The organism is Streptomyces sp. NPDC018833 (assembly GCF_044390825.1).
GTDB lineage: Bacteria > Actinomycetota > Actinomycetes > Streptomycetales > Streptomycetaceae > Streptomyces.
This window is the reverse complement of the sequence record NZ_JBIRZM010000025.1, coordinates 1-87,121: the sequence shown is the minus strand read 5'-3', so window position 1 is coordinate 87,121 and position 87,121 is coordinate 1. Positions and strand designations below refer to the sequence as shown.

General features: G+C 71.2%; 89 protein-coding genes, 1 pseudogene and 1 riboswitch. Of the genes and pseudogenes, 54 read left to right on the top strand and 36 right to left on the bottom strand.

The features are described 5' to 3' along the window. Nucleotides 1-91: 91 nt before the first annotated feature. Both ACH5AF_RS33675 and ACH5AF_RS33670 read right to left on the bottom strand, forming a co-directional pair. Nucleotides 92-1,702, bottom strand: a complete 1,611-nt coding sequence (locus ACH5AF_RS33675) for a DUF5691 domain-containing protein (RefSeq protein WP_398907127.1) — start codon at nt 1,700-1,702, stop codon at nt 92-94. 12 nt (nt 1,703-1,714) lie between these two features. Continuing rightward, nucleotides 1,715-3,166, bottom strand: coding sequence for an SWIM zinc finger family protein (locus tag ACH5AF_RS33670; RefSeq protein WP_398907126.1), 1,452 nt, complete (start codon nt 3,164-3,166; stop codon nt 1,715-1,717). 136 nt (nt 3,167-3,302) lie between these two features. Here ACH5AF_RS33670 and ACH5AF_RS33665 point away from each other — a divergent pair, with 136 nt between their 5' ends. From ACH5AF_RS33665 to sucD, 8 genes are all read left to right on the top strand, one after another. Next, nucleotides 3,303-3,716 (top strand): MmpS family transport accessory protein, encoded by a 414-nt coding sequence (locus tag ACH5AF_RS33665; protein ID WP_398907124.1) that lies wholly within the window; start codon nt 3,303-3,305, stop codon nt 3,714-3,716. 171 nt (nt 3,717-3,887) lie between these two features. Next, the gene (locus tag ACH5AF_RS33660; protein ID WP_398907122.1) at nt 3,888-5,000 is read left to right on the top strand and encodes an AAA family ATPase; all 1,113 of its coding nucleotides are present in this window, start codon (nt 3,888-3,890) and stop codon (nt 4,998-5,000) included. Next, nucleotides 4,997-7,699 (top strand): DUF5682 family protein, encoded by a 2,703-nt coding sequence (locus tag ACH5AF_RS33655; RefSeq protein ID WP_398907121.1) that lies wholly within the window; start codon nt 4,997-4,999, stop codon nt 7,697-7,699. Before ACH5AF_RS33660 ends, ACH5AF_RS33655 begins: the two co-directional genes overlap by 4 nt. Then, nucleotides 7,696-8,865: a VWA domain-containing protein gene (locus ACH5AF_RS33650; protein ID WP_398907119.1), complete on the top strand. Its 1,170-nt coding sequence runs from the start codon at nt 7,696-7,698 to the stop codon at nt 8,863-8,865. The genes ACH5AF_RS33655 and ACH5AF_RS33650 overlap by 4 nt, the downstream gene beginning before the upstream one ends. Before the next feature lie 300 nt (nt 8,866-9,165). Then, complete coding sequence (locus ACH5AF_RS33645; protein ID WP_398907118.1) at nt 9,166-10,023, top strand: hypothetical protein; 858 nt, start codon at nt 9,166-9,168, stop codon at nt 10,021-10,023. A 115-nt stretch (nt 10,024-10,138) separates the two neighbouring features. Continuing rightward, a complete protein-coding gene (locus ACH5AF_RS33640) occupies nt 10,139-11,263 on the top strand; it encodes a hypothetical protein (protein WP_398907116.1) in 1,125 nt (374 codons plus the stop codon). A gap of 441 nt (nt 11,264-11,704) precedes the next feature. Beyond that, on the top strand, nt 11,705-12,886 hold the full coding sequence (gene sucC, locus ACH5AF_RS33635) for an ADP-forming succinate--CoA ligase subunit beta (RefSeq protein ID WP_215183505.1): 1,182 nt from the start codon (nt 11,705-11,707) through the stop codon (nt 12,884-12,886). 21 nt (nt 12,887-12,907) lie between these two features. After that, nucleotides 12,908-13,792 carry a succinate--CoA ligase subunit alpha gene (sucD, locus tag ACH5AF_RS33630; protein ID WP_215183503.1) on the top strand — a complete coding sequence of 295 codons (885 nt, stop codon included), beginning with the start codon at nt 12,908-12,910 and terminating at the stop codon, nt 13,790-13,792. A 270-nt stretch (nt 13,793-14,062) separates the two neighbouring features. Here sucD and ACH5AF_RS33625 read toward each other — a convergent pair whose 3' ends face one another. After that, nucleotides 14,063-15,526: a sigma factor-like helix-turn-helix DNA-binding protein gene (locus ACH5AF_RS33625; RefSeq protein WP_398907114.1), complete on the bottom strand. Its 1,464-nt coding sequence runs from the start codon at nt 15,524-15,526 to the stop codon at nt 14,063-14,065. Nucleotides 15,527-15,642: 116 nt separating this feature from the next. Between ACH5AF_RS33625 and ACH5AF_RS33620 the strand changes: the two genes are divergently transcribed. Continuing rightward, complete coding sequence (locus ACH5AF_RS33620) at nt 15,643-17,313, top strand: DUF6350 family protein (protein ID WP_398907112.1); 1,671 nt, start codon at nt 15,643-15,645, stop codon at nt 17,311-17,313. Nucleotides 17,314-17,375: 62 nt separating this feature from the next. On the opposite strand, the gene ACH5AF_RS33615 is transcribed toward ACH5AF_RS33620, so the two are convergent. Further along, nucleotides 17,376-18,191: a hypothetical protein gene (locus ACH5AF_RS33615; RefSeq protein WP_398907110.1), complete on the bottom strand. Its 816-nt coding sequence runs from the start codon at nt 18,189-18,191 to the stop codon at nt 17,376-17,378. Nucleotides 18,192-18,414: 223 nt separating this feature from the next. On the opposite strand from ACH5AF_RS33615, the gene purN reads away from it, so the two are divergent. Both purN and purH read left to right on the top strand, forming a co-directional pair. Next, nucleotides 18,415-19,032: a phosphoribosylglycinamide formyltransferase gene (gene purN, locus ACH5AF_RS33610; RefSeq protein WP_398907108.1), complete on the top strand. Its 618-nt coding sequence runs from the start codon at nt 18,415-18,417 to the stop codon at nt 19,030-19,032. Beyond that, entirely contained in the window at nt 19,019-20,584 is a 1,566-nt protein-coding gene (gene purH, locus ACH5AF_RS33605) for a bifunctional phosphoribosylaminoimidazolecarboxamide formyltransferase/IMP cyclohydrolase (protein ID WP_398907106.1), read from the top strand. Before purN ends, purH begins: the two co-directional genes overlap by 14 nt. Nucleotides 20,585-20,921: 337 nt before the next feature. On the opposite strand, the gene ACH5AF_RS33600 is transcribed toward purH, so the two are convergent. Then, on the bottom strand, nt 20,922-21,455 hold the full coding sequence (locus ACH5AF_RS33600) for a hypothetical protein (protein WP_398907104.1): 534 nt from the start codon (nt 21,453-21,455) through the stop codon (nt 20,922-20,924). Nucleotides 21,456-21,701: 246 nt separating this feature from the next. On the opposite strand from ACH5AF_RS33600, the gene ACH5AF_RS33595 reads away from it, so the two are divergent. From ACH5AF_RS33595 to ACH5AF_RS33585, 3 genes are all read left to right on the top strand, one after another. After that, nucleotides 21,702-22,571, top strand: a complete 870-nt coding sequence (locus ACH5AF_RS33595) for a bifunctional methylenetetrahydrofolate dehydrogenase/methenyltetrahydrofolate cyclohydrolase (RefSeq protein ID WP_398907103.1) — start codon at nt 21,702-21,704, stop codon at nt 22,569-22,571. A gap of 9 nt (nt 22,572-22,580) precedes the next feature. Beyond that, nucleotides 22,581-23,186, top strand: a complete 606-nt coding sequence (locus ACH5AF_RS33590; protein ID WP_398907101.1) for a DUF3017 domain-containing protein — start codon at nt 22,581-22,583, stop codon at nt 23,184-23,186. Between the two features lie 1,270 nt (nt 23,187-24,456). After that, complete coding sequence (locus tag ACH5AF_RS33585) at nt 24,457-25,446, top strand: malate dehydrogenase (RefSeq protein ID WP_215183485.1); 990 nt, start codon at nt 24,457-24,459, stop codon at nt 25,444-25,446. Between the two features lie 365 nt (nt 25,447-25,811). Here the strand turns inward: ACH5AF_RS33585 and ACH5AF_RS33580 are convergent, their stop codons facing one another. Both ACH5AF_RS33580 and ACH5AF_RS33575 read right to left on the bottom strand, forming a co-directional pair. Further along, a complete protein-coding gene (locus ACH5AF_RS33580) occupies nt 25,812-25,952 on the bottom strand; it encodes a hypothetical protein (protein ID WP_398907099.1) in 141 nt (46 codons plus the stop codon). Between the two features lie 42 nt (nt 25,953-25,994). Next, nucleotides 25,995-26,762: a helix-turn-helix domain-containing protein gene (locus tag ACH5AF_RS33575; protein WP_398907097.1), complete on the bottom strand. Its 768-nt coding sequence runs from the start codon at nt 26,760-26,762 to the stop codon at nt 25,995-25,997. A gap of 283 nt (nt 26,763-27,045) precedes the next feature. Between ACH5AF_RS33575 and ACH5AF_RS33570 the strand changes: the two genes are divergently transcribed. The 7 genes from ACH5AF_RS33570 to ACH5AF_RS33540 all read left to right on the top strand — a co-directional run bounded on the left by ACH5AF_RS33570 (nt 27,046) and on the right by ACH5AF_RS33540 (nt 30,046). Further along, complete coding sequence (locus tag ACH5AF_RS33570) at nt 27,046-27,330, top strand: DUF6415 family natural product biosynthesis protein (protein ID WP_398907096.1); 285 nt, start codon at nt 27,046-27,048, stop codon at nt 27,328-27,330. Between the two features lie 126 nt (nt 27,331-27,456). Beyond that, nucleotides 27,457-27,684 (top strand): hypothetical protein, encoded by a 228-nt coding sequence (locus tag ACH5AF_RS33565; protein ID WP_398907095.1) that lies wholly within the window; start codon nt 27,457-27,459, stop codon nt 27,682-27,684. After that, nucleotides 27,662-28,192 (top strand): DUF6879 family protein, encoded by a 531-nt coding sequence (locus tag ACH5AF_RS33560; protein ID WP_398907093.1) that lies wholly within the window; start codon nt 27,662-27,664, stop codon nt 28,190-28,192. Before ACH5AF_RS33565 ends, ACH5AF_RS33560 begins: the two co-directional genes overlap by 23 nt. 2 nt (nt 28,193-28,194) lie before the next feature. After that, on the top strand, nt 28,195-29,046 hold the full coding sequence (locus tag ACH5AF_RS33555) for a helix-turn-helix domain-containing protein (protein WP_398907091.1): 852 nt from the start codon (nt 28,195-28,197) through the stop codon (nt 29,044-29,046). A 93-nt stretch (nt 29,047-29,139) separates the two neighbouring features. Then, nucleotides 29,140-29,328, top strand: a complete 189-nt coding sequence (locus ACH5AF_RS33550) for a hypothetical protein (protein ID WP_398907089.1) — start codon at nt 29,140-29,142, stop codon at nt 29,326-29,328. A 117-nt stretch (nt 29,329-29,445) separates the two neighbouring features. After that, complete coding sequence (locus ACH5AF_RS33545) at nt 29,446-29,571, top strand: hypothetical protein (protein WP_398907088.1); 126 nt, start codon at nt 29,446-29,448, stop codon at nt 29,569-29,571. Between the two features lie 61 nt (nt 29,572-29,632). Continuing rightward, complete coding sequence (locus ACH5AF_RS33540; RefSeq protein WP_398907086.1) at nt 29,633-30,046, top strand: hypothetical protein; 414 nt, start codon at nt 29,633-29,635, stop codon at nt 30,044-30,046. Here ACH5AF_RS33540 and ACH5AF_RS33535 read toward each other — a convergent pair. Next, nucleotides 30,039-30,746: a DUF6882 domain-containing protein gene (locus ACH5AF_RS33535; RefSeq protein WP_398907085.1), complete on the bottom strand. Its 708-nt coding sequence runs from the start codon at nt 30,744-30,746 to the stop codon at nt 30,039-30,041. The genes ACH5AF_RS33540 and ACH5AF_RS33535 overlap by 8 nt on opposite strands. Before the next feature lie 391 nt (nt 30,747-31,137). On the opposite strand from ACH5AF_RS33535, the gene ACH5AF_RS33530 reads away from it, so the two are divergent. From ACH5AF_RS33530 to ACH5AF_RS33510, 5 genes are all read left to right on the top strand, one after another. Then, nucleotides 31,138-32,625, top strand: a complete 1,488-nt coding sequence (locus ACH5AF_RS33530; protein ID WP_398907083.1) for an aldehyde dehydrogenase family protein — start codon at nt 31,138-31,140, stop codon at nt 32,623-32,625. A gap of 17 nt (nt 32,626-32,642) precedes the next feature. Next, complete coding sequence (locus tag ACH5AF_RS33525) at nt 32,643-34,190, top strand: GMC family oxidoreductase (protein WP_398907081.1); 1,548 nt, start codon at nt 32,643-32,645, stop codon at nt 34,188-34,190. 26 nt (nt 34,191-34,216) lie between these two features. Then, nucleotides 34,217-35,539: a glycine betaine/L-proline ABC transporter ATP-binding protein gene (locus ACH5AF_RS33520; protein WP_398907080.1), complete on the top strand. Its 1,323-nt coding sequence runs from the start codon at nt 34,217-34,219 to the stop codon at nt 35,537-35,539. A 52-nt stretch (nt 35,540-35,591) separates the two neighbouring features. Further along, complete coding sequence (locus ACH5AF_RS33515; RefSeq protein WP_398907078.1) at nt 35,592-37,577, top strand: ABC transporter permease; 1,986 nt, start codon at nt 35,592-35,594, stop codon at nt 37,575-37,577. A 62-nt stretch (nt 37,578-37,639) separates the two neighbouring features. Continuing rightward, entirely contained in the window at nt 37,640-38,608 is a 969-nt protein-coding gene (locus ACH5AF_RS33510; RefSeq protein WP_398907076.1) for an ABC transporter substrate-binding protein, read from the top strand. Here ACH5AF_RS33510 and ACH5AF_RS33505 read toward each other — a convergent pair. Genes ACH5AF_RS33505 through ACH5AF_RS33495 form a run of 3 tightly spaced genes read right to left on the bottom strand, consistent with a single transcriptional unit; the run spans nt 38,562 to nt 40,411 of the window. After that, on the bottom strand, nt 38,562-39,104 hold the full coding sequence (locus ACH5AF_RS33505) for a hypothetical protein (protein WP_398907074.1): 543 nt from the start codon (nt 39,102-39,104) through the stop codon (nt 38,562-38,564). The genes ACH5AF_RS33510 and ACH5AF_RS33505 overlap by 47 nt on opposite strands. A 51-nt stretch (nt 39,105-39,155) precedes the next feature. Next, a complete protein-coding gene (locus ACH5AF_RS33500; RefSeq protein WP_398907072.1) occupies nt 39,156-39,905 on the bottom strand; it encodes an isocitrate lyase/phosphoenolpyruvate mutase family protein in 750 nt (249 codons plus the stop codon). Between the two features lie 11 nt (nt 39,906-39,916). After that, entirely contained in the window at nt 39,917-40,411 is a 495-nt protein-coding gene (locus ACH5AF_RS33495) for a carboxymuconolactone decarboxylase family protein (protein WP_398907071.1), read from the bottom strand. Nucleotides 40,412-40,458: 47 nt separating this feature from the next. On the opposite strand from ACH5AF_RS33495, the gene ACH5AF_RS33490 reads away from it, so the two are divergent. After that, on the top strand, nt 40,459-41,898 hold the full coding sequence (locus ACH5AF_RS33490) for a PLP-dependent aminotransferase family protein (RefSeq protein ID WP_398907069.1): 1,440 nt from the start codon (nt 40,459-40,461) through the stop codon (nt 41,896-41,898). Between the two features lie 222 nt (nt 41,899-42,120). Here the strand turns inward: ACH5AF_RS33490 and rocD are convergent, their stop codons facing one another. Then, nucleotides 42,121-43,326 carry an ornithine--oxo-acid transaminase gene (gene rocD / locus ACH5AF_RS33485; protein ID WP_398907068.1) on the bottom strand — a complete coding sequence of 402 codons (1,206 nt, stop codon included), beginning with the start codon at nt 43,324-43,326 and terminating at the stop codon, nt 42,121-42,123. A gap of 149 nt (nt 43,327-43,475) precedes the next feature. Beyond that, a riboswitch (ZMP/ZTP riboswitch) is annotated at nt 43,476-43,564 on the top strand. A 38-nt stretch (nt 43,565-43,602) separates the two neighbouring features. Between rocD and glyA the strand changes: the two genes are divergently transcribed. The 4 genes from glyA to ACH5AF_RS33465 all read left to right on the top strand — a co-directional run bounded on the left by glyA (nt 43,603) and on the right by ACH5AF_RS33465 (nt 47,839). Next, nucleotides 43,603-44,871, top strand: a complete 1,269-nt coding sequence (gene glyA / locus ACH5AF_RS33480) for a serine hydroxymethyltransferase (protein WP_398907066.1) — start codon at nt 43,603-43,605, stop codon at nt 44,869-44,871. A gap of 175 nt (nt 44,872-45,046) precedes the next feature. Beyond that, the gene (gene trpS / locus ACH5AF_RS33475) at nt 45,047-46,057 is read left to right on the top strand and encodes a tryptophan--tRNA ligase (protein ID WP_398907132.1); all 1,011 of its coding nucleotides are present in this window, start codon (nt 45,047-45,049) and stop codon (nt 46,055-46,057) included. Nucleotides 46,058-46,230: 173 nt separating this feature from the next. Further along, entirely contained in the window at nt 46,231-46,812 is a 582-nt protein-coding gene (locus ACH5AF_RS33470) for a 2'-5' RNA ligase family protein (RefSeq protein ID WP_398907064.1), read from the top strand. A gap of 112 nt (nt 46,813-46,924) precedes the next feature. Then, nucleotides 46,925-47,839, top strand: a complete 915-nt coding sequence (locus ACH5AF_RS33465) for a YihY/virulence factor BrkB family protein (protein WP_398907063.1) — start codon at nt 46,925-46,927, stop codon at nt 47,837-47,839. Here ACH5AF_RS33465 and ACH5AF_RS33460 read toward each other — a convergent pair. Further along, entirely contained in the window at nt 47,787-48,953 is a 1,167-nt protein-coding gene (locus ACH5AF_RS33460) for a D-alanyl-D-alanine carboxypeptidase family protein (protein WP_398907131.1), read from the bottom strand. The genes ACH5AF_RS33465 and ACH5AF_RS33460 overlap by 53 nt on opposite strands. A 190-nt stretch (nt 48,954-49,143) precedes the next feature. Here ACH5AF_RS33460 and ACH5AF_RS33455 point away from each other — a divergent pair, with 190 nt between their 5' ends. Both ACH5AF_RS33455 and ACH5AF_RS33450 read left to right on the top strand, forming a co-directional pair. Further along, the gene (locus tag ACH5AF_RS33455) at nt 49,144-49,398 is read left to right on the top strand and encodes an SCO4848 family membrane protein (RefSeq protein WP_251022982.1); all 255 of its coding nucleotides are present in this window, start codon (nt 49,144-49,146) and stop codon (nt 49,396-49,398) included. Between the two features lie 12 nt (nt 49,399-49,410). Further along, a complete protein-coding gene (locus ACH5AF_RS33450; RefSeq protein ID WP_398907061.1) occupies nt 49,411-51,009 on the top strand; it encodes a metallophosphoesterase in 1,599 nt (532 codons plus the stop codon). A gap of 20 nt (nt 51,010-51,029) precedes the next feature. On the opposite strand, the gene ACH5AF_RS33445 is transcribed toward ACH5AF_RS33450, so the two are convergent. The 3 genes from ACH5AF_RS33445 to ACH5AF_RS33435 are packed head-to-tail and all read right to left on the bottom strand — an operon-like array spanning nt 51,030 to nt 52,687. Then, nucleotides 51,030-51,764, bottom strand: a complete 735-nt coding sequence (locus tag ACH5AF_RS33445; protein ID WP_398907060.1) for a TetR/AcrR family transcriptional regulator — start codon at nt 51,762-51,764, stop codon at nt 51,030-51,032. An 11-nt stretch (nt 51,765-51,775) separates the two neighbouring features. After that, nucleotides 51,776-52,237 carry a thiol-disulfide oxidoreductase DCC family protein gene (locus ACH5AF_RS33440; protein ID WP_398907058.1) on the bottom strand — a complete coding sequence of 154 codons (462 nt, stop codon included), beginning with the start codon at nt 52,235-52,237 and terminating at the stop codon, nt 51,776-51,778. A gap of 6 nt (nt 52,238-52,243) precedes the next feature. Beyond that, nucleotides 52,244-52,687 (bottom strand): hypothetical protein, encoded by a 444-nt coding sequence (locus ACH5AF_RS33435; RefSeq protein ID WP_398907057.1) that lies wholly within the window; start codon nt 52,685-52,687, stop codon nt 52,244-52,246. Nucleotides 52,688-52,833: 146 nt separating this feature from the next. On the opposite strand from ACH5AF_RS33435, the gene ACH5AF_RS33430 reads away from it, so the two are divergent. Together ACH5AF_RS33430 and ACH5AF_RS33425 are read left to right on the top strand one after the other, a co-directional pair. Beyond that, nucleotides 52,834-53,037 carry an alpha/beta fold hydrolase gene (locus tag ACH5AF_RS33430; RefSeq protein ID WP_398907055.1) on the top strand — a complete coding sequence of 68 codons (204 nt, stop codon included), beginning with the start codon at nt 52,834-52,836 and terminating at the stop codon, nt 53,035-53,037. A gap of 103 nt (nt 53,038-53,140) precedes the next feature. Beyond that, on the top strand, nt 53,141-53,575 hold the full coding sequence (locus ACH5AF_RS33425) for a hypothetical protein (RefSeq protein WP_398907053.1): 435 nt from the start codon (nt 53,141-53,143) through the stop codon (nt 53,573-53,575). A gap of 22 nt (nt 53,576-53,597) precedes the next feature. On the opposite strand, the gene ACH5AF_RS33420 is transcribed toward ACH5AF_RS33425, so the two are convergent. From ACH5AF_RS33420 to ACH5AF_RS33395, 6 genes are all read right to left on the bottom strand, one after another. Beyond that, nucleotides 53,598-54,146 carry a hypothetical protein gene (locus ACH5AF_RS33420; protein WP_398907129.1) on the bottom strand — a complete coding sequence of 183 codons (549 nt, stop codon included), beginning with the start codon at nt 54,144-54,146 and terminating at the stop codon, nt 53,598-53,600. 157 nt (nt 54,147-54,303) lie between these two features. Next, nucleotides 54,304-55,062 carry a succinate dehydrogenase iron-sulfur subunit gene (locus ACH5AF_RS33415; RefSeq protein WP_398907051.1) on the bottom strand — a complete coding sequence of 253 codons (759 nt, stop codon included), beginning with the start codon at nt 55,060-55,062 and terminating at the stop codon, nt 54,304-54,306. After that, nucleotides 55,062-56,816, bottom strand: a complete 1,755-nt coding sequence (sdhA, locus tag ACH5AF_RS33410; protein WP_398907049.1) for a succinate dehydrogenase flavoprotein subunit — start codon at nt 56,814-56,816, stop codon at nt 55,062-55,064. The genes ACH5AF_RS33415 and sdhA overlap by 1 nt, the downstream gene beginning before the upstream one ends. Before the next feature lie 24 nt (nt 56,817-56,840). Beyond that, nucleotides 56,841-57,317 carry a succinate dehydrogenase hydrophobic membrane anchor subunit gene (locus ACH5AF_RS33405; RefSeq protein ID WP_398907048.1) on the bottom strand — a complete coding sequence of 159 codons (477 nt, stop codon included), beginning with the start codon at nt 57,315-57,317 and terminating at the stop codon, nt 56,841-56,843. Between the two features lie 8 nt (nt 57,318-57,325). Next, the gene (gene sdhC / locus ACH5AF_RS33400; RefSeq protein WP_398907046.1) at nt 57,326-57,706 is read right to left on the bottom strand and encodes a succinate dehydrogenase, cytochrome b556 subunit; all 381 of its coding nucleotides are present in this window, start codon (nt 57,704-57,706) and stop codon (nt 57,326-57,328) included. 205 nt (nt 57,707-57,911) lie between these two features. Further along, entirely contained in the window at nt 57,912-58,634 is a 723-nt protein-coding gene (locus tag ACH5AF_RS33395; RefSeq protein WP_398907044.1) for a 2-oxo-4-hydroxy-4-carboxy-5-ureidoimidazoline decarboxylase, read from the bottom strand. Nucleotides 58,635-58,756: 122 nt separating this feature from the next. Here ACH5AF_RS33395 and ACH5AF_RS33390 point away from each other — a divergent pair, with 122 nt between their 5' ends. The 3 genes from ACH5AF_RS33390 (at nt 58,757) to ACH5AF_RS33380 (ending at nt 61,459) form a co-directional block, all read left to right on the top strand. Beyond that, nucleotides 58,757-60,355: a glycoside hydrolase family 20 protein gene (locus ACH5AF_RS33390; RefSeq protein ID WP_398907042.1), complete on the top strand. Its 1,599-nt coding sequence runs from the start codon at nt 58,757-58,759 to the stop codon at nt 60,353-60,355. A gap of 311 nt (nt 60,356-60,666) precedes the next feature. Further along, entirely contained in the window at nt 60,667-61,185 is a 519-nt protein-coding gene (locus ACH5AF_RS33385) for a hypothetical protein (protein WP_398907040.1), read from the top strand. 106 nt (nt 61,186-61,291) lie between these two features. Beyond that, complete coding sequence (locus ACH5AF_RS33380) at nt 61,292-61,459, top strand: hypothetical protein (RefSeq protein WP_398907038.1); 168 nt, start codon at nt 61,292-61,294, stop codon at nt 61,457-61,459. A gap of 478 nt (nt 61,460-61,937) precedes the next feature. Here the strand turns inward: ACH5AF_RS33380 and ACH5AF_RS33375 are convergent, their stop codons facing one another. Next, on the bottom strand, nt 61,938-62,852 hold the full coding sequence (locus tag ACH5AF_RS33375) for a hypothetical protein (protein WP_398907036.1): 915 nt from the start codon (nt 62,850-62,852) through the stop codon (nt 61,938-61,940). A gap of 277 nt (nt 62,853-63,129) precedes the next feature. Between ACH5AF_RS33375 and ACH5AF_RS33370 the strand changes: the two genes are divergently transcribed. Continuing rightward, on the top strand, nt 63,130-63,729 hold the full coding sequence (locus tag ACH5AF_RS33370; protein ID WP_398907034.1) for a hypothetical protein: 600 nt from the start codon (nt 63,130-63,132) through the stop codon (nt 63,727-63,729). Next, nucleotides 63,687-65,075 (top strand): SMI1/KNR4 family protein, encoded by a 1,389-nt coding sequence (locus ACH5AF_RS33365; protein WP_398907032.1) that lies wholly within the window; start codon nt 63,687-63,689, stop codon nt 65,073-65,075. Before ACH5AF_RS33370 ends, ACH5AF_RS33365 begins: the two co-directional genes overlap by 43 nt. Here the strand turns inward: ACH5AF_RS33365 and ACH5AF_RS33360 are convergent. After that, nucleotides 65,069-65,671 (bottom strand): SMI1/KNR4 family protein, encoded by a 603-nt coding sequence (locus ACH5AF_RS33360; RefSeq protein WP_398907030.1) that lies wholly within the window; start codon nt 65,669-65,671, stop codon nt 65,069-65,071. The genes ACH5AF_RS33365 and ACH5AF_RS33360 overlap by 7 nt on opposite strands. 120 nt (nt 65,672-65,791) lie before the next feature. Beyond that, nucleotides 65,792-66,445: a MerR family transcriptional regulator gene (locus ACH5AF_RS33355; protein ID WP_398907028.1), complete on the bottom strand. Its 654-nt coding sequence runs from the start codon at nt 66,443-66,445 to the stop codon at nt 65,792-65,794. A 203-nt stretch (nt 66,446-66,648) separates the two neighbouring features. On the opposite strand from ACH5AF_RS33355, the gene ACH5AF_RS33350 reads away from it, so the two are divergent. From ACH5AF_RS33350 to ACH5AF_RS33340, 3 genes are read left to right on the top strand one after another with little or no spacing between them, the layout of a single operon-like run. Then, nucleotides 66,649-67,584, top strand: coding sequence for a hypothetical protein (locus ACH5AF_RS33350; protein ID WP_398907026.1), 936 nt, complete (start codon nt 66,649-66,651; stop codon nt 67,582-67,584). Continuing rightward, nucleotides 67,581-68,045 (top strand): ABA4-like family protein, encoded by a 465-nt coding sequence (locus ACH5AF_RS33345; RefSeq protein ID WP_398907025.1) that lies wholly within the window; start codon nt 67,581-67,583, stop codon nt 68,043-68,045. Before ACH5AF_RS33350 ends, ACH5AF_RS33345 begins: the two co-directional genes overlap by 4 nt. 24 nt (nt 68,046-68,069) lie before the next feature. Beyond that, nucleotides 68,070-68,486: an SMI1/KNR4 family protein gene (locus tag ACH5AF_RS33340; protein ID WP_398907023.1), complete on the top strand. Its 417-nt coding sequence runs from the start codon at nt 68,070-68,072 to the stop codon at nt 68,484-68,486. Between the two features lie 11 nt (nt 68,487-68,497). Here ACH5AF_RS33340 and ACH5AF_RS33335 read toward each other — a convergent pair whose 3' ends face one another. Then, a complete protein-coding gene (locus tag ACH5AF_RS33335; RefSeq protein ID WP_398907021.1) occupies nt 68,498-68,794 on the bottom strand; it encodes a DUF397 domain-containing protein in 297 nt (98 codons plus the stop codon). Continuing rightward, nucleotides 68,775-69,629 carry a helix-turn-helix domain-containing protein gene (locus ACH5AF_RS33330; protein WP_398907019.1) on the bottom strand — a complete coding sequence of 285 codons (855 nt, stop codon included), beginning with the start codon at nt 69,627-69,629 and terminating at the stop codon, nt 68,775-68,777. Before ACH5AF_RS33330 ends, ACH5AF_RS33335 begins: the two co-directional genes overlap by 20 nt. 175 nt (nt 69,630-69,804) lie before the next feature. Between ACH5AF_RS33330 and ACH5AF_RS33325 the strand changes: the two genes are divergently transcribed. Further along, nucleotides 69,805-70,008 carry a hypothetical protein gene (locus tag ACH5AF_RS33325; protein ID WP_398907017.1) on the top strand — a complete coding sequence of 68 codons (204 nt, stop codon included), beginning with the start codon at nt 69,805-69,807 and terminating at the stop codon, nt 70,006-70,008. Next, a pseudogene (locus tag ACH5AF_RS33320) lies at nt 70,008-70,292 on the top strand (ATP-binding protein); the annotation flags it as partial. The gene ACH5AF_RS33325 and the pseudogene ACH5AF_RS33320, both read left to right, overlap by 1 nt. A gap of 84 nt (nt 70,293-70,376) precedes the next feature. Here ACH5AF_RS33320 and ACH5AF_RS33315 read toward each other — a convergent pair. The 4 genes from ACH5AF_RS33315 to ACH5AF_RS33300 form a co-directional block, all read right to left on the bottom strand. Beyond that, nucleotides 70,377-70,955: a hypothetical protein gene (locus tag ACH5AF_RS33315; RefSeq protein ID WP_398907016.1), complete on the bottom strand. Its 579-nt coding sequence runs from the start codon at nt 70,953-70,955 to the stop codon at nt 70,377-70,379. A gap of 343 nt (nt 70,956-71,298) precedes the next feature. Beyond that, nucleotides 71,299-73,419: a hypothetical protein gene (locus ACH5AF_RS33310; RefSeq protein ID WP_398907014.1), complete on the bottom strand. Its 2,121-nt coding sequence runs from the start codon at nt 73,417-73,419 to the stop codon at nt 71,299-71,301. Nucleotides 73,420-73,544: 125 nt separating this feature from the next. Then, nucleotides 73,545-74,249, bottom strand: a complete 705-nt coding sequence (locus ACH5AF_RS33305; protein WP_398907012.1) for an ABC transporter ATP-binding protein — start codon at nt 74,247-74,249, stop codon at nt 73,545-73,547. Between the two features lie 72 nt (nt 74,250-74,321). Then, the gene (locus ACH5AF_RS33300; protein ID WP_398907010.1) at nt 74,322-74,690 is read right to left on the bottom strand and encodes a hypothetical protein; all 369 of its coding nucleotides are present in this window, start codon (nt 74,688-74,690) and stop codon (nt 74,322-74,324) included. A 289-nt stretch (nt 74,691-74,979) separates the two neighbouring features. Between ACH5AF_RS33300 and ACH5AF_RS33295 the strand changes: the two genes are divergently transcribed. The 3 genes from ACH5AF_RS33295 (at nt 74,980) to ACH5AF_RS33285 (ending at nt 77,328) form a co-directional block, all read left to right on the top strand. Next, on the top strand, nt 74,980-75,420 hold the full coding sequence (locus ACH5AF_RS33295; RefSeq protein WP_398907009.1) for a hypothetical protein: 441 nt from the start codon (nt 74,980-74,982) through the stop codon (nt 75,418-75,420). Nucleotides 75,421-75,548: 128 nt separating this feature from the next. Continuing rightward, nucleotides 75,549-76,424: a hypothetical protein gene (locus tag ACH5AF_RS33290; protein ID WP_398907007.1), complete on the top strand. Its 876-nt coding sequence runs from the start codon at nt 75,549-75,551 to the stop codon at nt 76,422-76,424. Between the two features lies 1 nt (nt 76,425). Next, nucleotides 76,426-77,328 (top strand): hypothetical protein, encoded by a 903-nt coding sequence (locus ACH5AF_RS33285; protein WP_398907005.1) that lies wholly within the window; start codon nt 76,426-76,428, stop codon nt 77,326-77,328. Nucleotides 77,329-77,362: 34 nt separating this feature from the next. Here ACH5AF_RS33285 and ACH5AF_RS33280 read toward each other — a convergent pair whose 3' ends face one another. From ACH5AF_RS33280 to ACH5AF_RS33270, 3 genes are all read right to left on the bottom strand, one after another. Next, on the bottom strand, nt 77,363-78,085 hold the full coding sequence (locus ACH5AF_RS33280) for an SMI1/KNR4 family protein (RefSeq protein ID WP_398907003.1): 723 nt from the start codon (nt 78,083-78,085) through the stop codon (nt 77,363-77,365). A 117-nt stretch (nt 78,086-78,202) separates the two neighbouring features. Next, the gene (locus ACH5AF_RS33275; RefSeq protein ID WP_398907001.1) at nt 78,203-78,709 is read right to left on the bottom strand and encodes a DUF1877 family protein; all 507 of its coding nucleotides are present in this window, start codon (nt 78,707-78,709) and stop codon (nt 78,203-78,205) included. Nucleotides 78,710-78,947: 238 nt separating this feature from the next. Next, on the bottom strand, nt 78,948-79,184 hold the full coding sequence (locus ACH5AF_RS33270) for a hypothetical protein (RefSeq protein WP_398906999.1): 237 nt from the start codon (nt 79,182-79,184) through the stop codon (nt 78,948-78,950). A 25-nt stretch (nt 79,185-79,209) separates the two neighbouring features. Between ACH5AF_RS33270 and ACH5AF_RS33265 the strand changes: the two genes are divergently transcribed. Continuing rightward, entirely contained in the window at nt 79,210-79,791 is a 582-nt protein-coding gene (locus tag ACH5AF_RS33265; protein WP_398906998.1) for a L,D-transpeptidase family protein, read from the top strand. 297 nt (nt 79,792-80,088) lie between these two features. Here the strand turns inward: ACH5AF_RS33265 and ACH5AF_RS33260 are convergent, their stop codons facing one another. Next, nucleotides 80,089-80,316, bottom strand: a complete 228-nt coding sequence (locus tag ACH5AF_RS33260; protein WP_398906997.1) for a hypothetical protein — start codon at nt 80,314-80,316, stop codon at nt 80,089-80,091. A 403-nt stretch (nt 80,317-80,719) separates the two neighbouring features. Between ACH5AF_RS33260 and ACH5AF_RS33255 the strand changes: the two genes are divergently transcribed. Next, a complete protein-coding gene (locus tag ACH5AF_RS33255) occupies nt 80,720-81,448 on the top strand; it encodes an RNA polymerase sigma factor (protein WP_398906995.1) in 729 nt (242 codons plus the stop codon). Beyond that, nucleotides 81,448-82,467, top strand: a complete 1,020-nt coding sequence (locus tag ACH5AF_RS33250) for a hypothetical protein (RefSeq protein ID WP_398906993.1) — start codon at nt 81,448-81,450, stop codon at nt 82,465-82,467. The genes ACH5AF_RS33255 and ACH5AF_RS33250 overlap by 1 nt, the downstream gene beginning before the upstream one ends. 273 nt (nt 82,468-82,740) lie before the next feature. Here the strand turns inward: ACH5AF_RS33250 and ACH5AF_RS33245 are convergent, their stop codons facing one another. After that, on the bottom strand, nt 82,741-83,550 hold the full coding sequence (locus ACH5AF_RS33245) for a L,D-transpeptidase family protein (RefSeq protein WP_398906991.1): 810 nt from the start codon (nt 83,548-83,550) through the stop codon (nt 82,741-82,743). A 302-nt stretch (nt 83,551-83,852) separates the two neighbouring features. Here ACH5AF_RS33245 and ACH5AF_RS33240 point away from each other — a divergent pair, with 302 nt between their 5' ends. From ACH5AF_RS33240 to ACH5AF_RS33230, 3 genes are read left to right on the top strand one after another with little or no spacing between them, the layout of a single operon-like run. Next, nucleotides 83,853-85,433, top strand: coding sequence for a methylmalonyl-CoA mutase (locus ACH5AF_RS33240; protein WP_398906989.1), 1,581 nt, complete (start codon nt 83,853-83,855; stop codon nt 85,431-85,433). A 59-nt stretch (nt 85,434-85,492) separates the two neighbouring features. Beyond that, on the top strand, nt 85,493-86,149 hold the full coding sequence (gene leuE, locus ACH5AF_RS33235) for a leucine efflux protein LeuE (RefSeq protein WP_398906988.1): 657 nt from the start codon (nt 85,493-85,495) through the stop codon (nt 86,147-86,149). Then, nucleotides 86,146-86,508 carry a Uma2 family endonuclease gene (locus ACH5AF_RS33230; protein WP_398906986.1) on the top strand — a complete coding sequence of 121 codons (363 nt, stop codon included), beginning with the start codon at nt 86,146-86,148 and terminating at the stop codon, nt 86,506-86,508. Before leuE ends, ACH5AF_RS33230 begins: the two co-directional genes overlap by 4 nt. Nucleotides 86,509-87,121 lie beyond the last annotated feature (613 nt).

Here is an 87,121-nt window from a genome sequence, read left to right as displayed (position 1 = left end):
ACCATCTCCCCGGCCCATTCCCCCTGCATGCCTACAAGACTGGCCCCAACTCCACCGAGCCGGGGCCAAAACCGAGATTTTCAGCAGCCTTCTAGCGCTCCAGTTCCGCGTGCATCGTGGCGCGCAGGCGCAGCGTCGAGACCAGGCGCTGGAACGCCTCCGACCAGTACCCGCCCGCTCCCGGCGACGCGTCCTCCTGTTCTGCCGGGGTCGCGGTCAGGACCTCCAGACGCGGCGCCTCCGACGGAGACAGGCAGCGCTCGGCGAGGCCCATCACGCCGCTGAAGCTCCAGGGGTAGCTTCCGGCGTCGCGCGCGATGTCCAGCGCGTCGACCACGGCACGACCCAGCGGCTCGGCCCACGGCACCGCGCAGACGCCCAGTAGCTGGAACGCCTCCGACAGGCCGTGTGCCGCGATGAATTCCGCCACCCAACGCGCCCGTTCCTCCTCCGGAAGTGCCGCGAGCAGTTTCGACCGCTCCCCGAGGGACGTGGTGCCGGGGCCGCTCGACGGCGGTGTGCCGGGGGCACCGAGCAGGGCACGGGACCACTCCGCGTCGCATTGGCGGACCGCCGCCCGGCACCAGGCCGCGTGCAACTCGTCGGCCCAGTCGTCCGACACAGGGAGAGCGACGATCTCCGGCGGCGTGCGGCCGCCGAGTCTGGTCGGCCAGGTGGACAGCGGGGCCGACTCGACCAGCTGGCCCAGCCACCAGGAGCGTTCGCCGCGACCCGACGGCGCGTTCGGCACGATTCCGTCGCGCTGCATGCCGGCGTCGCACTCGTGCGGTGCCTCGACGGTGATCATCACGCCCGCGTCGCCGCTCCGGTCCAGCGCGACACAGGACGCGGCCCGCGCTGCCATGCGTCCGGCGAGGGCCGAGTGCGGCAGCGCGGAGAGCAGCTCGGCGGCGGTGGCGCGGACGTTGCGGCTGCGGTCGGAGAGCGCCTGCTCCAGGAACGGCTCGTCCGAGGCGGAGAGCCCCGTCCGCAGCGAATCGAGGAACATGAGACGGTCCTCGGCCCGTTCGGTCGGCCAGGTCGCGCCCAGCAGGGCAAGCGCTGCCTCCGGATCGCGGGCCCGCACCGACGACAGCAGGGCGACGCGCTCGGCGAACAGGCCCTCTTCCCACAGGCGTCGCACGGCCTCGGTGTCGTGGGGGGCGGGCAGCGCCGAGCCGCCGGATCCGCCACGCAGGGCGAACTTCCACTCCGCGTTCTGCCGGGCGAGCCACAGTCCGCGCGGCCCGGCGAACGCCAGCGCCTGCTGTCGCAGGTCCGTGCGACCGCGGGCCGCGTCGAGCAGCGCGGGCAGGAGGGACGGCGGGGCCTGGTAGCCGCGCTCGTTGGCGGCGGCCAGCCACTGGGGCAGCAGCTCGGTCAGGTCGGGGGCGGCGCCCCGCCGGCCGCCGGAGCCCGCAGGGCCCCGGTCGGCGAGCAGCTGGGCGAGACGCCGCCGGGCCGCGACCGGCAGCCCGGGCCTGAGGTCGTGCGGCGCGGCCGCCGGCTGCTCGGAGTCCGCCGGTGCCGGCCGAAGCCCGGCTCTGCGCCGCACGGTGTGGAGGGCGGCGGCGTCGAGCAGAGCGACGGGGGCCTCCTTGCCCGGGGGCAGGAGATCGGCCGGAGGCGTGCGCCGGTCCGTGCCGAGAAGGGCCGAGGTGACGAGCTCTTCCCACGGTGACGTAGCGGTGGTGGCGGTCATAGGGGCCTCCTTTCAGATGAGCGGGACCGTCTCGGACAGGTCCTCGCGCCAGGCGGTGAGCGGCACGAAGCCCCGGTGGCCGAACTCGCCGAAGACGGTGACGGGACGGCCGCCCGCAAGAGAGACGAGCTTCCACAGGCCGGGCCCGGACAGTGCGGAGGCCGCCAGAGGCAGCGCGCCCCGGCCGGCCGTGCCGCCGTCTGCGCCTGCGCCCGCGCTCGCCTCGTGGCCCGCGCCTGAGCCTGTCCTCGCCTCCTCGCCGTCGCCTGCGCCGCTCTCATGGCCGCCGCGCGCGTCGGCCAACTGCCAGCCGTCCCCCGTCGCTACGGGGATGACGCCGGAGAGAGTGACCGGCCAGGAATCCAGCCACGGGTCGTCCCGCAGGGCACTCCCGTACGCCTCGACGGCCGAGGCGCAGGAGCCGCCCGGCGGCGGTGCGACGATCGGGACGGGCGCGGTGAGCAGCTCGCCCAGCTCCGCGCGCAGCGGGGCGGAGCCGCCATGGGTGGTGATCTCCGCCTCCACCATCAGGCCGACGGGCAGGGCGAGTTGCGGTGAGCGGCCCGCTGCTCCGAAGGAGAGGAGCAGTGCCGTACGGCCCGCCTCGCGCCCATGGAGCCAGATCCGGCGGGTGGTGAGCTTGCCGTCGGAGGAGTCGTACTGCGCGAGGATCAGCCAATGGTCGCGTATCCGGTCACCCTCGGCGGTGGACGGGAGCCCGACCCGTGTGCGCACCGTGGCGGCCAGCGACTCGGGCAGCCGCTCACGGCCGAGCCATGCCGAGTCCAGCAGGTGGATCAGCGCGCACTCCTCCAGCAGCCGCACCGGCCAGCCGGGGCCTGAGCCCGGTATGGCACCCAACTCGCGGACGCGGGCGGCCAGCCCCGGTGCCTGCGCGTCGACCATGCGCGCGGCCGTCTCCTCCCACAGCCCGTAGCCGGACTGCTCGGCGGACGCGAGTCCGCCGCGGAGCAGGTCGGCCAGCCGCTGCTCCAACTCCGTGGCGCCCGCGGTGATCCGTCCGGCCCGGCGCTCGGCGCGCCGTCGAGCCGCCTCCGGGTCGGCGCTCTTCGCCGGAGCACTCGCGCCCGCCACCCCCGCTTCCTTGTCCGCCGCCCGCTTCCTGCGTCCGGCCAGCCATGTGTCGGCCCAGTCCGGAACGGCATCGTCCTGGACGGCCCGCTCGTCCCCGGACCACAGGAGCAGCAGCCCGATCGCGTGCTTGCACGGAAACTTCCGGCTCGGACAACTGCATGTGTAGGCCGGGCCCGTGGTGTCCACCACTGTCTGGTACGGCCGGCTGCCGCTGCCCTTGCACAGGCCCCACACCGCGCCCGATCCGTCGCAGCCCGCACCCGACCACGGCCCGGCCGCGGACAGTTTGTTCCCCGCCTTGCGTGATGCGTCGTCAGGAGCCAGCGACAGCACCTGTTCCGACGTCCAGCGCACCCCCTGCTGATTCATGGTCATGACGCTACGGGCCACCACTGACAATCGGCCTCACCCGCGGATTGGCCCAGCGGCAAAGGCGTTGACCCGACCCGCTGTTGGGCGCTTTGGTACGGACACCCAGAACCTGCGACATCCAAGGGAAACCGGTATGAATCGTTCCGCTCGCTCGGCTCTCTCGGTACTCGCCGCTGTCGGCCTCGCCTTCGGCGTCACTGCCTGTTCGGAGGCGGTCGACACCGTCGGCAAGGCGGTCGACGAGGAGTACCGGGTCACTTACGAAGTCACCGGCAAGAACGTGGACTCGATCAGCTACCACGCCGGTGGCGGCGAGGCCATGGACCCGAAGCCCGAGACGGTCGACAAGCCCACGCTGCCGTGGAAGAAGACGGTCACGCTGCGCGGCATCATGCCGGCGGCCGTCATGCCGATGGCCGCCGACCTCACCGGCGCCGAGGTCACCTGCAAGATCACGTACAGGGGCAAGGCGCTGGCGGAGGAGAAGGGCGAGGGGCTGGCGACCGCGGGCGGGTGCGTCGCGGAGTCGCCTGTCGGCACCGAGTAGACCGCCGCCCCGGCGCCGAACGGCCGCCGGCCGGCGTCGAGCCGGCGCCGCGTGCGCCCAACTCGCCTCCTGCCCCTGTAAACCGTCCTCCGACCTGCGAGGACGGTCGATTGTCAGTGGCATGGTGCACGGTGGATCCCACAACGGGTCGAACGATCTGGAGGGGGATCTATGACCGTGTCCGAAACCGGGACCACCAGCGGAGCCGAGGCCCTGCGGCCGCATGCGGAGGACGCCTTCGCCGACGAGCTGAAGGCGCTCGCCGCGCACGACGACCGACAGCGGCCGGTGAACTGGCGGCTGTCGCCCTGGGCCGTCGCCACCTACCTCCTGGGCGGCACGCTCGCCGACGGCACGGTCATCACACCCAAGTATGTGGGGCCGCGCAGGATCGTCGAGGTCGCCGTCACCACGCTCGCGACCGACCGCGCCCTGCTCCTTCTCGGTGTGCCGGGCACGGCGAAGACGTGGGTGTCGGAGCACCTGGCCGCGGCCGTCAGCGGCGACTCCACCCTGCTCGTGCAGGGCACGGCCGGTACGCCGGAAGAGGCCATCCGGTACGGGTGGAACTACGCGCAGCTGCTCGCCCACGGGCCCAGCCGCGACGCGCTCGTGCCCAGTCCCGTCATGCGCGCCATGTCCGAGGGCATGACCGCGCGGGTCGAGGAGCTCACCCGTGTCCCGGCCGATGTGCAGGACACCCTCATCACCATCCTGTCGGAGAAGACCCTGCCGGTTCCCGAGCTGGGCCAGGAGGTCCAGGCGGTGCGCGGGTTCAACCTCATCGCCACGGCCAACGACCGCGACCGCGGGGTCAACGACCTCTCCAGCGCCCTGCGCAGGCGGTTCAACACGGTCGTGCTGCCGCTGCCCGCGACACCGGAGGCCGAGGTCGACATCGTCGCCCGCCGGGTGGACCAGCTGGGGCGCTCGCTGGACCTGCCCGCCGTGCCGGAGGGGCTGGACGAGATCCGCCGCGTCGTCACCGTCTTCCGCGAGCTGCGCGACGGTGTCTCGACGGACGGCCGCACCAAGGTCAAGTCCCCGTCGGGCACGCTCTCCACGGCCGAGGCGATCTCCGTGGTCACCGGCGGCCTCGCCCTCGCCGCGCACTTCGGCGACGGCGTGCTGCGCCCCCAGGACGTCGCGGCAGGCATCCTCGGCGCGGTCGTCCGTGACCCGGCGGCGGACCGGGTGATCTGGCAGGAGTACCTCGAGACCGTGGTGCGCGAGCGGGAGGGCTGGAAGGACTTCTACCGCGCCTGCCGCGAGGTGAGCGCATGACCGGCCCTCTCCTGCTCGGCGTCCGTCACCACGGGCCGGGCTCGGCCCGGGCGGTCCGCGCCGCGCTGGACGCGGCGTCGCCGCGGGCCGTCCTGATCGAGGGCCCGCCCGAGGGCGACGCGCTGCTGTCGCTTGCCGCCGACGAGCAGATGCGCCCGCCGGTCGCCCTGCTCGCCCACGCGGTGGACGACCCGGGCCGGGCGGCGTTCTGGCCGCTGGCGGAGTTCAGCCCCGAGTGGGTGGCGATCCGGTGGGCGCTGGCGCACGACGTGCCCGTCCGCTTCATCGACCTCCCGGCCACGCATTCGCTGGCGATGGAGCCGGACGCGGCTGCCGCGCCGCCCACGCTTCCGGTGGGCGTGGACGCGGACCACCCGGCGGGGCAGGACGCGGCTCGTGCGACGCCGACGGGTCCGGACGCTCTTACCGCGCCGCCCACGCCTCCGGCGGGCACCCGTCCGGCCGGTGTGGACGCCGACGACCCGGCGGGCCAGGCCGGGTCCGCCGATCCGAGCCGTCCGACGTCACCGTTCCATCCGGCCGGTGACGGTCCGGCAGGCCCGACCGTCGTGACGGCGCCCACCGGTTCGGCCCGGTCCGCCGATCCGAGCCGTCCGACGGCGCCCGCCGGTTCGGCCGGGACCGCCGCCGAGCGGGCCGGTGCGGAGGGGGCACGCGTGGAGAGCGACGGGGATGGTGCCCGGCCCGACGCCGAAGGCGGCCCGGACCAGCCGGACGCTGAAGGGCAGAGCGACGCGACCGGGCCGGCGTCCGTCCGGATCGACCCCATCGCCGTGCTCGCCGAGACTGCGGGGTACGACGATCCCGAGCGCTGGTGGGAGGACGTCGTCGAGCACCGGGGCCGCGGCGAGGGCACCGGCGGGAGCGATCCCTACGCGCCGTTCGCCGCACTCGGCGAAGCCATGACCGCCCTCCGGGAGACCTATGGGCACGGCGGGCACGACCAGGACCTCGTCCGTGAGGCGTACATGCGCACCCGGCTGCGTGCCGCGCGCAAGGAGTTCGGGGACGAGGTCGCCGTCGTCTGCGGTGCCTGGCACGTCCCGGCGCTCGCCCGGAAGACCACCGTCGCAGCCGACCGCGCACTCCTCAAGGGACTGCCCAAGGTCAGGACCGAGATGACCTGGGTGCCATGGACGCACCGCCGGCTCGCCCGGCACTCCGGCTACGGCGCAGGCATCGACTCGCCCGGCTGGTACGGCCATCTGTTCACCGCGCCGGACCGGCCCATCGAGCGCTGGATGACCAAGGTCGCGGGCCTCCTGCGCGACGAGGACCGCATGGTGTCGTCGGCGCACGTCATCGAGGCCGTTCGGCTCGCCGAGACCCTCGCCGTCGTGCGCGGCCGTCCGCTCGCCGGGCTGAGCGAGACCACGGACGCCGTGCGGGCCGTGATGTGCGACGGCTCCGACGTGCCGCTCGATCTCGTCAGGGACCGCCTTGTCGTGGGGGACGCGCTCGGCGAGGTACCGGACGACGCTCCGGCCGTGCCGCTGCAGCGGGACCTGGCCAGGCAGCAGCGCAGCCTGCGTCTCAAGCCGGAGGCGCTGGAGCGCGAGCTGGAGCTCGACCTGCGCAAGGACGGCGACAGCGGCAAGAGCCGCCTGCTGCACCGGCTGCGTCTGCTCGGCGTCGGCTGGGGGGAACCGGTGGCCGGGCGGGGGAGCACCGGCACGTTCCGTGAGACCTGGCGGCTGCGCTGGGAGCCCGAGCTGTTCGTCAGGGTCGCCGAGGCGGGCGTATGGGGCACCACCGTGCTGTCGGCGGCCACGGCGAAGGCCGAGTCGCAGGCACTCGCGGCCACCGCGCTCGGTGAGGTCACGGCACTCGCCGAGGGGTGTCTCCTCGCCGAACTGCCCGACGCGCTCCCTGTGGTGATGACCGCACTCGCCGATCGCGCGGCGCTCGATGCGGACGTGAGCCATCTCGCCCAGGCTCTGCCCTCCCTTGCCCGCTCCCTGCGGTACGGGGATGTGCGGGCCACGGACACCGCCGCGCTCGGTGAGGTGGCGGCCGGGCTGGCCGAGCGGATCTGCGTCGGCCTGCCGCCGGCCTGCAGCGGTCTCGATGCCGACGGCGCCGCGGAGATGCGCGGTCATCTCGATGGCGTGCACACCGCGATCGGACTGCTGCCCGACGCCGCCGCGATGACCGGGCGCTGGCACGCGGTCCTGCGCAAGCTCGCGGACCGTGAATCCGTCCCGGGCGTCATACGCGGGCGTGCCGCGCGTCTGCTGCTGGACGACGGGCGGCTCGCGGAGGACGAGGCCGCCCGCCTCATGGCCCTCGCGCTCTCGCCGGCCACCCAGCCGGCCGAAGCGGCCGCCTGGATCGAGGGCTTCGTCGGCGGGGCGTCCGGGGGAGGGCTGCTGCTCGTCCACGACGAGCGCCTGCTCGGCCTGGTCGACGCCTGGCTGACCGGCGTCCCCGCGGACGCGTTCACGGACGTGCTGCCGCTGCTGCGCCGCACGTTCTCCGCGTACGAGCCCGGTGTGCGCCGGACCCTCGGCGAGCTGGTGCGCCGCGGCCCGGCGGCGACGGCAGGACCGGCCCAAGAGGAGGCCGCGCTGCCCGGCTTCGGCCACGGCCTCGACGAGGCACGCGCCGACGCGGTCCTGCCCGTGCTGCGCCTGCTTCTCGGCATCGACGACAACGACCTGGCGGGGGTGGCCCGATGACACGGACGACGACGGACACCGGACACGACGAGCGGCTGCGCCGGTGGCGGCTCGTGCTGGGCGGGGAGGAGGCGGACGGCACCGGCTGCGCGCTGGCCGGCACGGACGCCGCGATGGACGGCGCGCTCACCTCGCTCTACGGCGCCCGCCCGGGCAGCGGCGGCCGCTCCGGGGGACGTTCGGCCGGACTCGGGGCGTCCGCGCCGTCCGTGGCCCGCTGGCTCGGTGACATCCGGACGTACTTCCCCAGTTCCGTCGTCCAGGTCATGCAGCGGGACGCGATCGACCGCCTCGGTCTGTCCACCCTCCTGCTGGAGCCGGAGATGCTGGAGGCGGTGGAGGCGGACGTCCATCTCGTGGGCACGCTGCTCTCCCTCAACAAGGCGATGCCGGAGACGACCAAGGAGACCGCCCGGGCGGTGGTGCGCAAGGTCGTCGCGGAGCTGGAGAAGAAGCTCGCCACGCGTACGCGGTCGACGCTGACGGGAGCGCTGGACCGTTCGGCGAGGATCAACCGGCCGCGGCACCGCGACATCGACTGGGACCGCACGATCAGGGCGAATCTGAAGAACTACCTGCCGGAGTTCGACACCGTCGTGCCCGAGCGGCTCGTCGGTTACGGGCGGGCCTCCCAGTCCGTGAAGAAGGAAGTGGTGCTCTGCATCGACCAGTCCGGGTCGATGGCCGCGTCCGTCGTCTACGCCTCGGTGTTCGGAGCGGTGCTGGCTTCGATGGGCTCCATCACCACGCGGCTCGTCGTCTTCGACACGGCCGTGGTCGATCTGACCGACCAGCTCGACGATCCGGTGGATGTGCTGTTCGGCACACAGCTCGGCGGCGGGACGGACATCAACAGGGCGCTCGCGTACTGCCAGTCGCAGATCACCCGGCCCGCGGACACGGTGGTCGTGCTCATCAGCGACCTCTACGAGGGCGGCATAAGGGACGAGATGCTCAAGCGGGTCGCGGCGATGAAGGCGTCGGGCGTGCAGTTCGTCGCGCTGCTTGCGCTCTCCGACGAAGGCGCTCCGGCCTATGACCGCGAGCATGCGGCGGCTCTCGCGGCCCTCGGTGCCCCGGCCTTCGCATGCACGCCGGACCTGTTCCCGGACGTCATGGCCGCGGCGATAGAAAAGCGCCCACTGCCGGTGCCCACGGCGGACTGACCCACGGGCCAGTCCCGGCCCAAGGGCGGGCAGGTGGGGGCGGGTTCGGGCCGGGCGTCTTGGTGCAGGTGGGTGGGGCGGCGGGGGCTGGAGGGGCCGGGGCCGGCAGGTCACTTGCGTGGCTCGGGAGCTCAGAGCGGAGGGTGGAGAGGGCCCTGTTCGTAGGGGCATACCTGTACATGACGGTGTATCGGGCACAACAAGGGGCATGGTGACTCATCGGTAACAGGGGACTTGCGCCGCCCCGGGAGGCTCGTGCGAGCATCATGCCGATCCCCGACCGAAAAGGGTTTTTCCTCCGTGATCCCCGCAGCGCTTTCTCCCGCTGCCGTCGCGTGCGCGCTGCGCCGGACGGTGGCCGGTTCGCGTGCGCTGCGTGTACTCCTGCTGCTGGCGGCGCTCATGACGCTCGGTCTGCTCTGGGGTGGCCAGGCGCATGCCGCGGAGTTGCCGGTCGAGGTGCGTGCCGAGGCGGACGCAGGCACAGGCGTCCGCCCCGGCATCGTGGGTCCCTCGGGCGCCGACGACGCCGTCGCGTCCTTGCCGCCCGAGCAGGACACGGCCGGGCACACCGCGGTTCGCGAATTGCGGCGCGCGGCCGAGGAAGCCGTGAACGGCGTGCGCGTCGCGGTGCAGGCCGTCGTCGGGACCGGCCAGGAGCTCACGGGGGCCCTGGGTCGTGCGCTGCCCCCGGCTCCGGGCGAACTGCCCGAGGTTCCCGGCGGCGATTCCTTCCGCGGCGGCCCCGCGGAGATGCGGTCCGTGCCGGACGCCGAGCCGTCCGCACTCGGGTCCGGCGGCCTCGACGCCGCCGCCGAGGCCCTTGCCGACGTCGCCCACCGGCACCGACCCGCTGCCGACGGACGGTTCGGCACGGTCGACGGGTACGAGGGCGTTGCGTGGGCCGGGCAGTCGCCGGACGTACCGGCCGCGGACGCGGCGGGGACCGATCCGGCCCCGGAGCCGTTCGGCCCGTGCGGGTTCGTGCCCGGTGCCGTGCAGCACAGCGGTGAGAACAACACGCCCCGCCCCGGCGACCAGCACATGGCTGCCTTCGCGGACGGAGCCCGGGACGCGCTCGTGTCCGCTCCGGGCTGCCCGGCGGCCGAGCCGCCGACGCGCGACAGGCCGCGCGACATTCCCGAATTCCCCGGCTAGGGCAGGCCTTCCCCCGCCTCCTGACCTGCCGCGCGGGGGTGGGCAGGTCTGCCCTCCACTCCGGAACCTCTCCAACGCTTCCGGACCGCCGAACGAATTCGAAGGATCAACGAGCATGAACAAGAACATCCGCCGCTCCATCGCGGTAGCCGCCACGGCCACCGGTATGTGGGCTCTCGGCACCGCCGCGGCGAGCGCCGACGAGCTGTCGGTCTCCGTGCCGCTCTCCACCCCGGATCTGGTGGCCGGTGTCACCGACGCCGCCGACGTCTCGGCCGACGCGGGCTCCGATGGTGCCTCGGCCGAGGTCGGCACCCCCCTCGTCGGCATCGAGCTGGAGGTGGGGCTGCCGTCGGTCGGCGTCCCGGACGTGACGTCCGAGGCGCAGGACCAGGCCCGTCAGTACGTCGACAGCGAGCTCCCCTCGTACGAGGCCCCCTCCGCACCGGACGTGCAGCTGCCGTCCGTGGACAGCCCGCAGGTGCCGACCGCCGACGTCCAGGTCCCGCAGGTCCAGGTCCCGCAGGTCCAGGTTCCGCAGGTGCAGGTCCCGCAGGTCGACGCCGACATCGACTACCTCTTCGGGCCGCTCTCCGCGTTCGTGTCCGATCTGGAGCAGGGGCTCGCCGACGCCCGGTACCAGGCCCAGTACCAGGCCCAGGGGCTGGTCACCGCGTCCGGCCCGATCGTGGACGAGACGTCGGCGGCCGTCCTGCCGCCCGTCGTCGCCACCGCCGTGGCCGGAGCCCAGCCGGTCGTGAACCAGGCCGTCGCTGACGCGGGCCTCCTCGCCCAGGGTGTCGTCTCCGACACGACCCCGTTCGCGTACGGGCTCACCGACCAGGTGCAGCCGTTCGCCTACGGCGTCGCCGAGGAGGTGCAGCCCTTCGCGTACGGCGTGGCCGGTGAGGTGAGCCCGTTCGCGGGCGGTGTCGTCTCCGAGGTGCAGCCGCTGGTCGACGCCGTTGCCCAGCACGTGGAGCCGCTCGTCCACGGTGTGGGCGGCAGCGCCACCGGTCTGGCGTACGGCGTGACCGGTGAGGTGAGCCCGTTCGCGGGTGGTGTCGTCTCCGAGGTGAGCCCGTTCGCGGGCGGTGTCGTCTCCGAGGTGCAGCCGTTCGCCCAGGCGGTCACGGGCGAGGTCTCCGCCGACGCCGCGCCCCTCGCGGGCAACGCCGTCACCGGTGTGCAGGGCGTCGTCTCCGATGTGACCCCGAGCTACCTGCCGTACGGCATCTGAGCACGTCCGTACTCCGGTCAGCCGTCGCACGGGGCGCCCACCCGGCGCCTCGTCGGCGGTTGCCTTCAGGGCCCGATCCACGGGCCACTCGGCCCACGGTCCTCGGGGCCACTCCGGCCCCGGGCCACGGCACCCGGCGCGCACTCCGCGGCGCCGTGCCCGGCCGCTGGGAGCGGCTCTCCGAGCCGGAGGGCCGCTCCTGCCACCACCGCCCCGCGCACCCCTGAGCACACGACGGGTCGCGATCTGTGACCGTAATCACCGCCCAGGTGTGATCTGTGATTTAGGGACCCGCGTCCAGCGGGGATAACCTGCCAGGCGGACATGCCGCGCCCACGGACACCGTGTGTGCCTCCCCTGTGACACGAGCAGTCACGTTGCCCTTCGCGGCACGCCCACGCAGACAACGAACCGCGATCTTCAGAAAAGGGACGGACGCGCGTGGACCTGTTCGAGTACCAGGCGAGGGACCTCTTCGCCAAGCACGGTGTACCGGTGCTGGCCGGTGAAGTCATCGACACGCCTGAGGCGGCGCGCGAGGCCACCGAGCGGCTGGGCGGCAAGTCGGTCGTCAAGGCGCAGGTGAAGGTCGGTGGCCGCGGCAAGGCCGGCGGCGTGAAGCTGGCCGCCACCCCGGACGAGGCCGTCGCCCGCGCGACGGACATCCTCGGGATGGACATCAAGGGCCACACGGTCCACAAGGTGATGATCGCGGAGACCGCTCCGGAGATCGCCGAGGAGTACTACGTCTCGTACCTCCTGGACCGCACCAACCGCACCTTCCTGGCTATGGCCTCCGTCGCCGGTGGCATGGACATCGAGGAGGTCGCCGCGACGACCCCCGAGAAGCTGGCGAAGGTTCCGGTCGACGCCAACGAGGGCGTCTCCATCGAGAAGGCCCGCGAGATCGTCGCCCAGGCCCAGTTCCCGGCCGAGGTCGCCGAGAAGGTCGCCGAGGTCCTGGTGACCCTGTGGAAGACCTTCATCGCCGAGGACGCGCTCCTCGTCGAGGTCAACCCGCTGGCCAAGGTCGCGAGCGGTGAGGTCATCGCCCTCGACGGCAAGGTGTCCCTCGACGAGAACGCCGACTTCCGCCAGCCGGAGCACGAGGCCCTCGAGGACAAGGCCGCAGCCAACCCGCTCGAGGCTGCCGCCAAGGCCAAGAACCTCAACTACGTCAAGCTCGACGGCGAGGTCGGCATCATCGGCAACGGCGCGGGTCTGGTCATGTCGACCCTCGACGTCGTCGCCTACGCCGGTGAGAACCACGGCGGCGTGAAGCCCGCCAACTTCCTCGACATCGGCGGCGGCGCCTCCGCCGAGGTCATGGCGAACGGTCTCGAGATCATCCTCGGGGACCCGGACGTCAAGTCCGTCTTCGTCAACGTCTTCGGCGGCATCACCGCCTGCGACGAGGTCGCCAACGGCATCGTGCAGGCCCTGCAGCTCCTCGCCTCCAAGGGCGAAGAGGTCACCAAGCCGCTCGTCGTGCGCCTCGACGGCAACAACGCGGAGCTGGGTCGCAAGATCCTCTCCGACGCCAACCACCCGCTCGTGCAGCGCGTGGACACCATGGACGGTGCGGCCGACAAGGCCGCCGAGCTCGCCGCTGCTGCGAAGTAAGGGAAGAGGGACTGTAGAACCATGGCTATCTTCCTGAACAAGGACAGCAAGGTCATCGTCCAGGGCATGACCGGTGCCACGGGCATGAAGCACACCAAGCTCATGCTGGGCGACGGCACGAACATCGTCGGCGGTGTGAACCCGCGCAAGGCCGGCACGTCCGTCGACTTCGACGGCACCGAGGTCCCGGTCTTCGGCACCGTCGCCGAGGCGATGGAGAAGACGGGCGCGAACGTTTCCGTCCTCTTCGTGCCCCCTGCCTTCGCCAAGGCCGCCGTGGTCGAGGCGATCGACGCCGAGATCCCCCTTGCCGTCGTCATCACCGAAGGCATCGCCGTCCACGACTCCGCCGCCTTCTGGGCGTACGCGAAGTCCAAGGGCAACAAGACCCGCATCATCGGCCCGAACTGCCCCGGTCTCATCACCCCGGGCCAGTCCAACGCCGGCATCATCCCGGGCGACATCACCAAGCCCGGCCGCATCGGTCTCGTGTCCAAGTCCGGCACGCTGACCTACCAGATGATGTACGAGCTCCGTGACATCGGCTTCTCCTCCGCCGTCGGCATCGGTGGCGACCCGGTCATCGGTACGACGCACATCGACGCGCTCGCCGCGTTCGAGGCCGACCCCGACACCGACCTGATCGTCATGATCGGCGAGATCGGCGGCGACGCCGAGGAGCGTGCGGCCGACTTCATCAAGGCCAACGTCAGCAAGCCGGTCGTCGGCTACGTCGCGGGCTTCACCGCGCCCGAGGGCAAGACCATGGGCCACGCCGGCGCCATCGTCTCCGGCTCCTCCGGCACCGCCCAGGCGAAGAAGGAGGCCCTGGAGGCCGCGGGCGTCAAGGTCGGCAAGACGCCGACCGAGACGGCCAAGCTCGCGCGCGCCATCCTCGCGGGCTGACCTTCCCGGACACCGTGTGGGCCCGTTCCCGGATCTCCGGGGGCGGGCCCACACGTCTGTCCGGACCGCGTCTGTCTGTCGGACCACATCTGTCCGGTCGCGTCCGACCGGGCCGGCTGTGTCCGGACTACGTTCTTCCGGTCGCGTCTGACCGCGCCGGATGTGTCCTGATCACGTCCTTTCGGTCGTGTCCGACCGGGCCGGCTCCGTCCGGACGACCGCACCTTCCAGTACGTGCCGGCGCTCGGGCGGCACGTTCGGGCGGGGCGTTCAGCCGAGACCGGGCAGCAGCCTCTGCGGCCCCGCGGCCGGCTCGGCGCGCAGCTTGTCGCGCAGCTTCGTCTGCTCGACGCTGAGCCGCTGCGGCCCGTTGTGCGGCGCCGGTACACCCTCGACCTGCCGGGTCGGAGGCAGCGGCGGCTCGTACCGCCGGGGCGAGGTGAGCAGCGCGAGGGCGGTCGCCACGACGATCAGCGTGGTCGCCATCACGACTGCCCTGGTCCACAGTTCGGCCCGGCGCTCGCAGCTGGTACGCACCGCCGCGGCGGGCATCAGACAGGGTGTGGGGCCGAGGTCGGCGAGCGCCCTGAGCTCGTCCTGGAGCACGGTGGTCTCGGCGAGATGTGGCAGCCGTTCGACGACGGCGGCGCGGGCGTTCAGGACACGGTTCGCGGTGGCAGGGGTGCTCGCCTCGGTCTCCGCGGCGGTCTCGGGCAGGTCGAGCCCCAGACCGTCGTAGAGCAGGAGGGTCCGGCGGTAGGCAGGCGGCAGTTCCTGCAACGCCTCCAGCAAGGCGCGCCCGGCCGGGTCGTCCGGGGGCTCGTCGGGGTGCCGGTGGGCGGGGCGCAGGCGTTGCCAGGGGGACATGGCGTACTCGTACGCGGCCGCCCGCACCCAGCCTGTCGGCTCCCGGTCGACGGCGACCTCGGGCCAGCGCTGCCAGGCGAGATGGAAGGCGCGCTCGACGGACTCGTGCGAGAGGCGGCGGCGGCCGGTGAGCAGGTAGGTCTGGCGGACGAGAGCGGGCGCGGCGTACGCGTAGAGCGTGTCGAACGCCTCGGCCGGCGTCGGCCCGGCGGGTGGAGCGAGCAGCGACGCCTCGGGCCCGACCGGGACCGGGTCCCAGTAAGGCTGCCGCAGTGCGGCGCCCGAGGGCTCGGGCGGCAACGGCGCGGCGACCCCTGCCCGGACGGGCTCGGGCACCGGATCGGGATCGACCGGCATCGGCACCGGCACCGGATCGGGATCGACCGGCATCGGCACCGGCTCGGGCACCGGCGCCGGCTCCGACGTTGCCGGTGCCGATGCAGATGTCGCTCCCTCCTGTTCGGCGGGCTCGTCGGCGACCTGCTCCTCCGGGCCGGGCTCGTCGGCGACCTGCTCCTCCGGGCCGGGCCTGTCGGCGAACCGCCTCTCGGGGCCGGGCTCGTCGGAGACCCGCTTTTCGTCGACGGGCGGGTCAGCGGCCTGCCTCTCGGAGACGGCCGGCTTCGGCGAGGCCGGCGTCCGGGACCGTTCCGCTGCGAAGGCGGCGAGCAGCTTCGCGTATGCCTCGCGCCTGTGGCCCTGGGGATTCGTGCGGCCGGTTTCCCAGGACCTGATCGTGGCGGGCGTGACGCCGAGTGTCTTGGCGAGCTGCGTCTCGGCCAGCGACTTCGCCTCGCGGAGCCTGCGCCGCTCCTTGGGCGGAGGGAGAGGGGGCCCGGACGCGGGCTGTGTGTCGCTCTGTGTCATGCGGGACTCCATGCAGCACTGCACTCGGCAGAAAATGACATAAAAGTATTTTGAGCGACACAACGGTCATTCACCTGTTACCCGGTGAAAGCGCGTGTCGTTGGCAGCATGGCCGCGTGACCCAGTTGACCGATCACAGCCCGCCCCTGCCGCACACTCAGGTCGCCGTGCAGGGTGGCGCGTCGGCGGCCCTCGTCGCCGGAGTCGTGCGCGGTGCGACCGCGGCCGGGCTCGGCCTCGGCACGATCACCGTGCTCGTGATGGTGATGTGGATCAGCTCGCCGTTCCCCGACAGTGGCCCCGGCGGGGCGTTGCACGTCGCCGCGGCGCTGTGGCTCCTCGCGCACGGCGCGGAACTCGTCCGGACGGAGACCCTCTCCCAGCTCCCCACACCGATGGGGGTCGTCCCGCTGCTGTTCGTCGCGCTGCCGGCGTGGCTGGCGCACCGTGCGGCACGCGATGCGCTGGAGCCCGACGACTCGCGTCCCCGGGCGTCCCCGTCGGGCGTGCTGACGGCAGTGACCACCGGATACGTGATGGTCGGGGCGCCTGTCGTGCTCTACGCGGCGGGTGGCCCGCTCGCGGCCGAGCCGCTGAGCGCGCTGGTGCACCTGCCGCTCCTGGCGTTCGTCGCCGCCGCCTGCGGTGTGTGGACGGCGAGCGGACGCCCGCTCGGCCCGCTGCCGGCCGGGCTGCCGCAGGGGCTGCGGATCGCCCTCGCCCGCAGCCGGGTCGCGGTGGCTCTGCAGGCGGCTGCCATGGGCGCGCTGACTCTGGTGGCCGGGGGAGCGGTACTGGTCACGGTCTCCCTCGTCGTGCACGGGTCGGCCGCACAGACGTCCCTGCTCGACCTCGCCGGTGACTGGTCCGGGCGACTGGCCGTGGTCCTGCTGGCCCTGGCACTGCTCCCGAACGCGGCCGTGTGGGGCGCGGCCTACGGCCTCGGCCCCGGATTCGCCCTCGGCACGGGCGCGACGGCGACTCCGCTCGCCCTGACCGGCACACCCGCGTTCCCGGACTTCCCGCTGCTCGCCGCCGTGCCCGGCGCCGGCACCGGAACGCCCCTGCACTGGGCGGCGGCCGCGGTCCCGTTCACCGCGGGCCTGCTCGTCGCCTGGGGCACGGTCCATGCGGCGGCGCCGCGGTACGGGGAGCGCGAGGAGGCGTGGACGTGCGGCGGCACCGCGCTGACGGCCCTGCTGGCCTCCGTCGGCTGCGGAGTGCTCATGGCCGTGCTCGCCGCCGCGTCAGGTGGCCCGCTCGGCAGGGGACGACTGGCGGACTTCGGGCCGGTGTGGTGGCTCACGGGCGCAGCGGCGCTGCTCTGGACGTCGGCGGTCGCGGTCCCGGTCGCCGTGGCGCTGCGCGCCTGGCGCGTACGGGGGGCCACCGCGGGCGAGGGGCCCGGCGCCGGTCCCGGGCGGGGCCTGCCGGATGCGGTGCTGCTCCCGGCGACGGCCCCCGAGTTCTCAGCGGTCCCGGACAAGGATCCGGACTCGGAGGCGGATCCGGACCCGGAATCGGACGTGGAGGCGGACGACGAATTCGAGCCGTACGACTTCCTTCCGGTGGACACCTGGAGCGCACGCAGCGGCGCACCTCAGCCTCCGGCCGGTCCCCCGGTGACGGGCGCCCCGGAGGGCGCCACGCCGAGGGAGGAGACGCCCGCCCGTCCCGGCGGAACCGAGGCCGCCGGGGAGCCGACGGCCGACCCGCCTCCCACCGGGACCGAGGCGAAGACCGAGGCCGCGCCCGGATCCGATGACGTCCCCCCGGCCACGGACTGACGCGGAGAGCACGACGGCCCGGACCGATCGAGGTCCGGGCCGTCGCATGGTCCTCGGCGGCGCTACTCCTTCACGCCCATCACATCCCGCAGCGGCTCGGGGAGATGCTCGTTGCAGGCCAGCTGGCCCGACTTGGTGAGAGCGTCGTCCACGCACGTGTAGAAGTCGCGGTACACCAGCTGCGCCGTGAACGACGCGGCCACGATCAGCAGGGCGATGCCCGCCATCACCAGGCCGCTCATCGCCGCCGTGATCTGCGGCCTGCTCGACTGGGACGGCTGCGTGGGCGCAGGCGTCGGCGCACCGGTCGTCGCCACTTCCGGTGCCGTGCGCCGGGGCTTGGCGCGCAGGGAGCTGATCGCCCAGTACACGGCGAGCGCGCCGAGCAGCAGGGCGATCTCCGGGAAGTCGAACAGCGCGAAGAAGAACGCCCACATGCCGCCGAGCAGTGCGTACCGCGCCCTGCGCTGGACCGGGTCGGTCGGATCCCAGCGCATGCCGCCGGGCCCGGGGCCGCCGCCCTCCGGTCGGTTCTGGTCGCCGCGCCGGTCACCGGGACGGGTGCCGAAGCCGCCCGGGGAGCGCCCCGGCTGGCGGCTGCTCCACTGGCTGCCCCAGCGGGAACCGTTCGAGCCGTTCCCGCCGTCGGCACCGTTCGAGCCGTTCGAGCCGTCCGAGCCGGCGTCCGGCGAAGAGCCCGAAGAGCCCGAAGAGCCCGAAGAGCCGCCGTCGGAGGAGGAGCCGTCGTTCAGGGGCCGACGGGGCTGCCACGGCTGGTCCGGTCGGCCCTCCGGCGGCGGCGCGAAGGGATTGTCGTCGTCCGTGGACTGGCGCTCCCGCAGCAACAGGAGGTCCGTACGGTGGCGTCGGTCCGGCATCTGGTGAACGTCTTCCCCTCGTCATGCCCGTCGTCGAGCGCGCCCGGGCGCGTGCTCTGTCCCCAGACGCTACCTCCCGGCCACGCCCCCGTCCCGTGGGGGCCGTGCTGAGTGCCGGTATCGTTGCTGACGGTCGGCGCCTTCGTAGAGTTCCCCGTATCCAGGGATGCGATTCGTTCGTACGACCACACAAAGCCGCACCGCAACGCGAAAAGAGTCCCCCGTGGCTGCCGCCCGCCTCGTCGTCCTGGTCTCCGGATCGGGCACGAACCTCCAGGCCCTCCTCGACGCCATCGCCGCCGATCCCGAAGGGTTCGGGGCGGAAGTCGTCGCCGTCGGCGCGGACCGGACAGGGATCGCCGGTCTGGAGCGCGCCGAGCGTGCGGGGCTGCCGACCTTCGTGTGCCGGGTGAAGGACTTCGCCACCCGCGAGGAGTGGGACGCGGCGCTGACCGAGGCCACCGCCGCCTTCGAGCCGGACATCATCGTCTCGGCCGGTTTCATGAAGATCGTGGGGAAGGAATTCCTCGCGCGGTTCGGCGGGCGCATCGTCAACACGCACCCCGCGCTGCTGCCCAGTTTCCCCGGTGCCCACGGAGTGCGGGACGCGCTCGCGTACGGCGCGAAGGTCACCGGTTGCACCGTCCACTTCGTCGACGACGGCGTCGACACCGGACCGATCATCGCCCAGGGCGTGGTCGAGGTACGGGACACGGACGACGAAGCCGCTCTGCACGAGCGCATCAAGGAAGTCGAGCGTTCGCTGCTCGTCGAGGTCGTGGGGCGTCTCGCCCGGCACGGCTACCGCATTGAGGGACGAAAGGTTCATGTCGGTGAATAAGTCGGGTAACAAGCCCATCCGTCGCGCACTGGTCAGCGTCTACGACAAGACGGGTCTTGAGGAGCTTGCCCGCGGGCTGCACGAGGCGGGCGTCGAGCTGGTGTCCACCGGCTCCACCGCTGCCAGGATCGCGGCCACCGGTGTCCCCGTGACCAAGGTGGAGGAGCTGACCGGCTTCCCCGAGTGCCTCGACGGCCGGGTCAAGACCCTGCATCCGCGTGTGCACGCGGGCATCCTCGCCGACCTGCGCCTGGACGCGCACCGTGAGCAGCTCGCCGAGCTGGGCGTGGAGCCGTTCGAGCTCGTCGTCGTCAACCTGTACCCGTTCAAGGAGACCGTCGCCTCCGGCGCGAGCCCCGACGAGTGCGTCGAGCAGATCGACATCGGCGGCCCCTCCATGGTCCGCGCCGCCGCCAAGAACCATCCGTCCGTAGCCGTCGTCACCAGCCCCGCGCGGTACACGGACGTGCTCGCGGCAGTCCGCGGCGGCGGCTTCGACCTCGCGGCCCGCAAGCGGCTCGCGGCCGAGGCGTTCCAGCACACCGCCGCGTACGACGTGGCCGTCGCCTCCTGGTTCGCGTCCTCCTACGCGCCCGCTGACGAGAGCGACTTCCCCGACTTCCTGGGTGCCACGTGGGAGCGCGAGAACGTCCTGCGCTACGGCGAGAACCCGCACCAGCCCGCCGCGCTCTACACCTCGGGCGCCGGCGGCCTCGCCCAGGCCGAGCAGCTGCACGGCAAGGAGATGTCGTACAACAACTACACGGACACCGACGCGGCGCGCCGGGCCGCGTACGACCACTCCGAGCCGTGTGTCGCGATCATCAAGCACGCCAACCCGTGCGGCATCGCGATCGGCGCGGACGTCGCCGAGGCGCACCGCAAGGCGCACGCCTGCGACCCGCTGTCCGCATTCGGCGGCGTGATCGCCGTCAACCGTCCGGTGTCGGTCGCGATGGCAGAGCAGGTCTCCGAGATCTTCACCGAGGTCATCGTGGCGCCCGGCTACGAGGACGGCGCGGTCGAGGTCCTGGCCAAGAAGAAGAACATCCGCGTGCTGCGCGCCGAAGGCGCCCCGGCGAACCCGGTCGAGCTCAAGCCGATCGACGGCGGTGCGCTGCTCCAGGTCACCGACCGCCTCCAGGCCGACGGTGACGACCCGGCGAACTGGACGCTGGCGACCGGCGAGGCGCTGTCCGCCGACGAGCTCGCCGAGCTGGCGTTCGCCTGGAAGGCCTGTCGCGCGGTCAAGTCGAACGCGATCCTGCTCGCCAAGGACGGTGCCTCGGTCGGCGTCGGCATGGGCCAGGTCAACCGCGTCGACTCGGCGAAGCTCGCCGTGGAGCGGGCGGGCGAGGAGCGCGCACGCGGTTCCTACGCGGCGTCCGACGCGTTCTTCCCCTTCCCGGACGGCCTGGAGATCCTGACCTCCGCGGGCGTCAAGGCCGTGGTCCAGCCGGGCGGTTCGGTCCGCGACGAGCTGGTCGTGGAGGCGGCGAAGAAGGCGGGCGTGACGATGTACTTCACGGGGACGCGGCACTTCTTCCACTGAGGTTCCGCCGACAGACGGCCAGGGGCCCGCTGGTTGCTCAGTTGCTCACCAGCGGGCCCCCGCCAGCACCAGTACGGTGGCGCCGTCCGGTTCGGGATGGTCCGGATCGTCCATCGTCAGGCCGTCGTGCCTCCGGCTGAGCCGCGGCGAGCGCGGCTTGCGAGGCAGGGCCGGCTCCCGCTCGGCCGGCTCGGTATCGGGACGGGTTCTCGACGACAGCGGACGTCCAGGGTGCACGCCATTCCGCCGGAGTGGCACGGAAGTGGCGGGAAACAGCCGAAGGCCGTCAACCCTTGCCGGAGCGGGGTTCACGGCCTTCGCACGTGAGGTGCGTTCGTCAGTGGCGCGGGCGCTTGAACCACTCGGCCGAGGCGCTCTTGGACGCGAAGATGACGAGCAGGATCGCCACGATGAACGTGATGATGCCGACGGGGATCGTGAAGATGCCGCTGATGATGGCGAAGGCGCCGTACACGATCGAGCAGACCCGGACGCCGTTGGCGCCGCTCGAGTACTTGAGGGCGAGCGCGAGGCCCAGCGCGGCGAAGACCAGCGCCAGCACGATCAGGAAGCCGATCACCCCCTTGCCGAAGTCGGCGAACGCCTCACTCTGGGTGCCATCCAGACCCGCAGCCGACTCGTCGATCTTCGACAGGGTGTAGCCGTAGATGCCGGCGACGACGACCTGGCAGACGACGATCACGTACAGGAAGATGCGAGCGGCCTTGGTGATGCCCGGCATCTCGGTCGGACCGGTCGGGTAGCCACCGGCGTACGGCTGGACCGGCGGGGCCTGGGGGTAGCCGTAGCCGGGCTGGCCCTGGGGCTGGCCCGGCTGGCCGTACGGGTTGTTCGGGTCGCCGAAGCTCATGGCGGGGTTCCTCCGTTGGAAATGCGGGGACTGCGCGGTCCGAGCGGAGGAACTGCATGGTATTTACTGTTTTGGCCCCCCGGCACTGCCCGCGGCACTGCGCGGATCATCGTCGTATTTCCGTCGCCTTTTTGTCCAGCCGGTATCCGCATGTGTTGTGCAAGTGCAACCTGCTGTTCGCCCGAAGGGCGAGACGGCGGCGGACCGGATTGGAACCGGGACGGGTCCATCCGGGAGGATGGGGGCATGACTGCCCAGATTCTCGATGGCAAGGCCACCGCAGCCGCGATCAAGTCCGATCTGACCGCCCGCGTGGCGGCCCTCAAGGAGAGGGGTGCCACCCCCGGCCTCGGCACCCTGCTCGTCGGGGACGACCCGGGCAGCCGCTGGTACGTCAACGGCAAGCACCGCGACTGCGCGCAGGTCGGCATCGCCTCCATCCAGCGCGAGTTGCCCGCGACCGCGACGCAGGAGGAGATCGAGGCGGTGGTACGGGAGCTCAACGAGAATCCCGACTGCACCGGCTACATCGTGCAACTCCCGCTTCCCAAGGGCATCGACGCGAACCGCGTGCTGGAGCTCATGGATCCGGCCAAGGACGCGGACGGCCTGCACCCGATGAGCCTCGGCCGGCTCGTGCTCGGCATCGAGGGCCCGCTGCCCTGCACGCCGTACGGCATCGTCCAGTTGCTGCGTCACCACGGCGTCGAGATCAACGGCGCGAACGTGGTCGTCGTCGGCCGCGGCATCACCATCGGCCGGCCGATGCCGCTGGTGCTGACCCGCAAGTCGGAGAACGCCACGGTGACGCAGTGCCACACCGGTACGCGGAACCTGTCGGCGCACCTGAAGCAGGCGGACATCATCGTCGCCGCGGCCGGCGTACCGCACCTGATCAAGCCCGAGGACGTCAAGCCGGGTGCGGCCGTGCTGGACGTGGGCGTGAGCCGTGACGAGAACGGCAAGATCGTCGGCGACGTGCACCCGGGCGTGGCCGAGGTCGCCGGCTGGGTCGCCCCCAACCCGGGCGGCGTGGGCCCGATGACCCGCGCGCAGCTGCTGGTGAACGTGGTCGAGGCGGCCGAGCGCGCGGCGTCGGCCAAGGCCGAGGGCTGAGCCGACCCCATGGGCGTACGCACCAACGAGGTCCCTGACGGAGACGCCGCCGCGGCGGATGCCGCGGACGCGGCGGACGAGCGGGTCGCGCCTGCGGGCGCCGCCGAGCCGGGGGCCGTGACCAACGGGGCCGTCGCGTTCGACGTGTCCGGGGCCGTCGTGCCCGACGTGTCCGGGGCCGCGGCGCCCGCGGACTCCGACGGCTCCGGCGAGAAGAAGCCCTCACGGCGGCCTCCCGCCGTCACACGGGACACCGCGCGGCCCGAGGGCGGCGGGCGTGCCGCGCCGAAGGACGCGCCCGCGCCCGCGCGGCAGTGGCCTCTGCTCACCGTCCTCGGGATGACCGCGGTCGGTGTGCTGATCGTCGGCACCGACGCCTTCGCCGAGGCGTTCCGGATCGGCGCGATCCTCATCGGAGCCGCGCTCATCACCGGAGCCGTCCTGCGGCGCGTCCTGCCCTCGGTCGGCATGCTCGCGGTGCGCTCGCGTTTCACGGACATGATCACGTACGGGGTGCTGGGCGTGGCGATCGTGCTGCTCGCGCTGGTGACACAGCCCAAGCCGTGGCTGGACATTCCCATCCTGGAGGACGCCGTCCACTTCACGGTGCGATAGCGGCCGCAGGCCCGCACGAACGGTGAACGGCGCCCGTCCTCTCCCCCGAGGGAGGACGGGCGCCGTCGTGTTTCAAGAGTCATGGACGCGCCAAAGCCGATCAAGTGACGGGTGCGGCCTGTGGCACGGAGGTGACCATTCCGCCACGGTGTGATCGTTCCGCTACGGAGGGCGGCCAGGGCGCTCGCTCGCCGACGACGCGGCAGGCGTTCCCATGTGCGGCAGCCGCCGAAGCGCAGGGGCACCACGCCGACGTCGTGGCACCACACGCCAGCGATCACGCGGCACGCATTCCCCGTCGGCATCAGCGACCGCCTGCGGGCGGCCCCCATTTCGCGTCAGCGGCGGATGCGGCGGGCGTGTGCTGGAGGCCCGACCGGCGGTAGGTGGTCCCGCTCGCGCAATCGGCTTGCCCAGGCGTCCCCCGTCGTGCGGCCCGGCGAGCCGGCGACGCCTGACGACGGGGGCTGTCGAGGCGGCAGGGTGGCACGACGCCGGGGGCAAGAGGGCATGCGGCGGGGCGCGGCGTCCTCGCCGCCGATCGCGGCCTGCCGTGGGCGCCCCTGCGAGCGGCCACGTGCCGGCCGTCTGCCGTCGGTGGCAGCGCTCGACGCGCAGTCGCCACGCGCCGGCCGGCGCTCGACGCGCGGGCGTCAGTGATGGCCGCGGCCGTTGCCGCGCATGTGGCGTCCCCCGGGTCAGCCAGTAGGGGGACGCACCCCCGTCGGGGTGAGCGACCGCGCAGCCACGTCCCCGTTGGTGTGAGCGCCTATGTGCGAGGCGCGTTCCCCGTCGGTGGCAGCGCTCGACGCGCGGGCGTCAGTGATGGCCGCGGCCGTTGCCGCGCACGTGGCGTCCCCCGGGTCAGCCAGTAGGGGGGACGCACCCCTGTCGGGGTCAGCGACCGCACAGCCAGGCGTCCCCCGTCAGTGTGAGCGGCCACGCGCCGGCCGTCTGCCGTTGGCGGCAGCGCTCGATGCGCGGGTGTCAGTGATGGCCGCGGCCGTCGCCGCGCCAGCGGCACCACGCTCGCGTCAGCGAGCACGCCGCAGCCGCCCCGCGTGGCCGGAGCCCCCGACGACCCGCCGGACAGCCTGGGAGGCGCGTGAACGGGTGAGCCGCGCCACAAGGGGGTGAGGGTTGGGCCGGGGCCGGGTCGGATAGCCTGACCGCTGGAATTCTCTTCACGTCAAGATTCAGGTAGGCGTGGACGAGACGTCCCGCACGAGGGGCAGTGTTGCCCACCGCCAGCTGTCTTACGGAGATCGCCATGACCCGCACTCCCGTCAACGTCACCGTGACCGGCGCGGCCGGCCAGATCGGCTACGCGCTGCTCTTCCGCATCGCCTCCGGCCACCTGCTCGGCGCGGATGTGCCGGTCAAGCTGCGCCTGCTCGAGATCCCGCAGGGCCTGAAGGCCGCCGAGGGCACCGCCATGGAGCTCGACGACTGCGCCTTCCCGCTGCTCAAGGGCATCGACATCACCGACGACCCGAACGTGGCCTTCGACGGTGCCAACGTCGCCCTCCTCGTCGGCGCCCGCCCCCGCACCAAGGGCATGGAGCGCGGCGACCTGCTGTCCGCCAACGGCGGCATCTTCAAGCCGCAGGGCAAGGCCATCAACGACAACGCCGCGGACGACATCAAGGTCCTCGTCGTCGGCAACCCGGCCAACACCAACGCGCTCATCGCGCAGGCCGCGGCTCCGGACGTACCGGCCGAGCGCTTCACCGCGATGACCCGCCTCGACCACAACCGCGCCATCTCGCAGCTGGCCGCCAAGACCGGCGCCGCCGTCTCCGACATCAGGCGCCTGACCATCTGGGGCAACCACTCGGCGACCCAGTACCCGGACATCTTCCACGCGGAGATCGCGGGCAAGAACGCCGCCGAGGTCGTGAACGACGAGGCGTGGCTGGCCGACACGTTCATCCCGACGGTCGCCAAGCGCGGTGCCGCGATCATCGAGGCCCGTGGCGCGTCCTCGGCCGCATCCGCCGCGAACGCCGCCATCGACCACGTCCACACCTGGGTGAACGGCACCGCCGAGGGCGACTGGACCTCCATGGGCATCCCGTCGGACGGCTCCTACGGCGTCCCGGAGGGCCTGATCTCCTCCTTCCCGGTCACCTGCAAGGACGGCAAGTACGAGATCGTCCAGGGCCTGGAGATCAACGACTTCTCGCGTACGCGCATCGACGCGTCCGTGCAGGAGCTGGAGGAGGAGCGCGCGGCGGTCCGCGAGCTCGGCCTCATCTGACATACCGCACACAGCGGTTCCCGCCCCCGGTTGGCTTCGGCCGCCGGGGGCGGCGTTTCCCGCTCGCGCTCCACGGGTGATTCGCCCACCCCGCGTCCCGGTGGGGACACAGAGCAGTCCCCGGTAGTCCGCGCCGATTTCCGTGCGCCTCGGTCGTCGCCGATCGCACGTCTCCCGGGCAGGCCGCCGGGGGCCTGGCCAGAGCCGAGAGAAAGGTCACGCGGGCCGGTGGACGTCTCCTCCGACGAGTGCGGCTCTCTCCGGTTGTCCGGTGTAAAGACCAGTTTCCTCCCGATACGTCCGACGTCAATACCCGGTCGTTCCGGTGCCCCGTCCCCGTCGCCGATCACCGCCGCTGCGCGAGGTCAGGGCTTCCCGATATCGACCACCCACACGCTGGTTCCGTCGTACACCTCGGGTGTCGCGCCGAGAACCTGGCCTTCGATCGTGCCGGACACCGCGGCGTAGACGGCATGGGCGTGGCGCCAGTCGATGCCGGAGGCCACGGCCTGCTCGACGGCAGCGGACGCAGAATAGGTGTGAATACCTCAGCTCGCGTCTGGTCGGCAGTTGCGGCAGCGGCCTGGTGCCGGAGATCTGAAGGGCCGCTCGCAGCCCTCGCACTCCTGCATCGGGACCACCCCGACCGGCGCCGCGAGCGGTGGCAACTCCGGTGGCAGCCAGTTCTCCAGGCGGTACGCCAGCACGCGGGCCGGGTGGTACAGCGTGCCCGCAGGCAGCCCGGAGGCGAGCGTGCGGGCCACCTGCGGGCCCGGGACGCCACGCTCTAGCCAGGCGGTGACCGCGGGCGCGAGGTCGGCGACGTCGCGGACGGAGAGCGTCAGGCGAGGGTCCAACGAGCGTAGACCGGCGAGGAGTTGGGCGGCGGGCTGGTGGAGCAGTTCGCCGAGACTGGGCAGGTCGGGGCGGCGAGGGCAGCGCTTCGGTTGCTTGACGAGACTGACGCGGCGCAGCGGCGGCCGGGCGCCAGGGCACTCGTAGTACGTCGTCCGGGTGCAGATCCGCTGCCCGGGCGCGCGGTGCTTCACGCGGCTCAGGTATCCCGCTGCTTCGAGCTCGTTGAGCGCCTTCGCGAGGCGGTCGGGGCTGTCGGGGAACTCTTCCGACAGGGCCTCGATCGAGACCCGCTTGCCGTCCTTGACGGACTGGATGTAGAGCGCGACGCCACGGGCGGCGGCGGAGAGGGTCTTGTGCTGGGCGAGGTGGTTGCCGACCACCGTGAAGTTGTCCTTGTGGCGGTGGCGTACATGCACCACACCACGGGAAAGGGGCGCGGTAGACTGCGCTGACGTCATCGGGAAGGTTTCCTCTTCCTGGTGAACAGGCCCTCGGACCGGGATTGCCGTCCCGCCGGGGGCCGTTTCTTTTTGGTGTTGTCGGCGTGAACGTACCGCGCCCTTCCCGGCATATGCCAGCCCGTCACCTGATCGTGTGACGAGGGGAGTTGGAGGGGAGGTTGGGTAGTTCTTGCTCCGCTTCTTTAGGGGGCCTGCGGAATTTCCGCCCGGCGAGGCGCCGGATCCTGGAAATCCCGCATCCGGTGCGACCTGCGGTTTTCGCGGCGCTGCTCAGGAGCTCGTGCAACTGCTGCGCGTGCAGATCGGGCTGCTCGTCGGCCAGGTCGAGGAACTGGCCCTCGCGCTCCCGGCCGGCGAACAGGGGCGCTGCCTCGCCCTCGCCTCGGTCGGCGAGGCCCGTCGCAAGCTGCGGGCAGGGCTGCCAGCAGGCATCGGGCCCGAACGCCCGGCCGAGCAACTGGAGCGCATGCGCCTCGCGTTGACGTACCACCTCGGGGAGTTGGAGGCCGTCGGACGCATGACGGTGCAGGGCGGGCAACGCGATTCCGAACCCTGCGGCTCCTGACCGTTTGGACGGTCACTCGGGCTCGAACCTCGAAGAGGTGCAAGTGCGTGCAAGTTCCATGACACAACAGCCGATTCGAGTGCAAGCTTCTGACTGCAGATCATCGGCTCCATCAGAGGAGAGGCCATGGCACTGCGTAGGCTGGGTAAGGACCCGGAGTCCAAGACAGGCGGGTCTCCGACCGTCTACCTGGACGACGAGACGGACAACTATCTGGTTCAAGGATGGAAGGTCCGGGACGACGAGCGACTGTCGCAGATGGACATCCCGGGGCACGAGACGGTCGTGGAAATCCCGCGTCGTATGGTGCAGTTCTTCGAGGAGATGCAGAGTGGCGCAGACGTCGACGTTTGAGGAACTGCTGGCCTCCGCGCGTCACTCGGCCATCCATCTTGAAATGCGCGACGGCTACATGACCTCCGATCCGGACTACATTCAGTGGAAGAACGGGGTTCGGGCAGCTGATCTGACGGCCAACGACACTTCGTTCCAGAAGTGGCTCACATGGGTTCGCCAGGCCACGGAGCGGGGCGTCGCCATCCGTCGCGCGCGGGTGTTCTCGGTGCCGGAGTCCGACTACATCAAATTCGAGTACCACTACTCCGACGCCAACGTGGCAGCCGGCGAACAGATCCGGTGGCTTCCCCGCCGTCGCGCGACCGACATCGCGTTTCCCGGCAACGACTTCTGGGTGTTCGACAACGAACTGGTACTGGTCCTGCACTTCACCGGCGACGGGGAGAGCCCCGACGACTGGATGGAACTGACACGGGACGCCAGAATTCTCGAACTCTGCACGAACGCCTTCGAAGCAGTGTGGGAACGCGCCGTCCCGCACGAGCAGTACAAGATCTCTTCCTGACCGTGCCCACGTCTCCGTCCTCCGCTGTCCGGGAAGCCCGCAAGACGCTCGGCAACCGGCTTCGTGAGCTGCGAAAACAGGCAGGGTTCACGACAGCCCGCGCCTTCGCGGCGGAGGCCGGCTGGAGCGAGTCGAAGGCTTCCCGGATAGAAAACGGGGTCACCGCTCCGTCCGAGGAGGACCTGCTCCGGTACGCCGTGGTCTGCGGCGTACCGGATGCGCACCAGGATCTCGTTGCCACGTCGCACAACATCGAGGAGATGTATGTCGAGTGGCGTCGTGTCGAGCAGCAAGGGCTGCGGCCGATCCAGCAATCGCGCGTGCCGCTTTACGAGAGGACGCGCCACTTCCGTGTCTACGAACCCGGCGTGATTCCGGGTCTCGTGCAGACCGCGGCATATGCCCGCGCGATCATGAGCCGTATCGCCGCGTTCCGCCTCATTCCCGATGACGTGGACGAGGCGGTGGCAGTGCGCATCACCCGTCAGAAGGTTCTCTACGACGCCTCTCGGCGCTTCGGTCTGCTTGTCGAGGAGACGGCCTTGCGCTCTCGTTTCGGCGGCTCGGAGGTGATGGCCGCACAACTTGGGCACCTCCTGAAGATCGCCGCCCTTCCGCAGGTCAGCTTCGGGGTGATTCCCATGTCCGCCGACCGCGTCATGTGGCCCCTGGAGGGTTTCTGGGTTTTCGACGACGAGCGCGTGCTGGTGGAACTCGCCACTGCGGAAGTGACGGTCAGGCAGCCGAGCGAGATCGCTGCCTACACATGTATGTTCTCCGAGTTGGCCGGGATGGCCTGCTATGGGCCGCAGGCCCGAAGCCTGATCGCAGAGGCCATCGGCGTGCTCGGGTGAACCGCTGCAAGCAGCAGCAAGTTCATTGAGCCGCACTCCGCCGTGAGCCGACGCTCTTCGCAACGTCGAACGCCCTCGTTGCGGAGGCCGCGCATGACCCCTCAGTACTGCTACCGGTGTGGCGCACTCACCCCTGACCCCGTCCTCGTCGACGAGGTCCACGCCGCGAGCGGTCCCGGCCACAACGTCTACGCCTGCCCCGCTCACGCACCCCGCGTGCCCGCCGCGCTGACGCCCGCCGCCGCGCTGGCCAACGCTCTACGCCGGCGCATGGCGCCCTGAAGGCTCCCCGCCACCGGCCGGCGAACCCCGCCAAGGAAACCCCGGCCGGGGCAGGGCGGGCCCGTGGAGTGGGCCCATCGCAGGTGCACGGCGGTCCGGGGAAGGGCCTGGGACCGATTGAGCGCACTGGAGGTCACCATGCGCTACCGGATGGACACGGTCAAGGCCGACCCGGAGGACGACAGCGGGGGCGGCGGCGAGAGCGGCGGCTGTGGGGACGGGGACGGCTGCGGGCGTCAGTGACGCCGAGTGAAGGGGGCGGGGCGGCTGCCGAGGCCGCCCCGCCCGGCGTATGAGAGGCACGATGGACAGACATCACCACGGCTACACCTGGCTCGGCAGCGGCTTCGACCTGCACCGTGACGGACCACGGCGTGAGGTGCATCCCGAGTTCCGGGCGAGCCCGCTGCCGCCGCTGGAGGTCGCGCAATGGCTGCTGAAGCCCGAGCATTTCGTACGCGGGACGTGGACGGACCCGGGCGAGGCGGCCGGCTGGTACGGCACGCAGGTTCGGGCGCATACAAACGCATTCACGGACAGGCACGAGCGCGACGTCGTCGAGCAGCGGCTCGCTGCCGTACGGGCACGGCTCACCGATGGGCAGGATGTCGTCGGTGGCTGGTGGCTGACCGGGCAGCGTTTCCTCTCGGTCTGCCTCGTCGCCTGCTCACCGCACCGGCTGAGGGGCGATCTTCCGTGCCCTCAAATTCTCAGCTGATCGGCCGCGGGTCGCCCGTGTTGATGCTCACCGAGGCGATGCGGTCGAGGTCGTCGAAGAGGACGTCCACCGTGCCGCCGTCGGGGAGGCCTGCGCTCATGCGGTCGGCGGCCCGGCGCACCGGCAGGTCGTGGTGGGCGAAGTAGCCCTCGACGACACGCCGCGACGCGGAGCCGCCGAGCAGGCTCGCGCCCGTGAGGAGCACGCGGGGGAGCGTGATCGCGTCAGGTTCGGCGCGGGGTACCTGGAGGTCGTCGGGGACCAGGTAGGCGCGGGCGGAGGCGTTCGCCTCGACGCCGATGTATCCGGTGGCGCCGAGGACGCCCATGGCGGCGAAGGCCAGGGTCTCGGCGGCACGGCGGGGGTCGTCGTGCCCGGCCAGGCGGACCAGGTCGTCGGTGAACTCCCGCAGGCCGTTCGCCTGGCCGTACCGCCGCACCTCCTCGGCGGCGCGCACGACGGGCGTGCCCTCGAATCCGGGGTTGGCCCACGCCCAGAGCCACGACTGATCGTCGGTGTCGAACGTGCCGAGCAGCGAGATCCTCAGCTCACGACCCGACTGCCGGTACAGGCACTGCCCGAGGTCGGCGCTCCACTCGCCCATGGGCAGGAACTCGTTGAAGATTTCGAGCTGTTCGGCACCCCACGCGGAGTGCTCCTCGGTGAGCCGGAGGAACGGCTCGCTGAAGGTCATGGTCATGATCCGGACCCTAGAGGGGCCTGCCGCGACGGGCCGAGCCGGGTCCTGGGAGTGCGTACCGGCACCGGGCCGGGTGGAACGCGTGTGAGTGACCCACGTCGCACGGTCGGCGTGAATCACCGTGTCGTACGGGCGGTGCGAGTGATTCCGCGTCGTACGGGCGGTGCGAGTGACCCACGTCGCACGGTCGGCGTGAATCACCGCGTCGTACGGGCGGTGCGAGTGACCCACGTCGCACGAATCATGTGAGTGACCCACGTCGCACAGTCAATGTGAGGCAGAGCACTTTCCGTTAAGCGTTGCGCATGGTTTTCGGATACCCGGGCAGGCGGCCAGATCGCCGGGTTGTGACCGGTGTAGGACGAAACGGGAACGAAAGGCCGAACACGACGTGTCGACAGCACAACAGACCATCCACGTGGGCGGGGAATGGCGCTCAGCCGTCTCCGGAGCCACGCGCGAGATCATCGACCCTGTCGACGCGAGCGTGTTCGCCGTCGTCTCGGAGGGCGGCACCGCCGACACCGACGACGCCGTGGCCGCCGCGCGGGCCGCCTTCGACGACGGGACCTGGCCGCGTACGCCCGTCGCCGAACGCGCCGCCCTCCTGCGGCGCGTCGCCGCCCTGCTGGAGCGGGACCGGGAGAAGATCGCCGGCCTGGAGAGCCAGGACGCCGGAAAGACCCTCGAAGAGGGGCGCACCGACGTCGACTGCGTGCGCGATGCCTTCGTCTACTTCGCCGACCTCGTCATGAACGAGAGCGGCGGCCGCGTCGTCGACGCCGGGTCCGACGACATCCACAGCGTTGTCGTGCACGAACCCGTCGGGGTCTGCGCGCTGATCACACCCTGGAACTACCCTCTGCTCCAAGCCAGCTGGAAGGTCGCCCCGGCACTCGCCGCCGGCAACACCTTTGTGATCAAGCCCAGCGAGATCACCCCGCTGACCACCGTCGCGCTCGTGGAGCTGCTGATGGAGGCCGGACTGCCGCCCGGTGCCGCGAACCTCGTCACCGGCCCCGGCGACACCGTCGGCGCGCGCCTCGCCGAGCACCCCGACGTGGACCTCGTGTCCTTCACCGGCGGGCTCGTCAGCGGCACCAAGGTCGCCCACGCCGCCGCCGACACCGTCAAGAAGGTCGCTCTCGAACTCGGCGGCAAGAATCCCAACGTCGTCTTCGCCGACGCCTGCGCGACCGAGGAAGGCTTCGACACCGCCGTCGACCAGGCGCTCAACGCCGCCTTCATCCACAGCGGTCAGGTCTGCTCCGCCGGCTCCCGCCTCATCGTGGAGGAGTCGCTGCGCGAACGCTTCGTCGCCGAACTCGCGCGCCGGGCCGAGAAGATCCGGCTCGGACGCGGCACCGACAAGGGTGTCGAGTGCGGTCCGCTCGTCTCCGCGCAGCAGCTCGCCAGGACCCAGGACTTCGTGGCGTCCGCGCTGAAGGAGGGAGCGGTGCTCCGGGCCGGCGGCGAACGCCCGGACGGCCCCGGCTACTTCTACCGCCCCACCGTCCTCGACCGGTGCAACCGCCGGATGCGGGTCGTCCGCGAGGAGATCTTCGGACCGGTCCTCACCGTCGAGACCTTCTGTACGGAGGACGAGGCCGTCGCCCTGGCCAACGACACCGAGTACGGCCTCGCCGGCGCCGTGTGGACCGCCGACGCGGGCCGCGCCCGCCGCGTCGCCGGACGGATGCGCCACGGCACCGTGTGGATCAACGACTTCCACCCCTACCTGCCACAGGCCGAATGGGGCGGCTTCGGGAAGTCGGGCACCGGCCGTGAGCTGGGCCCGACGGGGCTCGCCGAGTACCGCGAGACCAAGCACATCTACCAGAACCTCGCTCCGCGCCCCGTGCGCTGGTTCGCGGGCTGAGCGGAAGAAAGCAGCACATGACCGAGCAGCACACCGTGTACGACTACGTCGTCGTCGGCGGCGGGACCGCCGGCTCCGTGATCGCCTCCCGCCTCACCGAGAACCCCGACGTCACCGTCGCCGTCATCGAGGGCGGCCCCAGCGACGTCGGCCGAGACGACGTGCTCACCCTGCGCCGCTGGATGGGCCTCCTCGGCGGCGAACTCGACTACGACTACCCGACCACCGAGCAGCCCCGCGGCAACTCGCACATCCGCCACAGCCGCGCCCGAGTGCTCGGCGGCTGCTCGTCCCACAACACCCTCATCGCCTTCAAGCCGCTGCCGTCCGACTGGGACGAGTGGGCCGACGCCGGCGCCGAGGGCTGGGACGCCGTGTCGATGGACCCGTACTTCGTCAAGCTGCGCAACAACATCGTCCCCGTCGACGAGGCCGACCGGAACGCCATCGCCCGTGACTTCGTCGACGCCGCGCAGACAGCGCTCGACGTGCCGCGCGTAGAGGGCTTCAACAAGGCGCCGTTCCACGAGGGCGTCGGCTTCTTCGACCTCGCGTACCACCCGGAGAACAACAAGCGCTCCTCCGCGTCGGTCGCCTACCTGCACCCCTTCCTCGACCGGCCGAACCTGCACATCGCCCTGGAGACCTGGGCGTTCCGGCTGGAACTCGACGGCACCCAGGCCACCGGCGTGCACGTGCGCACCAAGGACGGCGAGGAGCACGTCGTACGGGCACGGCGCGAGGTGCTCGTGTGCGCGGGCGCCGTGGACACCCCGAGGCTGCTGCTGCACTCCGGCATCGGGCCGCGCGCCGACCTGGAGAAGCTCGGGATCCCGGTCGTGCACGATCTGCCGGGCGTCGGTGAGAACCTGCTCGACCACCCCGAGTCGGTCATCGTCTGGGAGACCCACGGGCCCATCCCGGAGAACTCCGCGATGGACAGCGACGCCGGGCTCTTCGTACGGCGGGACCCCGCGTCCGCGGGCCCCGACCTGATGTTCCACTTCTACCAGATTGCCTTCACCGACAACCCCGAGCGCCTGGGCTACGAACGGCCCGCGCACGGCGTGTCGATGACCCCCAACATCCCCAAGCCCAAGAGCCGCGGCCGCCTCTACCTGACCAGCGCGGACCCCGAGGTCAAGCCCGCCCTCGACTTCCGGTACTTCACCGACGAGGACGACTACGACGGCCGCACGCTGGTCGACGGGATCAGGATCGCGCGCGAGATCGCGAAGCAGGAGCCGCTTGCCGGGTGGCTGAAGCGTGAGGTCTGCCCGGGGCCGGAGGTCACCTCCGACGAGGGCATCAGCGAGTACGCGCGCAAGGTCGCGCACACCGTCTACCACCCGGCGGGTACCTGTCGGATGGGCTCGGAAGGGGACGAACTCGCGGTCGTCGCACCCGACTTGAAGATCCGCGGCCTCAACGGCATCCGGATCGCTGACGCGTCCGTCTTCCCGACGATGACGGCCGTCAACCCGATGATCACCGTGCTGATGGTCGGGGAGAAATGTGCGGACCTGCTGGCTGCGGAAGCCGACAAGAGGGGCGGGAACCGATGACGTCAGATCCCATGAAGGCAGATCCCATGAAGGCAGATTCGAACGCGTCCGAGATCAAGGCGTCCGAGACGAAGGCGCCCGAGAACAACGCCTCCGAGATCAAGGCGTCGAAGACCAAGGCGTCCGAGATCAACGCGTCCGAGACGAAGGCGTCCGAGACGAAGGCGTCCGAGATCAAGGCGTCGAAGGCCAAGGCGTCCGAGGTCAAGGCGTCGGACACCCAGGCGTCGACCGCGAAGGCGGCGACCGTCAAGGTGCCTGCCCAGAAGCCCGATGCCTCCGGCGGGGCGGCCGCGGCCGCCGAAGCGCCGGCCGTTTTCTCCGTACGCGACCTGTGGAAGGTCTTCGGCCCCAAGGCCGCAAAGGTCCCGGCCGACCCCGCGCTGGCCGCCCTGCCCCCCGCCGAGCTGCGCGAACGCACCGGCTGCACCGCAGCCGTACGGGACGTCTCCTTCGACGTGCGCAAGGGCGAGGTCTTCGTCGTCATGGGCCTGTCCGGCTCCGGCAAGTCCACGCTCGTGCGCTGTCTGACCCGGCTGATCGAGCCGACTTCCGGGACGATCGCCATCGACGGCGAGGACGTGCTCTCCATGGACACCGCGCGGCTGCGCGAACTGCGCCGCCACCGTGCCTCCATGGTCTTCCAGCACTTCGGCCTGCTGCCGCACCGATCGGTGCTCGACAACGTCGCCTACGGTCTGGAGATCCAGGGCATGGGCAGGGCCGCGCGCCGCACGCGTGCCGCCGAAGTCGTGGCGAAGGTCGGCCTGGAGGGCCTGGAACACCGCAGGCCCGGTCAGCTGTCGGGCGGCCAGCAGCAGCGTGTCGGTCTGGCGCGCGCGCTCGCCGTGGACCCGGAGGTGCTGCTGTTCGACGAGCCGTTCAGCGCGCTGGACCCGCTGATCCGCCGCGACATGCAGGAGGAGGTCGTACGGCTGCACCGTGAGGAGGGCCGCACGATGGTCTTCATCACGCACGACCTGAACGAGGCGCTGAAGCTCGGCGACCGCATCGCGCTGATGCGGGACGGCCGGATCGTGCAGCTCGGCACCCCGGAGCAGATCGTGGGCGCCCCCGCCGACGACTACGTACGGGACTTCGTCCGCGACGTGCCGCGCGAGCAGGTCATGACGGTTCGCACCGCCATGCGGCCCGCCGACGGGGACGAAGCCGAAGCAGGGCCCGCGCTGGCCCCCGGCGCGACCGTCTTCGAGGCGATCGAGGCCGTGGCCCGTACCGGGCAGACGGCCCGCGTCGTCGAGGACGGCCGCTGCCTGGGCGTCGTCGGCCACGCGGACCTGCTGGCCGTCGTGGCGGGCACGTCCGGCCCCAAGGGGGTGGCCGCGTGATACGCCGACAGCACACGGCGGCTCGCCGAAGTACTGACGGACGGTGGTCTCGATGACCGCTGCCGTGTCCGCGCCCGCCGCGGAGAAGAAGAACATCACCGGGCAGCCGCTGCGCGACATCCTGCGCCGGCCCGTGAAGGCCAAGCTGCTGGTGCTCGCCGCCCTCGCGGTCGTGCTGGTGCCCGCCGGGATCGCCCTGTGGGGCAGCGGCAGCTGGCCGGCCGCCCTGCACATCGACATCTCCGGGCCGCTCGACGACGCCAACAGATGGGTCGTCGACAACCGGGACACCCACCCGCTGTTCCTGTACTTCCTGCTGCACCTGTCCAACACGGCCACCGACGCGGTGGGCGGTGTGTACGACCTGCTGAGTTCGATCGGCTGGGTCGGGGTGCTCGCCGCCGGCGTCCTCCTCGCCTGGCGCGCCGCCGGGCTCGGACGCAGCGGTGTCAAGGTCGCCGCGACCGCCTTCGGCGCGTTCGCCCTGTGCGGACTGCTGGGCATGTGGAACGCCACGCTTCTCACCATCGCGCTGATGGTCGTCGCCGTGGCCGTCGCCGCGCTGCTCGGTGTGCTGATCGGACTGGCGGCCGGTCTGTCCGACCCGATCAACCGTGCGCTGCGGCCGGTGCTCGACACCATGCAGGTGCTGCCCGCCTTCGCGTACCTGCTGCCCTTCGTGCTGGTCTTCGGCACCGGCACGCCGGCCGCGCTGTTCTGCACGGTCATCTACGCCGCCCCGCCCATGGCCCGCCTGACGGCGCTCGGGCTCCGCGGCGCGGACCCCTCGGTACTCGAGGCGGCCGCCTCGCTCGGCGCGAGCCCATGGCAGCGCCTGCGGACGGCCCGGCTGCCGCTCGCCCGTCAGCAGATGCTCCTCGGCCTCAACCAGACGATCATGATGGCGCTGTCGATGGTCGTCATCGCCGCGCTCGTCGGCGCCGGCGGCCTCGGTGAAGAGGTCTACTCGGCGCTCTCCACCGTCGACGTCGGCATGGCGCTGGCCGCCGGTATCCCGATCGTGCTGATCGCGATCTGGCTCGACCGCACCACCGCGGCGGCCGGCGACCGCATCGGTCAGAGCACGCCCGGCGACGGACCGCTGCACGGCCGCTCGGGCTGGGCGCTGGTCGCGGCGGGTGTCGTCGCGGCGGTGTCGGCGCGGTTCCTCGTCGGTACCGCCTGGCCCGAGGCCTGGACGTTCGACATCTCCACCCCCGTGAACAAGGCACAGAGCTGGATCACCGCCCACTTCTCCTCCGGCGTCCCGGTGCTCGGCGGCACCGAGACGTGGTCGGAGCAGTTCACCCTGTGGGTCCTCAACCCGCTGCGGGACGGCCTGTTCTGGCTGCCCTGGTGGGCGGTCCTGCTGATCGTCGCCGGCCTGGCATGGCTCGTCGGGACGTGGGCGACGGCGCTGACGGCCACGCTCGCGATGTCGGCGATCGGTGTGCTCGGCGTGTGGACGAAGTCCCTCGACACGCTCTCCCAGGTGCTGGCCGCACTGGTCGTCACGCTGGTCCTCGGCGTCCTCGCGGGCGTCGTGTGCGCCCGTGCCGGGCGGCTGGAACGCTGGCTGAGGCCCGTCCTCGACGCCATGCAGACGATGCCGCAGTTCGTCTACCTCATCCCGGTCGTGGCGCTTTTCGGCGTCACCAGGGCGTCGGCCATCATCGCGGCCGTCGTCTACGCGCTGCCCGCGGTCGTGCGCATCACCGCACAGGGCCTGCGTGAGGTCGACCCCGCCGCGATGGAGGCGGCGCGCTCACTCGGTGCCTCGACCCGGCAGCAGCTCTTCCAGGTCCAGCTGCCGCTCGCCCGGCCGGCTCTCCAGCTCGCCGTCAACCAGGGCGTCGTGCTGGTCCTCGCCGTGGTCGTCGTCGGCGCCCTCGTCGGCGGCGGAGCGCTCGGCTACGACGTCGTCAAGGGCCTGTCCCGCGGCGAGATGGGCCTCGGGATGACGGCCGGTGTGGCGATCGTCTGCCTCGGTCTCGTACTCGACCGGGTCACGCAGCCCACGGCCCGCAAGCGTCCCTGATCCGTCCGGAACGCCCCCTGACCACCACTGACATCCCCGTCACCAACAGCAGGAGCCCCATCATGCGAAACCGCACCAGAACCCTCCGTACCGCCACCGCCGTCGTCGGCGCCCTGGGCGTCCTCTCGCTCAGCGCGTGCAGTGCCGCCGAGACCGGCAAGAGCCAGGACGCGGCCGACGGCGCCAAGACCGTGAAGCTGACCGTCCCCTCCTGGGTCGGCGCGCAGGCCAACACGGCCGTCGCCGAGTACATCCTGGAGAAGGAGCTCGGCTACACGGTCAAGTCCCAGCAGATGGGCGAGGTGCTCGCCTGGGACGCGCTCTCGAAGGGCGACATCGACGCGATCATGGAGGACTGGGGGCACCCCAAGGAGGAGAAGCGGTACGTCGAGGACAAGAAGACCGTCGTCAAGGGCGGCGACCTCGGTGTCACCGGCCACATCGGCTGGTTCGTGCCCAAGTACTTCGCCGACGCGCACCCCGACGTGACGGACTGGAAGAACCTCGACAAGTACGCCAAGGAGCTCGCGACCGCCGAGAGCGGCGGCAAGGGCGAGATCCTGGAGGGCTCGCCGGACTACGTCACCAATGACGACGCGATCATCAAGAACCTCGACCTGAATCTGAAGACCAACTACGCGGGTTCCGAGGCGGCGCAGATCACGGCCATCAAGAAGTACGTGAAGGACAAGAAGCCCTTCCTCACGTACTGGTGGACGCCGCAGTGGCTGAACGCCGAGGTCGACCTGGTCGAGGTCAAGCTCCCGGCGTACAAGGAGGGCTGCGACGCCGACCCTGAGAAGGTCGCCTGCGCCTACCCCAACACCCCGCTGCAGAAGTTCCTCAACGCGGACTTCGCGAAGAACGGCGGGGACGCCGCCGAGTTCCTGAAGAACTTCACGTGGACGACCGAGCAGCAGAACGAGGTCGCGCAGATGATCGCCGGTGAGAAGATGTCCCCCGAGGCCGCGGCCGAGAAGTGGGTCAAGGCGAACGAGTCGACGTGGAAGGCCTGGCTGCCGAAGAAGTGACACCCGGGGCGGGCCGGTTCCGGGGCGGCCGCAGGCGCTGCCGCCCCGGCCCCGCCGCCCGCCCTGGCGCCCCGCCGCGTCGCCCCACCCTGCCGCCCCGGCGCGGGCCTCGGGAGGCGAGCGGGCCGGGGCTCGGCAGGCGAGCGGGGTTCCGCCAGGTGCCGCGGCGTGCCGACTCGGCCGACCGCGCGGTCTTCGCCAGGTCCACCGCCGACTTGAGGCTCAGGCCCGGTGCGGCTTCCCGCAGGGCCTTGATCGCCGGGATGGAGTCCGCGGGGCCCGCCACGCCCGCCGCGTCGAGACGCCGGCGCACCCAGCGGGCCCGCAGGTCCTCGAACGTCGTGGCCGACGCGTCCTCGACGATCTCCAGGGCCCGCTCGAGTCCGGCGCGTTCCTCCGGGGCGGCCCGGTCCAGCGCGGCGCGGACCGCGGCGACGATGCCGTCCGCGTCGCGCAGCACGATCACTGACTGTTCCCGCTTGGTGAGTCCGAGCATGGGCTGATCGTGTCCCCCGACAGGCTTGTCCCTCCGTGCAGTTGACCCTCTTCAGAGCTTCGCCCGCCCAGGCCCTGTCCCGTACAGCTCGCGGGCCATGTCCGCCACCGCAGCCTGCGCACGGCGGTGCAGGCCGGGGCCGAAGGTGATGCGGGTCGCGCCCAGCCGGCCGAGCTCGGCCACCGGTGGGTCGGAGGCGGGCGCGAACACGTTGATCGGGGCCTCGGTGGCAGCGCGCAACAGCGGCAGCTGCCCGGACGGCACACCGATCGGGTAGACACAGTCCGCGCCCGCCGCGACATACAGCCGCATACGGGCGACGGCCTCCGCCGGGTCGCCCACCGCGCGCAGGAACGTGTCGACGCGGGCGTTGACGAACAGCGCGTCACCCGCCTCCGCGCGGATCTCCGCCAGCCAGTCGGCGTGCCGGTGCGGGTCCTTGAGGCTCTTCGTCGCGCGGTCCGTGTCCTCGATGTTGCAGCCCACCGCGCCCGTCTGAAGCAGCCGTGCCACCAGCTCCTGCGGCGGCAGGCCGTAGCCGTCCTCGACATCGGCGCTCACGGGGACGGCGACGGCCCGTGCGATACGGGCGACGGCCGCGAACATCTCGTCCGCCGGGGCCTCGCCGTCCTCGTGGCCGAGGGACGCCGAGACCCCCGCGCTCGGCGTCGCGAGGGCGGGAAAGCCCGCGTCGGCGAACGCGCGGGCGCTCGCCGCGTCCCACGGCCCCGGCAGGACGAGCGGATCGCCGGGCTCGCGTCCGTGGTGAAGGGCGCGGAACGCCCCAGCGGTTGCGGTCATCTCGCGCCCCTTCAGTGCTTCAGCGAGCCGGGCGTGTAGTGGCCGGGGACGAGCCGCCCGGCCACAGCGAACCGGTTCCAGGTGTTGATCACCGCGATGGAGGCGATGAGGTGGGCCAGTTCGGTGTCGTCGAAGTGCTTCGCGGCCTTCTCGTACACCTCGTCGGGGACGAAACCATCGGTCAGCACCGTCACCGCCTCCGTCAGTTCGAGCGCCGCGATCTCCTTCTCGGTGTAGAAGTGCCGCGACTCCCCCCAGGCGCTGAGCTGCACGATGCGCTCCACCGACTCGCCCGCCGCCAGGGCGTCCTTGCTGTGCATGTCGAGGCAGAACGCGCAGTGGTTGAGCTGCGAGGCGCGGATCTTCACCAGCTCCAGCAGGGCGGGGTCGAGGTTCTCCCCGGCCGCCCCGTCCAGCCGGACCATGGCCTTGTAGACGTCGGGCAGGAGGGCGGCGACGCTGATGCGGGGCTCGTGCTCGGGCGCGTACGTGTCGTTGGTCGTCATGGCTACGACCGTACGGGCCCTGTGGCATGTCGATATGGTCCACTTTCATGACGGATTCCTGGGCCACTTTCGGCACCGACCTTCATCTGGAACTGCGCGGGACCCGGCTGCGCAGCGGCCTCATGGACGCTCTGAGGGAGGCCGTGCGCACCGGCAGGCTCGCGCCCGGCACCCGGCTTCCGTCGTCCCGGTCCCTCGCCGCCGACCTGGGCGTCGCCCGCAACACCGTCGCCGACGCCTACGCGGAACTGGTCGCCGAGGGCTGGCTCGTCGCGCAGCAGGGCTCGGGCACCCGCGTGGCCCTGGGGGCGCCCGCGTGGCGAAGGCCACGGGGGAGGTCCGCGCCGCGCGGACCGCTCGTCCGCGAGAGCCCGGTCGGGCCGCGGCCCGTGTCCCGCGGCCCCGCCCACGACCTGACGCCGGGCAGCCCCGACCTCGCGCGGTTCCCGCGCGCCGAATGGCTCAAGGCCGCGCGCAGGGCGCTGACCGCCGCGCCGCACGAGGCGTTCGGATACGGCGATCCGCGCGGCCGCATCGAGCTGCGGACCGCGCTGGCCGACTACCTGGCCCGCGCCCGCGGCGTGTACGCGGCGCCCGAACGGGTCGTCGTCTGCAACGGCTTCGTGCACGGCCTGGTGCTGATGGGCAAGGTCCTCGCGCGCCGGCGGGTGCGGGAGGTGGCCGTCGAGTCGTACGGGCTCGACTTCCACTGGGACCTGCTGACGAGGACGGGACTGCGCACGCCCGCCCTGCCCTTCGACGGCGCCGGCACCCGCACCCGGGCGCTGGGCACGATGCGCGGCGTGGGCGCCGTGCTGATGACGCCCGCGCACCAGTTCCCGCTGGGCGTTCCGCTGCATCCCGACCGGCGTGCGGCGGCGGTCGACTGGGCGCGCAGGACGGGCGGCGTGATCCTCGAGGACGACTACGACGGCGAGTTCCGCTACGACCGGCAGCCCGTCGGCGCGCTCCAGGGACTCGACCCGGAGCGCGTCGTCTACATGGGCACGGCGAGCAAGTCGCTGGCGCCCGGACTGCGGCTGGCGTGGATGGTGCTGCCGGAGAGCATGGTGGGCGAGGTGCTGGAGGCCAAGGGCCGCGAGGAGTGGGCCTCCGGTGCGCTGGACCAGCTCACGCTGGCGGAGTTCATCACGTCCGGCGCCTACGACCGGCATGTCCGCGGTATGCGGCTGCGGTACCGGCGGCGACGCGACCAGCTGGTGGCGGCACTCGCGGAGCGGGCCCCCGCCGTCCGGGTCAGCGGGATAGCCGCCGGGCTGCACGCGGTGCTCGAACTCCCGCCGGGCGGCGAGCCCGAGGCGATCCGCTCGGCGGCATGGCACGGCCTGGCGGTGCCGGGCCTGTCGGACTTCCGCCATGCCGATGCCGTGGCGGACGCCCGCGAGGGACTTGTCGTCGGGTACGCGACACCGCCGGACAGTGCCTGGGCGGGGGCGCTGGACGCCCTGTGCCGGTCCCTGGAGTAGGCCGGGCACCCGGCGCGGCGACGGCGCGGCGACAAGCGCGACGGGTCCGCGGCGGGAGGAACCGATGGCGCGCCGCGCCTCGGATGGCGGCTCAGCGACGCGCGACGCCTCGGATGGCGGCTCAGGACGGGCTCAGGACGCTCCGAGCTGCCAACCGCGGCTCAGCCTGCGAGGACCATCCGTAGCCGCCCGCCGCCCGCGGCCGAGCCCATGAGGGCCGGCTCACCCCGTGAGGACCGCACGGAGCTGGTCGAGTCCCCAGTCCAGGTCCTCCTTGCTGATCACCAGCGGCGGCGCGAGCCGGATCGTCGCACCGTGGGTGTCCTTGGCCAGGACACCCCGGTCCATCAGCTTCTCCGAGATCTCCCGGCCCGTGCCCAGGCCCGGGGCGATGTCCACACCCGCCCACAGACCGCGCCCGCGGACCTCCGTCACGGCGCCGCTGCCTGTGAGCAGGCCGAGTTCATGGTGCAGATGTTCGCCCAGCTCGGCCGCCCGCGCCTGGAATTCACCCGTGCGCAGCATCGCGAGGACCTCCAGCGCCACCGCACAGGCCAGCGGATTGCCGCCGAACGTCGACCCGTGCTCGCCGGGCCGGTACACGCCGAGGACCTCGGCGGACGACACCACCGCCGACACCGGCACGACACCCCCGCCGAGCGCCTTGCCCAGCACGTACATGTCCGGCACCACACCCTCGTGCTCGCACGCGAACGTCTTCCCGGTCCGGCCCAGACCGGACTGGATCTCGTCCGCGACGAAGAGCACCCCGCGCTCCCGGGTGAGCCTGCGCACGCCGGGGAGGTAGCCGCGCGGCGGGACCAGCACCCCGGCCTCGCCCTGGATGGGCTCCAGCAGCACCGCCACCGTGTTCGCGGACATGGCCGCCTCCAGCGCGGTCAGGTCGCCGTACGGCACGATCTCGAAGCCAGGCGTGTACGGGCCGAAGTCCGCGCGCGCCTCGTGGTCTGTCGAGAAACTGATCACCGTGGTCGTACGGCCGTGGAAGTTGTTCGCCGCGACGATGATCTTCGCCTGGCCCTGCGGGACGCCCTTGACCCGGTAGCCCCACTTGCGGACCGTCTTGACCGCCGTCTCCACCGCCTCCGCGCCGGTGTTCATCGGCAGCACCGTCTCCATGCCGCACAGCTCGGCCAGCTGGGCGCAGAAGTCCCCGAACCTGTCGTGGTGGAAGGCGCGGGAGGTGAGGGTGACCCGGTCCAGCTGGGCCTTCGCCGCATTGATCAGCCTGCGGTTGCAGTGCCCGAAGTTGAGGGCCGAGTAGCCGGCGAGCATGTCGAGGAACCGGCGCCCCTCGACATCGGTCATCCAGGCGCCGTCGGCCGAGGCGACGACGACCGGGAGGGGGTGGTAGGTGTGCGCGCTGTGCGCCTCCGCGGAGGCGATGGCAGAAGTCGTGGTCGACACGGGTGCTCCGATCGTCAGGACAGGCCATGCGGCGGGGGCGGCGCCCCGTCCCCTGGACGGTGCCCGGATCCGGGGTGGTGCCTCGTTTCTATCGTCGCTCGCCATCCGGACGGGGGCACCGGGCTGTCGGCGTGCCCGCTAGGGTGGTCGGCGCGTGCGGCGACTGGCGTACGGGGAAGTGACCCCGAGGGAGCCGTACGGGTAGTGACGCGTGGTGTCGATCGCCTGGGCACCCCGGGACAACGACCGATGCCACGGACCGTCCCGGAGGACACCATGCCCCTTCCCCTGCCGCACCCCGCGCTCCTGGCCACCGACCCCGAGCTCGCCGCCCTCGTCGGCGCCGAGGAACGGCTCCAGGCCGACACCCTGCGCCTGATCCCCAGCGAGAACTACGTCTCCGCGGCCGTGCTGGAGGCATCCGGCACCGTGCTGCAGAACAAGTACAGCGAGGGCTACGCGGGCCGCCGTTACTACGAGGGCCAGCAGTACATCGACCAGGTCGAGCGGCTCGCCGTCGCGCGCGCCAAGTCCCTCTTCGGCGTCGACCACGCCAACGTCCAGCCCTACTCCGGCTCCCCGGCCAATCTCGCCGTCTACCTCGCCTTCGCCCAGCCCGGCGACACCGTGATGGGCATGGCCCTGCCCATGGGCGGCCACCTCACCCACGGCTGGGGCGTCTCGGCCACCGGCACTTGGTTCCGCGGTGTGCAGTACGGCGTACGCCACGACACCGGGACAATCGACTTCGACCAGGTCCGCGACCTGGCCCTCACGGAGCGCCCCAAGGTCATCTTCTGCGGCGGCACCGCGCTGCCCCGCACCATCGACTTCCCCGCCTTCGCCGAGATCGCCCGGGAGGTCGGCGCGGTGCTGGTCGCCGACGTGGCCCATATCGCGGGCCTCGTCGCGGGCGGCGCCCACCCCTCGCCGGTCCCGCACGTCGACGTCGTGTCCACCACGACCCACAAGACCCTGCGCGGGCCGCGCGGCGCCATGCTGATGTCCCGCGAGGAGCACGCCAAGGCCATCGACAAGGCGGTCTTCCCGGGCCTCCAGGGCGGCCCGCACAACCAGACCACCGCGGCGATCGCCGTTGCGCTGCACGAGGCGGCCCGGCCCTCCTTCAGCGACTACGCCCACTCCGTCGTCGCCAACGCCAAGGCACTCGCCGCCGAACTGCTCGCCCGCGGCTTCGACCTGGTCTCCGGCGGCACCGACAACCACCTGATCCTGATCGACCTCACCTCCAAGGACGTCCCCGGCAAGATCGCGGCGAAGGCCCTCGACCGGGCCGGGATCGTCGTCAACTACAACACCGTCCCCTTCGACCCCCGCAAGCCCTTCGACCCGTCCGGCATCCGCATCGGCACGCCGTCGCTGACCTCGCGCGGCCTCGGCACCGAGCACATGGCCGCGGTCGCCGAGTGGATCGACCGCGGCGTCGCGGCGGCGGCCAAGGGCGACGAGGACGCGCTCGCCGCGATCCGCGCGGAGGTGTCCGACCTGATGGCGGTGTACCCGGCCCCGGGCCTGGCCGCCTAGCTCGGAGCCGCACCCGTCCCACGGGCGGCCCGGGCTCACGTACCCGGGCCGCCCCCGGTCGCGCGCCTTTGACCACCGGCGGCCGGACACCGCTTCCGCACCTGAGAGAATGTGGAGCATGGCCTCAGTTCGCCCGCCCGTCGCCCACCACCACCCGCAGGGGAATGGCTCCGCCATGCAGCGTCGACCTCGTGTGCTCTCCGGGATCCAGCCCACCGCCGGCTCGTTCCACCTCGGCAACTACCTCGGCGCCGTCCGCCAGTGGGTGGCGCTGCAGGAGTCCCACGACGCGTTCTACATGGTCGTGGACCTGCACGCGATCACCGTCCCGCAGGACCCCGCGGAGCTGCGCGCCAACACCCGGCTCGCCGCCGCCCAGCTGCTCGCCGCCGGGCTCGATCCCGAGCGCTGCACCCTGTTCGTGCAGAGCCATGTGCCCGAGCACGCCCAGCTGGCCTGGATCATGAACTGCCTGACGGGCTTCGGCGAGGCGTCCCGGATGACGCAGTTCAAGGACAAGTCCGCCAAGCAGGGCGCCGAGCGCGCCTCGGTCGGCCTGTTCACGTACCCGATCCTTCAGGTGGCGGACATCCTGCTGTACCAGGCCAACGAGGTCCCGGTCGGTGAGGACCAGCGCCAGCACATCGAGCTGACGCGCGACCTGGCCGAGCGCTTCAACGGCCGCTTCGGCCGGACGTTCACCGTCCCCGCGCCGCACATCCTCAAGGAGACGGCGAAGATCTACGACCTCCAGGACCCGTCGATCAAGATGAGCAAGTCGGCGTCGACGCCGAAGGGTCTGATCAACCTGCTCGACGACCCGAAGGTCACCGCGAAGAAGGTCAGGAGCGCGGTCACCGACACCGACACCGTGATCCGTTTCGACGCGGTCGAGAAGCCGGGCATCAGCAACCTGCTCAGCATCTACTCCACCCTCACGGGTACGGCTGTGGCCGATCTGGAGCGGAAGTACGAGGGCAAGGGCTACGGTGCGCTGAAGACCGACCTCGCCGAGGTGATGGTCGAATTCGTCACACCGTTCCGCACCCGGACGCAGGAATACCTGGACGACACGGAGACGCTGGACTCCATCCTGGCCAAGGGCGCGGAGAAGGCCCGCGCGGTCGCCGCGGAGACGTTGGCCACCACGTACGAAAGGGTGGGCTTCATCCCTGCAAAGCACTGAGCGCACCCGGACGCGCACCCAGCGCATACCAGGAACCCGCCGGGACGGAAAGAGTCCGAGGGCGCTGTGTCCAAGGACTCTGGCCGAACCGGCGGTACAGCCGCCACACTGGCGCTGCACACCCGCGCACGGCTGTACCGGCAGCCCGCGCACCGAGACAGAGGGAGAACGACGTGGGGACCGTAACGCTCGGCGTTTCGCTCGCGGTCCCGGAGCCGTACGGCAGCCTGCTCCAGGAGCGGCGCGCGGGCTTCGGGGATCCCGCCGCGCACGGCATTCCGACCCACGTCACGCTCCTGCCGCCCACCGTGGTCGACTCCGCCGCGCTGCCCGCGGTGGAGGCGCACCTCTCCGCCGTCGCGGCGGCCGGACGCCCCTTCCGGATGCGCCTGTCCGGCACGGGCACGTTCCGCCCGCTCTCGCCCGTCGTCTTCGTCCAGGTCGTCGAGGGCGGCTCGGCCTGCTCCTGGCTCCAGCAGCGGGTACGGGACGCATCGGGCCCTCTCGTGCGCGAGCTGCAGTTCCCGTACCACCCGCATGTCACCGTCGCCCACGGCATCGCCGAGGAGGCGATGGACCGGGCGTACGAGGAGCTGGCGGACTACGCCGCCGAGTGGACCTGCGCGTCCTTCGCGCTCTACGAGCAGGGCGCGGACGGGGTGTGGCGCAAGCTGCGCACCTACGCCTTCGGCGGGGGTGTCCCCGGCGTGCCCGCGCAGGGCTCACCGGTCGACGAGCGCGCCACCACCGCCTGACCCCCATCCGATCGACCGCCGCCGGTTCGCCGTGGTGCGGCGGGTTGGCCCGGTTCGCCGCCGTGCGGTGGGTCGCCGTCGTCGGCGGGCGGATGCCGGGTAGGCGTACGTCATGGACTGGCTGATCAAGCTCCCCGTCGTCGGCCCGCTCGCCGCCCGGCTGATGCGCACGCACGCCTGGCGCAGCTACGAGACCCTGGAGCGGGTGCACTGGACGCGGCTGGCCGCGGCCGTCACGTTCCTCAGCTTCCTCGCCGTCTTCCCGCTCCTCACCGTCGCCGCCGCGGTCACCGCGGCGCTGCTCGACCAGAAGGCGCTGGACACGCTGAAGCGCAGGATGTCCGAGCAGGTGCCCGGCATCTCCGACCAACTCGACATCAATGGTCTGGTCGCCAACGCGGGCACGGTCGGGGCGGTCGCCGGAGCCCTGCTGCTGCTCACCGGCATCGGCTGGGTCGGTTCGATGAGGGAGTGCCTGCGGGCGGTGTGGGAGCTCGACGACGAGGACGCGGGCAATCCCCTGCTCCGCAGGCTCAAGGACGCGGGAGTGCTCGCCGGGCTCGGCGGCATCGGCCTCGCCTCGCTCGCCGCCTCGGCCCTCGGCTCCACCGCGGTCGGCTGGAGCGCGGACCGGCTCGGCCTGGAGAAGGGCGGCATCGCCGGCGTACTGCTGCAGATCGCGGCACTCGCGGTCGCCGTGCTCGCCGACTTCCTGATCCTGCTCTATGTGCTGACGCTGCTGCCCGGTGTGCAGCCGCCGCGCCACCGGCTGATCGTGGCCGGTCTCATCGGCGCGGTCGGCTTCGAACTGCTCAAGCTGCTGCTCGGCGGCTATATGAGAGGCGTCGCGACCCGCAGCATGTACGGCGCCTTCGGCGTGCCGATCGCACTCCTGCTCTGGATCAATTTCACCGCCAAACTCCTGCTGTTCTGCGCCGCCTGGACGGCGACGCGGGACAGCGGACGCGAGCAGGTCAGGACCGCGGAAGGCGGCGCATCCGCTCGGGGAGCGGCCAACGGCGCTTGACGAGGAACGCGCCCGCGGCCAGGAGCACCAGCACACCGCCCACGACGGCGAGTGCGATGCCCCTGCCGCCCGAGCCGTGCTGGGCGGCGGCCAGGGGCTTCGCGGGTGCGCCCTTGCCGTTCTTGGCCGGCTCGGCGCCGGACGACGGCGTCTCGGCCGACTTCGGCGGCACCAGCTCACCGACCGGCGTGACCTTTCCGGCTGCCGCGAAGCCCCAGTCGAGCAGCCGGGCGGTCTCCTTGTAGACGGCCTGGCTCTCCTCGGAGTCCGGGTTCATGACCGTCACCAACAGGACGCGGCCGTCGCGTTCGGCGACACCGGTGAACGTCGCGCCGGCGTGTGTGGTGTTGCCGTTCTTCACGCCCGCGATGCCCTTGTACGGCTCGATCCCGGCCGCCCCGGTGAGCAGGCGGTTGGTGTTCTGGATCTCCTTCTGCTCGCCGGGGAACGCCGCACGGACCGTGGAGCAGTACTCGCGGAAGTCCTTCTTCTGCATGCCGCTGCGGGCGATGAGCGTGAGGTCGTACGCCGACGAGACCTGACCGGGTTCGTCGTAGCCGTCGGGGGAGACGACGCGTGTGTCGAGTGCCTGCAGCTCCTCCGCGTGCGCCTGCATGTCCTGGACCGTCCGCGACATGCCGCCGTTCATCTCCGCCAGCACGTGCACCGCGTCGTTGCCGGAGCGCAGGAACACGCCGAGCCAGAGGTCGTGGACCGTGTAGGTGTTGCCCTCCTTCACCCCGACGAGGCTGCTGCCGTCTCCGACGCCCGCGAGGTCGGTGTCGGTCACCTTGTGGACCATGTCCTTGGGCAGCTTCGGCAGCACCGTGTCCGCGAAGAGCATCTTCAACGTCGACGCGGGGGGCAGCCGCCAGTGCGCGTTGTGGGCGGCGAGCACCTCGCCGCTCTCGGCGTCCGCCACGATCCACGCACGGCCGCTGACGTCCTTGGGCAGGACCGGGGCGCCCGCGCCGAGCCTGACCTGAGTGCCCGGCTTGCCCAATTGGGCCCCTCCGACCGTCGACATGCTGGCCGGCGGCTTGGGCGCTCTCCTGGCCGGCTTGCCGTCGAGCGTCGCCGCGGACGCGGGGACGGCTGTCATGGCGGGCAGCATCGCGGAGGCGACAGCCGCGAGCGCGGCCCTTCTCGCGAACGGTTTGAAGGCAGCAGACAGAGCAGACACGCACGAGAACGTACAGGGCGTCGCAGAAAATGTGGAGATCGGCCCGCTGACCCGCCACGAGCGACGCCGGGACAGAGCACCCCGCGAGGCCCGGTCGGGGGACGCCCGTGATACTTGACTCATGAAGCTCAGCCGCCCCGTGTCCTGGTTCCTGCTCGCGTTCGGGGTATGGAGCTGGTTCATCTGGATCACTTTCGTCAAAAACCTGTGGCAGGACGCCAGCGGGCTCGCCTTCGACGACGCGGGCGAGCCGACCGGGTACTTCTGGGTCCATCTGCTGCTCGCCATCACGTCCTTTGTCCTGGGGACGGCCATCGGCATCATCGGGTTGCGCGGTCTGCGGGCATTGCGCCGTGAGCGCGCGCACAAGGGGTAGGGGAACGCGTTCATGGTGGCTGTCGTCGTGCTCGTGATCATTCTGACCGTCGCGCTGCTGACGACGGCGCATTGGTACGTGTGGCGCCGCCTGGTGCGTGACACGACCGCGCCCGGCGGGACCGCCCGCCGGGTGGGCACGGCGCTGCTGTGGGTGCTGCCGCTGCTGTCGGTCGGTGCGCTGACGTCCGGCCGCGCGGGCGCGCCGTTCGTGGTCCAGCAGGTGCTGGCCTGGCCGGGCTTCCTCTGGCTCGCCGTGCTGCTGTACCTGGTGCTCGCCCTGGTGGCGGGTGAGGCGCTGCGCCCTGTGCTGCGCCGGGTTGTGGACCGCCGCGCCGCGATTGCCTCCGTCGGCGGGCCCGTTGCACCGGTCTCCGGTGGTGCGTCCGCTGCGCCGGCCTCCAGTGGAGTGTCGTCCGTTGCACCGGCCTCTGTCAGCGGGTCGGCCGCGACGGGGAGCGCCGGCTCGCCGGGCGCGGCAGAGACCGCCGCGCCCACGGTCGCCTCCGGCGACGGGGCCCTGGTGCCCGAGACGGCCGACCCCGCGGCGTCCGGCGGCGCTCGGGCCGCTGCTCCTGCGGAGCAGGCGAGCCTGCCCGGCGACGGGGCCGTGGCGACGAAGACCGTGGTCTCGCCGGACATCGGCGGCGCTCATGCCGAGGGTGCCCGTACGGACGCCCCCGTCTCCGGCGGCGGGTCGGCCGCGACGGGGAGCGCCGACTCGCCGGGAGCGGCAGAGGCCGCGGACGACCATGCGGCCGGGGTCGACGCGCACCGCGCGGCGCTCTCCCGCCGGGTGTTCGTCGCCCGGGTCGTGGGCGGCGCAGCCGCCACCGCCGCGCTCGGGACGGTCGGGTACGGCACGTACGGCGTCCTCCGCGGCCCCCGCGTCAAGCGCGTCACCGTGCCGCTCGCCAAGCTCCCGCGCGCCGCCCACGGCTACCGCATCGCCGTCGTCAGCGACATCCACCTCGGGCCGATCCTCGGGCGCGCCCACACCCGGCGCATCGTCGACTCGATCAACGCCACCCAGCCCGACCTCGTCGCCGTCGTCGGCGACCTCGTCGACGGCAGCGTCGCCGATCTCGGGTCCGCGGCCGAGCCGCTGGCCGGGCTGCGCTCCCGCCACGGCGCGTTCTTCGTGACCGGCAACCACGAGTACTTCTCCGGTGCCGACGAGTGGGTCGACCACGTCCGCGAGCTGGGCCTGCGGCCGCTGCGCAACGAACGCGTCGAGATCGCGGGCGGTTTCGACCTCGCCGGCGTCGACGACGTTGCCGGTGAGGACGAGGGCCAGGGCCCGGACTTCGTACGGGCCCTCGGCGACCGTGACCGTTCCCGCGCCGCCGTGCTCCTCGCTCACCAGCCCGTCGTCATCCACGACGCCGTCGAGCAGGGCGTGGACCTCCAGTTGTCCGGTCACACCCACGGCGGCCAGCTCTGGCCCGGCAACTTCGTGGCCGAGCTGGCCAATCCGACCGTGGCGGGCCTGGAACGGTACGGCGACACGCAGTTGTACGTCAGCCGCGGCGCGGGCGCGTGGGGTCCGCCGGTGCGGGTGGGGGCCGCGTCCGACATCACCGTCGTACAGCTCGCGTCGCGCCGGGCGTAGGCGCCGCCCGCAGGCCGGTGTCAGGCCGGGCGTCCGGCCTTCTTGCGGGCGGCCACGGTCTCCGCCATACCGGGCAGGAAGTCGGTGAACAGCTCGTGCACCTCGCGGACCAGCGGGCGCAGCACCCGGAAACGGGCGAGCGCCACGCCCCGGGCGGTCAGCCGGGCGCCGCGTTCGGCGAGGCGCCTGCTGCGTTCGCTGTTCTCCGAGCGGTCGAAGACCCAGTACAGGACCAGACCCATCTGGGAGAGCCACATCAGCTCCGGGAGGATCTCCCGCAGTTCCTCGGCCACCTTCGACTTCGACCCGGCAAGTACCTCCCGGTGGACGTCGATGGCGGCCTCGCGGGCGTGTTCCGACTCGGGGGAGAAGGGGCTGAGCGGGCTCTCCGGGTCGGCCGCGTTCTTGAAGAACTGGGCCGCGAACTCGTGGTACGGCGCGGCGATGTCCAGCCAGGCGGTGAGCACGCCGGCCATACGTGCCTCCAGGTCGGTCTCCTTGTCCAGCACGGGCCGGACCGCCGCCTGGTGCTCGGCGGCGATCCGGTCGTAGAAGCCCTGGACGAGGTGTTCCTTGGAGCCGAAGTAGTAGTACGCGTTCCCTACCGAGACACCGGCCTCCTTGGCGATGGCCCGCATCGTCGTCTTGTCATAACCGCGCTCCTGGAAGAGCCGGAGCGCGGTCTCGAGGATGAGCGTGCGGGTCTGCTCGCTCTTGGGGGCCTTCGCTTCGGTAGGGGGGTTCGCTTCAGTCACGGTGCCCGAGCCTAGTCGGGTACCGAACACCGGTCGTCGCAGGGAGCGACCTCCGCCGGCCCCGCGACGACGGGCGCTCCGGCCGGCCCCGCGACGACGGCAGCTTCCGCCGCCCTCGCCCCGGTCGCCTCGCGGTACTTGGCCGCGGCGAGCATCGTGACCCGTACGAACGGGGCGCCGGCCGGAGTGGCGAGCCAGTGGGCCTTCGGCCGGTGCTCGGCCAGTGCCCATAGGCAGACGATCCACGCGGCCTGGCCCGAATAGATCTGGCCCCGGTCGCCGATGACGGTGATCTCGCGTCTGGTCCGCGCGTGATCGAGTTGCGGGTATCTGCGCCGTGCCTCCGCGGAACCCGCGGGCACCAGGTGCAGCGGCACGAGCTGCGACTGTCGCAGCAGCCAGCTCCGCAGGTGCACGCACAGGGAGCAGTCGGCGTCGTAGAGGACCGTCAGAGCCCGGACGGCGGGGCTCATCGGGGGTCACGCTCCGGTGGGACGGGTGGCGGGTGCCGCCCACGGGCCCACGGGCGCCTGCGGTGTCCAGCCCTGGGGTCCGACCGGCGGGGTCTGCTCGCGCTCCATCACCCGACGGCGGCGGATCTTGTTGAGCACGTAGACGTTGCCGAGGTGCATGATGCCGAGGACGAGCAGGACGACTCCGATCTTGACCGACAGGGCCTCGAAGAGACCGCGCGTCTCGGTGATCTGGTCGGCGGACTTGAGGTAGAGCGCGATGAAGCCGAGGTTCACGAGGTAGAAGCCGACCACCAGGAGGTGGTTCACGGCGTCCGCGAGTTTCTCGTCCCCCTTGAGCACGTCGGCGAGGAAGATCCGGCCGTTCTTGCTGAGTGTGCGCGCGACCCAGGCGGTGAGCCCGACGCTGATCAGCAGGTAGACGACGTACGCGACAACAGTGAGGTCCATGCCCCACCCTCCCTTGAACATGTTCAAAAGCTGATGGGTATGACTGTAGACCCGCCTTTGAACATGTTCAAGTCACGGTTCTCCCCCGGCGTGGGCGGGCGGGAAAGGTGAGCGCACGCAGTGGGCCGGGCCCTGACCTCGTCCGGATGACGCTCTCTTACGACGCGGGGCAGCCTTCACCGGCCGTCGTCCTGCTCCACCCGTCCGTGTGCGACCCCCGGATGTGGGACGCCCACTTCCAGGCGCTCTCGGCCGCCGGGCACCGCGTGGTGCGCTGCGACCTCCGTGGCTACGGCGCCACACCGGTGGCCGACCTCCCGTCACCGACGCCGGTGACGTCCTGGAACTGATGGACGCCCTCGGCATCGAACGAGCGCGGCCCTGGTCGGTTTCTCCCCGCTGGGGGAGCTTCCGTCCGGCCTGAATGTCAGTGGCCGGTCCTAGAGTTCGGACATGGCAACTGTGACCTTCGTCGGCGGGACGGCGTCTGGGGCGGGCGGCCACGCCCCGGGACCTGGAGCTGTGGCGTATCTGCCGTCGCCGTGGGAGAGCCAGGACCGGATCGACTCCGTGGGGCGTCTCGCCGCTGAAGGCGACCCCGGTGCGCTGGTGGCCCACCTGCTCTACGCGAACGGCTGCGAGGGGTACGGCGCGGTGTCGCGGTTGCGTGCCATGCCCGAGGCGCGGCGCAGGGCGTTCGCCGACGCCCTCGTCGAGGCCGCGCCCTCGTCGAACGACCGCCCGTCAAGGCCGTCGTCGCCGGTGCCCGCGGTCCTGGCCCTGGCCCGCATGGAGGGCGGCGCCGGGCACGCGGAACTGTCCCGGCTCGCCGACCGTGTCTCCCACACGGTGACGCTGAGACGGATTCGGCGTGCCCTCGCGCCATGAGGGGGCGGTCAGCCGCCCGGTGCTACATGCTGCTCAGCGAGCGCGCGTAGTTGATCTGCCCCATCACCTGCTGGAACGTCTCGGGGCCGCGGGCCGGGATCATCGTCGAGTGGTGCTTGCCACCGCTGGTCACCGAGACCTGGATGAAGCCGGTCGTCTGCTTCTCCTTCATCAGGAGGAAGAGCAGGCCCAGCAGGCAGAAGATGAAGAAGACGATGGCGAGCACGATCGCGTGCGTCGGGATCTTCTCCTCCGTACGCGACATGTCCGTCGCGTTCCACACCGCGCCGCGCAGCGGCATCGTCCCCGCGGGCGTCACGATGGAATCGCCCATGACGGTGATGTCACCGATCGACACCAGCGGCGCGCCCCCCGTCGCGGCGGGCACGCCGCCCGTGACCGGCACCGGCACACCGGCGGGCTGCGTCTGGGCGTAGGGAGGGGTCGGATCCTGGGGATAGCCGTAGCCCGGCGCCGCGTTCGGGTAGCCGTACGCCGGCGTTCCCGGCGGCTGGGTCGGCCCCCACTGGTACTCCGGCTCCCCGTCCCTGTACGGATTGGGCTCGGTCATTTCGTCCCCGCTTTCCTGCTGCGTCACGTCAGACGTCCCACGATCCTGCCAGGTCCGCCCCCGGTCGGTGAAGCCCGTACGGCGATACGGGCAGGGCCCCGACTCCACGGCCGGGAGTCGAGGCCCTTGACACCACGTCACATGATGGACAGTGGTGTCAGAAGCGGCGCGTGATCAGCGCGCGCTTGACTTCCTGGATCGCCTTGGTGACCTCGATACCACGAGGGCAGGCGTCCGTGCAGTTGAACGTGGTGCGGCAACGCCACACACCGTCCTTGTCGTTGAGGATCTCCAGGCGCTGCTCGCCCGCCTCGTCACGCGAATCGAAGATGAAGCGGTGCGCGTTGACGATCGCCGCCGGGCCGAAGTACTGGCCGTCGTTCCAGAACACCGGGCACGAGGACGTGCACGCGGCGCACAGGATGCACTTGGTGGTGTCGTCGAAGCGCTCGCGGTCCTCGGCGGACTGCAGCCGCTCACGCGTCGGCTCGTTCCCCTTGGTGACCAGGAACGGCATCACGTCGCGGTAGGCCTGGAAGAACGGCTCCATGTCCACGACCAGGTCCTTGAGGACCGTCAGGCCCTTTATGGCCTCGATCGTGATGGGCTTCTCCGGGTTGATGTCCTTGATCAGCGTCTTGCAGGCGAGCCTGTTCTTGCCGTTGATCCGCATCGCGTCGGAGCCGCAGATGCCGTGCGCGCAGGAGCGGCGGAAGGTGAGCGAGCCGTCGACGTCCCACTTGATCTTGTGGAGGGCGTCGAGGACGCGCTCCTTGGGGTCGATCTCGATCTGGAAGTCCTCCCAGACCGCGTGCTCCGACACCTCGGGGTTGAAGCGGCGGATCCGGAAGGTGGCGGTGATGTACGGGGAGTCGGCGAAGCCGGCTTCCCGCTTCTCCAGGGTCGGGGTAGCCATCAGTACTTACGCTCCATCGGCTGGTAGCGGGTCTGGACAACCGGCTTGTAGTCGAGACGGACGGTCTCGGAGCCGTCGTCGCCCACCTCGCGGTACGCCATGGTGTGGCGCATGAAGTTGACGTCGTCGCGGTTGGGGAAGTCCTCGCGGTAGTGACCGCCGCGGGATTCCTTGCGCGCCAGGGCCGAGACGGCCATGACCTCGGCCAGGTCGAGCAGGTTGCCCAGCTCGATGGCCTCCAGCAGGTCCGTGTTGAACCGCTTGCCCTTGTCCTGGACGGACACGTTCAGGTAGCGCTCGCGCAGCTCGGCGATCTTCTCGACCGCCGTCTTGATCGTCTGCTCGGTGCGGAACACCATCACGTTGGCGTCCATCGTCTCCTGCAGCTCACGGCGCAGCACCGAGACCCGCTCGGTGCCGGTGGAGTTGCGCAGCCGCTCGACCTGCTCCTGGACGAAGGAGGCGGGGTCCTCGGGCAGCTCGACGTAGTCGGCCTTCGCCGAGTACTCGGCGGCGGCGATCCCGGCCCGCTTGCCGAAGACGTTGATGTCCAGGAGTGAGTTGGTGCCGAGGCGGTTGGCGCCGTGCACGGAGACACAGGCGACCTCGCCGGCGGCGTACAGGCCGGGGACGACGGTGGTGTTGTCGGCCAGGACCTCACCCTCGACGTTGGTCGGGATGCCGCCCATGGCGTAGTGCGCGGTCGGCTGGATCGGGATCGGGTCCGTGTAGGGCTCGATGCCGAGGTAGGTCCGCGCGAACTCCGTGATGTCCGGAAGCTTGGCGTCCAGCTGCTCCGGCGGCAGGTGGGTCAGGTCCAGGTAGACGTGGTCGCCCTCGGGGCCGCAGCCGCGGCCTTCGCGGATCTCCGTGTAGATGGAGCGCGAGACGACATCACGGCTCGCGAGGTCCTTCATGACGGGCGCGTACTTCTCCATGAAGCGCTCGCCGTCCTTGTTGCGGAGGATGCCGCCCTCACCACGGGCGCCCTCCGTCAGCAGGATGCCCATGCGCCAGATGCCCGTCGGGTGGAACTGGAAGAACTCCATGTCCTCCAGCGGCAGCCCGCGGCGGTAGCAGGCGGCCTGGCCGTCACCGGTCAGGGTGTGCGCGTTGGAGGTCACCTTGAAGAACTTGCCGGTGCCGCCGGACGCGTAGATCACGGCCTTCGCCTGGAAGACGTGGATCTCGCCGGTGGCCAGCTCGTAGGCGACCACACCGGCGGACGTCCGGACGCCGTCGACCTCGGTGATCAGCTGGTCGAGGACGTAGAACTCGTTGAAGAACTCCACACCCTCCTTGACGCAGTTCTGGTACAGCGTCTGGAGGATCATGTGGCCGGTGCGGTCCGCGGCGTAGCAGGAGCGGCGGACCGGCGCCTCGCCGTGGTTGCGGGAGTGGCCGCCGAAGCGGCGCTGGTCGATGGTGCCGTTCGGGGTGCGGTTGAACGGCAGGCCCATCTTCTCCAGGTCGAGGACGGCGTCGATGGCCTCCTTCGCCAGGATCTCGGCGGCGTCCTGGTCGACCAGGTAGTCACCGCCCTTGACCGTGTCGAAGGTGTGCCACTCCCAGTTGTCCTCCTCCACGTTGGCGAGCGCGGCGGCCATGCCGCCCTGCGCGGCGCCCGTGTGGGAGCGGGTCGGGTAGAGCTTCGTCAGCACGGCGGTGCGGCTGCGCTTCGTCGCCTCGATGGCGGCGCGCATGCCGGCGCCACCGGCGCCGACGATGACGGTGTCGTACTTGTGGATCTTCATGAGTGGATTACCTCAGCCCCGTGCCTAGCGGATGTTCGGGTCGAAGGTGAAGATCACCAGCGTGCCCAGAAGGATGGTGAACACCGTGGCGGTGTACAGCAGGCCCTTGAGCCACAGACGCGTGTTCGCGCGCTCCGCGTAGTCATTGATGACGGTACGGAGGCCGTTGGCGCCGTGGAGCATGGCAAGCCACAGCATCAGCAGGTCCCAGGTCTGCCAGAACGGGGACGCCCAGCGGCCGGCCACGAAGGCGAAGCCGATCTTGGAGACGCCGCCGTCGAGCACCAGCTGGATCAGCAGGTGGCCGATGACCAGGACGACGAGGACGACGCCCGAGAGGCGCATGAAGAGCCATGCGGCCATCTCGAAGTTGCCCCGGGTCGCCTTCGGGGTCTTCTTGGTGCGCTTGCGCGGGGCCTCGATGTACGGGGCCGGGTTGTCGACATCGTAGACGCGGCCGCCCTCGACCTCGCCGATCGCGGAAGAAACCTCAGTGGACATCTCTCGCCTCAGCTCCCGAACAGTTCACGAGCGGCGTGGCCGAGCACCGGGTAGAGCGCTCCGGCCATCAGGACAATCCAGACGGCCATCACGGACCAGAACATCTGCTTCTGGTAGCGCGGGCCCTTGGACCAGAAGTCCACGGCGATGACACGCAGGCCGTTGAGCGCGTGGAAGAGAATCGCGGCGACGAGGCCGTATTCGAGAAGCGCGACGATCGGCGTCTTGTAGGTGGCGACGACCTCGTCGTACGCCTCGGGGGAGACGCGGACGAGCGCGGTGTCCAGCACGTGTACGAACAGGAAGAAGAAGATGAGGACGCCGGTGACTCGGTGAGCCACCCAGGACCACATTCCTTCCCGGCCGCGGTACAGCGTTCCAGCCGGCACGGAAGAACCCTCCGGGAGCGGGGATTGGGGCCTGCCGGCTTGGGGTGTCGGTCTGGCCCGGCCGGGTACGGTCCACCGGCCCCGGCCATCGTAGCGACGTGTTGTCGGTTCGTTCGCTCGGGGTCCACAGGTGTGATCAAACAGGCAGCCAAAAAGCCCGGACGGGCTAGGCGCGGCGCATTTCCGCCACATCTGTGACGTCGGATCACGACCGGTAGGCCAGGGATCGCGCCACTCGGGAGCGGGCGAGGGCGCGCAGTTCGCCGGCGGAAACCGACCGTTCTTCGTCAGGTTCGTGGGACAGTCGGCTTCGGATACCGCCGAGTAGTTGATCGAGATGTTCGTTCGGGCCGTACCGGTCGAGGCAGATGACGAACGCATGTCCGAATCGGCTCTCGTAGGCCGCGTGCGCGGCCGCCAGTGCGGTGTGCGCTGCCTGGGGCGCGTCGTGGTGCAGCCCGGCGGAGGACTCGCGGACCAGTGCTTCGTGCACGTCGGCGGGGGTGAGGTCGTATCCGGCCTCGTCGCAGGCGGCGAGGAGCGCCTCCAGGTCCGGGTAGGGGCGGTGGGCGACGACCCGGCGGGCCCAGCGGAGACTGCCGCAGCAGTCGAGCAGAATCGCCTCGGCAGCCTCGGCCGGTGCGCTGTTGAAGTGCGCGAGGCCGCGCGGCGTGGCGCGCTGGGGCGATATGGGCGAGGGAGCGAGGGCGCCCAGGGCGCGGCTCGGAGTGTTGCCGGGGGTGTGGCTCCGGTGCCGGCTCCGGGCGTGGTGGAGTGTCGGCGGCCGTTCAGGGGTGCCGGCGTGGGACTCGCTGGACAGCGTCGGACTCCTCGAGAAGCCAGCGGGACGGCTGGGAAGAGGGGGAAGGGTGGGTCGCCACGCTATCGATGTGTGGCGAGAGCTGTCCGGCCGATGCGCGAATTTCACCCGAACGGGAGAGTTTGGACTCATGTGATGGACGCCGGGGGTGGACGCTGAGAGTGGATGCATAGGGGTGCTTCATCCAGGTTTCACCGCTTCCGGGAGGTTTGCGCATCATGGGTCGCTCGATGGGTCGTTCTCGAAAGACGCACGTCGCCGGGGTGGTGGCCGCCGTGGTCGCCGTCCTGTCGGTGACCGCGACCAGCTGCTCCGAGGACCGGCCGGCCGCATCCGGTGGGGCCCCCGACCGGGCCGCGCCCACCTCCCCTTCCCCCACACCCTCACCCAGCCCCACGCGCAGCTACGCCCTGTCGAAACCGCCCGCCACGATCCCCTCCATACGTGACCACCAGGCCGCCCGCGGCCCCGGCTGGAGCCGTACCGCGAACAGCGCCGTCGTCGTGGCCAAGGGCAACGAGGAGCTGGCGGACGAGGGCCGGCTGATAGCCCAGGAGCTCAGGCTCGGCTTCCGGGGGACGAACGCGGCCCGCCCCGGCGACGTGGAGCTGGCGCTCGCGGGGAGCGGCCCCGCCGAGTCGTACACCCTGACCACCAGCGGCGGACGGGTCCGCATCACCGGTCCCGACCAGGCCGGCGTCTTCTACGGGACCCGCACGCTCAAACAGGCCGTGCGCTCCGGCGGTGCGATGCCCGAAGGTGTCGTACGGGACCGGCCCGACCGCCCCCAGCGCGGGCTGAACGTCGACATAGCCCGCAAGCACTTCACACCTGGGTGGATCGAGGACCGGCTGCGCGAGATGGCCGACCTCAAGCTGAACCAGCTCGGACTGCACTTCTCCGACGACCAGGCCTTCCGTATCGAGTCCGACTCGCACCCGGAGATCGTCTCCCAGCCGCACATGACCAAGGACGAGGTCCGCCGCATCCTGGCGCTCGCCGCTCGGCTGCACATCACGGTCGTCGGCGAGATCGACTCTCCGGGACACCTGGGGGCCGTGCTGCGCGCTTATCCGCAGCTGCGGTTGCGCAACGTCCAGGGCGTGCCGCGGCAGGGCGCGATCGACATCTCGAAGCCCGAGTCGGCGAAGATCATCGACGATCTGCTGCGCGAGTACACCGACCTGTTCGGCGGGGCCTGGTTCCATGTGGGCGCCGACGAGTACCAGGCGCTGACCGTGAGCGACCCGGCCGCCTCGTACCCGCAGCTGGCGACGGCCGCGCGGCAGAAGTACGGCGCCGGCGCCGGCGTCCAGGACCTGGCCGAGGGCTGGCTGAACGACCGCGCGGCCGTGGTGCGTGCCCAGAAGAAGCAGCCCAAGGCATGGAACGACGGCTTCTTCGCCGGGGGAGTGGTCACCGCCGACAAGAGCATCGAGGTCGAGTACTGGACGGGCAGGGAGATCGGGGCCCGCCCGCCGGTCGAGTACCTGGCCGAGGGCCGCAAGCTCGTGAACCTCAACGACGAGTACCTCTACTACGTGCTCGGCCAGCCCAACCAGTTCACGTACCCGACGGGCCGCCGCATCTACGAGGAGTGGACGCCACTGGTGCTGCGCGGCACCGAGCCGGTGCCGCAGCGGTACTCGTCGCAGATACTGGGCGGCCGTTTCGCGGTCTGGTGCGACCTCGCCAACGCCCAGACCCAGGACCAGGTCGCGTCGGGCATCCGCCGCCCGCTCCAGGCGACGGCACAGAAACTGTGGGACCCGCGGCAGCCGTCGCGGAACTGGCAGACCTTCGAGTCGCTGGCGCAGAAGCTGGGCTGACCGCGCCCGACTCGCTGGACGGCGGCCGTCGCGGGGACATATGCAGCACACCAAGGCCCTGCAGCAGTCGAGGGGGACGGCCGCGGTGTGAGTCCGCCCGGGGGTGTGCGGGCTCACACCGCGGGTCCGCGAGACCGGGCCAACTGCCGTGCGGGCGGGCCGCGTTCCCTGTGGAGGGAAAGTAACAGAGGCGTGGCGCAATCGCGTGCGAACAGACCGAGCAGACGGTAACGTTCTGGCCACGGAGTGACGTTATCGAGCCAGCGGGCGCAGTAAGAGGAGTGACTTCGTCCGCGAGGGGAGGCGTCCCAATGACGTCGAATAGCCTGACGGAACTGATCGCCGAGGCGGATGAGCGCGCTCTCGCCGCGAGCGGGCTCGCCTGTCTGGACCGTTGCCTGCCGCTGCTCACCGACGAGTCGGATGCGCTCCGCCCCCTCTGGTCGGGCATCGCCGCGGGCGAGGACGGCTGGACCGAACGGCTCGCCGACGCGAGGGCCGCGCTCGACGCCGTCCCCTCGGCGGACCAGGCGGCCGCGCCCGTACGGCGCATGATCGGCGCGGCGCCCTCGGAATGGGTGGCCGGGCACCTCGCCGAGTGGGCGACGGCCTGCTCCACCCTGGCCCTCGAGGTCCACCAGGACCTCGACCCGTCGGACGGCGAAGGCGGTCCCCTCGTCGCGGGGGAGCGGCGGCGTCAGATCCAGATCCTGGAGATCCTCACCGCCACCGAGGGCGGCACCGGTCTGCGCCGCGCCATGGACCTGTCCACCGAGGGCCGGCGGGTGCTGCGCGCGGCGCTCTCCCGCAGGGCGCGCGCCCGGCCATAGGTCGAGACCCGTCCAGGCCGGCCGCCGGCCTCCCGGGGGCAAGGGCGGCACCGAGCACATCACCGCCACGGCACCCGCGGCTCCGGTCGGCGCCACCGAGGTGACCATGGACGAGCTGATGGGGGGCTCCTTCGGCGGGGTGGCACCGGACGAGGCGTTCGGGGACGAGGACGTCCCGGGGCCGGACGTCGAGGAGGGGGGCTTCCCCGGGGGCGACTTGGGGGACGAGGGCTTCCCTGGGGAGGACTTCGAGGAGGAGGCCGCGGCGCGATGACGCCCCGGACGGCGGCCGGCCGGACGGCACGGTGAGCCGCAGCCGATATGCCGGGCGTCGTCGGCGATGACGCCGGACGTCGTCCCGGGCGGGGTGTGCTGTGCGTTGCCCCACCGGGGTGCGGTCCCGGACGTCTGCCGCGACCGCACCCCGATGAGCGGCAGGCCCCCTCCCTCGGTTCCATGCCTGCCGTCCCTCTGCCCCGCCGCCGCACATTGCCCATTGCGGAGCCCGGAAATCCGGCGCGCGCAATCCCCTGGCACCCATGGGCATCCCGGTCCGCAGAAGCGAATCGAGGGCGCGGGCGGGCCACGTGGAGTCGGGCCGCGGTTATACCTCATGGGATGACGCGCACGCGAGTGACGGGAAGAAAGGGACGAACTGACAATGAGCTCGTTCAGTGTTGCCGTTCCACATGAGCGCGGCGATGCGTCAGCGGCGGGGCGGGCCCGGCCTCACGCCGGGCCCGCGTCGGGGGTCAGGACTTGAGAAGAGTGACCTCGGCGGTGTTGTCGCCGGCGTCGACGGTCACCGGGTAGTCGCGGTCAGCCGCCTTGCCGAAGCCTCGCACTGTGGCGACGCCGGGCTGGAAGGCGGTGCCGGGCTCCATGCTGGCGAGGGAGACGGTCCACGGGACGGGGGCCCCGGGGGTGCAGGCGACGGTCTGCTCCTCGTACCGGCCGACCGGCGTCTCACGCTTCTGGGTCTGCGAGACGATGCCGGCGAGGGTGATCTGCGCCGGCTTGTTGCAGGTCACCGTGCCGCCGACGGTGACCTGGCCCGTCTTGGTGTCGATCTCGCCCGTGGTGTCGAGGTTCAGGCCGATGGCCAGCTCCGCCGGCGGCTCGGCGGTGCGGGCGTGGACCTCGCCGCGCAGGGGCACGGTGGAGCCGTTGCAGTACTGCTCGAAGGTGGCGTCGAGTTCGCGTATGTAGCCGTAGGGGCCGTAGGCGACATGGGAGATGGTGAAGGAACCGGTGCTGGTGGAGCACCAGCGGTCGGTCTCTCCGAACGCCAGCTTCGGATCCTCCGGCTGGGCGTAGGGCCATCGCGAGGCCCCGGTGAAGGTGGCGCCGTCGGTCAGCTTCTGGCCCTCGGGAGCTTCCAGGTGGAGGGACCAGCGCTTGCCCTCCGCCGTGACGACTGTGACGCCCACCGCGCTCTCGGTGGTGGGTCCCGAGACGTCGAACATCTCGACCGCCCCAGCCGTGTACTGGTGGGACTGCCCGTCGGAGACGAACTCGCCCGGCTCGCCGCTGAAGCTGAGCGATCCCGTCACCGCTTCGTGGGCCTGCGCGGGGCCCGTCAGCGGGGCCGCCACCGCCACAGTCGCGGCGGTCGTGAGAACGGCCGCCGTACGGGCCAGGATGCGTCCCAGCGCGCTGCTTCTCATCAAGCTTCTCCTCCAAAGGGAGCGGTCCGGTCCTGGTGGACCGGGATGTGTTCGCACATACGTCACTGAATGTCAGGTACAGGTCAAACTGGACCCAGGGGGGCGGCCGTCAATCTCCTCAGTGATCACCGGGAAGGTAACAGCCCCCACTGACAGCCCCGAACTCAGCGCGCAGCTGGACGCTTTGGGTCGTCGGACTTCCCGGCACGGGCCGGAGTGTCAGTGGTCTTCCCTAAGGTGGTGCCGGTCTCACAGATCGGGCGGGAGGGGCGGCGCTATGGGTGCCAGTGGTTGGGAGTACGTCACTCCGTACGAAGGCAGTGCCGAGGCGTCGTTGGCGGCCCTGCACGCGCAGGTCTTCCAGGAGTTCTACGGCGACGACGACACGTACCGGAGCCTTGAGGACCTGTGGGCGGACGAGGAATTCATGGGTGAGGAAGGGACCCACTCGATCCTCGACATCCAGCGCGTCGTCCACTCGAGCGCCGCCCCGTCGCCGCGCGACGTCGAGGACTACGGGACGCTGCGTCCGCTGGCGCACGACCGCATCGTGCACCACTTCGGCACCGACCGGCCGACGCCCGGCCGCTTCGAGGAGGTGCTTGCCCAGGCGTATGCGGCCAACAGAATCCCGCCCGCCTCCGAGGAGACCGTGCTCGACGAGTGCGCATGCGGTGGACCGGCGTGTACGTCCTCCTGTACACCGGCGACGAGCCGACCCACCTGGGCATCTTCGGATACTCGGGCGACTGAGCCGCCCCAGCGTCGGCCGGGTCGGCGGCTTTGCCCGATACTCACTTCCCTTGCGATCAACGGAACGACCGGAGGCCACCGTTGCCCTCGATACATGACTTCGCGACCTGGGAGCCGCTGCTGAGACTCCTGAGGGCCTCCAACGCGGAGCGCCTCGCCGCCCCGGGCGGATATGTGACGGGGCGGATCGGCCGGGGCGGTTGGAGCGTGCCCCTGCGGCGGCCACATCCACGTCCTGGACGGGCGGCCCAGGCCGAGGACATGGAGGACGAGTTCGCCGCGGTGAATCGGGTGCGGAGCGCGCTCGTGGACAACGGCGTCGACAGCATCTCCTTCGTGGCGGAGATCTCCCCGGCCGGAAAGGCCGTGCTCCACCTGCTCGAATCCAGCCCGGCCGTGGAACCCGGCCTCGGCGGTCCGCACCCGGGGGCGCTGATCCTCGTCGAGGACGCCGTCCCCGAGCCTTGGCGCCGCGTTCCCGATCCTGTGCCCGGGGCAGTGCCGGCCCCATCGGTGGACTTGGCACTCCTGGAGCGCACGCTTCGCGAGCGACTTCCCGGCGCCGTCGGCGCCACCGAGGCGGAGATCGCCGCGGTGGAAGCGCGTCTGGGCATCGCATTGCCCGACGAACTCAGGGTGCTGTACCGGGTGGTGCGGGCACGGTGGGAGGACTGGGGCGACGACTACAAGGCGGCGGAACGCATCTCCAGGGCGGTCGGCTGCGAACTCTTCGCCCTGGAGGAGCTGTACGTCGCCGATGCGGCGTCCCGTCCGTGCCCGTGGGGGTTCGCGGCGGCATCGGCGGTCGTCACCCCGCCCGACGCCGCGGTGCAGGGTCTGGTCGGCTCACCGGGTTGGATCGTCTTCGGTGACAGCGGCGGCGGCGACCGGATCGCGGTCGACCTGACACCGGGCCCGGGCGGACACTCCGGGCAGATCATCGTGCTCGACCACGAGCAGTACATCGGCGCCGAGCTGCTCGCCGACTCCCTCACCGACCTGGTGACGGACCGGCGCAGGGAGGAGCAAGGGAGCCGTCGCCGGGACGAGCCGCCGGTCGTGGCCTGGGTGAACATTCGAAGCCTGGACAGTGTGCAGGCGGCCGCCGACCCCGCGCTGGAGGTCCTGCGCGTCGGCGCATGGGACGGCGAGCCGCTCAGCCTCGCTCCCGTCGTCGGGCTGCCCCGTCTGCGAACCCTCACCGCTTACCCGGGCACACTCGCCGACCCGCTGGAGATCGCCGAGCTGACCGGACTGGAGTTCCTGGAACTCGGGCCGGACGAGTGGCGCGTCCTTCTCGACGCCGGAGCCGTGCCGCGCAGCCTGTCGGCTGCCGCCATCGTGGTGCACGGCGATCGTCACCCGTTCCCGATCGTGGCCATCGCCAACGAACTCCTCGCCCTGTGGGGCCGCCCCCAGATCCCTCGGACCGTCCTCGAAGGCCACCTCGGACCGCCGCGTAGTCAGTGACCCGACCTGCGTTCCCTGCCGCCTGCTCCGCAGGGGGTCGCTTCGGGGGCGACCGGCGGCAGCGCCCAGGGCTCCAGCGTCCCGTCGCAGTACTCGGCGAGGAACTGAAGCGCGCCGCCGCTGTAGTGCCACCACCCTCCGCTACGGGAAGCGATCGTGACGATCCAGTCCTGCGGGGTGTCTTCGGTGGTGCTCCACAGAAACTTGTCGCTCTCGTCCGACTCCGCCCGTGGCAGCAGACCGCCAGGTGCGGGATGGGATCGCAGACCGATGTGGGGTTCCAGCCAGGCGTCGGCAAGGACGTCGAGGCTGTCGCGGATACCGCGAAGGGTGTCGTGTTCCTTGCCCGGCTCGGGAAGAGCGATGAGAAGGAAACCTCCGACGGCGAAGGGTGGGTACCACTCCGCGAGGTACTGGTAATCGCAGGGAAGCGCGGTGCCCAAGCTCCCCTCGAGGACGGCCCAGTCGATCGCAGCGGGCTCTGGCCGGCGGAGGTCGGCCAGTCCGGGAACAGCGCGCTCCAGCGCCGCAAGAGCCTTTTCCGGGTCGGTGATGCGGCACTTGGGAGTCTGTGTGGCGATCAGGTCGTCCTTCATTGACAGAAGCCTGCCAGACCCGCCCTACGTCCCCGGCGGAGCCGGCGAACGCGCCAGGCCGAACTGCCGGCCCGGAAAGGGGACCACAACGGCTCAAACCGGCAGGCCCTCGCGGTCGGCTCAGGTCGTTTTCCGCTCCGGGGGCCCATCCGTGCCGTACAGCTTCGCCGAGGCGTCCACTTGGGCCAGCCTGCGCAGCGCGCTGAAGACCGCCTCACCCAGTACGGTTCCGATCACCACACTCTCCACCATGTCCTCGACCGCCACCCGCCGGTCCACGTACGCGAGGTCGGCGCGAGCGACCTGCTCGGCGGCGTCGGCGTAGTCGTCGAGCACCTCCACGAACGCCCCGTGCCCCAGGCGGGTCATGGCGGCAAGGGCCTTTGACAGGTCGGCCGCGGCGGGGTTCGACTCGTGCGTCCGCCAGCCACGCCGGGAGATGAGGTCGGCGACGAAGGCATGCGCGGCCGCCGACTCGGCGTCGTCGTGCTCGATGTCTGCGGTGCCGAGGCGGTCCGCGGCGGCGCCGAGCACTTTGTGCAGCGGACGCGCCGGATCGTCGATGGCCGCCAGTACGTCCGCAATTTCGGCCACCTTCATGCCGCCCACATCGAGCAGGGCGCGGATGAGTTGCAGTCGACGCTCGTGCGCTTCCCCGTAGGTCGCCTGATTGGGGCTGGTCAGCTCTCCCGGAGGCAGCAGCCCTTCACGGACGTAGTACTTGATCGTCGGCACCGGCACGCCGGTCCTTCGGCTCAACTCTCCAATGCGCACGGCCGGTTCACCCCTTGCCCTTCGCCCTGTTCGCCGCGCCGGCCCTTGCCGGCTTCGCGCCCATCATAGATAGTGGCGCTATCAGATAGCGGACAGTGCCGCTATCCATAAGTGGAGGGGCTATGTCTTCATCGATTCCGTCCTCGTGGCCTACGTCCTCGTGGCGGCCTTCGGCTCCATGGCGGTCATGGCATCGACCGCTGATGCTGTTCTCGGCGGCGATGGTGGCGATGGCGGTCCTGTCCGCCGTGGGACTCGTCGTCGACGACCGCGTTCTGGTGGGCGCGCCGATCTGGTTCAAGCCGTTCAAGTTCTCGGTCTCCTTCGTGGCGTACTGCCTCTCCCTGGCCTGGATGCTGTCGCTTCTCCCCCGCGGCCGACGCGTGGGCTGGTGGGCGGGGACGGTCGTCGCGCTGGCGAGCCTCGTCGAGATGGTCATCATCACGGCGCAGGCGATGCGCGGGAAGCGCAGCCACTTCAACTACGAAACGCCCTTCGACGAGGCCCTGTTCAACGCGATGGCCGTCACGGTCGTCATCCTGTGGCTCGGCACGCTCGCCGTCGCCGTACTGCTGCTCCGCAACCGAATCGCCGACCGCGCGTCCGCCTGGGCGATGCGCTCCGGCATCGTCCTGGCGCTGGCCGGAGCTGCCGTCGGATTCCTGATGACGCAGCCCGCGCCGGGGCAGCGGCGCGGCGTCTCCAAAGTGGTCGGTGCGCACAGCGTGGGGGTGCCGGACGGCGGTCCCTCGATGCCGCTGACCGGTTGGTCGATGGCCGGCGGTGATCTGCGGATCCCGCATTTCGTCGGCATACACGCGCTGCAACTCCTGCCCCTGCTGGTCATGGTGCTGACCGCCCTGGCACCGCGCTTCACCCGCCTCACCGACGAACGGGTGCGCCTGCGCCTGGTGTTGCTCGCCTCGGGGGTGTATGCCGCCGGATTCGCTCTGGTCCTCTGGCAGGCGCTGCGGGGCCGGCCGCTGATTCACCCGGACGGTGCGACGCTGGGCGCGGCGGGCCTGATCCTGGTGGCCGCCGTTCTCGGGACGTTCGCATCCCTGCGGGCTCCGACTCGCTCTCCAGGCGAGACAACTGACGCTGAGGGTGCCTGCGCCTCGAAGGAGCCCGTGTCATGACCGGATTCCTCTTTGAGCTCTCCTTCTGGCTGGCCGCACCCGTCTGGCTGCTCATGATCTTCGCCCCCGCGTGGGGCCCGACCACCCGTATCGCCGGGTCACCGCTGACCGTGGTGCCCGTACTGCTCGTCTATCTCGCACTCGTGGTCCCTGTGTTCCCCCAACTCTGGACCGCGGTCAGTAACCCGGACATCGATTCCTTCCGCGACCTGACGGCACTCGCGGACGGTGCGGGAGCCATCTGGGCGCAGGTCATCGCCTGGGATCTCCTCATCGGGCAGTGGATGTACCGGGAGGCCAGACGGCTTGGGATCTCCGCCCTGTTGATGGGGCCACTGCTGATCTTCACGATCCTGCTGTCGCCCTTCGGACTGCTGGTGTTCCTCGGACTGCGCGCGGCGAGGTCCCGGCGTTCGATCCACGACGACCTCACGGCTTCCGCGCCTGGGGGAGCGGCGTAGGCCGGGTGGGGAGAGCTCGGGATCGTGTTTCCCGACGACTTCCGTGAGTTCTGCGACGCGTACGGGCCGGTCCGGATCAACAATCAGGTGCACACGACTCATCCGGGTGCGGCGCAAGGAAATCTCGGACGGCTGATCAGGTCGGACATCGAGGCCTGGGCACACGCACCGGAGGACATGGTGACCCAGCCGGTGGGTACGGGCCCGGGGGAGCTGTTCCCCTGGGGGTCGGCCGCATCGGGGGAGACCATGTTCGTCCGGGCCCCCAAGGACGCGTCCGAGGCGTGGTCGGTCTTCGTCCACGAGAGCGACGAAGGGGAGTTCCTGGAGTACGCCAAGTCGTTCGGCGACTGGATGCTGGCGTATGTGAGGGGCGAGGACGTGGGCGTCTGCTCGCGCGGCTTCGCTCCCGAAGGCCCCTTCTTCCAGCCCATCGACTGACCACCCTGGGCTTACGCAGCCCCGACGGCCCCGTCCTTCAAGGCGCTGACGAACGACGACCAGGCCGGGGCCGTGAGCGTGAGGACCGGGCCGCTCGGGACCTTGGAGTCGCGGACGGGGACGACACCGGTGTGCGCGTCGCACACCTCGACGCAGTTTCCGCCGTCGCCATTGCTGTATGTGCTCTTGCGCCAGGTGGCCGCGCCCGTGAACGCCTCCGCGACTTCGACGCAGTCCCCGCCGGTGCCGTTGCTGTAGGTGCTCTTGCGCCAGACGGCGGTGCTCAAGTCAATCCCGTTGCTTGCCATGTCGGTCATCCTCAGCCGCTTCCTCGATCAGGGCGAGGGACGCCTCCGGTGGCAGTGCGGCGGCCCTGAGCCGATCGTATGCCTTGCGGTACTGCTTCACGAGGGCCGGATCGTCGATGGTGTCCCCGCTGTACTGCGCCTCCGTGTAGACCAGTGGCGGGGCGTCGGGGAAGGTCATGACCATCGCCGTGCCCAGCATCAGGGGGTGCGGCCCGCAGTTCCACGGAAGGATCTGGGGAACGATCCTGCGGCGACGTGCCAGCGCCGCGATGCGTTCCAGCTGCTCGGCCGTCTGCTCAGGCGGCAGGATCGGCTGGCGCAGGAGGGACTCGGGCAGGATCGCCCAGTACTCCGGGGTCCTGTGGCTGTCCTCGAAGAGACGGGCCCGCGCCATCCGGGCGCTGACCTTCTCCTCCACCTCCTCGTCGGGGGCCAGCGGGTGCGCCGACCGCACCACCGCCCGCGCGTAGGCATCGGTCTGGAGCAGGCCAGGGATCAGGGTCGGGCACCACTCCTCGATGGTCTCCGCGTGCTTCTCCGCCTCCAGCACCCGCTCGAAGTAGCTCGCGTGGCCCCGCCGTTTCGCTTTCCGCACGTCCTCGCAGCGGCGCTTGAAGAAGCCGTCCGTCCCGAGCACCTGGTCCACGTGCTCGGCCAGTTCCGCCGGCATGCGGCGCGTGCCGCGTTCGATCTCGCTGAGGTGGCTGGGGCCGTAGAAGCTGCCCTCGACCAGTTGCTGGAGGGTCAGGCCCGCCTCCTCCCGTTTCCAGCGCAACTCGCTGCCGTAGAAGGTCGGGACGCTCGCCGAGCCGTCGATGTCCTTGCGCTGCCCCATCGTCCACCGTCCCTGGTGCCGTTTACCGCCCGGTGCCCGGCTTTCCCCGGCGCGTACCAACATCTCCCACGAATTGGTGCAGTTCAGAGCCGGGAGCCTGAACACTTTTCAAGCTACGCGCCTCGTGGGCAGTGTGTGAGTGATTCGTCACAGAGCGCACTGGAAGGTGTGACCCATGCACGACCACCCCGACGCCCAGACCTGTGCCGAGGAGCTGCGAGCCGCCCTCGCCGCACACGGCATCACGCTGCCGTCCCTCGGCGTCGACCTGCCGACCTTCGCCGCCCGGTACCCGAACCGGCCGCTCATCGCGCTCGGCAACTGCAACCTGCCGACCGCCCGCGCGCTGGTCGCCGCCCTCCGCAAGGGAGCCGCGTGATGCGACGACCCCTGACGCTGGAGCTGCTCGCCACCCCGCAGGCCGCTGCCGAAGTGCGCAGCGCCCTGCGGGCGTACATGGGCGGTCCCTGCGCCGATCTCCAGCTCTGCGCGAGCGAGTTACTGACGAACGTCGTCCGGCATCTTGGCGAGGGCGTACCCGTGACCGTTCGGGTGGGCCGCGAGCAGGGCCGTACGCGACTGGAGGTCACCGACCCCGACCCGCGTGCCCTGCCCGTCCTGTGCGAAGCCACCGCCGACGACGAGACCGGCCGGGGTCTGGCGCTGCTCGACGCGCTGACCCTGCGGTGGGGTGTGGAACAGGGGTCCGGCAGCAAGACCGTGTGGTGCGAGCTGGCGACCTGGCAGTCAGAAGGCCGGCGCGGCCGAAACCCGGGCCAGTCGGGCGGGCGGCAGGGCGAAGCGGTTGGCAGGGTTCCGGTAAGAGTACGGGCCATCGTTGATCCGGACCCCGTCCCCCGTCGTGGTCCAGGTCGCGGTGCCGGGGGCACCCTGGCCGTCGAGGAGCGCGGCGGCGAGCGCTTCGGGGTCCTCGACACCGATCAGGGCCCGTAGGGCGGAGGTCGGGCGCTCGGCGGCGTCGTCGGGTACGTCGTCGTCGCCCAACGCGGGCAGCAGGAGCAGAAGTCGGGCCTCCGGGTCGGTGGTGGAGCCGCCCGGCAGGCCGTTGTCCGCGGCGGCCACCAGCTCGGGCCAGGACAGGGCAGGGCCCATGAAGTGCCCGTCGGCCACTGCGAGGCGTTCGGCCCGGTCCCAGTCGGGGTGGTGCACGAGACAGTCGATGCCCGGGTCGTCATCGAACGTGCGGTAGACGACGTGCAGGCGGTGACCGGCAGCCAGCGGGACGGTGAAGGCGGGCCAGTCCGCGCGCTCGTACAGCTCGCGGTAGAAGTCTCCGGCGGCGTCGAGGTCCGCGCCGAACAGCAACTCCTCGCCCTCCTCGTCATGTGCGCAGGGATAGAGGTGTCCGAGCCAGAACAGCCTCTCGTCGAGGAGTTCGGCGATGAGTGAGGGGGCCGCCGTCGTAACCGGGTATGGAGGTGGGGATCAGGTCTGCGCTCTTCGTCACGGGCCACATCATGACGCCACCCGGTTCCTGACGAACGTCAAGTAGCTCGTGGTGATCTCGGGGCTGATTCGTGGGGTGGTTGGCGACCGGCCGGTTGCCGGAGCGCTTCGCGACTCCTCCCGCGTCGGGGGGCGTTGGCACGGGAGTGCGCACTGGCCGTGCGGCCGGTCGCCCAGAGGGTGGACGACCAGCTCGGCTGGTTCAGTCGTGATGGGGCCGCCAGCGGTCCGACTCACGTACGGCGCCGCGTGCGGCGAACATCGCCATCACCGCGGACAGCGTGACGAGCGCGCCCACGACCAGGGCGAGCGTCGAGCCCGGAAGCTCGCCGCTGCGGGGCGGCGTCGTCAGCGGCAAGGTGATCCACACGCCGCCCACCACGCCCATCGCGGCCGCCACGCACAGCGGTGCCATCAGCGTCCAGGCGGCGACGGCCGCGTAGACCCTTCTGCTGCCCGCGAGCACGCTCACCGGGGCGATGGCACGGGTGAACCGCATGACCTCGGCGAGGTTGTTGAGCGTGGCGGCGAGGGCGACGAGCAGGACGCCGAGGGTTCCGAACAGGGGGATCCAGCGCAGCTGGTCCGAGAGGAGCTGCGCGCCGCCGATCCAGCTCTGGCCGAGCGGTTCGACGGTGACGGGCGGGCCGACCGTGGCGTAGGCGCTGCGTTTGAGGTCGTGCAGGGGCAGGTCCGATCCCTCCCGGTCGAACACCACGAGCTGTCCGGCTGCGACGACGGCCGAGCCCCGTTCAACGTCGATCCGGTCCACGCCCGCGTCGGACACCAGTCGGCGCAGTGCCGGGGCGCCATCGGCCGGGTCCATGGTGTAGCCGGTTCCCACTCGTTCGGGGCAAGCAAGTCCCAGTGCCGAAAGTGCCGGGCATTCGCCGCGCACCATGACGTCCGCACGCACCTCGACGCTCTCCCCCGGACCGATGGCTCCGTCCGGACGTTCGCCGCTCATCGAGGTGCCGTAGGCGACGGTTTGCGCGCCGGCAGGCAGCGCGCGCAGCCACGACTCGGTATGCGACGGTGGCGTTCCCTCAGGGACCTCGACCACCAGCATGCTCAGGCCGAGCTGGGCCCGTGCCTCGCGGGCTCCGCGGACGAAGGGGTCGTTGACGCTCGGATACACCTGCACCAGGCAGAGCAAGCCCACGGCCATCACAACGCCGGCCACGAGTCGGGTGAGATAACCGGGCCGGCCCTGGGTCCAGCGCCCTGCCAGGAGAGTGCCGGGGGCTCCACGTCGTCGGCCGATCGCGGTCACAGCCCGTCCGGCGGCCGAGATCAGGAGCGCGGCGACAGCGGGGAGGGTGGCGAGGGTGCCGACCGAGCCGGTCATGAGGACCAGGGTCAGCTCCGGGGTCGCGCCCGAGCCGGCAGCCGCTGCGGGGTACCAGCTGAGGATCAGCAGGAAGAGCGGGCACAGGCACGCCATTACCTTCACCGCGCGGGACCGGGGACGCCCTTGTGGACGTGTGCTCGGGCCCGGCGCGGCCGGCGGATGGAGCAGTACGACGGCGAGGGCGACGAGCATGGGTGCCACGAGTGCGGCACCGGCCAGCACAGAGGCATGTGCCCGGAGGTCGGAGGCGCCGAGCAGGTAACCCGTCCACGGCACACGGATGTCGGTGAGGACCGCGACCGCGGCCAGAGGCGCGATCAGTACGGCCCCGAGCAGAATCGGTACCGCCGCCTCACCGAGGCCGAGCAGCGAGACCTGCCACCGTGAACCGCCGAGCGCACCGATCAGCGCGACTCGCCGGTCGCGGCCGGCGGCACCCAGCCTGGCCGCCACCACGGTGAGCAGGCCGGCCGGGACGAGCAGCATGGCGATGACCATGCTGAGGAAGACGGTCAGGGATTTGACGGATGCCGCGTCGCCGAGCGCCCAGGGCGACGACATCCCGAACCCGTAGACGGCGTAGGCGCTGTCGCGCCCGAGCAAGCCCTCTGCGGGGCGGACATAGGCGAGCCGCTCTCCGGGGTCGGCCAGCCCTTCGGGGCCGATCACACCGACGTGTTTTCCGTACCGGTCCTCGATCCCCTCGTCCTTGCCGTCCGCGAGAAGAGCGGGCGACAGCAGCACCTCACCCGGTGCGGGCCAGCGGGACACTCCGGGAGGCAGCGGCGCATCGGCGACGAGCGGCTCGATGAAGATGACGGAGAACTGCCGGTCGTGCACATGGTCGCCGGTCTCCTTCCACAGCAGGGAAGGTGATGTCGTGCCGTTCTCCGCCGCGTGGAGCAGCGGGGACCGTGCGGCACCACGAGCCTCACGGGCCTCGTACGCCGCCCACGTGGCGGCCATGGTCACGAATGCCAGCGTGAGCGCCGCCGTGGCGCAGACAAGCGCGATGAAGCGGATACGGCCGTCCAGTGAACCCCGCCCCGCAGCGCGCCCCGTCCTCAGCAGCTGCCGAGCCAGTGATGTCTCGTGTGTCACCGGGCGCCGCCGACCCCGGTCAGGGAGGTGTTCTCGACCAGCCGCCCCTCGGTGAGGGCGTACCGGCGGTCCGCCCGAGCAGCCACGGTCTCGTCATGAGTCACGACGAGGACACCGCAGCCCCATCGTGAGGGCAGCGAGAAGAGCAGCTCGGCTACGTTCTCACGGTTGCGCGCGTCGAGGGAGCCGGTGGGTTCGTCGGCCAGAAGAAGCGCCGGCTGGTTGACCAAGGCCCGGGCCACCGCCGCTCGTTGCCGTTCGCCTCCGGACAGCTCGGCGGTCGGCGTACCTTCCACAGGTACGCCCAGCTGTTCCAGAAGTTCCCTGGCCCGGTCGAACGCGGAGGACCGTTTGGCTCCGGCGAGGAGGGCGGCGAGCGCCACGTTCTCCAGGGGGGTGAGTTCGGGAAGCAGCTCACCGAACTGGAAGACCATCCCCATGGAGTCGCGACGGTGTCGGGCGAGCGCCCGTGAGCTCAGGCCGCCGAGGTCGGTTCCGGCGACGGAGATCCGCCCGGTGTCCGGGCGGATGAGCCCGAGGACACAGTTGAGCAGCGTGCTTTTGCCGCTACCGCTCGGGCCTGTCACCGCGGCGGCTTCGCCCGGGTTGACGCGTAGTTCGACATCGTCGAGCAGGGTGCGGCTGCCGGCGCCATAGCGGAGGGCGTGCACCTCGAGGGCGGGGGGTGGGGTGTTGATCACCGAGTGGCCTTCTGCGGGTGGGTGGGCAGATCACCGAACGGTGGCGGCCATGGGCCGCCACCGTGGTGGGTGTTACATGTACTTCCAGCCGGAGCAGGGGTCGAACTGAAGCGGGATGGACTCGCAGATGCGCATCTTGTACAGGCTGCTTCCGGTCCCGGAGGTGGTCAGCGTGCCGGCACCCGTCTTGTTCCACAGGTTGCGCTCGGTGTCCGGGCTGGCCGTGCGGTAGTACGTGTTGTAGACGGGGTTGTAGGCGTCCCCGTCCAGGCTGCTGTCCCATGCTCCGGCGTAGGCGGAGCTGCTGCTGGTGTTGTTGTACGCCCGCGCTTCGCCCGTTCCGGACAGCGCTATGTACTCGTATGCGGCAGCAGGAGCGACGCCCAGCATGACGATGCCGGTGACCAGCGCGGCACCGACGGACAGTCTCTTGGTGAGCAAGGTGATGTCTCCAGTCGAACAAGATCGAATATGGCTGGGTGATCTTGTCGCTCCAGCTAAGCGAAGTCAACGGCTCCGCCTGTACTGTCAGTTACTGTTCCAGCGTGGGGTTGTGACCACTGGTAACCAAGCAATCGGCTCCGCAGTCGAACACCTTCCTGTGCGGCCGGCTAGCAGGCCGAATGCGTCCGAGGCGCTGGAACGGAACCGCGCCGAGGCGCCACCTCCCGCGGAACGGCACCGACGACCTCTTAAGCTGTGCCGTCGATCAAGACGAGGAGGTACCGGGGTGGGCGGCGACGAGTGGTGGCAGACGGGCCCGTACCAGCGCGATCCGGCGGCGGCGTTCCGGCAGGCCCAGGCGGAGGAGTTGGCCAAGGACAGCCACGGTTTCGAGGGCCGGACCATAGAGGAGCTCTGGGAAGACGAGGGCTGGATCGAGTACATCCTCACCGGTGGCACCGGCACCGTGCTGGACCAGGTCCACATGGTCGCCGCGACGCATACCGAAGACCCCACACATAGCGATTGGGGTCCCTTCATGCGGCCGTTGACCGAGGAGGAGATTCGGGCGTGGTGCTCCAGTGGCCAACCCACCTATGCCGAGTGGCACGATGCCCTGACGTTCGATCGGCTGCCGTTCCCCGGTCGCGCCTGTGGGAATTGCACCGTGCTCTACCGCGATGGGCAGCCGGCGCAGATCGGTTACTGGGGCACCACGGCAGACTAGGCCCTGGTCCGTCGGCGTGGGAAGCAGGGCGGTTTGCGTCGATGTGCGAGGAATATCCGCCGGGGTGATCAGGACCGGGCGCTGCTGTACAGTCCCCGCCGCCCCGTCGTGACATAAGGAAAAGGCCCATGCGAACTCGCCCCGGACGCACCGTCCTGCTCGTCCTCCCGCTCGCGCTCTCGCTGGCCGCCTGCGGCGCGGAGGCGGAGGAGCCGGCCGGGGGAGGGGGCCCGGAGGCGGCGGCGCCGTTGTCCCCGGCGCCTGAGCCGTCCGCGGCGCCCGAGTCCGCGGAGGACTTCCTCGACCTCGCCGAGAAGGCGATGGCGGCACAGCCTGCCTGGACCTTCTCCGTGACGGGGGAGGAGGGGCTGACGCTCCAGGGGCAGAAGAGCGCCGCGACCTACCGGGGCACCGTCCGGCGCGGCATGGGGACGGCGACGCTGCACTCGCAGGGCGTCAGCACCAGCAGCAAGGGGAAGAAGAAGTCCGAGGAGCTCTACGTCATCGGCGACGCGGGGTACCTGAAAGAGGGCGGGGCCGCCTGGAAGGCCGTGTCCCCCGCCGACCCCGAGATGCGGAACAAGGCCGAGGACCCGGTCTCGGTCGTCGACGAGTTCCGGCTCTACGCGCAGGCCCCCGGCGGCGACGTGAAGGTGACCGAGGCGGGAGACGGCACGGTCGAACTCCGCGTCGTGAGCGGCAGGCAGAAGCTGAGTGCCGTCCAGGGCAGGGCGTGGGCGAAGAAGGCGAAGCGCGAGTTCGACCCCACGGCCGAGCAGCTCCGCGAGGCCGGCATCCCGGTGCAGGAATCGCGGTTGACCCTCGCCGGGCTGGAGGAGGTGCTGGTCCTGGACGCGACGACGTACCGGATCAAGAGTCACCGCCTCGACTTCGGCTTCCTGATTCCGTACAACGGGCAGGACATCACCTTCGAGCAGCAGGTCGGCGAGGAGAACCAGGGCCCGTACGACGGGAAGATCGAGCTCCCGGCGGGCGTGCGCTGACATGGAGATCGTTCCCCTCACCGGCGTGGCCGGCGTGGCCGGTGCGGCCTTCGGGCAGTCACGCGCCTCGGTGCGGGCCGTGCGGGGAGAGCCCGACTCCGCGTTCCGGCGGGGCGCCGACGCGCCTCTGACGGACATGTACGCAGAGGAGTCCTACGTCTTCTTCGAGTACGACTACGCCGACCTGCTGCACGCCATCGAGATCGCCTCGCCCGGCCCCGTCATCCTGCACGGGGTACGGCTGCTCGGGCGGCCCGAGGACGATGTCGTCGGCGAACTCCGCGACGCCGGGCACGAGGTGGTGGCCGAGGAGGAAGCAGGCAGCATCGGGTGGTCGCTGCCCGCCCTGGGCATCACGCTGGGCGGGACGGCCCAGGACAAGGACGGGTTCGAGAGCGTCCGGCTGCGTGGCGTGCCCACGACGCTCGACGCCTTCGAGTTCTTCGAAGGACATGACGGGCCGTCGGGCCCGGGAGAAGTGGCGGTGCTTCCGCACCGGGGCATCGGCCCGGTGCGGCTCGGCGCGGGCCGTGGCGACATGCGGCGACTGCTCGGCGGCGGCATCGGCTCCGTCCCGGAGTTCGGCGCTGCCTCGCAGGACACGTTCTTCTCCGGCGTGGTGCTCTCGTACGACGCGGACGAGACCGTCGTACGGATCGCCTTCACGGGGCGTACGTCCGTCGACCACGACGGCGTGCCGCTCCTGGGGCGCCCACGGCGGGACGTGAGGGCGCGGGCCACGGAAGTGGGGCTGCGGGTGCTGGACCGGGAAGCGGAACTGGTCTTCCCGGACGCGGGCTTCAGCGTGCTGACCGCCCGTGACGGGGATGGCCTGCCCACGACGGCCGTCGTACTGCCGGCGCCCGCCCCGCCCCCGGGTCCGGCTGCTCCTGGTCGGCGGTGAGGACGAACGATCCGTCCATACGCGCCGCTCCGGTTCAGCCGTTGAGCCAGTCGCCGTCGAGTGAGTTCCGTACGCTCTCGACGGCCTCCTCCGTGCGGCCGCGTATGTGGAGCCACTCACCGCCCGTGTCGCGGACGAGCACGCCGTGGTAGAGGAACCAGCGCAGGCTGGGCTCGCCGGGCGGGCACGCCGAGAACGCAAGCCTGACACCGTCCTTCTCCAGTGCCGCGACGATCCCCTCGTCCGGCGCGTCCAGGAAGTCGACGAGTTCGTCGGGTGCCTGGGTGGCCTCGGACAGGACGATCTCCAGGAAGGCGAGCGACGTCCGCTCCAGCCAGGGCTCCCACTTCTCCCTGCTCTTGTCGGCGAGATCGGGACGGATCCGCACCGGCGGGTCGTCGAGCGACAGGTCCGCGAGCAGGATGCCCCAGCGGGCCGCGCCCTGGTTCTCGTCGCGGAAGACGAGGGCCTCGCCCGTCTCGTCCACGCACAGCTCGGCCGGCTCGCGCAGCGTGTCGTGGTTCGACGTCAGGTCATCACGCCTGCCGAGCAGCGCGTACGCCTCGCGCAGCGCGGCCGGCAGCCGCAGCCCGAGCCGTTGCTCGGCCGCGACGAGCTCGGCCTCCGGCAGGCCGTCGTCGTCGCCGAGCGCGGTGTCCGACCAGTGCTCCGCGAAGCCCCGGACGAAATCCCATACCGCCTGCCGGTCCTCGACGCCGGCCGCCAACGACCGGCCCAGATCGAACTCGTGAGTCATGCGGTGAACCGTACCGGCGGTCTCCGACAGCGCGGGCGGGGACGGATTCCCCCGGGCCCGCCACATCCCACGCGGCGCTCGTGCGGCGCCGGCAGCCATCGTCGGCGCCTCGGTGCCTCAGTACCAGAACGCCTTCACCACCGCCTGGCCGGACGCGGCGGCGCGTTCGTAGAAGATGCGCAGGCCGGTGTGGTGCCTGAGGTAGATGCCTCTGATCTCGCCGGCGTCCCAGCCGGGGCCGAACCACGCGTGGATCTTCGCGCCGGCCACGTCCCAGAGCGTGTCGAACGGCACGGCCGTGAGGAAGGCGGCCGCACGCGCCGTTCCGGCCGGGTCCAGGACGGCGAACGGGGCCTCCGGGCTCGTCGGGTCGTGGACGACGCGGCCGCCGAACACGGGCAGTTCCCATGCGCCGTCGCGCCCCTCGGGGTGCTCCGCGCCCGCCTCGCACAGCTCGTTGACCGTGTGGAAGTCCTTCTCGATGGACTCCGCGATGCCCGCCGCGTGCTCGGCCCGGCGCACGTCCCGGTCCCAGGCCGCGCCCATGAAGTCCAGCAGCCAGGCGAAGCCCCGCCCCTGTGCTTCGGATTCCGCTACGGCACGCAGATGCATGTGGAAGCTCATGGTCCGGGACCGTACGCCGGGCCACTGACATTGGCCGTCGCCGCCGTGTCCGCTATGTCCGGTGCCTGGAAATCGGGCCGAGGTCCCTGTATAACCGGCCGCCTTGACGTGCGCGCGGCCCTGCTCCGGCGCGCTGTTCCCGACGAGCCAAGGATTTCCTCGTGCTGCGCTCTTCCCGTAGGTATGCGTCCGTGCTGGCCGCGGTCGGTGCCATGACCCTGGTGTCCGCGTGCGGAGGTCAGGAGCCGGCCGGCTCCGCAGCCTCCGTCGCGCCCGGTGCCACCGACAGCGACCACGAGGCGGGGGACGCGTCCGCGTCGCCGAGTCCGTCCGTCTCGGCCTCCGCCTCCGCGTCCCCCTCGCCCTCACCTTCGGCGTCCGCGTCCGCTTCGGCCAAGGCGTCGGGCAGCGCGACCCCCAAGGCGACGGCCACGGGGACCGGTTCGGGCAGCGGGTCCACGAGCGATCGGTCCACCGCCCCTTCGGCGCCGGACTTCCCCGTGCCCGTGAACGTCGGCAACGCCACCCAGGTCATCACCGTCAAGGCAAGCGGCTCGTACGCCACGGTCACCGCCTGGCAGAAGGGCTCCTCCGGCTGGAAGGCGCAGTTCTCCACGAACGCCGGGCGCGTCGGCTCGAACGGCGTGACCGACGGTGCCACCCGCAAGCAGAACACGTACACCACCCCCACAGGCACGTACACGATCACCGAGGGCTTCGGGGTGGAGTCCAGTGGCACCGCCATGCCGTACACCAAGGTGAACGACAGCCACTGGTGGGTCCAGGACCCGGAGTCGAAGTTCTACAACCAGATGCACACGGCGGAGGGCGCGGACTTCCCGCTCACCGAGACCGGCGAGCGCGGCAGCGAACACCTGGTCAACTACCCCACGCAGTACGCGAAGGCGCTGGTCATCAACTTCAACCGCTGGCCGGCCGTGCCGGGCCGCGGAGCCGGCATCTTCCTCCACGTCAACGGCAAGGGCGCGACGGCGGGCTGTGTGTCCGTGCCGCGCGCGACGATGGACCAGTTCATGGGCTGGGTCAAGCCGTCGGCCAACCCGCGCATCGCGATCGGCTGACGCGCGTCGGACCTCTCTTCGCTCCAGGTGCTGCTGCCGACCGCGTGGTCCGTTCCGGTCAGGCCCCGGACGCCTGGCCGCTGATGGTGATTCCCCGGCACGGGACCAGGGCGGTCCACTGCCCATGGGGCCGGCCGGCACGCTGCTGGAGTGGCTGCGAGGACGGTTCCGGTGGAGGGGGTCCTGGGGTACGACGCGCACGCCGATCCGCTGGGCTTCATCGGATTCGATCCGTACGGCCCGACTCCGTGGAGACGCAGGAGGAGTGAGGGACGTCGGCGGCCCCGGCGAGCGCGGTCAGCCGTCGGGCCGGTCGCCGGGTATCGCCGCGCGGACGGCGTCGAGCGCTTCCTCCTCTGTACGGCCCCGGGCCATCAGGCACGCCCCGGCGTCGCCGAGTTGCGCGCCCGCCCAGTGGGATCGCAAAGCCCGCGGATGAACTCCCGGACACGCGCTCGGCTCCGCGGCCGCCGCCGGCGACCGGGCCCGGGTCGAACTCATGACCCGGTCGAACTCGTGTGTCATGCGGCGACCCTGCTGCCGGGTCGGGCAGGACCGCTGCGAGCATCCGTAATTGCGGGGCGGAGCCGTGGTGGGCGGGCGCGGGGCCCCGTCTCGCGTATCGAATCCATTACGGATCGAGAGCGCCGTTCATCCCGTCGCGGGGCCCGGGCAGGCAGAAAGAAGGACGACCGGGGCCGCCACCCCCCACAGGAGAGGCCCCGATCGTCGCTTCGGACGGGGTCGCAGTGGTACCCCGTACTTCTCTCAGCGCCGTGCGTGCGGTTTCTGTCACACCGCGCTGCATTGTTAGGTTGTTGCCGCCTGTACTAGGCATGGACGTGCACCCGGACGACGACGTAGCGTGCTGGTTCGCGCAGGGTGGCGCGGCAGTGGTGACCAGCTGTGATTCAGACAGGTTGAGGTAGTGCTGGGGGACGACGCGGAGTTGACCGCCGCAGTGCTCGCGGCTCAGGACGGGGACGAAGGCGCCTTCCGGACTGTGTACCGCGCTGTGCATCCGCGGTTGATCGGCTATGTACGCACGCTCATCGGTGAGAGCGACGCCGAGGACGTCGCGTCCGAGGCGTGGCTGCAGATCGCGCGCGATCTCGACCGCTTCAGCGGTGACGCCGACCGGTTCCGGGGCTGGGCCGCCCGTATCGCCCGCAACCGCGCGCTGGACCACATCCGGATGCGCGGCCGCCGGCCCGCCGTCGGCGGGGACGAGACCGAGCTGACGGGCAAGCCCGCCGAGTCCGACACCGCGGACGAGGCCATGGAGTCCATCACCACCGACAGCACCATGGCGCTGATCGCGCAGCTGCCGCAGGACCAGGCCGAGGCCGTCGTCCTCAGGGTCGTCGTCGGGCTCGACGCGAAGAGCGCCGCGCAGACGCTCGGCAAGCGCCCCGGTGCCGTACGCACCGCGGCGCACCGCGGGCTGAAGCGGCTCGCCGAACTGCTGCACGAGGGCGGCCACACCCTCGAAGCCGGGTCGAAGTCGCAGGTGAGCGATGGGCACCTGGCCGGTACCACGGAGGAAGGACCCGCTCCGGATCTCGACGGTGTCCCCCCGCAGCGTGCCCGCCGGCCCGGCGCCACCGCGCCCGCCGGTGTGACGCATTCACGCTCGCGGACGCAGAAGGACATGTGATGGCCGACGAGCGGTACGAGTGGCTTGACAGGGACGCGGCGGAGAAGCTGCTGCGCGGAGAGCCTGTCGAGGCCGCCGACGAACACGCCCGTACGCAGGCCGCACGGCTCTTCGAGGTCCTGGACGGCGTCGCCGCCGATCCCGGATACCGCTACGACGACGGCGAGCTGCCCGGTGAGGCGGCCGCCATGGCCGCGTTCCGCAAGGCCAGGGCCGATGCGGCGGCGCCCGCGGGCGGCGTGCTCGGCACGGTAGGGGCGACCCGCCCCGCCGTGCCGGTCCGCGGGCTGCGCTTCGGCCGCCCCATGCGCTTCGGGATCGCCGCCGCGGTGGCCGCCTGTGCGCTCGGCGGGGTGGCGGTCGCGGCCGGCACCGGCGTCCTGCCCACCCCTTTCAGCGGCGAGAAGCGCCCGCTGCCCGCGTCCTCCGTGTCGGCGGCCGAGCCACCCGGCCCGCTGACGTCGAGCAGTCCGGGGGCGGAGGGCACCTCCACGCCCCCGGGTGCCGCTACGCCCGCGGTCCCGCCTCCGGCCGGCGGCGGCCCCTCGGATTCCGGTCAGGACGGCACGGCGATCCCCGGCGGTTCGGGAGCGGGCGACGGCGGACTGGCGACGCCCGGCGCGGGCGAATTGGAGCGGAACGCCGAGCTGCGCCGCAAGGCCGTCGAGTCGTGCCGGGACTACCGCAACGGGACGATCGCCCCGGAGCGCAAGAAGAGCCTTGAGGAGCAGGCGAACGGTGCCGAGCGCGTGCAGCGGTTCTGCGACCAGCTGCTCGGCGGCGAGGACGCCGGCGGCAAGGACGAGGGCGGCGGCGACGGCGACAAGAAGGACGACGGCTCCGGGGACGGAGACGGCAAGGGCGACGCCGACCCTGACACCGACGTCGGCAGGTCCGGCGGCGCCGACTCCGGCGACCTGGCCCCCGTCCCGCCCGTCTCCTTCACGCTCGTCCCCGAGGACCCGGCGCCGACGGCATCCGGCACGGCCTCCGCGAGCCCGGCCATTTACCCCTTCTGAACTGCTGGTTTTCTTCCTGGCGCGCGCGGTGTGACGTTTTTTCGCCGCGTGGCGCAGTAAGAAGTGAGCCGACTGGTCATCGGCCGCGCGAAGAGCCGGGGTTCCCCCCGTACCTACGGCTCAGCGCACATGGCGCGGGCGGGACACGTTCCCCCGGTCCCGCCCGCGCCCTCTCTTTCTCTTCCAGGCTTCCGCAGAGCCCCCGTCTTTCAGGCTTCCTCGGAGCCCGCGGGCCCGCTCACCGCCGGCCCGGTGCTCACCGCCGGCCGCCGCTCACCAGTAGATGACGACCTTGTCGCCCGTGCGCACCTGGTCGAAGAGCGCCGCGATCTTTCCCTTGTCCCGGACGTTGACGCAGCCGTGCGAGGCGCCGTTGTAGCCGCGGGCCGCGAAGTCGGACGAGTAGTGGACCGCCTGGCCGCCGCTGAAGAACATCGCGTACGGCATGGGCGTGTGGTAGATCGTCGACACGTGGTGCCGGGACTTCCAGCCCACGCCGAACGAGCCCTCGCGGGTCGGCGTGTACTGCGAGCCGAAGCGGACGTCCATCGTGGAGAGGACCTTGCCGTCGATCACCCAGGACAGCGTCCGGGTGGTCTTGCTGATGCACATCACCCGGCCCGTCATGCAGCGCGGGTCCAGCTTCGCCTTCGGCTTCTCGACCTCCTTGCCGTCCAGCTCGGCGCGGGTCGGCTTCGTCGTCATGCCGAGCAGCTTCTGCCAGGTCACCTCGTCGGTGCTGCCGGTGGCGGACAGACCGCGCTTGCCCTGGAAGCCCTTGACCGCCGTGGTGGTGACCGGGCCGTACGTCCCGGTGGGCTTGTCGTCGAACCAGCCGATCTGCGCCAGCCTGGCCTGGAGTTCGCGCACCTGCTCTCCCTTGGCGCCCGGCGCCATGAGGATCTTCGGCGCGGGCGCGGGCGCGGAAGCGCTGGGCGACGGCGACGGCTTCTCGGACGGCTCGGCCGGCTCCGAGGCCGACGGCGTGGCCGTGGTGGGTGCCGCACTCGGCTTGGCGTCGTCCTTCGGCGCCGTGACGGCGGCCTGTGCCGTGCAGCCCGCCGTCACCACGGCTACGGCCATCGCGGCCGCCGCTGCCAGCGTTCTGACCGCAACACCTCTTCTGACCCCAACGTCTTTCCTGAGCATGATCGCCCCCCTGAGCATGATCGCCCTCTTTGTCCTTGTGCCTGGTGAGACAGCTACCTCTGCCGCCCGGTTGCACGATCCCGCGCATCATGGGGGTAACAGTTGGGGGACGGCGACGATACGAGGACCTGTGAGCAAGGTCCCAGGGTGTGGCCCTCCACCCCTCGCACGCTCGCCGCTACAGTCCGTCGCAAGGGTCGTTACCAGTCAGTAGCTTCAGCGGGAGGCACAGAGATATGGCGCGCGAGTCCGAGTCGGGACTGCCCATCGAGCCGGTGTACGGACCGGCGGACCTGGCGGGCTGGGATCCGGCCGAGAAGCTGGGCGAGCCTGGGGCCTACCCCTTCACGCGCGGCGTGTACCCGACGATGTACACCGGCCGGCCCTGGACCATGCGCCAGTACGCGGGCTTCGGCACGGCGGTCGAGTCCAACGCCCGCTACAAGGAGCTCATCGCCCACGGCACGATGGGTCTGTCCGTCGCCTTCGACCTGCCGACCCAGATGGGCCACGACTCCGACGCGCCCATCGCGCACGGCGAGGTCGGCAAGGTCGGCGTCGCCATCGACTCGATCGACGACATGCGCGTGCTGTTCGGCGGGATCCCGCTGGACAAGGTCTCCACGTCGATGACCATCAACGCCCCCGCCGCCCTGCTGCTCCTCCTCTACCAACTGGTCGGCGAGGAGCAGGGCGTCCCTGCCGACAAACTGACCGGCACGATCCAGAACGACGTGCTGAAGGAGTACATCGCCCGGGGCACGTACATCTTCCCGCCCAAGCCGTCCCTGCGGCTGATCGCGGACATCTTCAAGTACTGCAAGGCCGAGATCCCGAAGTGGAACACCATCTCGATCTCCGGCTACCACATGGCGGAAGCCGGTGCCTCGCCCGCGCAGGAGATCGCGTTCACCCTCGCCGACGGCATCGAGTACGTCCGTACCGCCGTCGCCGCCGGCATGGACGTGGACGACTTCGCGCCCCGCCTGTCGTTCTTCTTCGTCGCGCGGACGACGATCCTCGAAGAGGTCGCCAAGTTCCGGGCCGCCCGCCGCATCTGGGCGCGGGTGATGAAGGAGGAGTTCGGCGCGAAGAACCCCAAATCGCTGATGCTGCGCTTCCACACGCAGACGGCCGGGGTGCAGCTCACCGCCCAGCAGCCGGAGGTGAACCTGGTCCGCGTCGCGGTGCAGGGCCTCGCGGCGGTACTCGGCGGCACGCAGTCGCTGCACACCAACTCCTTCGACGAGGCCATCGCCCTGCCGACGGACAAGAGCGCCCGCCTCGCGCTGCGCACCCAGCAGGTCCTCGCGTACGAGACGGACGTGACCGCCACCGTCGACCCGTTCGCCGGCTCGTACGTGGTCGAGAAGATGACGGACGACGTCGAAGCGGCGGCGGTGGCCCTCATGCGGCGCGTCGAGGACCTGGGCGGCGCGGTCAACGCCATCGAGCGCGGCTTCCAGAAGAACGAGATCGAGCGCAGCGCCTACCGCATCGCGCAGGAGACCGACTCGGGCGAGCGCGTCGTCGTCGGCGTCAACCGCTTCACCCTCGACGCCGAGGAGCCCTACGAGCCGCTGCGCGTCGACCCGGCGATCGAGGCCCAGCAGGCGGAACGGCTCGCCAGGCTGCGCGCCGAACGCGACCAGGGCGCCGTGGACGAGGCGCTCGCCGCGCTGAAGAAGGCCGCCGAGGGCACGGCAAACGTGCTCTACCCGATGAAGGACGCGCTCAGGGCGCGCGCCACGGTCGGCGAGGTGTGCAACGCGCTGCGGGAGGTGTGGGGCACGTACGTGCCCACGGACGCCTTCTGATCTTCCGGCATGCGAAACACCGAGGCGGAGTGTCGCACCCCCGTGCGACACTCCGCTTCATGCTGGGTGTGACCGATATTCCGACCTATCTCGCGGGCCTCGTCCTGATCATTCTGCTGCCGGGACCGAACTCGCTGTACGTGCTGTCCGTCGCCGCCCGCAAGGGCACCCGCACCGGCTACAAGGCGGCCGCCGGTGTCTTCACGGGGGACGCCGTCCTGATGACGTTGGCCGCGCTGGGCGCGGCCTCGCTGCTCCAGACCACCCCGCTGCTGTTCACCATCGTCAAGTACGCGGGCGCGGGCTATCTGACCTGGATGGCCATCGGCATGCTCCGCGCGGCCTGGGCGATGTGGCACGCCCGCGGCCGGACACCGGCCCACGGCACGGAGCCGGCGCCCACGACGGGACCGCCGGAGAACCCGTACCGCCGCGCCCTGATCATCAGCCTGGTCAACCCGAAGGCGATCCTGTTCCTGATCTCCTTCTTCGTGCAGTTCGTGGACCCGTCGTACGCGTACCCGGCCGTTTCCTTCCTGGTCCTCGGCGCCCTGCTCCAGCTCAGCAGCTTCCTGTACCTGACGACCCTGATATTCGGCGGCTCGCGGCTCGCCGCGGCCTTCCGTCGCCGCAGGCGGCTCTCGGCCGGTGCGACGTCGGCGGCGGGCGCGCTGTTCCTCGGCTTCGCGGTGAAGCTGTCGCTCAGCAGCGCGTGACGCGCGGGGCGAAGTGGTTGGCGGGCTCGGACCGGACGGCTCGTCGGTGCGTGGCGTGGACACGGCCGCCCGATGTCTTCCGCATGGTCCTGGAGGTCACGTCGACGAACTGGTCCAACGACATGGTGATCAAGGTGGAGACCTACGCCCGAGCCGGGATCCCCGTGTACACCGTCGTCGACCGCAAGCACGACCGGGTCCTGGTGTACGCCGATCCCGACGGCGACGACTACCGCACCTGCTCCACGTACAAGCGCGGAATGTCCATGGCCTTCCCCGCGTCGATCGGCGTGTCTCTCGACCTGCCCGTGGACCGACTGCTCGACGGCGACGGCGACGGCGACGGCGACGGCGGCTGACGCCCGAGGCCGCCTGGCGTCAGCCCTGGATCACTTGCAGTGGTCGCCGTTGTCGTCGCCACCGCCCGGCATCTTGTCGAGCAGCGCGGCCTCGACGGCCGGAACTCCGTTGATCAGGTCGCCGGTGAACAGCTCGTCCACGTTCATCGCTTTCTCCCTTACGGTCGCTGTGGACTCCACGGCTGATGCTGTGCAGTTGGACCCGTTAGGCTGCCGGACCTTGCGAAGAAGGCGGCCGGACGGGGTGCCCACCGCTTGCGGCTGGCGGGCCCTCCCTCGCCACAGGCGCGGGACCTGGATGCTGAGACCGGCACACCGTTGCGCAACGACGAGTCGGCGGTGAGCCACTGGCTCAGCGGCACAGTCCCCCGCAGCGCCGTGCGGGTGTGCATTCTCGAAGCCCTCTCCCGCCGCCTTGGCCGCCCTGTCACCCACGCCGATACCGGCCTACCTGTCCCCAGCGGTCACACCCGACGGCTGCGGATACCGTTGAAGGACTGATCGCCCTGGGGAGGCGCGACAGTGCGCCGTGGAAAGCGCATGTGGATTGTGTGGGGGTGAGAGACCTTCGCCGCTGGGCTGTCGCAGCAGCCCGGTGAAGCTGGGGGCAGCC

Excerpts from the sequence above, each read along its gene's own strand:
- ACH5AF_RS33675 (WP_398907127.1), bottom strand. The coding sequence starts at position 1,702 with ATGACCGCCACCACCGCTACGTCACCGTGGGAAGAGCTCGTCACCTCG.
- ACH5AF_RS33670 (WP_398907126.1), bottom strand. The coding sequence starts at position 3,166 with ATGAATCAGCAGGGGGTGCGCTGGACGTCGGAACAGGTGCTGTCGCTG.
- ACH5AF_RS33665 (WP_398907124.1), top strand. The coding sequence starts at position 3,303 with ATGAATCGTTCCGCTCGCTCGGCTCTCTCGGTACTCGCCGCTGTCGGC.
- ACH5AF_RS33660 (WP_398907122.1), top strand. The coding sequence starts at position 3,888 with ATGACCGTGTCCGAAACCGGGACCACCAGCGGAGCCGAGGCCCTGCGG.
- ACH5AF_RS33655 (WP_398907121.1), top strand. The coding sequence starts at position 4,997 with ATGACCGGCCCTCTCCTGCTCGGCGTCCGTCACCACGGGCCGGGCTCG.
- ACH5AF_RS33650 (WP_398907119.1), top strand. The coding sequence starts at position 7,696 with ATGACACGGACGACGACGGACACCGGACACGACGAGCGGCTGCGCCGG.
- ACH5AF_RS33640 (WP_398907116.1), top strand. The coding sequence starts at position 10,139 with ATGAACAAGAACATCCGCCGCTCCATCGCGGTAGCCGCCACGGCCACC.
- sucD (WP_215183503.1), top strand. The coding sequence starts at position 12,908 with ATGGCTATCTTCCTGAACAAGGACAGCAAGGTCATCGTCCAGGGCATG.
- ACH5AF_RS33625 (WP_398907114.1), bottom strand. The coding sequence starts at position 15,526 with ATGACACAGAGCGACACACAGCCCGCGTCCGGGCCCCCTCTCCCTCCG.
- ACH5AF_RS33615 (WP_398907110.1), bottom strand. The coding sequence starts at position 18,191 with ATGCCGGACCGACGCCACCGTACGGACCTCCTGTTGCTGCGGGAGCGC.
- purH (WP_398907106.1), top strand. The coding sequence starts at position 19,019 with ATGTCGGTGAATAAGTCGGGTAACAAGCCCATCCGTCGCGCACTGGTC.
- ACH5AF_RS33600 (WP_398907104.1), bottom strand. The coding sequence starts at position 21,455 with ATGAGCTTCGGCGACCCGAACAACCCGTACGGCCAGCCGGGCCAGCCC.
- ACH5AF_RS33595 (WP_398907103.1), top strand. The coding sequence starts at position 21,702 with ATGACTGCCCAGATTCTCGATGGCAAGGCCACCGCAGCCGCGATCAAG.
- ACH5AF_RS33590 (WP_398907101.1), top strand. The coding sequence starts at position 22,581 with ATGGGCGTACGCACCAACGAGGTCCCTGACGGAGACGCCGCCGCGGCG.
- ACH5AF_RS33585 (WP_215183485.1), top strand. The coding sequence starts at position 24,457 with ATGACCCGCACTCCCGTCAACGTCACCGTGACCGGCGCGGCCGGCCAG.
- ACH5AF_RS33575 (WP_398907097.1), bottom strand. The coding sequence starts at position 26,762 with ATGACGTCAGCGCAGTCTACCGCGCCCCTTTCCCGTGGTGTGGTGCAT.
- ACH5AF_RS33565 (WP_398907095.1), top strand. The coding sequence starts at position 27,457 with ATGGCACTGCGTAGGCTGGGTAAGGACCCGGAGTCCAAGACAGGCGGG.
- ACH5AF_RS33550 (WP_398907089.1), top strand. The coding sequence starts at position 29,140 with ATGACCCCTCAGTACTGCTACCGGTGTGGCGCACTCACCCCTGACCCC.
- ACH5AF_RS33540 (WP_398907086.1), top strand. The coding sequence starts at position 29,633 with ATGGACAGACATCACCACGGCTACACCTGGCTCGGCAGCGGCTTCGAC.
- ACH5AF_RS33535 (WP_398907085.1), bottom strand. The coding sequence starts at position 30,746 with ATGACCATGACCTTCAGCGAGCCGTTCCTCCGGCTCACCGAGGAGCAC.
- ACH5AF_RS33525 (WP_398907081.1), top strand. The coding sequence starts at position 32,643 with ATGACCGAGCAGCACACCGTGTACGACTACGTCGTCGTCGGCGGCGGG.
- ACH5AF_RS33520 (WP_398907080.1), top strand. The coding sequence starts at position 34,217 with ATGAAGGCAGATTCGAACGCGTCCGAGATCAAGGCGTCCGAGACGAAG.
- ACH5AF_RS33515 (WP_398907078.1), top strand. The coding sequence starts at position 35,592 with ATGACCGCTGCCGTGTCCGCGCCCGCCGCGGAGAAGAAGAACATCACC.
- ACH5AF_RS33510 (WP_398907076.1), top strand. The coding sequence starts at position 37,640 with ATGCGAAACCGCACCAGAACCCTCCGTACCGCCACCGCCGTCGTCGGC.
- ACH5AF_RS33505 (WP_398907074.1), bottom strand. The coding sequence starts at position 39,104 with ATGCTCGGACTCACCAAGCGGGAACAGTCAGTGATCGTGCTGCGCGAC.
- ACH5AF_RS33500 (WP_398907072.1), bottom strand. The coding sequence starts at position 39,905 with ATGACCGCAACCGCTGGGGCGTTCCGCGCCCTTCACCACGGACGCGAG.
- ACH5AF_RS33495 (WP_398907071.1), bottom strand. The coding sequence starts at position 40,411 with ATGACGACCAACGACACGTACGCGCCCGAGCACGAGCCCCGCATCAGC.
- ACH5AF_RS33490 (WP_398907069.1), top strand. The coding sequence starts at position 40,459 with ATGACGGATTCCTGGGCCACTTTCGGCACCGACCTTCATCTGGAACTG.
- glyA (WP_398907066.1), top strand. The coding sequence starts at position 43,603 with ATGCCCCTTCCCCTGCCGCACCCCGCGCTCCTGGCCACCGACCCCGAG.
- trpS (WP_398907132.1), top strand. The coding sequence starts at position 45,047 with ATGCAGCGTCGACCTCGTGTGCTCTCCGGGATCCAGCCCACCGCCGGC.
- ACH5AF_RS33465 (WP_398907063.1), top strand. The coding sequence starts at position 46,925 with ATGGACTGGCTGATCAAGCTCCCCGTCGTCGGCCCGCTCGCCGCCCGG.
- ACH5AF_RS33460 (WP_398907131.1), bottom strand. The coding sequence starts at position 48,953 with ATGCTGCCCGCCATGACAGCCGTCCCCGCGTCCGCGGCGACGCTCGAC.
- ACH5AF_RS33455 (WP_251022982.1), top strand. The coding sequence starts at position 49,144 with ATGAAGCTCAGCCGCCCCGTGTCCTGGTTCCTGCTCGCGTTCGGGGTA.
- ACH5AF_RS33450 (WP_398907061.1), top strand. The coding sequence starts at position 49,411 with ATGGTGGCTGTCGTCGTGCTCGTGATCATTCTGACCGTCGCGCTGCTG.
- ACH5AF_RS33440 (WP_398907058.1), bottom strand. The coding sequence starts at position 52,237 with ATGAGCCCCGCCGTCCGGGCTCTGACGGTCCTCTACGACGCCGACTGC.
- ACH5AF_RS33435 (WP_398907057.1), bottom strand. The coding sequence starts at position 52,687 with ATGGACCTCACTGTTGTCGCGTACGTCGTCTACCTGCTGATCAGCGTC.
- ACH5AF_RS33430 (WP_398907055.1), top strand. The coding sequence starts at position 52,834 with ATGACGCTCTCTTACGACGCGGGGCAGCCTTCACCGGCCGTCGTCCTG.
- ACH5AF_RS33425 (WP_398907053.1), top strand. The coding sequence starts at position 53,141 with ATGGCAACTGTGACCTTCGTCGGCGGGACGGCGTCTGGGGCGGGCGGC.
- ACH5AF_RS33420 (WP_398907129.1), bottom strand. The coding sequence starts at position 54,146 with ATGACCGAGCCCAATCCGTACAGGGACGGGGAGCCGGAGTACCAGTGG.
- ACH5AF_RS33415 (WP_398907051.1), bottom strand. The coding sequence starts at position 55,062 with ATGGCTACCCCGACCCTGGAGAAGCGGGAAGCCGGCTTCGCCGACTCC.
- sdhA (WP_398907049.1), bottom strand. The coding sequence starts at position 56,816 with ATGAAGATCCACAAGTACGACACCGTCATCGTCGGCGCCGGTGGCGCC.
- ACH5AF_RS33405 (WP_398907048.1), bottom strand. The coding sequence starts at position 57,317 with ATGTCCACTGAGGTTTCTTCCGCGATCGGCGAGGTCGAGGGCGGCCGC.
- ACH5AF_RS33390 (WP_398907042.1), top strand. The coding sequence starts at position 58,757 with ATGGGTCGTTCTCGAAAGACGCACGTCGCCGGGGTGGTGGCCGCCGTG.
- ACH5AF_RS33385 (WP_398907040.1), top strand. The coding sequence starts at position 60,667 with ATGACGTCGAATAGCCTGACGGAACTGATCGCCGAGGCGGATGAGCGC.
- ACH5AF_RS33380 (WP_398907038.1), top strand. The coding sequence starts at position 61,292 with ATGGACGAGCTGATGGGGGGCTCCTTCGGCGGGGTGGCACCGGACGAG.
- ACH5AF_RS33375 (WP_398907036.1), bottom strand. The coding sequence starts at position 62,852 with ATGAGAAGCAGCGCGCTGGGACGCATCCTGGCCCGTACGGCGGCCGTT.
- ACH5AF_RS33370 (WP_398907034.1), top strand. The coding sequence starts at position 63,130 with ATGGGTGCCAGTGGTTGGGAGTACGTCACTCCGTACGAAGGCAGTGCC.
- ACH5AF_RS33360 (WP_398907030.1), bottom strand. The coding sequence starts at position 65,671 with ATGAAGGACGACCTGATCGCCACACAGACTCCCAAGTGCCGCATCACC.
- ACH5AF_RS33350 (WP_398907026.1), top strand. The coding sequence starts at position 66,649 with ATGCTGTTCTCGGCGGCGATGGTGGCGATGGCGGTCCTGTCCGCCGTG.
- ACH5AF_RS33345 (WP_398907025.1), top strand. The coding sequence starts at position 67,581 with ATGACCGGATTCCTCTTTGAGCTCTCCTTCTGGCTGGCCGCACCCGTC.
- ACH5AF_RS33335 (WP_398907021.1), bottom strand. The coding sequence starts at position 68,794 with ATGGCAAGCAACGGGATTGACTTGAGCACCGCCGTCTGGCGCAAGAGC.
- ACH5AF_RS33330 (WP_398907019.1), bottom strand. The coding sequence starts at position 69,629 with ATGGGGCAGCGCAAGGACATCGACGGCTCGGCGAGCGTCCCGACCTTC.
- ACH5AF_RS33325 (WP_398907017.1), top strand. The coding sequence starts at position 69,805 with ATGCACGACCACCCCGACGCCCAGACCTGTGCCGAGGAGCTGCGAGCC.
- ACH5AF_RS33290 (WP_398907007.1), top strand. The coding sequence starts at position 75,549 with ATGCGAACTCGCCCCGGACGCACCGTCCTGCTCGTCCTCCCGCTCGCG.
- ACH5AF_RS33285 (WP_398907005.1), top strand. The coding sequence starts at position 76,426 with ATGGAGATCGTTCCCCTCACCGGCGTGGCCGGCGTGGCCGGTGCGGCC.
- ACH5AF_RS33280 (WP_398907003.1), bottom strand. The coding sequence starts at position 78,085 with ATGACTCACGAGTTCGATCTGGGCCGGTCGTTGGCGGCCGGCGTCGAG.
- ACH5AF_RS33275 (WP_398907001.1), bottom strand. The coding sequence starts at position 78,709 with ATGAGCTTCCACATGCATCTGCGTGCCGTAGCGGAATCCGAAGCACAG.
- ACH5AF_RS33260 (WP_398906997.1), bottom strand. The coding sequence starts at position 80,316 with ATGACACACGAGTTCGACCGGGTCATGAGTTCGACCCGGGCCCGGTCG.
- ACH5AF_RS33250 (WP_398906993.1), top strand. The coding sequence starts at position 81,448 with ATGGCCGACGAGCGGTACGAGTGGCTTGACAGGGACGCGGCGGAGAAG.
- ACH5AF_RS33245 (WP_398906991.1), bottom strand. The coding sequence starts at position 83,550 with ATGGCCGTAGCCGTGGTGACGGCGGGCTGCACGGCACAGGCCGCCGTC.
- ACH5AF_RS33240 (WP_398906989.1), top strand. The coding sequence starts at position 83,853 with ATGGCGCGCGAGTCCGAGTCGGGACTGCCCATCGAGCCGGTGTACGGA.
- leuE (WP_398906988.1), top strand. The coding sequence starts at position 85,493 with ATGCTGGGTGTGACCGATATTCCGACCTATCTCGCGGGCCTCGTCCTG.